The 105,334-nt window shown below is 39.2% G+C and carries 66 protein-coding genes, 2 tRNA genes and 2 pseudogenes (1 of these 70 running past the window's edge); 56 read left to right on the top strand and 14 right to left on the bottom strand.

The window, feature by feature from the left end:
- Positions 1-425 precede the first annotated feature (425 nt).
- Entirely contained in the window at positions 426-3,155 is a 2,730-nt protein-coding gene (locus HCG69_RS06315; RefSeq protein WP_025866520.1) for an MBG domain-containing protein, read from the bottom strand.
- A 286-nt stretch (positions 3,156-3,441) separates the two neighbouring features.
- Here HCG69_RS06315 and HCG69_RS06310 point away from each other — a divergent pair, with 286 nt between their 5' ends.
- Entirely contained in the window at positions 3,442-4,299 is an 858-nt protein-coding gene (locus HCG69_RS06310; RefSeq protein WP_221649341.1) for an AraC family transcriptional regulator, read from the top strand.
- Positions 4,300-4,406: 107 nt separating this feature from the next.
- Here HCG69_RS06310 and HCG69_RS06305 read toward each other — a convergent pair whose 3' ends face one another.
- Entirely contained in the window at positions 4,407-8,111 is a 3,705-nt protein-coding gene (locus HCG69_RS06305; RefSeq protein WP_221649340.1) for an MBG domain-containing protein, read from the bottom strand.
- A gap of 262 nt (positions 8,112-8,373) precedes the next feature.
- On the opposite strand from HCG69_RS06305, the gene HCG69_RS06300 reads away from it, so the two are divergent.
- The 3 genes from HCG69_RS06300 to HCG69_RS06290 all read left to right on the top strand — a co-directional run bounded on the left by HCG69_RS06300 (position 8,374) and on the right by HCG69_RS06290 (position 11,891).
- Positions 8,374-9,231: an AraC family transcriptional regulator gene (locus tag HCG69_RS06300; RefSeq protein WP_221649339.1), complete on the top strand. Its 858-nt coding sequence runs from the start codon at positions 8,374-8,376 to the stop codon at positions 9,229-9,231.
- Positions 9,232-9,306: 75 nt separating this feature from the next.
- A complete protein-coding gene (aroC, locus tag HCG69_RS06295) occupies positions 9,307-10,383 on the top strand; it encodes a chorismate synthase (protein ID WP_002559432.1) in 1,077 nt (358 codons plus the stop codon).
- A gap of 146 nt (positions 10,384-10,529) precedes the next feature.
- Entirely contained in the window at positions 10,530-11,891 is a 1,362-nt protein-coding gene (locus HCG69_RS06290) for a dipeptidase (RefSeq protein WP_007484232.1), read from the top strand.
- Between the two features lie 82 nt (positions 11,892-11,973).
- Here the strand turns inward: HCG69_RS06290 and HCG69_RS06285 are convergent, their stop codons facing one another.
- The 3 genes from HCG69_RS06285 to HCG69_RS06275 all read right to left on the bottom strand — a co-directional run bounded on the left by HCG69_RS06285 (position 11,974) and on the right by HCG69_RS06275 (position 17,626).
- On the bottom strand, positions 11,974-13,008 hold the full coding sequence (locus HCG69_RS06285) for a linear amide C-N hydrolase (RefSeq protein ID WP_221649346.1): 1,035 nt from the start codon (positions 13,006-13,008) through the stop codon (positions 11,974-11,976).
- A 318-nt stretch (positions 13,009-13,326) separates the two neighbouring features.
- Positions 13,327-15,300: an OmpA family protein gene (locus tag HCG69_RS06280; protein WP_221649338.1), complete on the bottom strand. Its 1,974-nt coding sequence runs from the start codon at positions 15,298-15,300 to the stop codon at positions 13,327-13,329.
- 139 nt (positions 15,301-15,439) lie between these two features.
- On the bottom strand, positions 15,440-17,626 hold the full coding sequence (locus tag HCG69_RS06275; RefSeq protein ID WP_221649337.1) for a DNA topoisomerase 3: 2,187 nt from the start codon (positions 17,624-17,626) through the stop codon (positions 15,440-15,442).
- A 216-nt stretch (positions 17,627-17,842) separates the two neighbouring features.
- Here HCG69_RS06275 and HCG69_RS06270 point away from each other — a divergent pair, with 216 nt between their 5' ends.
- Positions 17,843-21,172, top strand: a complete 3,330-nt coding sequence (locus HCG69_RS06270; RefSeq protein ID WP_221649336.1) for a beta-N-acetylglucosaminidase domain-containing protein — start codon at positions 17,843-17,845, stop codon at positions 21,170-21,172.
- Positions 21,173-21,739: 567 nt separating this feature from the next.
- Here HCG69_RS06270 and HCG69_RS06265 read toward each other — a convergent pair.
- Positions 21,740-22,030 (bottom strand): DUF721 domain-containing protein, encoded by a 291-nt coding sequence (locus HCG69_RS06265; RefSeq protein ID WP_002559425.1) that lies wholly within the window; start codon positions 22,028-22,030, stop codon positions 21,740-21,742.
- The gene (locus tag HCG69_RS06260; protein ID WP_221649335.1) at positions 22,027-23,139 is read right to left on the bottom strand and encodes a DNA replication/repair protein RecF; all 1,113 of its coding nucleotides are present in this window, start codon (positions 23,137-23,139) and stop codon (positions 22,027-22,029) included. The genes HCG69_RS06265 and HCG69_RS06260 overlap by 4 nt, the downstream gene beginning before the upstream one ends.
- A 161-nt stretch (positions 23,140-23,300) precedes the next feature.
- On the opposite strand from HCG69_RS06260, the gene HCG69_RS06255 reads away from it, so the two are divergent.
- From HCG69_RS06255 to HCG69_RS06140, 24 genes and pseudogenes are all read left to right on the top strand, one after another.
- Positions 23,301-23,984: a tetratricopeptide repeat protein gene (locus HCG69_RS06255; protein ID WP_221649334.1), complete on the top strand. Its 684-nt coding sequence runs from the start codon at positions 23,301-23,303 to the stop codon at positions 23,982-23,984.
- Positions 23,985-24,076: 92 nt separating this feature from the next.
- Positions 24,077-24,571 carry a 6,7-dimethyl-8-ribityllumazine synthase gene (gene ribH, locus HCG69_RS06250; RefSeq protein ID WP_002559422.1) on the top strand — a complete coding sequence of 165 codons (495 nt, stop codon included), beginning with the start codon at positions 24,077-24,079 and terminating at the stop codon, positions 24,569-24,571.
- Between the two features lie 71 nt (positions 24,572-24,642).
- Positions 24,643-24,725: transfer RNA gene (locus HCG69_RS06245), tRNA-Tyr, on the top strand.
- Positions 24,726-24,733: 8 nt separating this feature from the next.
- Positions 24,734-24,806: transfer RNA gene (locus HCG69_RS06240), tRNA-Gly, on the top strand.
- A 525-nt stretch (positions 24,807-25,331) separates the two neighbouring features.
- The gene (locus tag HCG69_RS06235; RefSeq protein WP_221649333.1) at positions 25,332-27,209 is read left to right on the top strand and encodes a glycoside hydrolase family 2 protein; all 1,878 of its coding nucleotides are present in this window, start codon (positions 25,332-25,334) and stop codon (positions 27,207-27,209) included.
- A 67-nt stretch (positions 27,210-27,276) separates the two neighbouring features.
- Positions 27,277-29,118 carry an ELWxxDGT repeat protein gene (locus HCG69_RS06230; RefSeq protein ID WP_221649332.1) on the top strand — a complete coding sequence of 614 codons (1,842 nt, stop codon included), beginning with the start codon at positions 27,277-27,279 and terminating at the stop codon, positions 29,116-29,118.
- A gap of 189 nt (positions 29,119-29,307) precedes the next feature.
- Positions 29,308-32,448 (top strand): annotated as a pseudogene (locus tag HCG69_RS06225) (SusC/RagA family TonB-linked outer membrane protein).
- Positions 32,449-32,465: 17 nt separating this feature from the next.
- Positions 32,466-34,151, top strand: a complete 1,686-nt coding sequence (locus HCG69_RS06220; protein WP_221649331.1) for a RagB/SusD family nutrient uptake outer membrane protein — start codon at positions 32,466-32,468, stop codon at positions 34,149-34,151.
- Positions 34,152-34,167: 16 nt separating this feature from the next.
- Positions 34,168-35,139, top strand: a complete 972-nt coding sequence (locus HCG69_RS06215) for a DUF5017 domain-containing protein (RefSeq protein WP_221649330.1) — start codon at positions 34,168-34,170, stop codon at positions 35,137-35,139.
- A gap of 36 nt (positions 35,140-35,175) precedes the next feature.
- Complete coding sequence (locus HCG69_RS06210; RefSeq protein WP_221649329.1) at positions 35,176-39,183, top strand: two-component regulator propeller domain-containing protein; 4,008 nt, start codon at positions 35,176-35,178, stop codon at positions 39,181-39,183.
- Between the two features lie 47 nt (positions 39,184-39,230).
- Entirely contained in the window at positions 39,231-41,936 is a 2,706-nt protein-coding gene (locus HCG69_RS06205) for a family 43 glycosylhydrolase (RefSeq protein ID WP_221649328.1), read from the top strand.
- Between the two features lie 64 nt (positions 41,937-42,000).
- Positions 42,001-45,411, top strand: coding sequence for a family 43 glycosylhydrolase (locus HCG69_RS06200; protein ID WP_221649327.1), 3,411 nt, complete (start codon positions 42,001-42,003; stop codon positions 45,409-45,411).
- Positions 45,412-45,452: 41 nt separating this feature from the next.
- Complete coding sequence (locus HCG69_RS06195; protein ID WP_221649326.1) at positions 45,453-47,105, top strand: hypothetical protein; 1,653 nt, start codon at positions 45,453-45,455, stop codon at positions 47,103-47,105.
- 74 nt (positions 47,106-47,179) lie between these two features.
- Positions 47,180-48,598 (top strand): Gfo/Idh/MocA family oxidoreductase, encoded by a 1,419-nt coding sequence (locus HCG69_RS06190; RefSeq protein ID WP_221649325.1) that lies wholly within the window; start codon positions 47,180-47,182, stop codon positions 48,596-48,598.
- Positions 48,599-48,607: 9 nt separating this feature from the next.
- Entirely contained in the window at positions 48,608-49,876 is a 1,269-nt protein-coding gene (locus HCG69_RS06185; protein WP_221649324.1) for a Gfo/Idh/MocA family protein, read from the top strand.
- On the top strand, positions 49,873-50,124 hold the full coding sequence (locus HCG69_RS06180) for a hypothetical protein (RefSeq protein WP_221649323.1): 252 nt from the start codon (positions 49,873-49,875) through the stop codon (positions 50,122-50,124). The genes HCG69_RS06185 and HCG69_RS06180 overlap by 4 nt, the downstream gene beginning before the upstream one ends.
- Before the next feature lie 74 nt (positions 50,125-50,198).
- Positions 50,199-50,867, top strand: a pseudogene (locus HCG69_RS06175) (DUF1080 domain-containing protein); the annotation flags it as partial.
- Positions 50,868-51,031: 164 nt separating this feature from the next.
- Positions 51,032-51,775, top strand: a complete 744-nt coding sequence (locus HCG69_RS06170) for an FAD:protein FMN transferase (RefSeq protein ID WP_221649321.1) — start codon at positions 51,032-51,034, stop codon at positions 51,773-51,775.
- A 107-nt stretch (positions 51,776-51,882) separates the two neighbouring features.
- The gene (locus HCG69_RS06165; protein ID WP_370634125.1) at positions 51,883-52,980 is read left to right on the top strand and encodes a family 43 glycosylhydrolase; all 1,098 of its coding nucleotides are present in this window, start codon (positions 51,883-51,885) and stop codon (positions 52,978-52,980) included.
- A gap of 23 nt (positions 52,981-53,003) precedes the next feature.
- Entirely contained in the window at positions 53,004-54,284 is a 1,281-nt protein-coding gene (locus HCG69_RS06160) for an acetylxylan esterase (RefSeq protein ID WP_221649319.1), read from the top strand.
- A 16-nt stretch (positions 54,285-54,300) separates the two neighbouring features.
- Positions 54,301-55,974, top strand: coding sequence for an arylsulfatase (locus tag HCG69_RS06155; RefSeq protein ID WP_221649318.1), 1,674 nt, complete (start codon positions 54,301-54,303; stop codon positions 55,972-55,974).
- A 143-nt stretch (positions 55,975-56,117) separates the two neighbouring features.
- A complete protein-coding gene (locus HCG69_RS06150) occupies positions 56,118-57,182 on the top strand; it encodes an aldose epimerase family protein (RefSeq protein WP_370634123.1) in 1,065 nt (354 codons plus the stop codon).
- Positions 57,183-57,497: 315 nt separating this feature from the next.
- On the top strand, positions 57,498-60,791 hold the full coding sequence (locus HCG69_RS06145) for a glycoside hydrolase family 2 TIM barrel-domain containing protein (RefSeq protein WP_370634124.1): 3,294 nt from the start codon (positions 57,498-57,500) through the stop codon (positions 60,789-60,791).
- A gap of 173 nt (positions 60,792-60,964) precedes the next feature.
- On the top strand, positions 60,965-62,053 hold the full coding sequence (locus tag HCG69_RS06140) for a phosphotransferase enzyme family protein (RefSeq protein ID WP_195349138.1): 1,089 nt from the start codon (positions 60,965-60,967) through the stop codon (positions 62,051-62,053).
- Positions 62,054-62,121: 68 nt separating this feature from the next.
- On the opposite strand, the gene HCG69_RS06135 is transcribed toward HCG69_RS06140, so the two are convergent.
- From HCG69_RS06135 to HCG69_RS06115, 5 genes are all read right to left on the bottom strand, one after another.
- Complete coding sequence (locus HCG69_RS06135; protein ID WP_221649345.1) at positions 62,122-62,757, bottom strand: DUF3256 family protein; 636 nt, start codon at positions 62,755-62,757, stop codon at positions 62,122-62,124.
- 119 nt (positions 62,758-62,876) lie between these two features.
- Positions 62,877-63,776: a DMT family transporter gene (locus tag HCG69_RS06130; protein ID WP_221649315.1), complete on the bottom strand. Its 900-nt coding sequence runs from the start codon at positions 63,774-63,776 to the stop codon at positions 62,877-62,879.
- A gap of 51 nt (positions 63,777-63,827) precedes the next feature.
- Positions 63,828-64,580, bottom strand: coding sequence for a tRNA pseudouridine(38-40) synthase TruA (gene truA / locus HCG69_RS06125; RefSeq protein WP_221649314.1), 753 nt, complete (start codon positions 64,578-64,580; stop codon positions 63,828-63,830).
- A gap of 54 nt (positions 64,581-64,634) precedes the next feature.
- The gene (locus tag HCG69_RS06120) at positions 64,635-68,780 is read right to left on the bottom strand and encodes a two-component regulator propeller domain-containing protein (RefSeq protein ID WP_221649344.1); all 4,146 of its coding nucleotides are present in this window, start codon (positions 68,778-68,780) and stop codon (positions 64,635-64,637) included.
- Positions 68,781-69,073: 293 nt separating this feature from the next.
- Positions 69,074-69,694 (bottom strand): DUF5033 domain-containing protein, encoded by a 621-nt coding sequence (locus HCG69_RS06115; protein ID WP_221649313.1) that lies wholly within the window; start codon positions 69,692-69,694, stop codon positions 69,074-69,076.
- 458 nt (positions 69,695-70,152) lie between these two features.
- Between HCG69_RS06115 and HCG69_RS06110 the strand changes: the two genes are divergently transcribed.
- The 7 genes from HCG69_RS06110 (at position 70,153) to HCG69_RS06080 (ending at position 80,280) form a co-directional block, all read left to right on the top strand.
- Positions 70,153-70,722 carry a DUF3575 domain-containing protein gene (locus HCG69_RS06110; RefSeq protein WP_221649312.1) on the top strand — a complete coding sequence of 190 codons (570 nt, stop codon included), beginning with the start codon at positions 70,153-70,155 and terminating at the stop codon, positions 70,720-70,722.
- Positions 70,723-70,740: 18 nt separating this feature from the next.
- On the top strand, positions 70,741-72,189 hold the full coding sequence (locus HCG69_RS06105) for a DUF3868 domain-containing protein (protein ID WP_221649311.1): 1,449 nt from the start codon (positions 70,741-70,743) through the stop codon (positions 72,187-72,189).
- A 1,419-nt stretch (positions 72,190-73,608) separates the two neighbouring features.
- Complete coding sequence (locus tag HCG69_RS06100) at positions 73,609-74,859, top strand: Mfa1 family fimbria major subunit (RefSeq protein WP_221649310.1); 1,251 nt, start codon at positions 73,609-73,611, stop codon at positions 74,857-74,859.
- Positions 74,860-74,998: 139 nt separating this feature from the next.
- The gene (locus HCG69_RS06095; protein WP_195660855.1) at positions 74,999-76,087 is read left to right on the top strand and encodes a FimB/Mfa2 family fimbrial subunit; all 1,089 of its coding nucleotides are present in this window, start codon (positions 74,999-75,001) and stop codon (positions 76,085-76,087) included.
- A 13-nt stretch (positions 76,088-76,100) separates the two neighbouring features.
- The gene (locus tag HCG69_RS06090; protein WP_221649309.1) at positions 76,101-77,162 is read left to right on the top strand and encodes a FimB/Mfa2 family fimbrial subunit; all 1,062 of its coding nucleotides are present in this window, start codon (positions 76,101-76,103) and stop codon (positions 77,160-77,162) included.
- A gap of 18 nt (positions 77,163-77,180) precedes the next feature.
- On the top strand, positions 77,181-79,994 hold the full coding sequence (locus HCG69_RS06085) for a fimbrial protein (RefSeq protein WP_221649308.1): 2,814 nt from the start codon (positions 77,181-77,183) through the stop codon (positions 79,992-79,994).
- 16 nt (positions 79,995-80,010) lie between these two features.
- Positions 80,011-80,280, top strand: a complete 270-nt coding sequence (locus HCG69_RS06080) for a hypothetical protein (protein WP_221649307.1) — start codon at positions 80,011-80,013, stop codon at positions 80,278-80,280.
- A gap of 120 nt (positions 80,281-80,400) precedes the next feature.
- On the opposite strand, the gene HCG69_RS06075 is transcribed toward HCG69_RS06080, so the two are convergent.
- Together HCG69_RS06075 and HCG69_RS06070 are read right to left on the bottom strand one after the other, a co-directional pair.
- The gene (locus tag HCG69_RS06075) at positions 80,401-82,329 is read right to left on the bottom strand and encodes a sensor histidine kinase KdpD (RefSeq protein WP_221649306.1); all 1,929 of its coding nucleotides are present in this window, start codon (positions 82,327-82,329) and stop codon (positions 80,401-80,403) included.
- 10 nt (positions 82,330-82,339) lie between these two features.
- Complete coding sequence (locus tag HCG69_RS06070) at positions 82,340-84,178, bottom strand: sensor histidine kinase KdpD (protein ID WP_221649305.1); 1,839 nt, start codon at positions 84,176-84,178, stop codon at positions 82,340-82,342.
- Between the two features lie 150 nt (positions 84,179-84,328).
- Between HCG69_RS06070 and HCG69_RS06065 the strand changes: the two genes are divergently transcribed.
- The 20 genes from HCG69_RS06065 to HCG69_RS05970 form a co-directional block, all read left to right on the top strand.
- Entirely contained in the window at positions 84,329-84,826 is a 498-nt protein-coding gene (locus tag HCG69_RS06065; RefSeq protein ID WP_221649304.1) for a hypothetical protein, read from the top strand.
- Between the two features lie 88 nt (positions 84,827-84,914).
- Positions 84,915-86,537, top strand: a complete 1,623-nt coding sequence (locus HCG69_RS06060) for a flotillin family protein (protein ID WP_221649303.1) — start codon at positions 84,915-84,917, stop codon at positions 86,535-86,537.
- A 158-nt stretch (positions 86,538-86,695) separates the two neighbouring features.
- Positions 86,696-87,364, top strand: coding sequence for a DUF5715 family protein (locus HCG69_RS06055; protein ID WP_221649302.1), 669 nt, complete (start codon positions 86,696-86,698; stop codon positions 87,362-87,364).
- Between the two features lie 278 nt (positions 87,365-87,642).
- Positions 87,643-88,692, top strand: a complete 1,050-nt coding sequence (locus HCG69_RS06050) for a PhoH family protein (RefSeq protein WP_221649301.1) — start codon at positions 87,643-87,645, stop codon at positions 88,690-88,692.
- A 101-nt stretch (positions 88,693-88,793) separates the two neighbouring features.
- A complete protein-coding gene (locus tag HCG69_RS06045; protein WP_025866533.1) occupies positions 88,794-89,735 on the top strand; it encodes a phosphoribosylaminoimidazolesuccinocarboxamide synthase in 942 nt (313 codons plus the stop codon).
- Positions 89,736-89,846: 111 nt separating this feature from the next.
- On the top strand, positions 89,847-90,584 hold the full coding sequence (ubiE, locus tag HCG69_RS06040) for a bifunctional demethylmenaquinone methyltransferase/2-methoxy-6-polyprenyl-1,4-benzoquinol methylase UbiE (protein WP_221649300.1): 738 nt from the start codon (positions 89,847-89,849) through the stop codon (positions 90,582-90,584).
- Between the two features lie 85 nt (positions 90,585-90,669).
- Positions 90,670-91,413, top strand: a complete 744-nt coding sequence (locus HCG69_RS06035) for a shikimate dehydrogenase (RefSeq protein WP_002559399.1) — start codon at positions 90,670-90,672, stop codon at positions 91,411-91,413.
- Positions 91,414-91,420: 7 nt separating this feature from the next.
- Positions 91,421-92,383, top strand: a complete 963-nt coding sequence (locus tag HCG69_RS06030) for an alpha/beta hydrolase (protein ID WP_221649299.1) — start codon at positions 91,421-91,423, stop codon at positions 92,381-92,383.
- Positions 92,384-92,425: 42 nt separating this feature from the next.
- Positions 92,426-93,346 carry a YgcG family protein gene (locus HCG69_RS06025; RefSeq protein WP_221649298.1) on the top strand — a complete coding sequence of 307 codons (921 nt, stop codon included), beginning with the start codon at positions 92,426-92,428 and terminating at the stop codon, positions 93,344-93,346.
- A 72-nt stretch (positions 93,347-93,418) separates the two neighbouring features.
- Positions 93,419-94,000 carry a LemA family protein gene (locus HCG69_RS06020; protein ID WP_221649297.1) on the top strand — a complete coding sequence of 194 codons (582 nt, stop codon included), beginning with the start codon at positions 93,419-93,421 and terminating at the stop codon, positions 93,998-94,000.
- A gap of 310 nt (positions 94,001-94,310) precedes the next feature.
- Positions 94,311-95,477 (top strand): AIR synthase-related protein, encoded by a 1,167-nt coding sequence (locus tag HCG69_RS06015; protein ID WP_221649296.1) that lies wholly within the window; start codon positions 94,311-94,313, stop codon positions 95,475-95,477.
- A gap of 129 nt (positions 95,478-95,606) precedes the next feature.
- Positions 95,607-96,719, top strand: a complete 1,113-nt coding sequence (gene prfA / locus HCG69_RS06010) for a peptide chain release factor 1 (RefSeq protein ID WP_221649295.1) — start codon at positions 95,607-95,609, stop codon at positions 96,717-96,719.
- Between the two features lie 106 nt (positions 96,720-96,825).
- Positions 96,826-97,659 (top strand): orotidine-5'-phosphate decarboxylase, encoded by an 834-nt coding sequence (gene pyrF, locus HCG69_RS06005; RefSeq protein WP_221649294.1) that lies wholly within the window; start codon positions 96,826-96,828, stop codon positions 97,657-97,659.
- Positions 97,656-98,885, top strand: a complete 1,230-nt coding sequence (locus tag HCG69_RS06000) for an HD domain-containing protein (RefSeq protein ID WP_221649293.1) — start codon at positions 97,656-97,658, stop codon at positions 98,883-98,885. Before pyrF ends, HCG69_RS06000 begins: the two co-directional genes overlap by 4 nt.
- Positions 98,886-99,025: 140 nt before the next feature.
- Positions 99,026-100,069: a UDP-3-O-(3-hydroxymyristoyl)glucosamine N-acyltransferase gene (gene lpxD, locus HCG69_RS05995; protein ID WP_221649292.1), complete on the top strand. Its 1,044-nt coding sequence runs from the start codon at positions 99,026-99,028 to the stop codon at positions 100,067-100,069.
- 3 nt (positions 100,070-100,072) lie between these two features.
- Positions 100,073-101,458 (top strand): bifunctional UDP-3-O-[3-hydroxymyristoyl] N-acetylglucosamine deacetylase/3-hydroxyacyl-ACP dehydratase, encoded by a 1,386-nt coding sequence (locus HCG69_RS05990; RefSeq protein ID WP_221649291.1) that lies wholly within the window; start codon positions 100,073-100,075, stop codon positions 101,456-101,458.
- A 76-nt stretch (positions 101,459-101,534) separates the two neighbouring features.
- Positions 101,535-102,302 carry an acyl-ACP--UDP-N-acetylglucosamine O-acyltransferase gene (gene lpxA, locus HCG69_RS05985; protein WP_221649290.1) on the top strand — a complete coding sequence of 256 codons (768 nt, stop codon included), beginning with the start codon at positions 101,535-101,537 and terminating at the stop codon, positions 102,300-102,302.
- A 137-nt stretch (positions 102,303-102,439) separates the two neighbouring features.
- Positions 102,440-103,000 (top strand): hypothetical protein, encoded by a 561-nt coding sequence (locus tag HCG69_RS05980; protein ID WP_221649289.1) that lies wholly within the window; start codon positions 102,440-102,442, stop codon positions 102,998-103,000.
- Between the two features lie 93 nt (positions 103,001-103,093).
- The gene (gene miaA, locus HCG69_RS05975; RefSeq protein ID WP_221649288.1) at positions 103,094-103,993 is read left to right on the top strand and encodes a tRNA (adenosine(37)-N6)-dimethylallyltransferase MiaA; all 900 of its coding nucleotides are present in this window, start codon (positions 103,094-103,096) and stop codon (positions 103,991-103,993) included.
- 61 nt (positions 103,994-104,054) lie between these two features.
- Positions 104,055-105,334: the 5' portion of a sensor histidine kinase gene (locus tag HCG69_RS05970; RefSeq protein ID WP_221649287.1), read on the top strand. 763 nt of this gene lie beyond the right edge of the window; the window shows 1,280 of its 2,043 coding nt (coding positions 1-1,280); the start codon lies at positions 104,055-104,057; its stop codon lies off the right edge, out of view.

Genomic DNA, 105,334 nt, shown 5'->3' with positions numbered 1-105,334 from the left:
GGAAGGGCAGGATTAGAGTTGCTAAGAATTAAGATGGTGATGGAACATGTCTTTTTCAACTAAATTGAAGAAGAACCATTTAACACTAACATAAATGTACACTCTTACAAGTCTAAAAGCAGGAGCTTATTGCCCTCTGAAAAACAAGACATTAAGTATTCAATCAACAAATATATTCTATTCCGGATTTTCTTCCTATCAATGTCTATAATTGCTTTTTGAACAACTATTCATATATCGAAGAAATTAGAATGCCCCCTTCTTTCACTATCTGCTTTAGATAAAACTACGGTATTACACAAAAAACACAAGTTATATAGAATAGCGTAGTTCTTTTATTTATTCGAACCACCGCACTACACTATATAACTTGTGCCAAAGTAAGATAGCAGCCAGCTCTTTTATCGCGCCAGCTGCTATTTCAATTATCTAACAACTATTTTAGCTACATAAGATCCAACACGTACCACATACATAACATCTTTATCGATATTAGTAGAAATCACGTTATCTGTTCCTTCGTAAACCTTCACACCTTGTGTTGTATACACTTCAATTGTTTCAGTAGCTTCATTATTAGCTACACAAATCGCTCCGTTTTCACTATATACGCGAACATCAGAAAGCGAATTGTTATCAATTCCGGTAGGAGCCGTTATCTTCAGTACACCATTTACATAAGTAACTTCATAATTGGCAGCTGTACCTTTGGTTATAGCAATTGCAAACTCGTCACCAACTTTCGCATCAGATGGAATTTCCTTTTCAAGAGCAGCAACAGGAACTTTTGTACCAAATGCTTTTGCTACATCTTCATCGTAAACAAATCCATCGTATGTCAACTCAAAGGTTTCAGGTGCCGGACTTCCAATAAGTAAAGCCACATCTTTAGCTGTAACTGTAAGCGGAGCTTTAGCAATAGGAATGTCTACACGTTTTGACAGAGCCATATATTCATCATTAGCAGCAACCTTAATGGTTACATAAGTAGATGCATATGCAGATTTAATAGTCAAAGTTTTACCAGACACAGTAAGTCGGCTGGTACTTGAAGGAGTAATGGTATAATCAACAGATTCACCCTTATCATTCTTCACGATAAAAGGAGCTTCAAAAGGAGCATCACCATATACTTTCTCTATCTTTTCCGCGTTTTCTACTGTATATGCCTTTAAAGCTTTTACAGTCAATCCTGTATAAGTCTTGAATTCATAATTATCCAATACCTTTTGAGGGAATTTCACTGTCAGAGGAACAACTTCTCCAACTGCTGCAGTTTTAGGTGCTTTGTCAAATACTACATTAACCGTATCATTACCTAATGCTTCCATCACAGCAGCATCCTCTTTATATACAAATCCACTATAAGTAATTCTATAGTCAATATCAGACCCATATACGAAAAGCCCCTGAGCATCATTCTTGTTCAAATTAACTTTCGTACCATCCAAGTCATAATAAGGATAGACTGTCAGGAATGTTTTCCGGATTTCGGCACCATTATTGACAAAAGTTACATTATAGTTATTAGTTGAAACGGTTGTCAATGGATCACTTGAACCGGTAAATGAGAAGACAATGGGACGATAGTTTCCTATAACCTCATCCGTTGCCTCTTTTCCGGCAGCACCACTTGATATATAAATATTCTTTGTATCAAATATCTTATGTACCACATCGACTATCGTACCCTCACCATCATCATTTTTCAGTCCTTCATATTCAAATTCAACCCCATAGTCCGTACCATTGGCAGCTACTGACGAAGAAGTATTGAAGCTTATCGTCTTACCACGCTGACACCATGCCTTCAAAGTCATAGTCAATGATGCTTTTTCAATGGTCACCGTCACTGGGTCAGAAACAGCAGGTAATGCACCTTCTTTCTCCTGATGTGCCACTACAGTAGTAGTACCTGCACCAATAGCATAGAATTTCTTCGTTTCGGAATCATACTTCAGCACTTTGTCACTTCCAATTGTATAAGTGAACGGCACCTCTGTATTGGTTGATGTAAATGGTATTTCAAACCCATCACCATATACTTGAGACATATCAGCAGGAGCGGTTATATCGCCCACATAACTTCCTTTAAAGGTCAACGTATAGACATACGTCTTATTCACATCAGAAGTAGCATTGTCAGCACAAGTCACAGTCAGAGTCTTTATTACTTCATTAGCATCTTCCTTTGTTGTAGCTTCAGTTACCACTGCATCTTTACCAAAGGCTTTAGCTACAATCGCTTTATTGTGCTCGTTATAAGCCAGGTTATATTCAAACTTATCCGGATCGAATCCCGTAAGTTCTTCGCCACCCAACGTTACCGAACTCAATTTAGCATTATAAACAAGTGCAGCATCGTCTACCCACAATGTATTTTCTTTACCGATATCAGCACGTACCCAATAGTTACCTCCTGAGAATACTATATTCATCTTTTCAGGAACCAATTTTCCGTTTTCACCCTCTACATAGTTGACCGGAATAGAAAGACGTACCCAACCGTCTCCTTCAGTTTCTTTAGTAATGGTGTATTCAGTACTGGCAATCAAGACACCATCACCTTTTGTTTCGGCAGGGATAATTTCCTTTCCTAATATAGCCCGATCCTGATCGTCCACCTCTACATAGGTAACATCATTACCACTATGAGAATTAATTATTTTAGATTTAAAAGTTCCCTTCCACAGGTATACCAATACCTTAGCTGTCTCATTGGGCTTTTCTGTTCCTAATTTACGTTTATAATACACAGTCAGAGAATCCGGACGATAAGTGAAATCAATACCACCGTTTACTCCACCATTACTCATATCATTCCCCCCCAGCATACCGGACATATCAGCAAAAACCCACATTTTGCCTAAAGTGACAAAAGCAGGAGCATTAGCACCTATTCCCAACATACCAACATAATCATTCATAATTTTAGCACCGGTTCCTGTACGGCCTGCATCAGGAAATACAAACTCCTTACCTACTATAATCTGGTATACATTTGAAGCGGTCCACCCTACAGGTTGTTTACCTACCAGCTTTCCCTCAGCAGGATAGCAATCTTCCCACTCTTCAAAATCTCCTTTAATTTGCTGTGCCAACGCACTTCCTGCGTACAACACAACACACATCATTAAAGTAATAAATTTCTTCATACACTTCTCTTTTTAATATAAATACAATCTTTCGTGAACCATAAACCGGAAATCCCCTATTGATTCACATCATTCATAAAAACGTTGCAAAGTAACAACCGTTTTTGTTTTCAGTCAAGGTCTATTTCTGTAATCTTATATCCTATTACTAAGGTATTTTATCATTTTACCCTATAAATCACTAAAATAAAGGTGTCTATTACCACTTTTTTATGTCCTATAACTAAAATAAAAATACCTATTCATAAAATACTTGTATCTTTGGACTGTAAAAAAGAGAATAGACATGAAAAAAGAGTTACCCAAAATAGATATTAATGAAGATTTTGTAATAGGTAGTAATGCCGATATAGATCCTAATATACTAAATCTCTACACCAGCTATCCATGCCGACTTAAAGCCGAAGTCTTTGTACTTTGCATGGGCGGGAGTATTGAAGCCAGTATAAACCTTTCGGACTATACCATAAAGAAACATGATTTCGTAACGCTCTCTCCAGCAAGTATCATTCAGATTAACAAGATAGAAGGTGATTTAAAACTCTATTTCATGGTATTTTCTTCCGATTTTATTAACGGGATAAGTAAAACCAAAGCTATTATTGACCTTATTTATATAACTAAAAATCACCCGGTATTATCTCTGCCTCAGGAGTTTGCCAATATTTATGAAGAGTTCTTTCTACTCATGATGAAAGTATATTATAAGAAGCGGTCCCCTTATAACCCGGAGATACTAAAATGTATGTTGTTATCTATTCTATACAGGCTGAGTGATATGTATCATGAACGCCCTGTTCGGAACGAAAGCAGTTTAAACAGAAGTGAAGATATATGTAAAGCATTTGGAAATCTGGTAATTCAACACTACACACAGGAAAGAAATATTTCATATTATGCACAACAACTAAACATAACACCTTCCCATCTGAGCAATACCGTAAAACATGTCACAGGGAAGACCGTCATGGATATCATTTCAGAAGTGGTCATTGTTGATGCACAAGCACAGCTAAAGTCAACCAATACACCTATACACGAAATTGCAGATTCATTAAACTTTCCGAATGTATCTTTCTTTGGGAAGTATTTCAAACGACTCACAGGAATGAGTCCTCAGCAGTACCGAAACAGCGATAAATAGAGACTATATCCCCAAAAGAACAAATACATACGGTTTATAAATAACAACAGAGAGTAAAGTTAACTTTACTCTCTGTTGTTATAAACAAATGATATTGATCAACTTAATTACTCTGCAATCAATTTAGCCACATAAGAGCCGATACGTACTACATACATGGTTCCCTTTTCGATATTTGCAGTAATCACGTTATCTGTCCCTTTATACACCTGCACTCCCTGAGTTGTATATACTTCAACTATATCAGTAGCTACATTATTAATTACACAAATAGCCCCGTTCTTACTATATACACGAACATCAGACAGAGAATTAGTAGTAATACCTACATTAGTAGCAATTGTAAGAATACCATTTACTGCCACTAAATCGTAATTATCCGATTTACCCGGATCAACAACAATTGAAAACTCATCACCTACTTTTACATCTGACGGAATTTCTGTTCCAAGAACTGCTGATGGTGCCGTAGTAAAGACTTTGGCCGAATCATCCTCATTGACAAACCCCGTAAATTCAAGCTCAAATGTCTTTGGAGTTTCTTCTCCTAAAGGTAAACTTACGTTTTTAGCTTTAACAGTAAATGGAGCTTTTGCTATATCTATATTCACAATTTGCTCTTTTCCAGCCAACGTTTCCGTAGGTGTTACATATAGAATAAGCGTTTCTTTTCCGGCTTTTGTCATCGTAACAGTTCCCTCGTTATCAACTGCCGTTGAATTATAAGTTCTCTCAATACTATATTCAACTTCCTCGTCTTTTGTAACAGTCAGCTTTCTTTTTTCTCCATAAGTAGCATTCAAATCCTTCTCTGTTACAGAGAAATTCGGTGCAGGAGCTGTTTTTACAATTCCACCTTCTGTCAAATCACTCACCAATTCATGATTTGGGAACGTACTTTCATCAGGCAGAGTTACCGTCAATGATGAAGTAGTACCCGCCGGTGAGTTCTTCGTAATGTCAGGACATTGGAAAACTGGCAGATTTGATTCAACAATAGTCGCATTTTCACCTGATAAGAATCCTGAGAAATAAGGACGAATACAGCTTGCATCTTCACCTACAGGAATTACTATTTCCTTTGCTCCGGAACTGGCCCATATAAACTTACCTGCATATTTTGCAGCTACTTTCACCAATGTTTTTTTGATTAGCATCTTCTGGTCCGATAGAAATTCCATGTCATAATGAGCGGTTGTATTTCCACCAGATCCCGTTAGTTTCAACGTTGCAGCACGATATCCCCCTACCACTTCAGCTTTTCCGGTAGGTGCACTCACACTGATATTACGATCACCCAAAGCAGCGCTCAAATCATCCCCGTTTTTTAAACCCTTTATAGAGAATTCGGCATCACAGCTATTTCTTTTCAGCCTCTCTGCCGGATCCGCATACCATGTAGCATATTGTCCACGACGACACCAAGCTGTTCCTTCTTTAAACGACACTGTGAGTTTTGCTTTAGAAATAGTTACATTAAAAGGTTCCGAAGTAGCGGGAGCAAAGTTTGCATCAGCAACCTGCTTAGCCACAATCGTTGCACTACCTACCCCAATCATTTTAAACTTCTTGGTATCACTATCATATTTTAAAACGCTTTCATCTGAAATTTCATAACTCATCTCTGCCGGATTGTTAGAAGTAAAGTTTAACAATGCCTCATCTCCATATACATATTCATGCGAAACCTCTGTTGGAAGACCGATAATAGCCTGAGCTCCCTGGAAAGTAACTGTATAAACATATGTTTTCGTAACATCCTTTGTAGTATTGTCCGTTACTGTAATTTCCTTTACAACCTTTGTGGCTGTTTTCTCTTTTTCAACAATTGATACTTCTGCATCCTTGCCCCAAGATAATACCTCAAATCCCTTAGAAGCTTCAGCATAAGGCAGTACGTAATTATACACATCAGACTTAAACCCTGTGATCGAAGTTCCGCCAACAGTGATATCCTTCAATTGAGCATTATACACCAAAGCAGCATCATCTACCCACAGAGTATTGCCAGCACCAATTTCCGAACGAATCCAATAGTTGCACCCCGAAAATACAATATTCATTTTTTCCGGAATATCTTCCGTAATATAAGTAATAGGAATAGAAAGACGAACCCATTCGCTTTGAGCACCTTCAATCGTATATTCTGCACTTCCGATCAACACTCCATTACTACCCCCTAATATTTCAGCACCTCCTTTTCCCAAAACAGCTCTATCCTGATCAACAACCTCTTTATAAGTTGGCTCCTCAAAACCTGTCTGATCTTCCTTTAGTACATGTCCAGCAATAACCTTAGATTTAAAAGTACCTTTCCACAAATAAATCAAAATCTTAGCTGATTCATTAGGGTTTTCGGTTCCTAAAGCACGTTTATAATATACAGTAAGCGAATCTAGTCTATTAGTAAAAGAAATGCCACCTGTAACCCCTCCATCACTCAAATCTTTTGCATCAGGATAAGCTTCAGGATTCAGACTCGCCATCATTCCTTGCACATCAGGAAATACCCATGTATTTCCTAAAGTAATAAAAGCAGGAGCATTGGCTCCCAAGAAACCTGGTATACCAACAAACTCGTTTGTAATCTTAGGGGCAGAACCCATATGTCCTGCGGCATCGATTGTCACAAACTCTTTGGTCATTCCCATCTGAGAAACGTTTGAAGCCGTCCAGCCTTGCGGTTGCTTTCCTACAGTGGCCCAATCAGGACCGTAAGCACCAACAGCATCCCATGCAATACAATCTTCCCAAGCTTCGAAATCACCCTTAATTTGCGGACCCTTCATAACTTCTCCGGTAGGAGCAAATTTCAATATATAAGTATGCTGGTTCTCTCCACCATCATTACCAGTAACAATAATATTAATATTGTTACCATTTGCTTGAATTTCTACTTTAGCTCCCTTACCATCAGATACAGCTACGATGTCACTTATAGCAGGTACTTCGCCCCGAATTCCATAGGTATATGTATTTTTATCAAAACCGGCCAAAGCCACTCCATTAATGGTAATTGATTCAAGCTTGGAGTTATAAATCATTTGAATATCATCTACACTTAAAGCATCACCGGCTGTACCCACTCCAGGAGTCTTATTGGTAGAAAAAGAGGTTAACATATACTTCTGATCTGTATATGTTTTATATAAGTCATTATCATTATATTCAAAAGGTATTGTGTACTGAGTCCACTCAACATTAGGAACAATTTCAGAATACGCTTTGGCAATGCGAGCAGCTTTCTCAGCATCTTCACCCATAATAGTCGAAGGATCCTTATATTCTGTACCCGTGTGTAATATCATACTAACAGAAGCATTTCCTTTAGATGTATCTTTGGACTCAAACTTCAACCAGACCTTTACAGAATCTGGCATACCAGCAAACTTACAATGCCCGTTCTCATTATCCATTTCTGAATAATTATAATTACTTTTATCTGATGCCGTAGTAGACCCCATATTTACAATACCAGTAGTAAGATTACCATTAGAAATAGTACCTATAAAATTCTTTCTACCAATAATTTGGGCTGCATATCCTACTCCATCTCTCCCAGCAATCTGATCCAGTTTACCTGTTTGATCTGCAAGCACAAAAGCGGCACCAACAACATCGCCCTTAGCATCATAAAATGAATGCCAAAAATCAGGTGTCATTTCTGTATACATAACCTTTCCAAGCCTATTTTTTTTCTCATTCTTAGTCCAATTGGCTTCAAAATCAGAATTTGGAATCTGATAGTTCTGTGCCATAACAGATCCACCAAACACCAATGCACAAATACATGCAGTAATTGTTCTCTTCATTCTTTTTTTTGTTTTTTAAATTAACTGTTTCAATTCCATTTTTATCTCAAAAAAAACATTGCAAAATACGGTATTTCTGAATATCCCTACAAGGTCTATTCCTTCTAATTTATGTCCCATTACTTAATTCTTTTATTTACCTCTCTATATATTACACAAATACAATAAATATATCCTTTTTTCATGTTCTATAACTTAAATACCTGTACCTATTCATAAATTATTTCTATATTTGAGCGCACATTAAACAAATTAAATAATTATGGAAAAGATATTGCCCAAAATAGATATAACCGAAGACTTCGTAATTGGGAATAATACAGACATAGATAATAGTATATTGAGTCTTTATACCCAATATCCTTGCCGGCTTAAAGCTGAAATTTTTGTGCTTTGTATGGGAGGAAGTCTGGAAGCTACCATCAACTTAACAGATTATACTATCCGGGAAAATGATTTTATCACACTTTCTCCGGGAAGCATCATCCAGATAAATAAGATTGAAGGCAAATTAAAGCTTTATTTCATGGTATTCTCTTCCAAATTTATTGAAGGAATAAGCAAAACAAAATCAATTATTGACCTTATCTATATAACCAAAAACCATCCGATACTATCGTTACCAAAGGAATTCGCCTGCATTTATGAGGAATTTTTCACACTCATGATGAAAATATATTATAAAGAACATTCTCCTTACAACCCCGAAATATTGAAGTGTATGCTTCTTTCAATTCTATACAGACTGAGCGATATGTATCACGAACGTCCCATACGGAGTGAAACAGCATTAAGTAGAAGCGAAGAGATATGTAAAACATTCAGTCATCTGGTAATTCAACATTATACCACAGAAAGAAATATCTTATATTATGCAAAGCAGATGAATATAACACCTACTCATCTGAGTAACACTGTAAAACATGTTACCGGAAAGACTGTCATGGATATTATATCAGAGGTTGTAATAGTAGATGCCAAAGCACAACTAAAATCAACCAATATACCCATACATGAAATTTCAGACTCCCTGAACTTCCCTAATGTGTCTTTCTTTGGAAAATATTTTAAGCGCCTTACCGGTATGAGCCCTCAACAATATCGAAACAGCGATAAATAAAAGTAAAGTTATCAACTATAGTGTTAGATAAATTGTTATATTTGCAATATACAATCTCTTAAATTACACAACATCATGTTCAATTCATTCGGAAACATATTCAGACTCACCAGCTTTGGAGAATCTCACGGGAAAGGCATCGGAGGCGTTATTGACGGCTTTCCGGCAGGTATCAGGATTGACGAAGAGTTCGTCCAAAAAGAACTCAGTCGTCGTCGTCCGGGACAATCGGCCATTACCACCTCACGCAAAGAAGAAGATAAAGTAGAGTTTCTTTCAGGGATCTTCGAAGGGAAATCTACCGGTTGCCCTATCGGATTTATTGTATGGAATCAGAATCAGCATTCCAACGATTACAATAATTTGGAGTATGTATATCGTCCATCGCATGCCGATTATACTTATAAAGTAAAATATGGCATTCGCGATCATCGTGGTGGCGGACGATCTTCTGCACGAGAAACTATTTCACGTGTTGTTGCAGGTGCATTAGCTAAATTAGCATTAAAGCAATTGGGCATTCATATCACAGCTTATACATCACAAGTGGGCCCCATCAAGCTGGAAGGAAATTATACTGATTATGATCTGGATCTGATTGAAAGTAATCCCGTACGTTGTCCTGACCCGGAAAAGGCAAAAGAGATGCAAGACCTTATATACAAGATAAAGGGAGAAGGGGATACCATTGGCGGAGTATTGACTTGTGTAATCAAGGGCTGTCCCATCGGATTGGGACAACCGGTATTCGGAAAGCTACATGCTGCACTTGGAAACGCCATGCTGAGTATCAATGCTGCCAAAGCTTTTGAATACGGTGATGGATTTAAAGGCCTAAAGCAAAAAGGTTCGGAACAGAATGATGTGTTTTACAATAACAACGGACGTATTGAGACACGTACGAACCATTCGGGAGGTATCCAGGGTGGTATCAGTAACGGACAGGATATCTTCTTCCGCGTTGCGTTCAAACCGGTAGCTACAGTATTGATGCAGCAGGAAACCGTGAATATAGACGGTATCGATACTACTTTAAAGGCACGCGGACGCCATGATCCTTGTGTATTGCCCCGTGCAGTACCTATCGTAGAAGCAATGGCTGCTATGACAATACTCGACTATTATTTACTGGATAGAATGACACAGCTATAGTTTAGCAGTCAGCAGTTAGTAGTCAGTAGCTGGAATCCTTTCGGGCATATCAACACTTACATGCTGCATAGATTCTATCTACTAACTACTAAATTCCAACTTCTTATTCTATCTACTAACTACTAAATTCTAACTTCTTATTCATTATGAGTTATATTAAAGACTATATTGCGGCTAATGAATCGAAAATGATGGAAGATTTGTTCAGCCTCATCCGTATCCCAAGTATCAGCGCTTTGCCGGAACATCATGATGATATGTTGGCCTGTGCACAACGCTGGAGTCAGCTATTGCTGGAAGCCGGAGCAGACGAAGCTATCGTTATGCCTTCAAAAGGAAATCCAATGGTGTTCGGACAAAAAATTGTAGATCCGAATGCCAAAACAGTACTTGTGTATGCGCACTACGACGTAATGCCTGCTGAGCCATTGGAACTTTGGAAGAGTGCTCCCTTTGAACCGGAAATACGTGACGGTCACATTTGGGCACGAGGTGCAGACGATGATAAAGGACAAGCATTCATTCAGGTGAAAGCCTTCGAGTATCTGGTCAAAAATGAGTTATTGAAAACGAATGTAAAATTCATTTTTGAAGGAGAAGAAGAGATTGGTTCACCAAGCCTTGAAGCATTCTGTGAAGAGCATAAGGAGCTATTGAAAGCAGACGTCATATTGGTATCCGACACCAGCATGTTAGGAGCTGATCTGCCTTCACTTACTACCGGATTAAGAGGCCTTGCTTACTGGGAAATAGAGGTGACAGGCCCCAATCGTGACCTCCATTCCGGACACTTTGGGGGTGCGGTAGCCAACCCTGTCAATGTACTTTGTGGCATGATCAGTAAAGTAATAGATGCCGACGGACGTATCACAATCCCAGGTTTCTATGATGATGTGGAAGAGGTACCTCAAGCCGAACGGGAAATGATTGCACATATTCCATTTGATGAAGAAAAATATAAAGCAGCTATCGGCGTAAAAGAATTATCCGGCGAAAAAGGATACAGCACGTTGGAACGCAACAGTTGTCGTCCTTCATTCGATGTTTGTGGTATATGGGGAGGTTATACTGGCGAAGGTTCAAAAACTGTTCTTCCTTCAAAAGCATTTGCCAAAGTATCCTGCCGACTGGTTCCACACCAGGATCATCATAAAATATCAGAACTATTTGCCAATTACATCCGTGCTACCGCTCCGGATACTGTTCAGGTGAAAGTAACCCCCATGCATGGCGGACAGGGATACGTATGTCCCATCTCTCTCCCTGCTTATAAAGCTGCCGAAAAAGGATTTGAAATCGCATTTGGGAAAAAACCACTTGCAGTACGCCGCGGAGGAAGTATCCCCATTATCTCTACATTTGAACAAGTGCTTGGCATCAAAACAGTACTGATGGGATTCGGACTGGAATCGGACGCTATTCATTCTCCCAATGAAAACTTCTCACTGGATATCTTTAGAAAAGGTATTGAAGCAGTGGTGGAGTTTTATAAGGAATATGGGAAATAGTGATTAGTGATAAGTGATTAGTACCATGCGGAGTATGGCGCAGCCATTAATCACTTATCACTACCCCGTTAATCACTATTTCTCACGGCAATCTGAACAGGAAGGTAAATGACTTACCATTCTGGAAATCTTTATAAGCATCTCCTGCATAAATCTCTCCATTGGTCAATGACAATTTCTTCACACTTGCTTTCGGACTAAAATCTACTTTCTTCAAGTCTACCCAGAAAAGATTGGGAGTCAAGGTTGATTCAAAGTAATATACTTTATCTTTCTGATCGGATACAGAACGCCAGCGGGTAGAAGAAATATGAGGTTTATCCGGGGTAGAAATACCAAAAGGAACAGATACATTTCTCATTATGCTTAATACACTGGGAACGGCAATTTTCGGATCAGCTGTTTGAGGAATGGCATGTACGTAGAATGAGGCACGTACAAAACGATCACTCGAACGATTTGTACCGGGTAACATCTGCAGCCCTCCCACTTCTTTCCAGTAATCATTGACAGCTAACTGAAGATCATAACGTGGAGAATTCGTCATCACCTGATATTCTTTACCTTCGTGAATGATAAGATTCCCATCAATATATTCCAACACAGCACTATTTCCGGTTTCATCCGTAATAGCCATATGCAAAGTAGAAGCTGAGCCATTGGGCAGATTAGGTGCATCAATACGGAAGGTTTCTTTCTTTAACTCTTCCACAGCTTCACGTACGGTAGCAAAGTTATCAAGTATATATTGTGTCCAGATGGCAATTCCCATTACCGGACGGGTATCATTCGGGCGAATGTAGTTAGATTCCGGCAAAAATAACAAGCTGGCTACAAGCCCCTTCTCATTCATTCCATCACAGGCACCCATATCATAGGCAGAGGCAACGATGCTTCCATATTTGGAGGTCCAATTCAAAGCCTCTCCCCTATCATAGCTCACCCGCTTAATGCCACGAGGAAACAGATAAAGATTGGACATTATATCCTCCTTCCAATCCATTGTTCGCCCGGTCACAACCATATTTTCCGGACCGATATATACAGCACGGGTACAAGCTTCGGACTTCTGCATTCCTATTGAGAACGCAGCAACAAGTGCCGTCAAGGCAACCATTTTCTTTGTTACTTTCATCATTATTATCTTATTAAAAAGTTATAAGCCGGATATAAAGTCGCTTTATTTCTGTACGGTATTTCACCACAGAGTAGCACAGAGTTTCACAGAGTTTTAAATCTTTATCGAAACGCAGATGAACGCAGATTTTCGCAAAGGGAAACAAATGTATGATAAAGAACTACAGCCTTTTAATCTGCGTTTCATCAGATAAATAAAACTCTGTGCCCTCTGTGTCCTCTGTGGTGAACTCAATCTTATATCTACTTCTTCAATAAGAACAATCAATAAGAAGAACTGGTTTATCAAAAGACAGGTTTATTTATACAATCCGTAGGTAGTACGCAATACCTGGAATTCGGTACGGCGATTGATAGCATTACAAATTTCCTGCTGCTCCGGAGTAAGAGTCTTTATGAATTCCTCTGTCAGCACATTACCTTCTTTAAGGAAAGGAGCCGATTTCATAACTGATTTATTCACCACTTTCGGCTTGCTCTCTCCATATCCTTTCGCAGTAAGTCGGTCTGTAGAAATTCCTCCCTTAATTAAATAACGGACAACAGACTCCGCCCGACGCTGAGAAAGGCGCTCGTTATAAGCATCATTTCCTTTATAATCACAGTGAGCAGCCAATTCAATAGTCACATTCGGATTATCATTCAGCAGACGAATCAGTTCATCAAGTGCAGTTGCTGATGCAGGAGTAAGATCGGCACGGTCAAATTCATAAAAGATATTTTCGATAAGTACCGGGCGGGTAATAGAAGCCAATGGAAATTCAACTTCATAACTGCGGTCTACCTGAGCAGTATCTGTGATAAGTTCCTGTTTACCATTCAAGTATCCACGGCAAGAAGCTAACATTACATAGCGTTGTCCCGGATTAAGGCGTTGGACAAACGAACCGTTTTTCTTCACATCTATTTTCAGATACGTACCATCGTCACCCACCAGTGTTACTACTGCTTCGGGCAATGCATCCCCCTCCTTGTCATACACCCATCCGGTGAGGGTATGATTAACTTCAGGGAGCTCAAAACTATAGATATGATCCCAACCACGGGCATCTCCACGATTGGAAGAGAAAAAGCCCCGCTGACGTCCCGGTTCAAAGGTCATACCAAAATCATCTCCCATGGAATTAACCGGGAAACGCATATTTTCTACTTTCCACCTACCGGATACAGAATCCAGATCGGCACGGAAAATATCAAGTCCTCCCATACCGGGATGACCATTAGAAGAGAAATACAACTCTCCTTTAGGGCCAAATGTAGGAAACATCTCGTCACCCGCTGTATTAATATCAGGTCCCAGATTGTCTACATACCCGAAACCGTCCTTAACTACATTGATCCGCCACAAATCGAGTCCGCCGTATCCTCCCGGCATATCAGAAACAAAATAAAGAAAATCTCCCTGCGGAGACATAGCAGGATGGGCCACAGAAGAAAGCGAATCATTCAGGATGGCACATTTAGTAGGCGTTCCCCAATTGGCTCCGGTTCGTGAAGAGGCATATATCTCAGCATATACCGGTGCCTCTGGCGATGTGCGGCAACGAGTAAGATACATGGTTTTACCATCCGCAGAGAAGGAGCAGGCACCGTCTTCAAATTCACTGTTTACTTCTGATTCCAACGGTTCCGGCTTCTGCCAGTTCTTTTTTTCATCCCGTTTAGAATAGAATATATCTGCGCTTTTCATGCCGGTGATTCCATTCAAATCATTTCCCTTTGCTTCGTTTCGGGTAGAAGTAAAATAGACAACATCGGCATCTTCACCCGCATACATGGGAGAATAGTCACTACGCCGGGAGAAAAAGATGGGTTCCCGCTTTACGATGTGCCGCGTAGGATGCTCTTTCCACTCTTGTGCCTGTTGGCAAGAAAAAAGTCCGTTCAACGCCAATGTGTCATTGGGCTGATATTGAAGATAAGTTTCATAAGAAGAAACAGCAGGTTTATACTCTCCATTCTTACGCTGACTTTCAGCAAGATAAAAGAAAGTAACTGAATCCGGATAATGATAACGGATTGCATTCATATAAGCTCCCTTTGCCCGGACATTATAGTTTATCAGACGATAACAGCCTGCCATCTTATAAGCGATCTCGCCTCGGAGTTTTCGTTGTTTGGGAGGAGTACCGGCATAAGCTTTCCGATAATATTTAGCTGCATCAAAATATTCGCCACGGGCATAACTCTGCTCGGCTTTCTTCAAGCTACGCCCTGCTCCACAGGAAGCAAGCAAGAAAAGGGCAAGTATATAGATGAGTTTACGGTACATAGACATTATATATAAACAGAATAAAGGGAGAAATATTGTATTAGTGATGAGTGATTAGTGATAAGTGATTAGTGATAAGTGATTAGTACCATGCGGTATATAGCACCGCCGCTAATCACTTATCACTAATCACTCATCACTATTCCTTAATCACTACCCTATATCCACATCCATTCTTCCATTCAGAACATCCGTAAGCTGTCTTACCTTTTATTATTGTTCCTTTGCCACAAAGAGGACAAGGCTGACCGATCAAAGAATCATTGTTTGCAACATTACCGGGAGTGACTGCCGGAGTTGAAGGAACATCTGTAGACACAACGGACGGTTGTTGCACGGATGACGCCCCGGTAGTTGAAACCGCTTTCGGTTTCTTTTCTTTAGGAGCAGCAGGCTTACGTTCTCTTTTCTTTGGCTCTTTCTTTTTAGCCGCCTCCTCTATCTGAACCGCTTCCTGAATGGTAATACGCCGATTGGTATTGTCAGACAGCACACTCGTCACAATCTCCGAAACCATCTGTTTTAATTCCTCCAGAAACTGGCGGGCATCATAAGTCTTTTTTTCTATTTCACGAAGTTTCTTCTCCCAGATTCCGGTTAGTTCAGCCGATTTGAGAAGTTCCTCATGAATAATCTGTATCAATTCTACACCTGTAGGCGTAGCTATCAGATTCTTCTTTTCTTTACGGATATAGTTACGTTTGAACAATGTCTCAATGATAGCAGCACGGGTAGACGGACGTCCGATGCCATTCTCTTTCAATGCATCCCGAAGTTCGTCGTTATCTACCAATTTACCAGCCGTCTCCATGGCACGAAGCAGAGTAGCTTCGGTGTAAGGACGAGGGGGTTGAGTCCATTTCTCATTCAAATCAGGGATATGAGAGCCATTCTCACCTTTTACAAAGGCTGGAAGTACATTCTCCTCTTCTCCTTCTTTCTCTTCGGTAGGGTCTTTCACATCTTTGGCAAAAACAACCCGCCATCCAGGTTCCAGAATCTGTTTACCGGTTACCTTAAATTCAATTCCGTCTACTTCACCCATTACGGTGGTAGTAGATATTTTACAATCGGAATAAAACACAGCAATAAACCGACGTGCTATCAGATCGAACACCCGGCGTTCCATATCCGTCAGGTTCTGTGGAGGTACCCCGGTCGGGATAATAGCATGGTGATCGGTCACTTTCGAGCTATCAAACACCTTCTTAGATTTGGGTAAAGTAACACCAGCCAAAGGAGCGGTCAGCAACTCATAGTCACGAAGCCCTTTTAGAATGTTAGGACACTTCGGATAAATATCATCACTCAAAAAAGTAGTGTCTACACGCGGATAGGTAGTCACTTTCTTCTCATAAAGTGATTGAATCAGTTTCAATGTTTCGTCAGCCGAATAAGCGAATTTCTTGTTACATTCTACCTGCAACGAGGTCAGGTCGAAAAGACGGGGAGCATACTCTTTACCATCTTTTTTGACTACGGAAGTCACTGTGAAAGGCAGATTTTTAATACGTTCGACCAAAGCTTCCCCCTCTTCGCGATTGGCAATGGGATCAATGCCCGGATTCTCTGTCCGCTTTACTTTCCCTCCTGATTTTTCTTCTTCTGCTGCCAGTTCTTCATCACTTTTCCGGATAAGAGCCGAAAAAACAGTATCCCGATAAGTTGTTTTCAGTTCCCAATACTGTTTAGACTGGAAGTTCTCGATCTCCAATTGCCGATTCACAATCAGTGCCAGTGTAGGTGTCTGTACGCGTCCTATAGATAATACTTGCTTGTTCTGACCATACTTGATCGTGTACAGGCGGGTAGCATTCATGCCCAAAAGCCAGTCACCTATAGCACGGGACATTCCGGCTTCATAGAGCGATTGAAACTCTGCCTGATCCTTTAATTTAGCAAATCCCTCTTTTATGGCCTCCTCCGTCAATGAGGAAATCCAAAGACGCTTCACCGGGCAACGAGCTCCTGCTTTTTGCATCACCCAGCGCTGAATAAGTTCTCCTTCTTGTCCGGCATCACCGCAGTTTATGATTTCATCTGCGCTTTGCATCAGCCATTCAACTGTACGAAACTGCTTTTCATAGGTAGGATTACTTATCAGTTTTATTCCAAAACGCGGTGGAATCATCGGAAGACTACCCAGACTCCATGATTTCCAGTTAGGCGTATATTCATGTGGTTCTTTCAGTGTACAAAGATGACCAAAGGTCCATGTCACCTGATATCCGTTTCCTTCTATGTATCCGTCTTTCCGTTCTCTGGCACCCAAAATATCAGCTATATCACGTGCCACTGAGGGCTTTTCGGCAATGCAAACTATCATCCTTTTATCTTTTTTAGTGATGCAAAGGTAGACAAATTTAAGGTATAGCCCAAAAGAGTGTACACTTTTGTCTGATGAGAGTGTATACTGAAAAAATTTATTTTTTACTAGGGACATCTTTATCTTATCTGCTTTACTAAAAGACGAGGAGTAGCTTTACTTATTCTCCAACCGTCTATTATTAAAGACAACCTTTTCTTAAAAACCACCCGTACCATGAAGAATATCCTTTTATTCACTCTATTATTGTGTTGTGTTACACTCAGGTCACAAACGTATAGCATCTATCCTATCCCACAAAAAACAACCATGAATGGCAATAGTATAGAAATGACCCGGGAAGTAAATCTTATTAAGGAATCCGGAATAAATGAAATTATCAGTAATCGTATTCAAGAGGTTCTGACTAATGCCGGAATCAATTTTACGATCAGTGATGTACTTACTGATGATAAAACAAATATTCTTATAGGAATCAACGGTTCTAAAGAAACTGCCGACAATTATGCATCTACCCATTCACTCTCTGAAGATGTTTTCAACGTTACATCCAATAAATTCGATCCTTATCTGTTGCAGATAAATAAGAACCATAGTAAAGGCGATATACTCATTCTGGGTGATAATAACGGATCAGCCTATTATGGTTTGGCCACATTGGAACAAATACTGGAACAAGCCGATAACAACCACTTATCAGCCGCCACTTTTGAGGATTATGCCCACACTCAATACCGGGGTATTGTTGAGGGTTTCTACGGACATCCATATAGCGTGGAAAGCAGACTCAGCCTGTTGGATTACTGCAAACGATATAAAATGAATATGTTTGTCTATGGTCCTAAAGCAGATCCTTATCATGCAGGAAAGTGGCGGGAAGACTATCCATTAACCCTGACAGATCAGCAACGCTATATGGGATTGGTCACACAAGATGATTTACGCAGACTGGCTGCCAAAGCCAAAGCCTGCAATGTGGATTTCGTATGGTCTATTCATCCGGCATTGGAAGGTGGAGGTATAAATTTCAGTAATTTAGATCCTGGAATCGAAGACATTATACACAAATTTGATGCTTTGTATAAGTTAGGAATACGACACTTCGGTGTATCTATCGATGACATGAGCGGCCATCCGTACAATCAATCGGAATTGGCAGATAAGACTCAGACAAAACTATATGAGAAGTTCAACAAAACCGGAGTCACTGAAGACGACAAAGTGGGGCCTTTATTATTTGTTCCCACCCAATATGCATTGAATTACGGTACCGGAACACTTTCGGCCTTCAAAAACATACATAAAGATGTGGTGGTAGCCTTCACTGGTTACGACTGTTTTTCTAATATCCGGGGCAGTGCTTGCGATCGGATGGCAGATCTGATAGGACGCAACCCGGTCATGTGGTGGAACAATCCGGTAAACGATGATTATGACGAATTTCTTTATATGCACGGACTCACTGCACGCTGGAGTATAGAGGATAAAAGCCCGGTCTCTTCTCTGCAAGGACTGATATTAAACCCCATGAATCAGGGACAAGCTTCTAAAATAGCCTTATTCGGTGCAGCAGATTACTCATGGAATCCTTCAAAGTTCAACGGATCCGATAATTGGGAAGCTTCACTTGCTTCTATAGTGAAAGAACCGGAACTACGAGATGTACTTAAAACCTTTATTAATATAGTAAGCGCATATACCACTCATGATACGCGAACACCGGAAGGCGAAAAGTTCGCACCTCTTTATACAGCTTTCCAATCATCTTATTCCAAAGGCAATGTACCTGACGCTACGGAACTAATAAATGAGATGAAAAAAGCGAATGCTGCCTGCAAATTATTAGCATCATTAAAAGAGAGTGAAAACCAGGAGTATAACCTGTTTTATGAAGATATAAAAAGTTGGCTTGCCAAGGTGGAATCAATGACAGATATTGTTGTCAAGTCAATCAGTTTTATGAAGAACGATGCAGGGCTTTCTGCATGGACAGACTTTGCTGAGATTCAGGCAAAAGCACAAAAGATACACACTGATTCTGCCTTTCTGTTGAGTGTGTTTGAAGGTAAAGGTACCAGCACATACGAGGTGTTTAAAGAGGTTCAGCCAACTCCCAAATATCTGGACCCGTTTGTAGATTTCCTGGCTGATAAAATAAAGGATTATGCTCCGCGACTTCCGGACAGATCACGCGAGATGGAAATTATCACCAATATCTACAATTTATCGGGGGTATCCATTGAAACGAATGACATGACAAGATTATCCGGTCTGAACACTGTTACATTAAAACCGGAAGAATACGTAGGCATCTATTTTAATGCAATCAAAGAAGTGGCAGTCGAGTTTCTGCCCACAAATCTTACAAGTACGCTATCTACAGAGTATTCTATGAATGGAAAAGAGTGGAGTACTTTTATACCGGACCATAGCATTGCTCAGGAAATGGCTTATTTCCGCATCAAAAACAAAAGTAAATCCACACATGCTATTCCAATAAATGAAATCTCATTCAGAATGCCAGCCTCAGAAAGTTCAGTTCCTATAAACGTAACAACGAATATGGGAACTTACCAAACATACAATATAAAGAATGTAATAGACGGAAATTACTCCACAAAATTCTGGAGTGATAAGGCACAAAAGGCAGGTGAATATATCCAACTGGACTTTGGTTCGTCCGCAGCCCGTTATCAGATCACCCTGCATTTTACCGAAGGAGATACGCCTACAGGAGAAGCACAGATTCAGATCTCTGATGATGCACAGAGTTGGACAACTATAAAAGCATTCACTTCTTCGGATATTTCAGATAAGATATATACTTGTAATGCCAATGGCCGGTTTGCCAGATACGTTCGCTTGTATCTGCAATCTGTGGGAGGAGGAGACTGGTTTCAATTAGCAGAATTTGAAGTGACAGGTGCCCGTATCACTCCTGTCGCGGAAGACAATGAAGGAAATCTGGTGGCTTTACTGGACGACCGTAGCCTTTCGTCGGGTTATAAAGGCAAAGGAGAAGGGCATATTATCTATCGTTTTATTGAGAACCTTGCGATAGATGAAATTCAAATCTTTCATAACAGCATGTTCACGTCCGCAAGCACTAAGCCTACCATAATGATATATGCCAATGGAAAATGGATTGCCAAAGGAGAACTGGATGCTCCCTGTACTTCCGTTCCAGTCTCCGATTTGAAGAATATCTTGCAACTAAAGATTAGTTGGAATAAAGACAATATACCGGTTCTTTATGAAATAATGCCTGTCGGAGAACCGTATGTGGAAGAAGCATCCCCTCCTACCGGTATCCTTTCTGAAACAGGTTCTGCAAATGCTTCAATTTTCATTGAAGGAAATCATGTACGGATAGCATCCCGGATATTAATAAAAAGGATCATTATTACAGATCTATCAGGACAAAAAATAAAAGATATAAGCGTAAATCAGAACTCCATAGAAATTCCTATACATGAAAAACAGGTTTTGATAGTAAACGTATATCTCAATAATAATGAGACGGTAACAGCCAAAGTAGCACGATAAAGCACTTTTATTGATAAACTTTTATCAAAGATATAGTCTTTATGCGAATCAGTAGTTGAAATTCTATTTTAACCCAATCAGCATTGAGCTTAATAACCTCTGCTGTTACCATCAGGCTCTTACACCGTATCAATAAAGTCCTGTCTTATAGAGTATCGTAGGAAGCCTCGGTGTGTAACATTGTTTTAGATGTACATGTAAAGCAGTACGACATGCACATGTGGGACAGTACGACATGCACATGTGGAGCAGTGAAACATGTACATGTAAAACAAGGCTGCTCACCAGGGAAAGGAACGTTCCTTCCTGAGAAAGCCAAAGTACAACACCGAGCGGTGATGTGCTTCCCGCACGGGGAGGTACGCCAGGCAATGGTTTATAGAAACGCAGATGAGCGCAAATTCACGCAAAGCATATCATCGCTCAAATATAGTACAGCCATTTAATCTGCGAAAATCTGCGATCATTTGCGTTTCAATAAAACGCTGTCACATAGTATGAACTAAATTTGAAGTACTGCTTAGAAAAGATACACACTGTTAATTTATCGTTTTCAGTCAGGTATTTTCATCTGAATATAATATTTGTAATCACCGTAGCTCCCACCTTTTGATTCAGATTACGGACTAATAATTCACGTCCCATCATCAATTCCTGACGGAGTGCAGCAGAGGTAAGATGTACATAAAGTATTTGATTACGAATGTATAACTCTTTTGTATAAGAAGCGATTGCCGGCCCCAATATCTGTGGCCAGGCATCCAATAACCGTTGTTCATTCAGAGGAGACTCCAGACTTTCCTGGCGGAGAAACTGCTGAATCAGTTTTCCGATTGGCTCGGCATTATTCCTTTTCATACTTCCCTGTCTTTCATTTCACTGATTTCACCTTGCTCTACCCGGAACATTTTATAATCACTGCCTACTTTATATAATATGCGATCCAAATGTTCCCGGTTCGTATCCGTTATAAATATTTGTCCAAAACTGTCTCCTGCCACCAATTTTACAATCTGCTCTACGCGTGATGCATCCAGCTTATCAAAGATATCATCCAGCAGCAACAAAGGAACAGTGCTACCGGTACGTTTCAAAAAATCAAACTGCGCCAGCTTCAATGCCACAAGATACGTTTTGTTCTGTCCCTGAGAGCCTTCTCTTTTTATAGGAAAATCTCCCAATAACATATTAAGTTCATCTTTATGAATGCCACGCAAAGAATATCCCATAATCCGATCACGTACCCGACTCTCTTTCAATACTTCCAGCAAAGAGGCATCACGCGCATGAGAATCGTATGACAATCCTACCTTCTCCTTATCCTGTGAAATATAAGAATAAAAAGACTGGAAAATCGGGATAAACTCCCGGATAAACTCTTCCCGCTTGCGATACACTACCTCACCTGCCTGCGCCATCATCTCTTCCCACACCAGAAACAATTCCTCTTCTACCGGAAGTTCGCTTTTCAATAGTGTGTTACGTTGTGCCAATGCTTTATTATAACGGATCAATGCTTCCAGATATTCCTTATCATATTGAGAGATAACCACATCCATAAAACGACGACGTTCATCACTCCCTCCCGCAATAAGTTCCGAATCAGCAGGTGAAACCATCACCAAAGGCAAAAAACCAATATGATCGGACAAACGGCTATATTCCTTTTTATTACGTTTAAACTGCTTTTTAGCACGGCGCTTCATACCACAGTAAATCTCTTCAGGCGTACCATCCGGTGCCTCATAAAATCCCTGTATTACGAAAAAGTCCTGTTCATGCCGTATGTTTTGCGAATCAATCGGATTGCCGGCACTCTTACAGAAAGAAAGAAAATAAACAGCATCCAGCAGGTTTGTTTTCCCCATTCCGTTTTGTCCGAAAAAGCAATTCAGCTTAGCAGAGAAATTCAGTTCTACCTGCTCCAGATTCTTATAATTCAGTATGGATATACGTTTCAGTATCATGTTTACACATTAAGTTGGTTACAAAAGTAGAAAGATTTTCGTGGTTTTAGGGTGTAAAACAAAAAAAGATGCCTCTAAATTTCGTTTGTAGATATAAAAAAACTACTTTTGCGAGTCGAAATATCAAAGTCAGAATAATAACAAAAAAGAATCATATAAAAATGGCAGAACAAAAGCACCACAATGAACAAATGAATGTGGAAGATGCACTGACACAGTCGGAAGCATTTCTTATCAAAAACAAAAAAGCAATCATCGGCGGAGTTGTTGCCGTGATTATTATCGTAGCAGGTTTCATCATGTACAAACACCTTTATGCCGAACCTCGTGAAGAGAAAGCACAAGCTGCTCTTTTCAAAGGTCAAGAACTGTTTGAACAGGATAATTTCGAGCAAGCATTAAATGGTGACAGTATCGGTTACACCGGTTTTCTGAAAGTTGCCAGTGATTTCAGCGGAACCAAAGCTGCCAACCTGGCTAAAGCCTATGCAGGTATCTGCTATGCACATATGGGCAAATATGATGAGGCAATTAAATATCTGAATGATTTTGACGGAACAGATCAAATGGTGGGTCCTGCTGTTCTTGCTGCTGCCGGTAATTGCTACGCACAACTGGATCAGCTTGACAAAGCAGTTTCTTCTTTATTGAAAGCTGCCGACAAAGCAGATAGCAACACATTGAGTCCTATCTACTTGTTGCAAGCCGGAGAAATCCTGGTAAAACAGGGAAAAGCAGAAGAAGCGATCAAAGCATATACAACCATTAAGGATAAATACTTCCAGTCTTATCAAGCAATGGATATCGATAAATATATCGAGCAGGCTAAATTGCTGAAAAAGTAAATAAAGTATCAACCAATAGTGAAGAGTGAAAAGTACTCTGTAGCCTTGTAGCGCAGTAGCTTTTCACTCTTTATTTTTAACTTATAATGATTATGGCTACAGCTTATCACAATTTATCAGACTATGATTTCAATTCTGTTCCTAATGCAGAAGAGATGAAATTTGGTATTGTTGTTTCTGAATGGAACGATAAAATTACAGGTGCATTGTTGGATGGTGCAGTAAATACATTAAAGAAACATGGTGCAAAAACTGAAAATATTCTGGTAAAGACAGTACCCGGAAGTTTTGAACTTACTTTCGGAGCTAACCAGATGATGGAAAATTGCGACGTGGATGCAATTATAATAATCGGTTGCGTAATAAAAGGAGATACCCCACATTTTGATTATGTTTGTATGGGAGTAACACAAGGAGTTGCCCAATTAAATGCAACAGGCGATATACCAGTTATTTACGGACTTATTACTACCAATACAATGGAGCAAGCAGAAGATAGAGCCGGTGGTAAGCTGGGTAATAAAGGAGATGAATGTGCAATTACTGCAATAAAAATGATCGATTTTGTTTGGAGTTTAAATAAATAGTTGTATCTTTGCACCGCAATTGAGAAACAAACCTGCTTAAGTGAAAGTAAAAGGTGCTCAAAAGCAAAAAAGGGCAAATACCAGAGTGGCCAAATGGGGCAGACTGTAAATCTGCTGTCTTTCGACTTCGGTGGTTCGAATCCATCTTTGCCCACAAAAATTGCGGAAGTAGCTCAGTTGATAGAGCATTAGCCTTCCAAGCTGAGGGTCGCGGGTTTGAGCCCCGTCTTCCGCTCTCAAGAGAATCCTGATAGTCAGATTATTGACTTTCAGGATTTCTTTTTTTAAACCAGTTGTAAATACAGACTTTGAGAATCACAGAAACACCATAATGAGAAATAAAAAGATATCTTAATACTCCACATACCATAGATACAAGCTATCAAATATTCTTTATACTGCCCATCTTTTTTCATTGAAAATACAATTTTCATCCAATCTCAATCTATCGGTTGCAGATATTTTTTCAAAGCATCTGATAATTATCAGTGCATTCAATCAATAGAAAGATATTCATTAAATAGACTATATAAATTTAATGCCATACGAAAAGTAACCTTCTTATATCTACTCCTTAAAACTATCCCCGAAACTAAAAAAACAGTAAATGGGCCCACTACGTACTTCACAAGATGATCATCAAAACAATAGTCCCTTTTTTCAGCACATTTTTACCTGTGTTTTTTTGGGGGGACCACTATATTTGCAGTGTGATTTAATTAATACAATATCTAATATTCATAATGTAAAACACTAAAATATGAAAAAAAAGATTATTCTGTTTTTGGGATTATTCTTAATAATAATCATACCCTCTTGTTATGCTATAAATATTCCCCGTCCCGAATATCCCCGCCCACAATTTGAAAGAGCAGATTGGATAAACTTAAATGGAACATGGACTTACACATTTGATTTTTCCAAGAGTGGTATGGAACGTTTTTTATATAATTCCGAAGGGTTCGAACAATCTATTATAGTTCCTTTCTGCCCGGAAAGTTCACTCTCGGGAGTTGAGCACAAAGACTTCATCAATGCAATGTGGTATCAGCGTAAGATTTCCATTCCGGCTACATGGGAAAATAAATGTATTCTGCTTAATTTCGGCGGAGTAGATTATAAATCGATCGTATATATTAACGGACAACAGGTTTTTATCCATTACGGAGGCTCCTCCTCTTTCTCTGTAGATATTACTCCATATGTTAAAGCTGGTTCTATCAGTAATTTAGTAGTATATGTAGAAGACGATTTACGACAAGGATTACAAACAGCCGGTAAACAGTCACTTCGCCTAAATTCTTACAGCTGCCACTACACACGGGTTACAGGTATCTGGCAAACAGTCTGGATGGAAGCCATAGCAAAAGATGGCTTGAAAAGCTGCCGTATTACCCCCGATTTAGATAACAAAAAATTTATTTTCGAACCGATATTCTACAATATAGATAGAGAAACCTCGTTTAAAGTTCGTATTTTAGATAATGGAAAAGAAATTTTCGTACAGCAAGTTCCCTCAAGTCAAAGTTCGTTCATTGTCGCCAAACTGAAAAACGTGAAAACTTGGTCACCTGAGTCCCCTTTCCTTTATGATATTGAGTTTACTGTATTGAATGCCAAGGGAGAAACAATTGACAAAGTTAACTCATATGCAGGCATGCGGAAGGTGGAACTTCGTGGGAAAACATTCTACCTCAATAACCAGCCATATTATCAACGACTGGTCCTTGATCAGGGATATTATCCCGACGGACAATGGACTGCTCCCAACGATGCTCAATTGAAAAGAGATATCGAATTGGGTAAGGAGGCCGGATTCAATGGTGCCCGCCTACATCAGAAAGTGTTCGAACAACGGTATTTTTATTGGGCCGACAAACTGGGATATCTCACTTGGGGTGAATCCGCCAGTTGGGGACTAAAATGGGAAGACCAAATGGCAGCCCGCAACATGATTACCGAATGGGAAGAATGTGTATATCGTGACTACAATGCCCCCTCTCTCGTAATATGGTCACCTTTGAACGAAACCTGGAAGGATGATATTGACGGTCAACGTGCCCGATTAACGAACGATCTCTATTTCATTACAAAACGCATAGACCGTACTCGTCCAGTAGTAACTACAAGTGGCGGATACCACGCCGGATTTACCGATATCTATGCTGAACACACTTACGTCCAGGATCCCGTCCTATTATACAAACAATTAGCTTTAAACGAAGAGGGTTATCCTTATGTATTCCGCCCCGACAAAAGTGCACCTTATAAAGGAGAAGCATATATAATCGATGAATTCGGAGGTATACAATGGTTCAAGGAGATGAAAGCACCTGAAGTCAGTGATCCCAAAAAGTTCTGGGGGTATGGTGCCCCTCCCAAAACGCTGGAAGAATTCTACCGAAGACTGGAAGAACAAGTTAATGTTATTCTGAGCCTCGACCACATCATCGGATTCTGTTACACACAGATAGTCGATGTGGAACTGGAAAAGAATGGCATCTACACATACGATCGGAATGAGAAATTCGATATGAAACGTATTCGACAAATCTTCTCAAAGTCTCGTGAACAAGCTAAAGAGGAAATAAAGAAGATGTTGAAAGAAAGAGAGATTGAAAATGAAAATAACAAATAAACATATGTAATGTTAGTTGAATTATTTTACACAAAATCAAATTGTTAACATTTAAATTAGTTGAAACATGAAAAAAAGTACTTTTTCACTTCTGATCGCTACATTAATGGCAGGAAGTGTAGTATCGCAATCATTGCCGGAAGGTATGACAAGTCTTCTTCCGGAAGGAGTAAAGGCAAATATTGCAACGGAACAAAAAGGTAGTAAAAAGAAGGATCTGGTAGTTGCAGGAGAAAAATCGAAGGGATATAAGGCTTTTTTTGCAGCTTCAGACGCTACCCACGGCGAAGAGCTTTGGGTAACCGACGGAACGAAACAAGGAACCTACATGGTAAAAGACATTTGGCCGGGCAGCTCCGGTTCAAATGTAAATTATCTGACACGTTTCAATGACAAAGTTGTATTTGGTGCCGATGATGGAGAAAATGGTATGGAATTGTGGATTTCGGACGGAACGGAATCAGGTACTTACATGGTAAAGAATATTCATGAGTGGGCTTCTTCGGATCCGCGCGGGTTTACACAAATCAATGAAACCCAATTTATTTTCGGGGCCAAAGATTTTGAGAGTGAAAATTATGATGCTGCCCGAGGGGAACAATGGTGGCTGTATGTCAGCGATGGAACTCCAGAAGGAACTGAGTTGATTTATGAATGTGATACAAGATTTCCCGGACAATCTTACGGAACTACATGGTCAACTCCTTATTGCCGTGTCGGAAGAAAAGTATTCTTTAAAGCAGATAATACAGATGGTACGGTAGGTGAAGAGCTTTGGGTAACAGACGGAACCCGCGAAGGTACCAAACTGGTTATGGATATTAATACGGAAATGTTAACTACTGGAACCGGATCCTCAGCTCTCGATAACTTGGTTAATTTCTATAATGAAAAACTATTCTTTAAAGCATGGACTATCGAACACGGTGCTGAACCTTGGGCCAGTGATGGTACCCCTGAAGGTACATATGAAATTAAGGATACAGACCCTTCATTGGATGCAAACTCAAAGCCACGCAGTGGAGGAGTTTCCTGCCCTGGTATATATCCATACAACGGAAAAATATATTATCGCGGATATGACCCGGAAAAAGGATTCGAACTAGCATGTACAAATCTGGAAAAAGAAGATTATACTACTTTTGATATTAATGTGAACGATCCTACGAATGAAAAGAATGGTTTTGCTGACCCTGGTGTCGAATTTGACGGAGTATATATGTTCTGTGCCGACACTGGCAACGATGCAACAAAACCGAATAATTTCGGTGGTGAATTACACTATACCGATGGAGTAACAGTGACTATGCAGTCGGATAAGGCTCCCGGTTCACTTAGTCATTGGGTAAAAGATCTCACTGTAGTTTCTGGTAGTTTGTATTGGTGGAATGCAGGTGGTGCAGTAGCTGAAGATAAAGAAAAACTTTTCAGAATAGACAACAAAGACCAATTCCCGGTTCGTGTTACTAATTTTAATCCGGCCGGTGACAAAGTCCACACATTACGCAACCTGAATGGCGATCTTCTATTTGCCACGAATGATGAAAGCAAAGCATTGTATATTTATCACTACCGCAAAGAAGGATACGATCCTGTAAAGGATGCCGATGATTTAGATAAGAGTTTAGAGTTCAGAACCCGTGCAGAGATGGAAGGAACAGGTATTAAAACGACCCAGGTACCGACAGAAGCAATTATTTATCCAAATCCTGCATCCGATAAATTCAATTTCAATGTTCAGGGAAATGTAAAAAATATAAAGATATACGATATTTCCGGAAGATTGATAAAAGAAGAAACTAAATTGACTACAAATTCAGTTAATATATCTTCTCTTACTAAAGGAATTTACCGTGTTTTGTTCACTTGTACAGAAGGCTCTTTTGTTTCCAGCTTACTCGTAAACTAAATAACATGAGCTGAATATAGATTTTAGACATAAGAAAAAGAAATAAAATTTGTATATCAAATAAAATATATTCTTTTATTCTTATGTCTAAAAATAATTTGTAACAAGAAAAAATAGATCTATATAAAAATCAAAACGGTTTCTGTATTAATCTATTAGATGAACGATTATTTAAAATCTAATTATTGAATGAATAAGCATCAATTTTATAAGATGGCGGCACTCCTTGCAGCCCTATTGTTTACGCTTGCTTCATATGGGCAGAACATTTTTTCACTATCGGGAACCGTATTGGACAGCAAAAGCAAAGAGCCACTCATTGGTGTCACTGTAGTGGAAGAAGGTACCACAAATGGTACAGTAACTGACCTGGACGGAAAATTCGTCTTAAAAGTAGCCTCTAACGTAACTCTTCGTGTCAGCTATATGGGCTACACAAGTAAAAAAATAACTGTTACCAACAACCATCAATTGACAATATTGCTGGAAGAAGAAAGCAGATTGCTGGATGAAGTGGTTGTTGTAGGATATGGTGTTCAGAAAAAGAGTGATATAACAGGAGCCATCTCTTCTGTTTCAGGTGAGGCAATAAACAATGTCCCGGTTGCATCGGCCTTGCAAGCTTTACAGGGTAAAGCTTCCGGTGTGAATATTATTCAAAACACCGGTGCACCAGGAGGTAATACAACCATCAAGATTCGAGGAACAGGTACAGTCAATGACGCCGATCCGCTTTACGTAGTGGATGGATTTATTGTTGACGGGATAGACCACCTAAGTCCAAACGACATTGCTAATATTGAAATATTGAAAGATGCAGCTTCAAGTGCCGTATACGGTGCACGTAGTGCTAATGGCGTTGTGTTGATAACTACCAAGAGTGGTGAAAAAGGAGAGATGAAAATTTCATTTGATAGCTTCGTAGGGGTTTCCACTCCTTGGAAAAAAATATCAGTAATGGACGTAGAGCAATACGCCCTTATGCAAGACTATATTAATGGATTGTCAAATTACTCTGTTGACGGTCAACTATATTATTCTAAAAACTCATCCGGAGAACTTTATTACGATAAATATAAATTTTTCCTTGTCGATACAATCAGAAATAATTCTCCTAATAATTGGTGGGATGCAATCACTCAAACCGGTTTCAAACAACAATATAACCTTTCAGTATCCGGAGGAAATGACAAACATAAATACATGGTCAGCGGAAGTTATTATAATGAAAATGGAATTGTAAAGACTTCCGGATACAGACGTTTCAACACACGCATCAATCTGAATAGTAAACTGGCATCGTGGTTAAGCATGAATGCAAACATCATGTACACAAATGAAAACCGCCAGATTGTACCCGAAGGAAAAAGTAGCGTACTAAAACAAGCTCTGTTTCAAAATCCAATGATTTACACATACAATTCAAAAGGATATTTTTCCGAAAATCATCCGATTGCAGTATTGGAACGTAACCACAATAAGATGAGTAGGCACCGTATTGATATGAACTTAAGTCTTACTGCCCAACTCTTAAAGCAACTAACCTATCAGTTTAAAGTATCGGACTACATTGTTCCCGAAACACTTTCTAATTTTTATGAGGTGAATAAATTAGAAGAAGATTTTCAGATGCCCAATGACCTGACTACGATATATAAGCGTCAAAATCTGACTAATAAATGAGAAATTAATAATTTAGTCACATTTATTTGGAATAATAATGTACACGACATCACAATCATGGCAGGTCAGACAGCCGAAGGCTACCGTTATAGTTTTCAAGAGTCGAACAGAAAAGGCACTGCAAGCAATTCATCCGACCTATGGTATTTGTCGAGTGGATATACAGGTGATAAAACTTATGGACGTGACCGCCATTGGAGTGCATTAGGTTTTGTAGGACGAATAAACTACAATCTACTTGACCGCTATCTGCTTCAGGCGAATTTTCGTGCCGACGCTTCCTCTATTTTTGCCAAACAGGAAAGATGGGGCTTCTTCCCTTCCGTTTCATTGGGTTGGAAATTCTCATCCGAATCTTTTATGGAAAGTGCCGATTGGCTTTCGTTAGGTAAACTTCGTATAGGATGGGGACAGTTAGGAAATAACAGAATCGATGAAATGTCCCGCTATACGCTGTTAAATACACAGTATAATTATCCGTACGGAATAGGAAATCACATCCTCTACCCGGGTATTACTGCAACAACTATCGGGAACCCTGACATTCGATGGGAAAAAACGGAAACCGTTAATATAGGTCTTGATATGGGCTTTTTTAAAAACAGACTAACAATCGGACTGGAATTCTTTGACAAGCGAACCACCGATATGTTGTTACGTGTTCCTGTCACTTTATCGGCAGGCCTTGACGATTCTCCGATGACAAATGCCGGCTCTGTCCGTAATCGTGGTGTGGAATTAATTGTGAATCATAAGAATAGCATAAACAAATTTAGATATGAAATAGGGTTCAATATATCCTATATTAAAAATAAAGTAATGAGTTTGGGTACAGGCAATGAACCTATTTACGGAGCACGACTGGACGAGTCGAGCATTGTTGACTTTGTAACAAAAACAGCTGTAGGAAAACCGATTGGTAGCTTTTTCGGATATGTAACAGACGGCATTTTCAATACATATGAAGAAGTAAAAGCAAGTGCACAATACGAACCCGGGAAAAATGCCCTCGATCAAATCACACGTCCGGGAGATTTTCGTTTTAAGGACTTGAATGGCGATGGTCGTATTACGGCAGAGGACCGGACATATTTAGGATCTCCACTACCCGATTTCGTTTTCGGAGTACCACTCTCTTTCAGTTATGCCAATTTTGACCTGAGTCTTTTCTTTCAGGGACAGACCGGAAATAAAACATTCAACGTAATGGATTATTACTTGAACAATGCAAGTTCAGGGAATGTCTATGCAGATATTCGCAGTAAACACTGGTCTGGTCAATTAACAGATGAGAGAAAATTCTTTCCAAGAAATCTCAATACATCCGTTCCCGATCTCGATCCCAATGATATGCCTCGTAATTTCAGAGCCTCCGATTTTTATGTAAAAGACGGTTCTTACATTCGTCTTCAGGAACTTCGCTTTACATATAATTTCACAGAAAAGGTATGTTCCAAATTATATCTGTCAAATTTATCTCTATATGTAGGAGCTTACAATCTGGTAACGTTCACACGATATAACGGATTTGATCCGGAAGTAGGTAAAATAGTGGGAACAGAAGGTAACAATCTTAATATGGGAGTGGACCACGGAAATTATCCGCAGGCACGTACATTTACGATAGGATTTAAAATTGCTTTGTAACTATAAACAACCGACTTATGAATAAGAATTTATTTAATGCACTGCTTATCCTAAGTTTCTCGTCGACACTTTTAACCGGGTGTAGTGATTTTCTGGAAAAAGAAGTCCTTGGAAGTTCCACAAACGAAAACTTTTACGATACACAATATAAATTACAAGCCGCTTTGAATGCAACTTATGATGTGCTACAAATGGACCTTTTTAATGAATGTGAGTGCCGTTTCGGTGAAGCCTGTGCCGATGATGTGGTAGGAGGCGATGAAAGTCTGAGCACTCAAATGGGACAATTGGTACAGTTCAGATTTAATACATCAAACACTTGGATAGAAGACAGATATAAAATTAATTATAAAGGGATACAACGCGCTAATCAGGTAATAGCCAATGTACACAAAGTAAAGTTATCGGTTCATGATTACGCTTCTTATAAGACTGTACGGGAAATATTGGGACAAGCTAAGTTTTTAAGAGCTTTATATTATTTCAACTTAGTCAAAACATATGGTGGCGTACCTATTCGTGAAGAAATAGAGACAATGGATCATTTTGTTATCCCTCGCAGCTCTGTCACTGAAGTATATGCTTACATCGAAAAAGATCTTAGAGAAGCTGCTATCATGTTGCCAGCACGCTATATGGGAGCAGATGCAGGTAAGGCAAGTAGTGCCGCAGCCGTAGCATTGCTGATGAAAGTACTCATGTACCAGGCTACTCCCGGGATACAATCTGAGAAGTGGCAGGAAATGGTAAACCTAGGCGAATACTTTATAGATGGTAAAAAAATGACTTTTGGAGAAATTCTCAAATTCGACACTTCAGTAGAAGATTGGGAAACTCTTCGTAAACGTCTTTGGTTTATGCCAAAAGAATTGATTTCTCGGACAGACCCTTATGAAACTACAGATACAGAATTACTTGCATTGCAAAATGCTTATTCACTTGGCTATAAAGATTACTATGGTAATGCTATCGAATATCTTGATCAGTTTTATCAAACCGGAGAATTCTGTAAAGGATCTATCTTTGAAGTTGTATTTAAAGAATCAGCAGATGGTTCTACAGGAGATACGAACGAGGGTTCTTCTATCTATAATAAACTGTACGCAGTTCCAAGTACTATGTTATGGATAAAAAGTGACATAAGGGCGGAGTTATTCGGTAATGATCCTCGTATTGCCACTGTTAGCGGACATCAGGATTATGCCCCCGATGGAGAAATAAACAATTGTGGACCAGGTAAGATCGTTTCATTAAAATGGTATACGCCTTTAAAAGATCGTCCGCAATATGGCGGTGACAATGGTAAAAACAGACGCTTAATTCGTTATGTAGAAGTTGTACTAATGTATGCGGAAGCATTAAATGAGTGCCACCAAGGTGCACGGGCATTAGAACAACTAAATAAAAGCAAAGCTCAAGCCAATACTATAAATAATAGTGCCACTCTCTATCTCGGAGGAGGCTATGGCTATATGCGGGATCAGATATGGAAAGAACGTCGTATTGAACTCAGCTACGAATGGGATCGCTTTTTCGATTTGGTCCGTCAAAAAAGAGCAGCAAGTGTACTTAAAGCATTTGGTGCCAAGCAATCCAATAAACGCGGCTACTTCTTCCGGGAAGGAGTTAATGAAATCTTTCCTATACCACAAAGCGAAATTGATATCTCTAATGGAATAGTGAAACAAAATCCAGGTTATTAATTAAATGTGTCATAAAATGAAAATAAGTATAAAACTGTTATTGGGTATGTGTCTCATTTTATTCATGGCTTCTTGTGAAGATGAGAATGCTCGCCCACCTCATGCTGAGATGCACATCAATAAGCTACAACTAACGATCAATGAGTCAATGGTTATCAACTTTACCGGTACGGCCGATCAGACTGTTATCTATACAGGTGATGACATGCATGATTATAATCTTCGTGACCAGAGCAATACAGGATTTGTGATGAACAAAGACCTGTTCACATATGCTTATTCAGTACCCGGAATATATAAGGTAGTATGTGTTGCTTCTACTTATACGGATCTTGCTACAGATTTAAAACGAGACACCTGTTCATACACAGTTACAGTAATTGACAATGAAACAGAAATCGAGAGACTGTCATGTCCTCAGGTGTTGTATGATGAAGTCTTTGCTAAAAGAATGGAAAACGATGAATGGTTGATGAAGCTTCCGCGTAAAGTAAAATATAGCACATCAATGCCTTCCATATCGCTTTCTCAAAGATTGCGTTTTTACATACCATCGGACTCAACGAAAGTATTTCTCAATGGAAAAGCATATTCGAATACAAGTAAGTATGATTTATCTACCCCGATCGATATCCAAGTAAAATCGAATTATGGAACAATTCGTCCATACAAATTATATACTTTGTATTATCCGGAATTTAATGCGTTTACACTAGCTGGTTCTAAAGGAACACTGTCCCGTTCAGAATTTGATTATAGTACGTTCGAAATGAATGTGACTTTACCAGCAGGTACGGATATCCGTAATCTTGTACCTGAATTCACATTGTATTCGGCTACGGACAAAGTCTACATTGGAGACACAGAACAGATATCAGGAGCCTCTACAGTAGACTTTACCAACGACGTTATTTATCGATTGGTATCTACTGTACCTGGAAACCCAGCTATGGAAGCTGTGTCGACCATTAAAGTTAATATAAAATAGGTACTAGTCTTTTGTTTTATTAATTGCTGGCAATATATGTACAAATTGTTATTCCTTATTCTATTTTTTCTATTATCTGCTCCCACACAACTAATGTTGCGAGCAAGTAATCGCTTCATGCATATCACAAGTAAAGAAGGACTTCCACACCAACAAATCGAAAAGATAATGCAGGATGATAAGGGTAAGTTATGGATAGGAACACGCAATGGACTGTCATGCTATGACGGGTACAATATTGTCAGCTATTTTAATCAAAAGAATAATCCTCACTCACTAAGTCATAATTTTATTAAAGCATTGTATCAGGATAGCAAGAAGCGAATATGGATTGGCACGTATGAAGGAATATGCAGATATCAGCCTGCCACAGATGATTTTAAATGCTACAATTTACCCAGCCCCAAAGTATTCTCTATTGTTGAGACAAGTACCGGAAAGATAATATGTGGGGGCGACCAGCTCTATATATATAATGAACAAACAGATGAATTCGTTTTACAACCGCGTCAGGACTCTTATTTTATTATATCAATGGCAATAGATGCGAAGGATCGTCTTTTTATATCGACTAGCCATTCAATCTTTTATTATGATACCTCTTTTTCTAAAACGACCCAAATAAACCCCACTTACTTTTCAGATTTTCTTCCGGAAAACGACGGTATTATTCCTCTGTTTTTCGATTCGAAAGGACTCCTCTGGATAGGACGAAATGGAAAAGGTGTGATGAACATAAACCTTAATTCCGATTCAATCAGCATACCCGATTTATCCATACTATCCGATGGAACAGTACGCACAATAGCCGAAGATAAAAAAGGTAGAATCTGGCTCGGAACAGAAAAAGGAATTACAATACTTAACGGAGATGGAACATCAGAGATACTCCAGCAAGACTTCGTAGACAACAATAAATTGAATGACAACGCCATATACACTATTTTGTCCGACAAAGACGATAATATGTGGATTGGAACCTACTTCGGAGGTATCAATGTATTGCTAAAGAACAATGAACAAATTCACTGGATAGAGGCAGGATATACGCCTAAACACATCAAAGGTAAGGTAATTCGTAAATTAATCGAGCCACAAAAAGATATCCTTTGGATAGCGACAGAAGATGGTGGATTAAACATTTACAACACAATCACTAACGAAATATATGTTTTTGATAAAATAAAACAATTAGGGCATAATATACACGAGTTATTTTATGACGATACAAATCATAATATATGGATTGGTACCTTCAGAAATGGCCTATTTAATTATAATCTTTCAACAGGAACTTCCGTACGGTATTTGCCCGATGCTAAAAATGGTCTAGCCTCAGATGCTATTTTTTCCATCAAAAAGCAACGTAATGGAACACTTTGGATAGGTACAAGCCGAGGATTACGATATTATGATCCGGAGAAAAAAATGTTTCTACCAATGAATCATCCAATACTCGATATTGATTTCATATACTATATTCTGATAGATAACAAAGATGATGTATGGGTTGGAACCCGGAATAACGGTCTTTTCCATATTAATGTAAAAACCAATGAAATCAATGGATGGACCGCAAAAGCAAGAAATTCTCAACTCAAAGATAATTATATTACATTTCTGTATCAGGATTCAAAGAATATCATTTGGATAGGTACAAGCAACAACGGTTTACAGTTCATAGATCCTTCGGATCTAAAAATCAGAACATTAAAGAATGAACTTTCGTTATCCAGCAGTACTATCTGCAGTATAATTGAAGATGAATTCGATCGTTTATGGATCGGTACGAATCAAGGATTGTACCAATTCAATAAAGAACGCAGTACATTGGTCTGTTATACCGTCGAAGACGGACTACCGATCAATCAGTTCAATTTTTCATCCTCTATTCAGGCTCAAAACGGATTACTCTATTTCGGTAGTGTGGATGGGCTTATTTCATTCACGCCCAAAACAATGAAAGAGAGTAGAGGACCTTTTCATGTCCACCTGGGACACTTAACGATTAACAATCAAACCATCACATCCAAAAGTGAAAATTCTCCATTAACTACAGATCTGGACGAAACGCCAAGCCTCACTTTCTCTTATAACCAATCCCGTTCCTTCAGTATTGAATATACAGCTATATCATTAGGAAATACTAGTACAATCAATTACCAAGTCCGTTTACTGGGAGTTGATAAGAATTGGCGGAACGTAGGAAAAGAACGTAAATTTGTCGGTTCAAATCTTCCTGCCGGAAGTTATAAATTACAAATCAGAGCAAACAATTCTAATGAAGGTTGGGATCGCTCACCTATTAAAGAAATTGAACTTACTATACGTCCCCCATTCTATTTCTCACTTTGGGCTTTTATGCTCTATTTTATGATAGCAGGATTGATTTCTTATTTCATATATCGCATTTTTTCCATCCGACTGAAAGAGAAAAATGCTATCCGGACAGCCAACATGGAAAAAGAAAAATTGGAAGAGATTAATCAGACAAAAATGGACTTTTTTACTTCAGTCTCTCACGAATTGAAAACGCCCTTATCACTGATTATGGCACCACTTAAATACATCTCTCAACATCAAGAACTGTTACCAGAGTCATCGGAACGGTTGGAAATGGCCATAAAGAACACAAACAAGATGGTCGGACTGATTGATGAATTGATCACTTTCAATAAAATAGAATCAGGAGATTTTCAGTTCTATATTCAAAAGGACAACCCACTGGTTTTTATTGAAAACATAGCACAGCTTTTTAAAGAAAATGCTGCTGAAAAATCAATATCGCTCTATATTCATTGCGAGAACAACGATGAGGAAGTTTGGTTCTCACCTTCTTATGTCGAGAAAATAACTAATAACTTACTCTCTAATGCTATCAAATTCACTCTCCCAGGTGGTAGAGTTTTCATCAATGCAGCAATTACAGACAATCCTGACGGATACACCTATCTACGTATCGAAGTCAAAGATACAGGCATAGGTATTGTTAAAGAAGAACTTGACAACATATTTGATAAATACTATCAAACGAAACGGGGACACAATCTAAACTCTAAAGGCTGGGGAATAGGATTAGCTCTTGTGAAAAAATTCACGACTGTTCATAAAGGAAATATTACAGTTGAAAGTGAACCAGGAAAAGGGACCTGTTTTGTTGTCAATCTAAATGTTTCAGAATCAGCTTTTAGTGTGCAAAATAAGACCACCACTAAATCTCTGGAGCAATACAAATTCAGTATTCCCTATTTGGAGCAGGTAAGAACAAATACTTCTCTTGCGGATCGGGATACAGAATCAAGACATTCTATTTTGTTCGTAGAAGACAATGTGGAATTACTCAAATTTCTCTCAGACGTTTTTGCTTCTAAATATAACGTCTATCTGGCTGAAAATGGAGTTGAGGCTTTGGCTATCGCCCATAAGTATCCTATAGATTTAGTGGTTTCAGATGTAATGATGGAAGAAATGGATGGAAATACACTATGCCGAAATCTGAAAAATGATCTTTCGACATCACACATACCAGTCATCCTTTTAACAGCCAAAACAGATACGGACGATGTCATAAAAGGATATGAAAGTGGAGCAGAAGCATATGTTCCGAAACCTTTTGATCCAAATATACTGGAACTTCAAGTAAAAAATATCATCCAGGTAAAACAGGTACAACGTGAAAAAATCGGGAAAGCAATGGGGGCTGATGTAGAATCGGCATCGTTGAGTAAATTTGACAAGGAGTTTATTAACAAACTAAATGAGCTCATTGAGAATAATATTGACAATAATGACTTTTCTATTTCAGATATTACTCAAAGCCTCGGTTTGAGTAGAAGCGTTCTTCATGTAAAAATGAAAAGTTTATTGAATATTTCTATGGGAGATTATATTCGTAAAAAGCGCTTAAAAAAGGCCTGTGAGTATCTTATGGAAGGCTATAACGTATCTGAAACAGCTTTTAGAACAGGGTTTGGAGATCCAAGTTATTTCACAAAAAGTTTTAAAAAAGAATTTGGAGTTAAACCCACTGAGTATACAAAGTAATAGTTGAAACTTGACCATCGTATATCTATAATTAAAACATAAAAAATATGAAAAAGATTTTTTTGATTATCCTTTTAATATTTATAACTTCATTCTCTTTTGCTCAAACATGGCAAAACCCCATGAATGTTTCAGGACAAGCAGATATGGGTATAGGTGATCCCTATATATTTAAATTCAGGGGAACCTACTACATGTATTCAAGTAGCCGTGACGTGGAAATTAAATGTTGGAAATCAAAAGATTTGATTAATTGGTCAGAAGCAATCGTCTGTTCAACCGATCCCACTGTAAAGAACGCATATGCACCGGAAGTCATATATTGGAACGGAGTTTTCTATATGTATACTTCTCCACAAGGTAACGGTCATTATGTATTAACCAGTAATAGTCCTACAGGACCTTTTGTTCCTGTCACCGGAAATTTGGGAAAGAAAATAGATGGTTCGGTTTTTATAGATGATGATTCAAAGTGGTACTTTTATCATGCAAACAGTGCCGGTATTCAAGGATGCGCCATGCCGAATCCAACAACATTCGGACAGAGCGTCGGATTGAATACACAAATGAACGGTCAATGGACCGAAGCTCCATGCCTTATCAAAAGAAATGGTATTTATTACTTACTGTATACAGGTAACCATGTGTGGTCTAACGGTTATAGAGTAGATTATGCAATGAATACGACTCAAAATCCCATTAATATCTATACTCCGCAAATGGAGCAAAATCCGGTGCTCATAAAAACAGAGGGAAGTTTTATCGGACTAGGGCATGGTACCGCTTTCATCGGCCCCGACCTGGATACGTACTATTTTACATATCATAATTTAGTGAGAATAGGCGGAGGAATGGCTCCAAGTAGAAAATTCAATTACGATCGCATGGCTTGGAATGGCGACAAACTACTAATTTTAGGTCCTACTAACTGGGCACAGCAGCAACCCGCATTGGCAAATGCCGACTTCTTTGAAAGAACTGATATCGGAGCTGATTGGTCTATGCCTAATGGAGGTAATTGGAGTATTAAAAACAAAGATCTGCTGTCACAAGATAAAACAGATACGGAATACAAAGCTATTTTCACCCCGTATTCAGCACCCGATTATACCGCTGAATTTACGATGAAAGAAGCTGGAATAAACGAAAATGACGCAAAACTCGGAGCCGTCTTCTCATACAAGGATGAACAAAACTATGGAGTAGCCTTACTAAACAGTAGTTCCAATCAATTAGAAATTAATTTCCGAATCAATAATGTTTGGGGAACGACACAAAACTATGAACTTCCTGTTGGTTTCAATCATCGTGTCTGGCATAGCATCCGAATTGAGAAAAATGTACAAAACTATAAGTTCTTTGTTGATGGATTGTACAAAGCTACGCTAACAAGTAATCTGAACGGAGGACAAATTGGATACATGACTCATAATTGCAATGGACACTTTTCGTATATTGCAATAAGTGATAAGGTAAATGGTTCCGGTATTTTTGATGTTTACAAGCCTGTACCGGGCGATATACAAGCAATCCATTACAATACCGGAGGAGAAGGTGTTGGTTATCATGACCTAACGGTTGAAAATACAGGTGACTCAAGTAATCAAAACGTAAGGAATGACAATGTAGACATCAGTAAAAACAGCAATGGCGGATTTCATATCAGTGCCATTCAGACAGGCGAATGGTATAAATACAATGTGAATGTAAAAACTAAGGGAGTTTACAATATCGGTATTAAATACCTCACAACAAATGCAACCGCCCAAATAAAGATATACCAAGGAGAAACAGAATTGACCGGAGCAATCCAGCTTCCCAATACAAATAACACTTGGAAAGTATATACAATAAAAGGAGTAAATCTGGCAGCAGGGAATCAAACCCTGAAAATTGAAGCGGTAGAAGGTGAATTTGAACTCTATGAGATGCAATTCAGAGACGGAAACAATACATCGGTAACTGTTACAGATACATTTGACAGCTCGTTTAGTAAAAATTGGAATTATACGGACGGTGCCTGGTCAATCGTATCCGGACAAGCAAGTATTAACGGGTATGGCAAACGTGCCTTAGGAAATATTGGTTGGACTGATTATACGATTGATTGCGACGTGACCTATAAAAATGGAATGAATGCAGGACTTATTTTCAGAGTAAACAATCCTTCACAAGGTGGAGAAAATAACGATTCACGGCTAGGAACAGATTTTCTTCAAGGTTATTTTGTTGGAATCGGTACTGATAAAATCACTCTCGGAAAACATAATTATAATTGGAAATCTTTAGCCACCAGTCCCGGTTCTTTCACTCTGAATAAAAAATATCATATCAGAGTGGTAGTGGAAGGAGCAAACATCAAAGTTTATGTGGATAATATGACTACTCCCAAAATCGATTATACGGACCCATCGCCTTTCATATCCGGAAAAGTCGGTTTCCGTTCTCATAATACGAATGTATTATTCGATAATCTCACGGTAACAACCGCTGATAATTCCAATATGAGTGGAGTTGAAACATTAAAAGGGGATTCTGATTGTATCATCTACCCCAATCCTGTAAAAGATATGTTAATTATAAAGGCAAAAGAAGCGATTGAATCCATTCGTATTTTCAGCCAAACAGGGATTCTGATGCATACGCAACAAGATTCCGCACCCGTTAGCATGGGAAGCTTCCCGGCAGGTATGTATATTGTAAATATAAAAAACACCTCTAAAACAAGTAACCAGAAAATCATAAAAGAATAATTTCTTTATTGTTTTATCGGGTTGATTAATAATCAGACAAATTGTAAATATAACAATATAAGGTATGAAAAACAAAAAGCCAAATAAGTATAGACTTATTCTTCCGGCATTAATATTTCTTATTATTACTTTTTTTTCTGAGACTATATATGCCCAACCTACGCTAAAAAGCTTCAGTAACCCTGTAACATTCGGTTTAAGGGATGGATGTGTGGAACGATTCATGGGTTATTATTATGCAATGGGGGGAGGTACTAAGGGAAAAATACGTATGTCAAAGGATTTGGTTAATTGGACGGAAGGCGTACAGTCGGTAACCACAAACGGGGCCAAATGGTTGAATGATCCCAAATGGACGGAAGCGTATGTTTATCCTGAAGTGGCAGCCGGTGACATTATTTATCGGAACGGAGTATTCCATACTTACTGGAATGGTATCGGTCATGCCTATTCGGCTACCCCACTCGGTCCCTATAAGGAAGCCTCTGTTGATGAACCTTTTGATGATTATGGAATTGACCCACAAGTTTTTCAGGATGAAGACGGTGAAATCTATTGGATAAAGAAACGAAACAGGTTCGACCCACATCCACTAACTGGTACTGCTTCCACCATCAGTGGGCCGGAAGTTTGGACATTTAAAATGAACTCTCCCTTTTCACGCAAAGATATTACAGTCGGAAACGTACAAATAACACATCAACCCGGACACCCGACCAGTGTCAACCACCACAACTTTGAAGGTCCTGAAATGTATAAATATAGGGGACATTACTACAATTTCTTTGTATCAAACCGAATGGGTCCCCGCTCCGGTATGTATGAAGTTGGTGTGGCTGTAAGTGACGCACCAATGAATTTCGATAATTCAAAAAAATATCCAAACCCTGTAATGATTCGTAATACAGAACAACAGTTACTGAATTATAAAGTGATACTACATACAGCAGAACATGGAGGCTGGACCTCAAAATACACCACAACTACGCCTGCCAACAGTTGGACTGCTAAAGATTTTAACGATAATTCATGGACAATTGCTCAAGGAGGGTATGGGCTACAAGAATACGATCGTCATCAGGGAAAACTCACAAACGCCAAAATACGTGCGCGAAAGACCGAATGGAACACAACCCGCATCTATATCCGGAGAAAATTTAAGTTAGATCAGATACCTTTGAAAGTTGCATTGAAACATTGGGTATTCGCTGATGCTAATTTCTATATTAATGGAAATAAAATCAATATAAAAACAAGTAATAATACATACAGCATGTTACAAATTAACCCATCTATGTTGGTTGAAGGAGAAAACATCATCGCTGTAGAGGCAAAAAGCCCTTGTATTGTTGCAGATTCAAACTGTCAGCAATTCATCGATTTCGGACTTTACGATACAGGAAATCAGGATGCAGAAGATATTGTCATAGCCCCTGCCCAACCCAATATTATAGTCGGCCCCAACGGTTTCGAACGTTGGGTAATGTATAAGGCCTATTTTAATGCAAGTGAGCAACAAGCCATTGATAGAGTTCACTTTTATGATAAAGAGGTAGTCGTTGAAACCAGTACCGTAAAAAACACCTCAGGATATCGTCCGAAACCAGCACAGCCAAGCTTTATAACCTATTGCGACTATTCTATTTATTATCCTTTTTTATTCTTAGAGAACTCTCCATGGAAAATTTACGGAGGAATACTCCAACCGACTGCTTCGACTGGCGGAGAGTTAGTTTTTCAGAGAGAGCACGAAACCAATTATAGATTTGAAGTTCCTTTTCGTATCAAAGAATCTAATGGTAAGGCTGGGGTATATGCTTTTTATCAGAATGAACAAAACTGGATGAAAGTTTCTATTGGAAAGGACAGAACATGGGAAATTGAAATAAATGAAAACGGAAAAATTACAAAATCGACTAAAGATCTACCCCAAAAGTTTGCCTTTTTAGAGAATGATTCACGGGTATCCACCTATGAGGAACCCTGGCATACATTATTAGTTTACAAAAATGGTAATCGTTTCCGGATTGAATTAGATTATTTCAATCTGACTATAGACGGAGACATCATTACTCCTTTTAGTGGTAAAGGAACGGTAGGACTCACAGCTACTTCAGACCAAATTTCATTCGATGCCATTCAGTATACTATGGGTTGGGATGAATGTGATCAGAATATCACCGGATGGGAAAATGTATCAGGTATATGGAACGTGACTACCGATGGACTTATACAATCTGGTAATCAGGGTAAAAAAGTAGTTCTCAAAGGCGACCCGGCATGGAATTATGAATTCTCAGCTTATATGAAAAATAATAAGATACCTACTTCAGGAAAAATAGGATATTATCCACTGTATTTGGATGACCAAAATTATGTGTGCGCAACAATAAACTATGAAACAAATACATTCGATGTTGAAGGAAAAGAAAACGGAATTCCTATACAGTCCCATTCTGTATCATTGAAGAAAAAAATCCTCCGTTATTATACATTTGATGAATATCCTACTTCATCATATCAATATGACTTTCGAAATGAATCAGTTATTTCAGGAATAGATATCCTTTGGTTTGAGGGAAATTATCCGTATTTAAACCAGACATTCGATTTACCAAAGACGGTGCAATTTTATGCTTTGCAAGATGGAACATGGGTTCCATTGAATGCTCAACTCGAAGGTGACTTACGTTTCTCTGAATTCAATCATTTTAGTTTTTCACCAGTAAAAACTACTACAATTCGCATGGAGGTAACGAACTACGATGGAAAAGCGTCCCGGGCTTTCTCTGCCTATTTCGATGAAGAAATTTCCGCAGGTTACTTCCTACGTTGTCGTAGAGAGGAAGATGGATTACATCTATTTTTAGATGATGTACATTTACTGACTATAGAAGAACATTATAATAAATCAAGAGTTGGACTTTTTACAGAAAACCAGTCAGCCAGTTACAATGGCATACTCTATTATCAATCCGGCGGAATACCTGTAAAAAACATTATTATTGATCCCATCCATTGTACTATCGGTGAATCTGTTAAATTAACAGCAACAGTTCTACCCTACAATGCCACCAATAAGATACTGCATTGGGAAAGTTCAAATCCGGCTATTGCTTCTGTCACTAAAGACGGAATATTGACTAAGCATGCACCTGGAAACGTTAAAATTACTGCTTATACAACAGATGGAGGTATTGTGAAAGGATCCACTGAACTTCTTACCACCAGTATAAAGAATGAACATCAGGAAAGATTCACAATATTCCCTAATCCAGCGGATAAAGTGCTCCATTATTCTCTGGGAAACGTAGAAAAACTGACAGTCTATTCACTCAAAGGAGAAAAAGTAATACAACATTCACCGGATGGAACCAACATGTTACCAATTGACATGTTAAATCCTGGAATGTATATTTTGTCTGCAAAAAATAATGATTCTATATATAACGTTTATTTCATTGTAAGCAGATAGTGGATAAATAACAAATTGACAAGTTAATAATTAATTTACATATGAAACGATTATTCTATTTCTTTTTATTTTTAATTTCATTCTACGGTTTTATACCTTTGTCGGCCAGCGACACACTCTTTGTCCGACCTGATGTAAATCCGTTGGATTTATCCTTTCAACGTTTGGCGGTACGCCGGTTTATATTTTCGAACAATCTGACTCTAAATGAATTTGTACCATCAGAAATTGTCGCATTTGAATCAATGCATCCTGCTTTTACAGTATCCGAAGATAATGAGCCCAAAGTTGCTAAAGATTTTACGAGTCTCATCGACAGTGGTAAGTTGATTCTTGATACAAACACCGGCAATCAACCTATAAGTATTTATATAGGAGGAGTAAATCCTTATGCGACTTATGAGATGGATGTTAACTCTTACACTATAGGTGTTACTCCAACAGAGATTGGTATCGAATTTGCCCGAATGGGATTACGTGATAAAGTACAGGTAATTTCTAAATTATCAGCTCGGGGAAATGAGATTTTCTTTCGGGTATACGAAGGAAATAAATTGAAAAGAGAAACGAAATATGGTGATACCTTACCAAAAGGAGCCTTTATTTTGAGAGTTCAACTTTACGGACATACTCTCGGTATATTTATAACTCAGAATAACAAAACTCAGTATATTGGACATATTCCTGTAAAAGAACATTTCGGAGATATTCTTGACTTTAGGCATATTAAAACAGCAGAGAAATGTACATTCAACTTAACATCTAATCTACAAGGAAAAGTGATTTTAAACGGAGCACGCTCTTTCCTATCTTCAGGGATGGGGCAAGCTGATATCCGTCTTATTTCCAATGAAGATTTGAGTCCGTATCTTGAAAACGGGAGACTCTGGTTTACATTTAGTTGCAGAGGCATCGATACCCCACAATCCGTACAAGGAGTTTTAAGTCTCGATCCTTCTGTTTTCGATCCGCGATTCGAAGGTATGATCGTTTTTGATCACGGCGACGGATTACTAAGAAACGATTATGCTTCCCATCTGTTTTATGACCGGAATGCGAAAGAGTGGAGAGCATATGTTTGTGATTTTGGAGGAAGTGCCCATAAAGAAGGACGGACAAAACCCGGACTCATAACAGCTTTTTCTTCTAAAGACCCGAGAAAAGGATATTCGGTTATGAAAGCTGCATTGATTGATTCCTCTTTTATAGATGGACACAATGAAGATCCTTGCATTTTTTATGATAGTGAAGTAAAAAAATGGAGATTACTGACATCAACATTCGTACATGGAACCATTACCTCACGAACATTCGAATCCGATCAGTGGAATGGTAAGTTTAAAATCGTTGCACCTCCTATAAAAACAAATTCCACAGGAACATCTATCCAAAGGATCGGTAATAAGTATTATGCACTGATGGGGGGCCTTGGTAACCTAAGAATACACCGCTATCCGGGTCTTGAGGAACTTGGTGAACTAAAACTTAATCTACAGCCACACTGGCCAAAGCCTGCAGGCCGTATTTGGGCAAGTGTTGTGCCTCTTCCCGAAGGATATCCCTATCGGTACGTACTTCTGACAATGGATCGTCCTAATTTTCCGGGAATTACTGTTGCCAACTGGAGTTATGGAGCTCTCTATTTTTACGGAGCAAATCCAGATGATATATCTTCCCAAAAGTATGAATTTTAATCCAAGTGGATATCTTTATTTATCTCTTGTCCTTGATTTTAAAGAAACTATTAACTACATAATTAAAAACGCACATGGATAGACGTAATTTTCTTAAAAGCACTTCCATTCTGGCAGGAAGCTTATTACTCACAAAGTTTGGGCTGACTTCCTGTACAGGAGGAACCAAGCCCCGCAAAATTCCAGCCAATGAAAAAGTAAATCTTGCATGTATTGGAATTGGTAACCGCGGGAAAGATATAATTAAAGAATTGTATAAAACCGGGCATTGTAACATTGTTGCACTTTGTGATACAGATATGGGTGCAGCACACACACAGGAAATAATCAACAAATTTCCAGATGCGGCTCAGTACCAGGATTTTCGTGTTATGTTCGACAAAATGGAGAAACAGATTGATGCAGTTTGTATTGGTACACCCGATCATAGCCATTTCCCTGCCACTATGCTTGCTATGTCTTTAGGCAAGCATGTTTATGTAGAAAAACCAATGGCTCATACATTCAATGAAGTTGAACTGATGATACGCGGAGCTGCAAAATATGGTGTTGTTACACAAATGGGTAATCAAGGGCACTCAGAAGCAAATTATTTCCAATTCAAAGCTTGGAAAGAAGCCGGCATAATAAAAGACATAACCGCGATTACCGCACATATGAATAATCCGCGTCGTTGGCATGGTTTTGATTCAAAGATTACAAGTATGCCCTCTGGTGAACCGATTCCAAAAACATTGGATTGGGACGGTTGGTTAGGTACTGAGTTTTGGCATGACTATAATCATGATTATATCAATGGGCAATGGCGTTGCTGGTATGATTTTGGTATGGGAGCACTTGGTGACTGGGGAGCGCATATACTCGATACAGCACATGAATTCCTTGATTTGGGACTTCCCACTGAAATCAATATGCTTTATGCAAACGGACATAATAAATTTTTCTTCCCTTATTCTTCCACTATTTTATTCCGTTTTCCAGAGCGCGGTAATATGCCAGCCTGTGATGTCACATGGTATGATGGAATCGATAATTTACCACCTTTACCTGCAGGATATGGAAATAATGAATTAGACCCGAATATTCCACCTCCTACCAGTGGACAAATTACACCCTCACAACTCAATCCAGGAAAAATAATATATGGTAAAGAACTGACCTTTAAGGGAGGAAGTCATGGAAGTACATTGAGTATCATCCCTGAAGAGAATGCCAATGATATTGCTTTAAAACTTCCTGAAGTGCCTCAAAGTCCTTCTAACCACTATGAGAATTTTCTACTGGCGTGTAAGGGACAGGAACAAACACGTTCTCCGTTTCACATTGCCGGTCCGCTCAGCCAAGTATTCTGTTTAGGGGTAATTGCACAACGATTAAATAGTAAATTGTTATTTGACCGAAATTCGAAACAATTTACGAACAACCCCATTGCTAATCAGTTATTAGTCGGAACACCACCTCGCAAAGATTGGGAAGAGTTCTATAAATTGTAAAGAATACCTATGAATAGACGGGACTTTTTAAAGAATATAGGAATAGCCGGAGGAAGTGTTTTATTAGCATCGAGTCCTTGGCTTTCGGTATTTTCCGATGCAGAACATACTGAAAAATTTGTTGCAAACTTAGGAGTTATCGGAGCTGGTTCACGCGGACGTTTTTTAATGAGTTTTCTTAAAAATAATACAAAAGCGAATGTGATCGGTATATGTGATATTTACCAACCTTCAATTGATGAAGCTCTTAAGATTTATCCAATGTCAACGATTTATGATGACTATCGTAGACTACTGGAAAACAAAGAGATAGAAGCGGTTATTATAGCAACTCCTTTGAATACTCATTTTCGGATAGCAATGGATTCTTTTGATGCCGGTAAACATGTTTACTGTGAAAAGGCATTAGCCATGACAATAGAAGATTCTTTTCGGATGTACGAAAAACACCGAACTACCGGTAAGGTCTTTTTTGCCGGCCAGCAACGCCTTTTTGATCCTCGCTACATACAGGCAATGGAAATGATCCATGCAGGTAAATTCGGTGAATTGGAAGGTTTTCGAACATATTGGTTTCGCAACAATGACTGGCGTCGTCCCGTTCCTTCACCCGATCTGGAAAGGCATATCAACTGGCGGTTATACAAAGAATATTCCAAAGGCCTAATGACTGAGTTGGCCTGTCATCAAGTACAAATCGGTACTTGGGCAATGCATAATATACCCAATAAAGTCATGGGTCATGGTGCTATCACATATTGGAAAGATGGACGCGAAACTTATGATAATGTTTCCTGTATTTATATTTTCGATAATGGTGTAAAATTGAATTTCGAATCGATTATCTCCAATAAATTTTATGGTCTGGAAGAACAGATTTTAGGAAATCTAGGAACAATGGAACTAGAAAAAGGTAAATATTATTTTGAAACAGTAGAACCGGCTTCCGGTTTTCTACAGTTAATCAATGATGTTGAAAATCGAATATTTGATTCTTTACCTTTTGCAGGAACAAGTTGGGCACCGGAAACGGCAAATAGTAATGCAGGTGAATATATTTTAGGAGAACGCCCCAAGGGTGATGGAACATCCTTAATGATGGACTCTTTTGTTGAGGCAGTTATTACGAACCGACAACCCCAATATATTGCGGAAGAAGGTTATTACGCTACAGCCTTGTGTTTACTTGGACATGAAGCAATTGAAACCGAGAAGACTATTGTCTTTCCTGATGCATATAAAATTGATTATTTGAATCATAAAAGAAACGCCTTATGAAAGATACGATTATAACAGTTGAAAGAAAAAAAGCAGAGATACGTACTTTTGGGATCTGTTTTCTTTTGGCCAATCTGGTAAATATCTATGCTATTGTTGCTTACACTACTTCTATTAAAGAGATAGTAACTCAAATAGGTTACGTATTTTTGTTGGCAGTTGTTTTGTATTTACTACGGAGCATCTTGCTGATTATGTACATCTTGGTAAAAAAAATAATTAACATTAATAATATTAGAATAAAATGAAAAAGATTGCTTTGTTGTTTTTAATAACAACGTTAATGACTCCTGTTTTTTCACAGAGTATACAGAAAAACAGTGCACCTAATACCCTATCGCGACAGGAACAGAAAGACGGTTGGAAATTGTTATGGGATGGTAAAACTACCAATGGCTGGCGCGGAGCCAAATCTACAACATTCCCCGATAAAGGTTGGATCATTGAAGATGGCATTTTAAAAGTTCTAAAATCAGATGGTGGTGAATCTACCAATGGCGGTGATATAGTTACCATTCGAAAATATAGAAATTTCATCTTAAGTGTTGACTTTAAAATAACAAAAGGAGCCAATAGCGGAGTAAAATATTTTGTTGATACAGAATTGAACAAAGGTGAAGGCTCTTCTATCGGATGCGAGTTTCAGATTCTTGATGACGAAAGGCATCCAGATGCAAAATTAGGAGTAAATGGGAACAGAAAATTAGGAAGTTTATATGACTTGATACCTGCTAAATCCGATAAACCTTATCGTGATGGTCTTTTTAATAATGCTACTGTTATAGTGAAGAATAACCATGTAGAACATTGGTTGAACGGTGTGAAAATAGTGGAATACGAACGTAACAATCAAATGTGGAATGCACTGGTTGCTTATAGTAAATATCACATTTGGCCTAATTTTGGAAATGCCGAGACAGGACATATTCTCTTGCAAGATCATGGAGATGAAGTTTGGTTCCGGAATATTAAAATAAAAGAGCTTGATTAATTTTTCAACAAGGGACAGTGAATAAAGATTGTTCCGGACAGCCTCAACTGCTAACTATCTTTATTTATTGTCCTTTATTCTATGGAATACATTTTATGCCTGTCCGACATATATATAAACAAATTGATACATGTAAAACAATTTTCTATGCATGGTTTGAAGCAATGCATACGCGCATAGATCTTATACTATGTAATCAATCCGAAGTGGCTTCATTGTCTGTCACCAAAGATATCTTCAATGAAATAGAACGGATAGAAAAACTCGGGAACCGTTTTAATCCTGAAAGCGAAATAAGTCTCATTAACCGTTTGGCCAGTAATACAGAAATAAAAATAACTACCGAATTATTTTCTATTTTATCGGAATGTGTTGAATACAATAGAAAAACTGACGGTGTATTTGATGTTACAATCCACTCTAAAAATAATTATCGGAATGGAATTAATGACATTTTACTTAATGTTACAGATCAAACTGTTTTCTTTTCCAATCCGAATGTACAAATCGATTTGTCAGGCTATTTAAAAGGGTATGCACTTGACAGGGTGAACGCTATTCTTATGCAAAATAAATTTGAGGATATCCTTATTAATATAGGTAATAGTTCTATTTTAGCAAAGGGAAACCATCCGTATGGGAAAGGATGGAAAATAAAAGGTATTTCTTCTCATTTTGTTAAAGACAAAGAAGATTGTTATCTTTATAATGAATTTCTAACGACTTCGGGTAACGACTCAAAAGAGCGTAAACATATCATTAATCCGTATACAGGAAAATATGTCGAAGGGGTGAAAGAAGTTTCAGTCATTACAACCGTAGGAGTATTGGGTGAAGTAATTTCTACTTCATTCATTATTAACCCCGAAATTAAAATTAAATCAAACTTTGACTTTCGTATTTTGTAATTGTTCTCATTGTCTGGGAGGACCACCGCTTTACAATCGAAAGGATGATAACACAGTATATGAAAAACTCTATAAAAACATCTATTTTATCTGTATGCTTATTAGTGATGGCTTTTTCGTCTTTCGCTCAAGAATATGGAACAACAAATACACGAGATCCCAAAACTGACATTCCATCTTTTGTAAAACCGGAATTTGATTATTGGATGAGAGATACATGGGTAACTTTAGGGCCTGATGGTTACTACTATATGACAGGTACTACTACTGCCCCAAATCGAAGTTTTCCAGGGCAATTACATTGTTGGGACTGGAATGACGGCTTATACCTCTGGCGCTCTAAAGATATGAAAACATGGGAGCCACGCGGATTGATATGGTCATTAGAGCGAGATGGAACATGGCAGAAGGAACCGAAAATATATAAAACAGATGAAAAATATCCGAAGAGGTCGATTAACGGGGATCCGCTTGATAACTACTTCCGTGCAGTTTGGGCACCTGAACTACATTATATAAAGAGTGCAAAAAAGTGGTTTATTGTTGCTTGTCTGAATCAGTCGGCTAGCGGAAAAGGGTCTTTTATTTTAAAAAGCATGACGGATAAGCCGGAAGGGCCTTACGAAAATATAGAAGGGAATAAAAACAGGCCTCTATTTAATCAAATAGACGGTAGTTTGTTTGAAGATACAGACGGAATAGTCTATTTTGTCGGACATAATCATTACATCGCTAAAATGAAATCTGATATGAGCGGTTTTGCAGAAGAGCTTAAAGAAATAAAGGAAACCAAATATTTTCCGGAGCCATATATTGAAGGAGCTTTTATTTTTAAACACGCAGGAAAATATCACCTGGTACAGGCTATCTGGTCACATCGTACTTCAGAAGGTGACACTTATGTAGAGAAAAAGGGAGTCACTGATAGCCATACGCGTTATAGCTATGATTGTGTGATAGCCACTTCTGACAATGTATACGGCCCGTACGGCAGACGTTATAATGCGATAACGGGAGGCGGCCATAACAATCTGTTTTTAGATAAGGACGGTAATTGGTGGGCAACTATGTTTTTTAATCCGAGAGGAGCACAGGCTTCTGAGTTTGATGTTACCTGCCGTCCCGGATTAATACCAATGAAATATGAAGAAGATAGGTTTATTCCTGATCATAACAGAAACAAATTAACAGATAGAATTAAGTAATCATAAATTAATAGATTTTCAATATGAAAAAAGTTGTATTTTCATTCTGCTTCCTCATGACATTACTGTGGGGAGGTAGTTGGGGGCTAAAAGCTCAACCTGCTCAGAAATTGGTTAATGTAGTAGTATCTCCGGACCGTATTGACTGGAAATATAAGTCGAAAGAGGAGGTTACTTTCACTATTCAGGTTTTCAAAGATGAGAACTTGTTAAAAGACGTGACGGTAGATTATGAAATAGGACCGGAATACTTTCCGATCGAGAAGAAGTCCAACGTGCTTTTAAAAAAAGGTAAAACCACTTTAAAAGCATCACTGAAAGAACCCGGATTTCTGCGTTGTAAAGTGATTGCAAAAGTGGATGGTCATAATTATGAAGGAATGGCTACGGTGGCAGTTGACGAAGAACGGATTTTACCGTTTACCTCCAATCCAAAAGATTTCGATAGTTTCTGGAATCAGTCTATTGAAGAGGCACGTAAAGTTCCTCTTGACCCTAAAATGATATTGTTACCGGAAAAATGTACTTCGACTCAAAATGTATATCATATTAGTTTTCAGAACGACCGCCTGGGATCCCGTATGTATGGAATTCTAATTGTTCCAAAGAAAAAAGGAAGTTATCCAGCTATTCTTCAAGTTCCGGGAGCCGGCATCCGCCCTTACAGAGGTCTAAATTTGGGAGATAATATTATCACGTTGGAAATCGGTATTCATGGTATCCCTATGGATATGCCTCAGGAAGTATATGGTAATTTGTCGTCCGGAGCTTTGAATGGATATCCGGGATTCAATAAAAATGACCGTAATGCATATTATTACAAGCGGGTATATCTCGGTTGCGTGAAAGCAGTAGATTTTATTTATTCTTTACCTGAATTTAACGGTTCTACTATTGGTGTGACTGGTGGTAGCCAAGGTGGAGCTCTTTCTATTGTTACGGCCGGTCTGGATCCTCGTATCAAGTTTTTGGCTGCATTATATCCAGCCCTTTGTGATTATGCCGGTTATTTGAACGGACGGGCAGGTGGTTGGCCTCATTATTTCCGAAATGTACCACCGGGTCCGAATGAGGTAGAGACATTGGCCTATTTCGATGTAGTTAATTTTGCCCGTCGTGTAAATGTACAAGGGTGGTACAGCTGGGGATACAATGATGTAACTTGTCCTCCAACATCTATGTATGCTGCTTATAATGTCATTCCGGGAACAAAGGAATTACATCTTTATCTGAAAACCGGTCACTGGACTTATCCGGAACAGGAAGCGGCACGGTTACAATGGCTGAAAGAAAAATGTAAATAGAATATTACTATTCAGTATGAAAAAACATTTTTTATCATTGACAGGAGTTCTGATTCTTGGGCAGTTTACTTTTGCACAAGAGAGACCTAACATTATCGTCATATTGGCAGACGATTTAGGCTTCTCAGACTTGGGGTGTTTTGGTGGAGAAATTCAGACTCCTGTTTTGGACGGAATGGCGAAAGAGGGACTTCGCATGACCCAGATGTATAATAGTGCACGTAGTTGTCCGTCACGTGCCAATTTATTGACCGGCCTATATCCTCATCAGACGGGGTTGGGGTATATGGAAGGAAATCGTTCTACCTGGCCTCGTGGATATTCGGGTTTTCGTTCTGATTCAGATAATGTGACTATTGCTGAGGTTCTGAAAGATGCCGGTTACTTTACTGCAATGGCAGGAAAATGGCATTTGGGAAATAAATCGAATCCTGTCCAACGTGGTTTTCAAGAATATTACGGACTATTGGGAGGCTTTAATTCTTGTTGGAATCCGGAAGTGTATACTCGTTTACCGGAAGACCGCGTGCCACGTATCTATAAGGAAGGGGAATTTTATGCTACAAATGTCATAACTGATTATGCCGTTGATTTTATAAATCAAGCTAACCAGCAAAAACAGCCTTTGTTTTTGTATTTAGCTTACAATGCTCCTCACTTTCCATTGCATGCACCAAAAGAAGTGACAGATAAATACATGGAAACTTATATGCAGGGATGGGATAGAATTCGTGATCAACGTTGGACGAAAATTTGTAACATGGGGCTGATGCAGGGGAAACCAAAGCTAAGTCCTCGAGGTGTAGTACCCGAAAGCCTTTTCCAAGATGAATCAAATTACAAACTCCCGGCATGGGATTGTTTGAATAAAGACCAACAGAAAGATCTGGCACGACGAATGGCGATTTATGCTGCCATGGTGGATATTATGGACCGTAACATCGGACGAATACTGGATACATTACATAAAAATGGTGAACTTGATAATACATTTATCATTTTCATTTCTGATAATGGTGCTTGTGCAGAATGGCACGAATTTGGTTTTGATAAAAAGACAGGGATAGAATATCATACTCATGTAGGTGATGAATTAGATATGATGGGGCTTCCGGGTACTTATCATCATTATGGTACCGGATGGGCAAATGTCTGTTGTACACCATTAACGTTGTATAAGCACTATGCTCATGAAGGAGGTATTTCTACTCCTTGCATTATACGTTGGGGGAAAAATATAAAAAACAAAGGAACCATTGACCATCAACCTGCACAATTCTCAGATATAATGGCCACCTGTATTGAACTGGCAGAGACATCCTATCCAGAAACGTATAAAGGGAGAAAAATTATACCCATGTCAGGCATATCTATTCTTCCAATAATGAAAGGAAAGCAAATGCCCGAACGTTATATTTACGCAGAACACGAAGGTAACCGAATGGTCCGTAAGGGAGATTGGAAACTGGTATCTGCCAATTGTAATGGTGACGAATGGGAATTGTACAATATCAAAAAGGACCGCACAGAACAAAAGAATTTGGTCACAAAATATCCCCAAAAAGTCAAGTCAATGGAAAAAGCTTATTTCGAATGGGCAAATACAAGTGATGTACTATATTTTCCAAAAACATGGAATACATATAATAAAGAGCGACGTAAAGACTTTAAGGAATACAAGCTGAAATAGATGTTTATTGCATTCAGTATAATTAATACATTTGTAAATCAACTCATAAATATTTTTCAATGTTTACATTCATAAAAATCAAAAAAGTTATTTTGCTTTCCACGGTTGTTTCCCTCATAGCATGCAGTTCGAAACAAAAAAAAATGTATAGTGAGTCCGGATTGGATAAGGCAAAGTTTCAGACCGAAATAGACGGAAAAAAGACCGATCTGTTCATTTTAAAGAACCCAAACAACATGGAGGTTTGCGTCACTAACTATGGTGGACGTATAGTTTCTGTAATGGTTCCGGATAGAAACAGTATCTTACGAGATGTCGTTTTAGGATTCGACAATATTCAAGATTATATTAAATATCCCACAGACTTTGGAGCCAGTATCGGCCGATATGCCAATAGAATTAATCAAGGTCGTTTTACACTTGACGGAAAAACATACCAACTACCTCAAAACAATTACGGTCACTGCCTACATGGTGGCCCGGAAGGCTTCCAATACAGGGTATTCGATGCTAGACAAGTTAACTCCCAAGAACTGGAACTTACCTATCTTTCTAAAGATGGAGAAGAAAACTTTCCTGGTAATCTGAAGTGTAAAATCCGGATGAAGTTAACAAACGATAACGCCATTGATATCCACTACGAGGCTGAAACAGACAAGCCCACTCTTGTTAATTTTACGAATCATTCTTATTTCAATCTGGACGGAGATGCTGTTACCAATGCGAATATGTTGTTGACCATTGACGCCGACTATTATACTCCCGTAGATAGTACTTTTATGACTACCGGTGAGGTTGCAAGTGTCGAGGGTACTCCTATGGATTTCCGTTCTCCTACTCCCATAGGTAACCGTATCAATAACTTTGAATTCGAGCAACTAAAAAACGGTAATGGTTATGACCACAACTGGGTATTAAATACCCAAGGAAATCTTAATCATAAATGCACTACATTGGAATCTCCAAAAACCGGTATCATACTCGAAGTCTACACCAATGAACCAGGTATTCAAGTATATGCCGGCAATTTCCTTGATGGTACACTGACTGGTAAAAATGGCATTATCTATAACAAGCGTGCTTCTATCTGCCTCGAAACACAAAAATATCCGGATACACCCAATAAACCAGAATGGCCTTCTGCTACACTGTACCCAGGAGAGAAATACAACAGTCAGTGTATTTATAAATTCTTAGTCCATCAATAGGTATATCAAATATATAAAACGGTGTCTCAAATATAACTGCTCCCAAAAGTTTTTTGTCTTACTTTTGGGGGCAGTTATTATATATAGTGTATTACAGCTTAGAAGAAAAATAGAATTTGCAAAATAAAGCCCCCCATTTTCTCAAATTCCCGTTATTTTGTCTTAAAAGAGCAGAGAAAAGACCGTGTATAGATTTGTAACTTCCTATATTTGTAAGCATATTCATTATTTATATTGTTTCAAAAGAAATACATGGAAAACATGAAAAAGAAACTGTACTACCCCCTTGCGGGTATTCTTTTTGGTATCTGTAGCATGCTATCTTCCAACTTGCAAGCAACGGAAATTAACCCTGACAAACCGTACTGGCAAGATGTACAAGTAGTATCTGTGAACAAGGAATATCCTCGCTCATCATTTATGACTTATGACAATCGCGCGGATGCACTTACCGGTAAATTCGAAAACAGTCGCTACTACCAATTGCTCAATGGTACATGGAAGTTCTTTTTTGTAGATTCCTATAAAGATTTACCAGCCAACATCACCTCACCGGAAACAAGTACCACTTCGTGGAATGATATACAAGTGCCCGGTAACTGGGAAGTACAGGGACATGGTGTAGCTATCTATACCAATCACGGATATGAGTTCAAAGCACGTAACCCGCAACCTCCATTGTTACCGGAGGCCAACCCGGTGGGTGTTTATCGCCGGGATATCGAAATCCCTGCCGATTGGAACGGACGGGATATCTACCTGCACATAGCCGGAGCAAAATCCGGAGTCTATGTTTACATCAACGGAAAGGAAGTAGGATATAGCGAAGATTCCAAAAACCCGGCAGAGTTTCTAATCAACAACTACGTGCATCCGGGCAAGAATGTACTTACTCTGAAAATATTCCGCTGGAGTACCGGTTCTTATTTGGAATGTCAGGACTTTTGGCGTATCAGTGGTATCGAACGCGATGTATTCCTGTATTCGCAACCCAAAGCGGCGCTCAAAGACTTCCGTATAAAATCAACTCTGGACGATACATATAAGAACGGTATCTTTGCATTAAGTACTGATCTGCGTAACCATCGCCCGGAAGGTAGCAACCTATCGGTAATATACGAACTACTGGATGCTAACGGAAAAGTGATCGCAACGGAAGAAAAAACAGCCTATGTACCTGAAGGCGAATTCCGCACTGTAAACTTTACCCGGACACTGCCGGATATACGTACCTGGACATCAGAGCAACCTAATCTGTACAAATTATTAATGACCGTAAAAGAGAACGGAAAAGTAAATGAAATTATTCCTTTTAATGTAGGCTTCCGCCGAATAGAAATAAAGCAGAGCGAACAACTTGCCGGAAATGGCAAGCCCTATACTTTGCTATATATCAACGGGCAACCTCTGAAACTGAAAGGAGTCAATATTCATGAGCACAATCCCAAAACAGGACATTATGTAACGGAAGAATTGATGCGTCGTGACTTCGAACTGATGAAGCAGAATAATCTGAATACAGTCCGCCTTTGCCACTATCCTCAAAGCCGCCGTTTTTATGAACTCTGTGACGAATATGGAATTTATGTATATGACGAAGCAAATATTGAAAGCCACGGTATGTATTATGACCTGCGCAAAGGAGGATCATTAGGCAATAACCCCGAATGGCTAAAACCCCATATGGACCGGACTATCAACATGTTCGAACGTAACAAAAACTATCCTTCACTTACTTTCTGGTCATTGGGTAACGAGGCGGGAAACGGTTACAACTTCTATCAGACGTATCTGTGGGTGAAAAATGCAGATAAGGAGCTGATGAATCGCCCGGTCAATTATGAACGTGCACAGTGGGAATGGAACTCTGATATGTATGTTCCACAATATCCGGGAGCAGAATGGCTGGCTAAGATAGGCAAACAAGGAAGTGACCGTCCGGTAGTTCCCTCCGAATATTCCCACGCTATGGGTAACTCCAACGGAAATTTATGGGATCAATGGAAAGAAATATATAAATACCCCAACTTACAAGGGGGATACATCTGGGACTGGGTAGATCAGGGTATTTTAGAAACTGATAAGAACGGACGGGAATACTGGACATATGGTGGCGATTATGGTGTGAATGCCCCGAGTGACGGTAACTTCTTGTGCAACGGACTTGTTAACCCTGACCGTGCTCCCCATCCTACTATGGCAGAGGTAAAATATGTTCATCAAAATGTAGGTTTTGAACCAATCGATTTAAACAGTGGTAAAATTCTGGTAAAGAATCGTTTCTACTTCACTAACCTGAAAAAGTACATGATATCCTATACTATATCTGCGAACGGAAAGATTGTAAAAGGCGGTAAAGTATCATTAGACATTGAACCGCAAGCCTCCAAAGAGCTGAGTATTCCAGTTAGCGGTCTGAAAGCCAAACCGGGAACGGAATATTTCGTTAACTTCGTAGTAACCACTACCCAACCGGAACCTCTTATTCCCGCAGGACACGACATCGCCTACGAACAATTCCGCCTCCCTATCGAGCCTCTGCCCCGGGAAGCATTTGCCACAAATGGTCCGGCACTGAAAACAGAAACTGAAGGCGAAAATCTAATAGTAAGTTCTTCTAAAGTTAATTTCGTCTTTGATAAAGCAACCGGGCTTGTCACTTCATATAAGATAAATGGCACAGAATACTTTAAAGACGGGTTTGGAATTCAACCTAACTTCTGGCGGGCTCCAAATGATAATGATTATGGCAATGGTGCTCCTAAACGCCTCCAGATATGGAAACAATCAAGTAAGAACTTCAAGGTAGCGGATGCAAGCATAGCTATGGATAACAAAGTCGCTGTACTAACAGCCAACTATCTATTGGCCGCCGGTAATCTTTATATAGTAACCTATAAAATCTATCCTTCGGGGGTTGTCAAAGTTGATGCACGTTTCACTTCTGCCGATATGCAAGTTGCAGAGTCAGAAGTATCCGAAGCTACCCGTACAGCTACTTTCACTCCCGGCAACGATGCTGCACGTAAGGCAGCAGCCAAGTTGAATGTTCCCCGTATCGGTGTTCGTTTCCGTCTTCCGGCCGAAATGAATGTAGTTGAGTATTTCGGACGTGGACCGGAAGAAAACTATATAGACCGGAACGCAGGTACTCTCATTGGGCTCTACAAAACTACAGCCGACAAGATGTACTATAATTATGTTCGCCCACAAGAGAACGGTCATCATACGGATACCCGTTGGTTGTCTCTCAGCAAAAAGGGAGGCAAAGGACTAACGATTGTAGCCGATAGCATTATCGGATTCAACGCTTTACGCAATTCTATTGAAGACTTTGACTCAGAAGAAGCCCTTCCCCATCCACGTCAATGGAATAACTTCTCTCCGGAAGAAATTGCCAATCACGATGAAGAAGCAGCCCGGAATGTATTAAGAAGAATGCATCATGTGAATGACATTACTCCACGTGATTTCGTAGAAGTATGCGTAGATATGAAACAACAAGGAGTAGCAGGATACAATAGTTGGGGAGCCCGTCCGGAGCCCGGCTATATAATTCCTGCCAATCAGGAATACAACTGGGGGTTTACACTGATTCCTGATAAATAATGAATTTATTTACGATTAGACGATGTACGATGTACGATTGAAGTAACTCTTTAAAAAGCCTGTTTCAGCAATGTTAGAGACAGAGTAATCCCAATCGTAAATCGTACATCGTCTAATCGTAAATAAATTCATTCCATTAAGAAATTAATTCATCAACTTTAAAAATAAAAATCATGAAAAATCTATTCGACATCGTTTCGCATTTCGAAACCAAAGGCACTATCAGCGAAATAAAACCGCTGGGTGCCGGACTTATTAACGACACATACAAAGTGAGTACTGCTGAAGCTGACGCACCGGACTATGTACTCCAACGTATCAACCATGCCATCTTCCAGAATGTGGAGATGCTGCAAAACAATATAGCAGCTGTAACCAGTCATATCCGCCGAAAACTGCAAGAACAGGGAGAAACAGATATCGATCGTAAAGTCTTGACTTTTGTAAAAGCCGACGGAGGTAAAACATATTGGTATGATGGTGAAAACTACTGGCGCATCATGGTTTTCATCCCTCGGGCAAAAACCTATGAAACAGTTAATCCGGAATATTCTTATTATGCCGGAGTGGCTTTCGGTGATTTCCAGGCAAAATTAGCTGATATTCCGGAAACATTGGGAGAAACTATTCCCGATTTTCACAATATGGAGTTCCGATTGAAACAGCTTCGTGATGCCGTAGCTGCCAATGCAGCCGGCAGATTGACTGAGGTTCAATATTATATCGACGAAATAGAAAAGCGTGCCGATGAAATGTGCAAAGCAGAACGCATGTACCGTGAAGGAACCCTTCCTAAACGTGTATGCCACTGTGATACCAAAGTAAACAACATGATGTTTGATGAAGACGGAAAAGTACTCTGCGTCATCGACCTGGATACAGTAATGCCGAGTTTTATCTTCTCCGATTATGGAGATTTTCTACGCACAGGAGCCAATACCGGTGATGAAGATGATAAAGACCTGAATCGCGTGAACTTCAACATGGAAATTTTCAAAGCATTTACCAAAGGGTATCTGGAAGGAGCACATTCATTCCTGACTCCGGTAGAGATAGAAAATTTACCTTACGCAGCCGCTTTGTTCCCCTATATGCAATGTGTACGTTTCCTTGCCGATTACATCAACGGAGATACTTACTACAAAATCAAATATCCCGAACATAATCTGGTACGCACCAAAGCCCAATTCAAGCTATTGCAAAGCGTAGAGGAACACACTCCGGAAATGGTAGCATTTATTCGCGAATGCTTAAAGAGTTGAAAGTTGAAAATGGAAAGTTGAAAGTTACTATGCAGTGCAACTTATTGTTCACTGTCAATTGTCAATTATCAACTGTCAATTGAAAAACCTCCTTCTTTCCAAATATAAACAATAGGACGGCGGATAAACGGTTTCAGTTTTTCCGCTGTTTCTTTTTCCATGTATTCAGGAGTGGCCAATGTGAAAGTAAGCGTATGATCCGTTGCCGACAAATCGGCTTTCATAAGCAACATATCAGCCTGCAAACGAGCCTCGCTGTATTCATAAGATGAAGCCGAATCAGGGGTATTCAGAAAATCATCCATTACTGGTAGTCCCGTAATAAAATCAGATAAAGGAAGCTCTTTCCAGTCGGTGGTGTAGAACTGAATGCTGCTATCACATGCCGGAGCACAAGCAGTAGACACCGTACAGATAACCTGTGTAGAATCGTTAACAGCCAACAGTTTCATTTGCCAGGTACTTTGCGGAGACATCTGAATACGAATATAATCTTTGTTCAGCTCAGTCATCTCTGACTCACCCCCGAAACGATTCTCTACCTTTGCTTTCATTTTACTCTCCAGAAAATCAATAAAATCAGCACGATTCACTGCCGTAAGCAGTGGAGAAAGAGAATCAGGCATACTGACAAATACTGCCTTAGCCTCCTGCTGCGCCCGAAGCGGAGCAAACAAAAACAAACCCAAGCCTAAAAGAATCATTCCTAAACTGACTTCTTTTTTACCAAAGCCCCATCTTCTATCTATCTTTTTCATCCGTCACCATCTATTAAATTTAATTTTAAACCATCGCCTGTCGTACCTCCCCGTGCGGAAAGCACCTATTTCGTTCCCAAATATAAGAAGAACATTCCAATCAGCACCAGGATAAGGTCAATTGCTTTACTTTTTAAATTCTTTTCACGGAAGAACAATGCTCCGAAAAGGAAAGACACAACAACACTACCACGGCGAACCATAGAAACAATAGAAATCATGGAATCTTCATAACTCAGTGCATAGAAATATACAAAATCGGCAGCACATAGAAAAACAGAAATCAAGATGATCGTCCAGTCCCAGCGGAAAGGCGTGGTAGTTTTACGCTTCGGCCACCAAAGCAATGCCAGAATAGGACACATGATAAACACTTGATATACATTGTACCACGACTGTACTAACATCGGATTGAGATGTTTCATCAGGTATTTGTCATACAAACCACTAATGGCACCCATCACAGCAGCCAGAACAATAAAAAAGATCCACTTATCGTGTTTAAAGTCAATACCTTCTTTTTTCCCGGATCGGCTCAGCATAAAAAAAGAGATAACAGCCATTAGCACTCCAATCCATTGATAGAGGTTCAAACGTTCTCCGAATATCAGCATCGCTCCTACCAATACCATCACCGGACGAGTGGCGTTAATAGGTCCCACAATGGTCAATGGCAAGTGTTTCATTCCGAAATAACCGAATATCCACGAAGAAAGAACAATAAACGACTTTATTACAATATACTTGTGCACATCCCAGCCGGCAACAGGAACTTCGAACATTGTCCCACCCAATACACCAGGAGTATATACAGACAAGAGTATAAAAGGCAAAAAGATCAGACTCGAGAAAATCGTATTCAAAAACAACACTGGAAGTACAGCATTGTCTTTGAGAGACTGCTTCTTGAACACATCATAAAATCCCAGTAAAGCAGCTGAGAGGAAGGCAAGTAATAACCACATGAATTTATTTACAATTAAACGGTTTACAATTTACGATTGAGGCAGCTTTTCTCATAAGAGGAAAAGGTCCTGAGGATATTCTACGTCAACAAGAAAGAGTGCATTACCGGGAGCAGAAGTACCCGCTTTGCAACGGTCTTGCTGTTCGATGATCTGGCAGAAACCTTCAACAGTAAGTTTACCACGACCCACTTCAAGCAGAGTACCTACTATCGCGCGCACCATGTTACGCAAAAAACGATCTGCCCGGATAGTAAATACCCAGGTGGTATCATCTTCCTGTGTCCATTCTGCATGCATAATCCTGCAAAGGTTAGTTTTCACATCCGTATGAAGTTTACTGAAGCTTGTGAAATCCGAATAGTCAAACAAGGTTGCAGCCGCTTTATTCATCAGCTCAAAATCCAATGCACCATAGACGCGGCAACGATACTGCCGATTGAAAGGATATTTGGTGGTAGTGACGTAATACTTATAGGTACGTGCCGTTGCATCAAAACGTGCATGTGCATCGTTCTTCACCCTGCAAACTTTGAAAACCGAAATATCCGGAGGTAACAAACGATTCAGTTTATCGGCAACAATCAGGGTATCGAGTTCTTCTTCATTATCAAAATGCGCCACCATCAATGAGGCATGTACACCTGCATCGGTTCTCCCGGCTCCTATCACTTCTACTTCTCTTCTAAGAAAAGTAGACAATGCTTTCATCAGACACTCCTGCACACTGCTTCCATTGGGTTGAATCTGCCAACCGTGGTAGTTGGTTCCGTCGTAAGCCAAATAAATGAAATATCTTTGCACGCTCTTATCCGGTTATTGGTTTTCGCGTGCAAAGGTAATTATTTTAATCGAGAATCAGGAATTATCCGTTGAATTCGCATAAGTAGAGGGTGTCGAACCAAATGTATCCACAAAGTGCTTACGAAAGGTAGGTATGTCATTATACCCTACCATCTCGGCCACTTCCTGAACAGCATACACCTTCTGTTTCAGCAGTCCAGCCGCTTTTTTCATACGTACCCCTCTTATCAGTTCTATAATCGTAAAATCGGTACTCTGCTTTACTTTTCGATATAACGTAGGTTGGCTCATATTCATATCCGATGCCAGTCGCTTTACATTAAAATCTGCTTCACGAATATTCTCTTCGATAATTTTCACTAACGAAGCAATAAACGGATCTTCCATCTTCATCTCCTCTGCCCCTTCGTCAGTTTCATTATTATTACCATTTTCCGGCAACACCAGCAGTTTGGTATACATCTGCTTCAGGTTTACACGCCCATTTATCAAATTCCGAACTTTAGCTTTCAATATGCTCGGAGTAAAAGGTTTCAAAATATAATCATCCGCACCCAATTCAAGCCCTTTGACAATGTCTTCATCTTCCACCTTTGCCGTCAACATGATAAACGGAATATGACAAGTATCCAATCCTTCTTTCACCTCCTTACAACATTCAAATCCGTCCTTTATGGGCATCATCACATCACAAAGAATCAGATCCGGCTGCTCTTTGATAGCCATGTCCACACCTTCCTGTCCATTGGTAGCCATCATTATATTATAATCCTTCCCGAAAAGAACTTTCAGATAGAGGCGGATATCTTTATGATCTTCTACAATCAACAGATTCTTTTTCGCCCGTGTGACAGCAGGGGTTTCAACAGGTATATGTACTACAGTCTCTTCCGGTCTGGGCACTTCCCGAGGTTTTTCAGTCTCAACTACAGGTGTTACAGTCTCCACTACTTCCTCCGGTTCATCCTCTTCCACAAACAAAATATTCGGATCATTTTCCAGTACCTCTTTTCCAATAGGGATGTTTACAACAACCTCCGTCCCCTTCCCTTCTTCACTATTCAAGCTTATTGATCCGTGGTGAAACAGGATAACTTGTTCCATCACATCGTATCCCAGTTCAATCCCTGCCAGATCTGTCTGAAGCTCTTCATCCACTGTCTGCCTGACCTCCTTCACCTGGCTTTTTCCATTATCCGAAACAGTAATTGTACAATAAGCCACCCCATCGTTCACCGTCTCCTGCATTGATAAATGTACCGAGCCCGATAATCGTACATGGTTGAATGCATTAGAAAGCAAATTATGCAACACAAACCGGATTCTATTACTGTCCACCCAGATTTCAAGTTCTTTTTTGGTCTTCTTATCATAATGGAAGTCAATCTGATTCATACGTACCAGTTCGCTCACTGTAAATACTACTTTATCTATAATCTTATCAGCAGTATTACGAGATACTTCCAACTTTTCCGCCAAAGGTCGTTGAGTATAAATTGCCAGTAACTGATTACATGCATCCAGCATCCCAAGAGAGTTTCTGTATGCCACACGTACCTTCGACAGAAGCCTGGCCGATAAGTCGTTTTCCTGCGACATTTCCTTCAATGGTGCAATAATCAGTGAAAGTGGCGTACGCAGTTCCTGCACAAACAGAGTGAGCAACTGATTACGCATCGTTTCTATTTCTTGTTTTTGCTCTTGTTTCATCTTTGCAAGATTTAGTGTTTCTTTCAGCTCCATCTCACGAGCTCTGTGTATTTCACGTTTTTTCCCTTTACGTTCCATAAAATAATACACGGTGAAGAGTATTCCGAAAAACAGAGCCATATATCCCAAGTAGGCCCAACCTGTTTTCCACCAATGCGTATTCACACGAATAGACATTTCAATCATTTCACCTTCACTGGCATCCGGATAGATCAGTTTCACTTGCAGTGTATAGTCTCCTACAGGTAGACGTCTGTACGAAATACCATTTTCCAAGGTTCCTATTTTCCACGCCTCATCCGGCAATAACCGATAAGCTATTTTCCGTTGCATCATGCCAAACTGCAAATCAGAAAAATAAAAAGTGAAATCATTATTATCTGCATCAAATACAAACTTCTGCTGTAAATTGGGCGAAGTAGTCAGCAATACCTGCCCGTTCCTTTTCTCTCCTACTGACACAGACTCACCATTCACCCATAATTCCGATACGACCAACCGGCTTTTGTTCCGGGTACTCTTAGCCATCAACGGGTCAAAGTAAATCAGTTCTCCTGAATTCCCCCACAATAATCGGCCATCCCGAAGACGACATACTTTATCACAATCTCCAAACAAAGCATAGTTGTAAAATGTAGTCCGGTCATTTCTTATTGTCATAATACCCGAATTACTTCCCAACCAGGTATTTCCATTCTGATCATCAACCATACAGAAAATGTGCCCGCTACTCAAACCATTCATCAGAGTAAATGCACTTTCTACCTTATCCTTTTCACGCCCATCTATACGAAGTATTTTATCGGAGTAAGAAGCAAATATCTGATTGTAACTATTAACATAGATAAAATTGACTGGTGCCACATTCAATCCGGCATCCCGTTCATAGTTTCCAAACAAAGTGATATCGGTTCCCTGTACATCGATACGCTTCAATCCAAGATTCGTACCCACCCATATATTTCCTTCTTTATCTTCTGCGATGGCACGTACATCTTTCACTTTCACGCCTTTATCTTCCAACTGCATCAGTCGGCTGGTATTCTCTTTGTTATCAAAAAGAATCAGTCCCTCTGCTGTTGCAATCCACAAACGATTTCTGGAATCCAGACAGAACTGACGTATAGAAGCCGCAAAATCAGTTGTACCTACAGGAGCCAGCTTATAAGATCTCACCTCTTCAGTTACCGGATCAATATACAAAACTCCGGCATGCTCATCCCCCAGCCATAAACATCCGTTTCTATCTTTGTAAATCCTGTAGTTCTCGTTTTCTTTTATTCCTTTTGTCCATAACACAAAAGAAGTATTCTCTGAAAGAACAGTGGAGGAACTTCTCCATACCCGTCCCTTATTAGTAGCTATCCACACGCAGCCTTTCATATCTTCTTCGATAGCTGTGACCTCTGCATTAAACCGCTGTTCCAGCCGATTACATGCATCCTTGGTAAAATCAACTTTTAGTGCCCCACCCCCAAAGGTACCTACCCACAGCATCTTCTGCGAATCATCCCACAGTAAGCTCGTCACTTTTTTTACTATCTTAAAATTATATGGTCGCTCCACATAATCCATTTTGCAAGTAGCTTTACTCAAATCCGCAGAATCAAATTCCAGGCGAAACAACCCAGTCCAGGCAGCTATATAATAAGTATTTTCATCGAGGCAGATAACATCTGTCACATATGTATCCTGTAATGGCGAATGCCCTCCTGCATCATGTATGATATGAGATGTTTGCCGTTTGAAATCATAGCATTCAATGTTTGTCCGCGATGAGCATATCCACAGATAATCTCCATAACAATGAAGTGCTGTTATTTTACCATATCCCGTTTTAGGTGTCTCTGTCTTTCCGGAAATAACATCATAAATCGCCACCTTTGTATTGTCCACACAGGCAAAAAGAGTCTCGCTGCCAATTCCACACAGTTCTGAAATACTTCCGGACATAACAGGCTCAGCGGACAGACTAACCGTAATACACTCCTCTCCCTCCTTTTCTGAACGAACTACTTTTCCTACATAGAGCCCATTACTGGTTCCTATACAAATAAAATCTTTATTTACTATATATAAAGAGGTGATACTTTTCGTATCAAATGACGAATTAAAGTTTACAGGCAGATAAATTTCTTTATTCGTATCAAAGCAAACAATCCCTCGCAAAAGACGAAGATAAAGTAAGCCGTCAGTATCTTCCGAAATAGAATATACAGCATCCAACACCGGTTGTGAAAGAGAATCATAACGAGAAGTCAAAGGGTAATTCAGTAATCGAAAACCATCATAACGACTGAGACCCATATCTGTAGCAAACCAGACAAATCCTCTCTTTCCATTATGGATATCATAAATAGTATTGTTATTCAACCCATTATTCATCGTAACAGGAAGCATGTTACCATAAAATGAGAAAGAATAAGAAAAGTACGGAGCCCCAAAAAGGCAGAGTATTAGCAATGAAAGTTTAATCAAATGCTGTTTCATCTGTGCCAAAATAGTGATAACTACATTATTATTTATTCGTATCAAGACACAAATATATCTATAATTTACCAAATACGAAACAAATGATAAATAAACTTATATTTATTACCCCTATCAAAACATTCAATCAAAGACACAAGATCACATTATCATAATAAGATCCCCTACAGACTGAAGTCTGCAAGGGATTAGTTTGTTCTTGTTTTCGGTGTTCCTCAGCTATTTATGCAAAATAGTCAATTGTTTGTTTTAGTGCTCCCCACCTTATTATTTTTTTATCGTACAATAAATAATTACTTACTATATTTTAATAGTTGAAAACTATATGTTCCTTCTTCTGTCAGAAAGTTGTAATTGCCTTTGAATACTACCGGCACTTTCACCAACACATTACCTTCATCTTTTACTTTGAAATACAGGTAGCTTTCTGATTCAAATCCATAAGTATTACCATCACCACCCTTCACCGGAGAAAGTGACAAACCTTGTGCACGCCAATCGAATAAATTGGAAGAGAAAGAGTAATCAGTACCCCAGTAATATACCTTATTATTATCAAAGCTAAATTTTAGCTCAACGCTCAGTGCAAATCCTTCATTCACGCTGCTACGAGTAGAAGCCTGATAGTTGCCGGACATGATCACTTTTTCATAACCATTCTCTGAGGTACGTATACAATTGTGTTGAGTATTACTGTTCTGACGCAAAGCCTCAAGAACATTACGCATATCTTCTGTTGAAACTGATGGAATATTATCAGCACCTGTAATACTATATGTAACGTTTTCTACGCCATAAGCACTCCTTACTGATTCAAAAAGAGAAGTTTGTTCTACTATATCATTGTCTGCACTTGTGCAGGAAGTAAAACCAAATACTAATGCAATTACGATAAAAGAATAAATAGTCTTCATAATGGGTCCTCCATTTTTTTTATTACCAATGCTTGTTTGTTATCACCAAAGTTTGTTTTGTTTGTATTCCTCGTGGGGACCTTCATTTGTTTGTTTCTGATGCAAACATAAAGACTTTATTTGATTAAAAAAACTTTTCTGAAGAAAAAATGAATGATTTACCCATCTTTTTTGAATGATATACACCCCATACAAGCACTTGAACAGAATATACAACTTATTAAACACCCACTACCTCTGAATTAAACACAAACGATAACAAAAACACCACCTATAAAAATATGAATTATATACCTATCAATAAGATTAAAACACACGCTATACGAAATCATCCCTCCGAAATGATATATCAATTGCAAGAATCACCTCCGAACAAAGATGAATATGCCAATTAATGGATAAAAGGAATCGGGCTACCTTTGCACTAAAACAAAACAAAACAAAACCTACCACGCATAATGGAAAATAAAAGAAAACTGTTTTTATCCGTTTATTTGTTCGCTTCTACCTTATTATATGGGCAGGTAGTGGGTATAAAAACAAATGTGTTAATGGACATCACCAAAACCATCAATCTCGGAGCCGAAATCGGCTTGAGTAAAAAATCTACTCTGGACCTGTATGCCAACTACAACCCCTGGGAAGCCAGTAACAACAAAATGTTCAAGATGCTTGCATTCCAACCGGAATACCGTTATTGGTTCTGCGACCGTTTTAACGGGCATTTTATCGGTATACACGCACACGGAGGCATTTATCAGGTAGCCGGTATTGATATGCCCTGGGGAATCTGGAAGGGTCTGAAAGATCACCGTTACAAAGGACATTTTTATGGAGCCGGTATTTCTTATGGCTACCAATGGATCATGAGTAAACACTGGAATATCGAAGCCAACATCGGTGTGGGTTATGCCCGTGTCAAATATGAGCAGTTCTCCTGTGTAGAGTGTGGCGGTAAACTTGGTGAAGGCTACAAGAATTATTTCGGCCCAACCAAAGCTTCGCTCAGCTTAATCTATTTATTTTAAACAAACGCTGCAAACGATATGAAAAAAGTAATATACCTCTTATTATTAGTAATATTGCCGGGGTTGAGTATCCAGGCACAAACTGTGTACAAAGATCAGGTACGTGTTGAGAATCAATCCATCACCCGGAGTGACGACAATCGCCTTACGATTGCTATGGATATCATCATGCAGACAAACATGAAGATTTCATCCAACCGTTCTGCCACCCTCACCCCGATACTGGAAGCCAACGGTCACACAAAGACACTTTCTCCGATTGTAATTTACGGACGCCGTCGTGCGCTTGTCAACGAACGTGGTAATACAGTCCCTAAAGACGCTTTCGTTATTCTACGTCGTAAACGCAAAACAGAGCAACGGGTCAGTTACCTCGTACAGCTTCCCTACGAAGCTTGGATGCAAAAGGCCAATCTTGTAATGGATGCCGATCTTTGCGGTTGCCGCAATATCGTTGAAGCCAATACACTCGATCCGATTGCCACATTAAATATTGAACGCATCAAATTGCAACCGGCCATCGCGTACATCACACCCAAAGCCGAAGAGGTTAAACACCGTGCTGTGGAAGGTAGTGCTTTCCTCGACTTCCCGGTCAACAAAACAATAATCTATCCGGAATACCGTCGCAATCAGGCAGAACTGGCCAAGATACGCGCCACTATTGATACCATTCGCAACGATAAGAACATCTCCATCACAGGGATTCGCCTCGAAGGATATGCCTCCCCCGAAGGTAGCTACGCCAACAATGATCGTCTGGCAAAAGGCCGTACCGCCGCTCTGCTGAATTATGTCCGCAATTACTATGATTTCCCGGAAGAGCTACTCACCATGGCTTCTACTCCTGAAGACTGGACAGGATTCCGCAAATTTATAACAAACTCTGCATTACCACAAAAAGAAGAGATTCTACAGATGATTGATTTGGACGAAAAAGACATGGATGCCAAAGAGAAACGTATCGCCCGTCTTGTAGGCCCCGAAACATACCGCTTTTTGCTAAACGAATGCTATCCGGCTCTACGCCACTCAGACTATACAGTAGCATACACCGTACGCGGATTCAATCTTGATGAAGCGAAAGAGATTATCAATACCCATCCGCAACAGCTGAGTCTACAAGAGATATTCAATGTAGCACAAACCTACGAACAGGGTAGCGAAGAGTTCAACCATGCCTTCCAGGTAGCAGTACTTATGTTCCCGAATGACCCGACAGCTAATCTGAACGCAGCAGCTATGGAGATTCAGCGTGGTGGTGATCTTACTATCGCCAAAAAATATCTCACTAAAGCCGATGCTAACGAAGGAGCTACTCAAAACAATTTAGGCGTAATAGCGCTGATAGAGGGTGATCTTGATACAGCACAACAATATTTCACTCGTGCCAAAGAAGCAGGAGTATCAGAGGCAGAAGCCAATTTACAGGAAGTAGCCAAACAACGCAACTTCCCGGTAGAATAAAGAATACTTTTCTCTCTTAATTTCTTATATATTTAATACACGTCGGATGAATACCTCCCCCAAGGTATTTATCCGACGTTTTTTTATCCCTATTCTTTCTTAACAGGATAAACAGGATTAACATTATTAACTCATATCTTTAACATTACATTTCAAGTATGCAAGATTGCACACTTTTGCATTACAAAAATGTACATCTTTGCATAGCAAGAATGTACATTCTTGTCACACAAGAGTGTACAATCTTGCATATATGAAAACAAGGATTCATTAATCACTGTTTATCAACAGTTTACAGATCAACCATCAACAGTATCCGATCCACCATCTTGATTCCCCTGTTATTTATAATTGTTCTTTTGACAAGGATCTATTTGTCGGATCAGTACATTAGTACTATTTTACCACAGAGTAATACTGAGTTTCACAGAGTACTATTTATTATCTGATTTCTGATGACAACACCACTTTGTAAAACATTATAACTTTTTACATCTTTGCTCTACGAGCTTCGTCCCGTTTCTCGTAGAAGATCACCCCGATCGTCGTAGAGAAACAGCCGATTTCTCGTAGAGAAAAAACGAGTCTACATATAACACTGATAATCAACAATTTGAAAAACAACTTATTTGTAATATTTTTTCACATTTCACATATCAGCTTTTTCCTTCTTAAATTGTTTCTCTATTTCAAAACAGCAAAAAAAACATTCATGAAATTGATCCAACATAGATCCGCTATCAGATATCCAACAAAGATATAATCTAATCCCGCGATATATAAAATCTTCCCCCCACATACCATGTTAAATTCATCATCAAGTTCTCATTGAATCCAAACAAAAAAAACAGATATAATTCAGCAAAAAAGAATCTGTTTTAAATGAAAAACATGAGTGAGAAATGCGTGAAAACACCCCTGTGTCATGAGAATTAAGTCGTATTTCATTCATTTTTGACTGAAATACATACCATAAGAACCCTACTTTACATTTTGCAGAAAACATCGCACATTTTTGAAAAAAATACCAATGAGCGGACTCATGACTTCCCTCTATCTTTGCAATGTCGAAAGACAAAAAGGATATGCCTCTCCTTAAAATATAAAAGCACGAAACTTCTCTTCCTTATATAGAAGCTTCTGCAAAACAAAAAAGAGCATAGTTAAAGAACAAAACAATAGTAAACAATAAAACAAACAAAAAAACATTTCAAAGAAAAAAGAAACTTTTATTCGGAAGCTCTCTCCTTATTAGATAAGACACTTCCAAATCTACAGAACTCCACACATGAACAGAACCCACATTATTATATTAAGTAATAATGTCACTCTCTCTCAAAAAAGTAAGGACCGCACTCCTCGAAAGTGCACAATCAAAAACAAGAATCAAAAAAGTATTAATATTTAATTTTATAGATTATGAAACTAAGAAGTTTATTTTTAGCAGGATTGGCAGTAATGGCTATGGCATCTTGCAGCAATGAAGATGATGCAATCGTTAATGGTGGCGAGAACGCAACAAAAGATGCAATATTCAATTTCGGTATTGCATTTCCTACAAGCTCTAACACAAGAGGAACTACTGTAAAACCTGATGAAGACAGTGAAGGAACTGCCCTTGAATCTAATGTCAACGATATTACATTAGTATTGACTTACGCAAATGGAGCACCTACATTTACCAAAACTTACGATGTAAGTGATTTTACAAAAGTAGGCAATAAATACACACTAACGAACCATGAATTAGTTGCTCCCGGTATGGTAAATGTAAAGGTATATGTTAATAGCAACGGAGTACCTGCTGACGTACTTGAATCTAAGAGTGCATTCGACTTAGGAGACTATGCTTCTACTGCCAACAAAGGAAACTTCTTCATGTCTGGCGAACAAAAAAGCCTCGATATAATAGCCAAGAGTGACAATAATGAAGCAAGTGTATCTGTAGATCGTGTTGCAGCTAAACTAACAGAAGCTACTACACAAGAAGACTACACCTTTACTGCTACAGCATCCAGCATAACAAACGCTCAAACATTGTTAGTAAAACTAACAGATTACACTTTTGCTAATTTAAATAAAAAATCTAATGCCTTAGCATTAACAACCACATACTTCGACGCCAACGATTTCTGGAATAAGTTTACTACTGACGGAGAGGAAGATTTATGGAGCATATTCGGACAAGACACTAAGGCAATGAACGGTATTGACAAAGATACATACTGCTTCGAAAACAACAACTCTAACGTTACTACTAAGATTTATTATAAAGCCATCGTTTCTGTAGATGGAGTAACAACTAAAGATGTCAACTTCTACGTTTATAAAAATGTGCTATATAAAAATTATGCTGAATTAAATAAAGTATTCAACGGTAGCTTAGAACCATCATTTGGCTTAACAGATGGTAGTACAAACTCTGATTTTATGACTAAGGTTGGTGTAACCAAATATACTAAAGGCGTTTGCTACTACGCAGCCGATATCAAAACAGCTGCTATCGAGGCCAATATTCTTCGGAATAACTCCTACCTGCTGACTGTTAAGTCTATCAAAGATTTAGGCCTTCCTGAAATTGACACACCAACTCCTGGAGATCCTACATTATTAAGCTTAGATGTTACAGTTAAAAATTGGACAGTTAATCTAAACGACATCGAACTCTAATTGCATCACACATAAACAAACTCCAAGCGGGGGAACAGAGGGTCCCTCCTCCCCCCGCTTCTCTTTTTCTCTCAGGGTTTGACACCCAACAAAGATCCCAAACAAGACAATAAGCTCATAGCAAAAAAATAAAGAAAGCATGAAACGAATACTCACTACCATACAAAAAGAAGCAAACAAAATACTGCTACTAACAGTATTGGCTGGTGCAATGGCATCCTGTGATTCTATCCTGGACTTCGAAGAAGGCGATTGCAGCATCGAATACCGCGTAAAGTTTGTGTATGACAGAAACATGGCTTTTGAAGATGCTTTCGCAAAAGAAGTAAAAACCGTAACACTATATGCCTTCGACGATGAAGGAAAATTCGTCTATCAGAAAACAGAAGAAGGTGAAGACAGATTAGGAACCGGAGAATACACGATGTCTGTAGACATCGAGCCGGGCGACTATCACCTCGTAACCTGGGCCGGACTGGATGACCAGTCTTTCGCCGTCCCTTTGATGACTGCCAACTCCAGAATTGAAGACCTCACCGCATTGACTTTACGTAACAAAGAATCTCAAACTCGTGCTGACGGCGAAGAAGGAAAATACATCGTAAAAGATCCGCTCTCACCCCTCTGGCACGGAGAAGTTACCAAGCAATCATTCACTCGCAGCGGCAGACAGAATATCGTTACCGTTCCTTTGACAAAAAACACCAATACCATACGTGTTGTGATTGCACAAGTCAATCAAAATCCTGATAAACCTATCACCCGTGCCAATGCTATCAGCAAAGAGCGGTTTTCATATACCCTCTATGATGACAATGGCTGGATGAACTACGATAATACACTGCTGAAAGACAACCTGCTTACCTATCTCCCCTATGTCACAGAAGATACAAGCATTAGCACACGTGCTTTCAGTGCAGATGGTACTACAGAAAGTGAATATCCTGCAGCTGTAGCCGAAATTAGTGTAGGACGTCTGCTCAAAACCCAAAAGCCGGAACTGAGAATTGTAGACCAGCAAACAAACAAGAATTTACTTGCCAATGGTTCACTGATCGGATATCTGAGCCTACTGCAACCAAGCCAACTCAATATGCCTCTCGAAGAATATCTGGATCGCGAAGATAATTTCGGAATGATTTTCTTCGTCGACGAGAACATGACACTGATCAGTACCAAAATTCAGATCAATGACTGGATCGTGAACATAAACGACTTCGAACTCTAAAAAGAACAAAGCAATGAGATATTCAAAACTAACATATTGTCTGTTGGCATTCCTCTGCCTGGCTACTACATCCTGTATACAGAATGAGCTGATAGAAGAATACCCTATAGAACAAGAGAATCCGGTTCAGGTTCATCTCACGTTGAATATGCCACAGGCTACTTCAACTGACATTCAAGCCGGTACAGCAGGCGAACAGTATATAAATGATGTACATGTATATGTTTTCAGTCAAAATGGTTCTTTTATAGAAAAAGCCAGCAAAGTATATATTAGCGGAACGGATGGAGATGCTACCCGTACCATCATTGGAGTACTGGAAAGTGATTACCAAGATCAGACTAACATAGAAATAATAGTACTTACTAATTTGACAGCAAGAAATATAACGGTTCCGACTTCGGTAGTAAACAAAAATACCTTATACGACCAATTAAGATATACATATACCCCTGGTCAGGATTGGATATTTCCGACACAGAGCAATAAAAAGTATATCCCGATGTGGGGTACTTGTTCCCTCGCTGCCATTCGGGAAAAGGATATCAATCAAGCAAGCTTATCACTCATACGAGCCATCGCAAAAGTAGACGTAACACTGAATGGTGGAACTGGGTTTGATCACTTTAAATTAAACACAGTCAAAGTATGTAGCTATAATACACAAGGATACTGTATCCCTGTTAATGACGAAACAATGGCTATTCCTTCCATACCTGAAAATGTTTTAACGAAGAAGAATATAACATTTACAGCAACCACCGGTGAGCAAAAAGCTGGCATACAAAATAAAATCTACATCCCCGAGTATAAGAATAAAGGTGTAAGCGACAACCAAGTTTCCTATCTTGAGATAACAGGTGAACTGACTACATCACTCTCGGAAACAATACAGAAAACCTACAGAATAGATTTTAAGGTAAACGGCAAAGGAGATACCTTTGATATACTTCGAAACAATTGGTATAAATTCAATATCACAAGTATAAGCCAGGATGTTGATGTAGAGACTCAATGTAGCTACGAAGTAGAAAGATGGGACTATATTAATGTAGATGTACCACCATTTAATTAATTAAAGGAGAATTTACGCATGAAAAAGCAAAACAATATATTTGTATACGCAAAACAGACATTCAGCCTTATACTGGCAATTCTTTTCTGTATAGCCTGTACAGACGAAACCTATCAGGACGAAAATCAAGTAGAAGAAGGGATACCGGTAGAAGTTGATTTCAATTTCCAGACATCCAATATTGACAAGGTCAATACACGTTTAAGTGATGCCGGCGAATTTCAGGTAAATGATTTATACCTGCTTATCTTTGATTCGAATGGAAATATTAAGAACCGTTACTATTATGATGGAGATGCATTGACACATACCAACGGTAACCAAAAAAATCCAACTAATGGTACAATAACCGGAATAAAAACCACCAGTGGAAAAAGTTATATTTATGGCATAGCCAATGTGGGCGACAATGAATTGGACAGAAAAGGCGAATTGAAAAGTAAATTGGATAGAGTTAATTCTGTTAGTGATTTAAAAGATTTAACGACAACTCTGAATAATGATGGTAACATAGCTCGTTCTTCTGCATCTTTACTGATGAGCGGTAAGTTCCAGGCAACAGGTGCAAGTACTTCAGATAAAGAAGAAGGTATTTGCAACATACCCACCACCAATAAGGCACTAAGTGGAACATTACTTTTACGTCGTTCCGATTCACACATTACGTTTAATATTAATTTGGGAGAAAAAATAGAAAGTTTTGAACTTAAAAGCTGGCAGGTATTCAATGTGCCTATAAGTTCATACCTAATAGATCAAAGCAAGCAATATGTAGCTTCAGAATATAAAGATAGTGAATTACAAGCAACTTATAATAATGAAGGTAAATTTTATGCTTTTAACTTCTACATGCAGGAGAACCTGAAAGAGGCTATTATGGAAGCAAGAGATCATACTACTCTCACTGCCTACAAAGACAGGGAAAAAGAATATAAGAATCCGGATGGTACTAACACCGGAGAATATAAGTTCGTAGAAAATAATGCCACGTATGTAGAGATTAAAGCGAGGATGAATATTGAAACAGAGTCTGAAGATGGAATAAGAACAGCCGATGTAAGATATATTATCCACTTAGGGGGAGGTGCTGATGAATTCACAAACTTCAAAAGCGAACGCAACAAGAAATACATCTACAACGTCACAATTAATGATGTAGAAAGCATCATCGTAGAAGTAGAAGATGGTGAAGATGATCCAAATGCCCGTCCCGGAGTTGAAGGTGATGTGGTAGATGCTACCACCAGCGTATATACGTTGGATGCACATTACAATTGTTTCAATATAGGATTCACTTATGAGGATGTTGTAGAAAACCTGTCCTTCATCATTCAGTCGCCTTTCGCAGCGGATGCTGTATACAGTGTAAAAGGAAAAATCGGAGCTTTGGATAATACTCCGCAAGAAAATGGCGATTATAAATGGATACAACTTCAGAGAACGACGGGAGAAAAAGTTTTGTCTCAATATAACTCTGAAGAGAAGAATCGTCCTTTTAACTTGTATCAATTGGTAGATGATATGAAAGATCGAGGTAAACCAAACGATGGAAAGACGTATTATTACACAATTTTCATTAACGAGTACTATTATACAGAAGCACCGGCAAAAGCTAACTGGCCTGATAAAAATCATTTATGGAGATATTTTGTGAATCAGGATGATCGTAAATTAATGTTGTTTTTGTCCCCTAAAAATAGCGCTGATAAAGAAAGTAGCTATTCTAAAGCTTCACATATGTTCAGGCAAAGATCTATCCAGACGTATTACAGTACCGAAGTACTAAATAACAATGGAAATGCTTTAGGAATGGAACATGTGAATGAAACGGGAGCACCCGATTGGGGGAATGGTAACAGCAGTGATCGTGGAAACGGATTTTTGAATACTAACAAATACTTCTTTACAACAACAAGTTCTAAAAACAGGACCTGGGAGTACTTTGTGAACTATTCCATATCTGATGACTACAAATATACCTATAAAATGAAAGATGTTGCTGCAATAGCCGAGTGTCTGTCAAGAAACAGAGATGAAAACGGAGATGGCAGAATTGATCTGGACGAATTGAAATGGTATTTGCCAGCAACAGATCAATTAGCATCCATGTTTCTGGGAGCCAAAAGTTTACCATCACCACTATTTGATGACAGATCTGTTAGTAGTGTGACGTATGATGATGGAAATAATCACTATATCACAAGTAATAAACAAAAGATATGGGCGGAAGAAGGATGTTCATTTGGAGGAATAAGCAGCTATGGTTCAAAAAACTACCCTAAATTATTAAGATGTGTCCGCAATTTAGGATTATCCAATGAAGATGCAAAAAGTAAAGTAGTATCTCCGGCCTATACATACAATTCCCAAAATAAGGTTTTCATTATGGACCAATTGACCAGTCAAAACAAAAGAACTGGTAAAACAACGGGGGAATTAGATTTCCATGATAATTTCGATGACATCAACAGACCTTATAAAGCTTTCCAAATGGCAAGTACTTTTATTGGAGGGCGAAATACTGATTGGTACACATTATTTGATATAGGAGTAAATCATTTAAGTAAATGCAAAGATCTCACAGAAGGTGGCCATAAATGGAGAGCTCCCAATCAACGTGAGTTTATGATTATGTTTCTTCAGAATGCAAGTAATGTAATAAATAACAATAATAGAGGATTTACGCGTACCCATTGGAAATATGACGAAAGCAGACATTTTGGACTTAATGGACTTCTTTTATTCTTAGATAATGATGGAAATTATGATAGAACCATACGTTGCGTACGTGATGTGGATGTAAATGCAAACGGAAGTGTTATCAACGATTAATCAAAAATACAATATTATGGAAATGCTTGATATTCTAACACGTGAATCGGAAAACACACAGCAAGTGTATGTGTACGAAGAAAATGGTCACTGGTACGCCTATGAGCGTTCGGCCCAACTCGTCAAGAGGATACTTAAAGGACTTGTAAAGATCAGGCAATTCATCAATAGCACATATGATATTATTCTCGACCGGGTAGAAGTTGATCTAACGACACTTATCGAAAAATGTCCTGTTACTCTATGTTCTGACTCGGAAATAGTGATTGAATGTCCTGAAATATAAGATTATAAAAGAGAGATAACATCCCTTTTTAACAAGAATATATTGTTTGTTTTGTTTGTGTTCCTCACTCCACTTACCAATACCGTCTGAGAAGATAGTGGTAAGTGGGTGGGGATTTTTTTATTTCTGCAACAGAGGGATAATCAAACAAACAGAATTATTTTCCAGACTCACTTCATAACATCCACCAAAATGTTCTGCCAATAGCCGGTTCACCTCATTGGCAATGCTTATTTCCTGTAGCTGCTGCCCGGAGGAAAGTATAGAACCTGTGACACATGTCCGCATATAACTTCCATCTTTTATAGTTTCAATAATCAAAGAAAGTTTACCGGGAGATGTCAGAACTGCATTATTGAAAATCTCCTGCAGACGCACAACATCTATATAAACCGGAAAGGCAACACCCTGAGGAAGTGAAACAGTCAAACGTTCCCGGATACTATCAGGCAGAGTGTCGAGCCAGCTACGGATAATCATTAAAAGATCAACATTTTCTTCTCTGTATTTCATCATCCCGGCCTCAAGTCTCGAGAGATCAAGGATATTGTTAATCAGCTCCATCAATTTAGTAGAAGTCTTATCTATAAATTCGGAAACTCTCTTCCTTTCCTCCATGTCTATTACATTATCAGTAGCCAATGCCATAGAGCCATCCACCACTTCGTTCAACGGACGGCTGATAGCCGTGCTGATAGTGGATAGAAAAAGTTCTTTGGCAACATTGGCTTGCTCTGTTTCTTCTGCCATCCGCCGCATCTCCCTTTCTGATTTATGGAGATGCTTTCTGATGCAATAAGTATGAATAATGAAAATAATGAGGATGATAAAAACAACACCTGTCAAAATAAGGAATACCAGTTGAGTAGTATGCTCGATTTTCTCTTTTTCAAGTAAGAGTAAATCAGCATTATAATCTTTCTTTAATTGCTCTGTCTGTTTATTGAGTGTAGCTATATTGATAGAATCACGGATCATAAAAGCCTGTTTATAAATAACCAAAGCCTCATCTATACGATTTAGCTGGTTAAGCATCAATGCTTTTCTGAAATTCATAGTACTATACATACTTGGAGAAGATTTCTTAAAAATCTCCCGCAATGGTTCTAACTCTGCCAGAGCCTTTTCCAATTGTCCGGATGCCTGAAAATAATCATAGCGAGCCTGAGAATAGTAGTAATCAAAGGTTCCATAACCAACCATATTATATTTCTCGGCCAAATGCAAATATTTTTCCGCCTGTGATAAGTCTACTTTTGTGTAATAAGATAAATAGGAGATATAAGTCATCATCAACCAACCTCTCAGCCTCGCTTCAGCACCTGGTTCTTTACGAATAATCTGATTCAGATAATTATCTTGTATTTTAATCCATTTAATCCAATTAGGAAAATCATTCAACTCTTCATATGTAGCAATAAGAGATCTGTTTATTTCAATAACATATCCTTCATTAATTTTCAAAGTTGCTTTATATGCTTTCTTTAAGACATCAGCGGCTTCTTCAATTCTATATGTTATACGATAAATATTGGCCATGCATTGATAAGCAAGGGTGATGCCAACAGGATTATTCAGTTTTTTTGCCTCCTGCAACATCTTGTTTGCTTCTTTTTCTTCCAACTCATACTCTGATGTAACCATTAACATATCAACTACACAACGCTTCCCTTCAAACAGTTCTGTATACAGTTTTGCTTTTCGGGCAATCGGCTCCATCATCTTCATCCAACGATTGACCCCTTCCGGATTATAATTATTGTAATCCATAAACATAAATGCAAGATAAGCCCTACAAATATACCGGTCATTTTTCATAGCTTTTGCTTCCTCCAAAAGCCTGTGGATATAATACAATTCAACCAAAGGACTGCTGACTGTCCGTGTTAATTTATTCAGAATTTCAAGACGGGTGGTATCATTAGCCTGAGTTTTACTCAACTGGTGAAGTAATATCATTTTCTCTTTTTCGGAACCGCTTTCAGCATATGACTTTATACAAAAGCCAGCAAACAGCAAGACTAAAAAAATAGTAATCATTGTTTTCATATTAGAATACTTATTGGCGTTCATTATTGAGAGGATGAGTAAAAACAAAGCGGGTACCATCGGTATACGAAGAATCAATCCAGATTTTTCCTCCTATATTTTCAATAATCAACTGACAAATAGAAAGTCCCAACCCAGCACCCTGTACACCTTCGTGCAATTTTTCGAAACGTTCAAATATATGTGGTTGTTTTTCCAATGGAATACCACACCCTGTATCTTCAATAGTAAATATGGCTTCCCGACGTTCTTCATCTTTATCAAGCTTCAACACGATCCGACCTTCCTGCGTAAATTTAGTAGCATTAATAAGAAGGTTAATAAGTACTTGTTGTAAACGTCCGGAATCTGTATAAACATCCAAACTATCCAAAGAAGTCTCGAAACTAATGGCAGCTGAAGTACGCTTCACTTTTTCCACTGTATCAATCACATTTGCACACAGAACCAATACGTCGCAATGTTCAAACGTAAAACGAATATTATCTTCCTTTAATGCTGATAAGTCCGCCACATCATGGAATAACTTCAATAACAATTCGGAATTTTGTTTAATCAGATCACCACATTGTTGGCGGGTTTCATTATCTAATATACTCTCAGAAGCAAGCAAATTAGCAAACCCTACAATAGCGTTCAGAGGGGTACGCAGTTCGTGACTCATATTCGAAAGAAAAAGATTCTTGGATTGAATAGAATATGCTGTCTCCTGCCGGGTTTTCTCTAACTTCTCCCGTGACAGTTCCAGTCGTTTGTTCTTTTTAAGGGATATGTAAACAAGTAAAACAGCAACTATTAAAATAACAAATGAAAATAAAAGAATCCAGGTCAGCATCTTATTATGCATGGCTGCATTTTCTAATTCCATCTGGTCAACCCAATAGGCAACATGCAAAGAATCTATTTGCTGTGAATAATATACCATATTCAATGAATCAGACAAATTGAATGCTCTATCATACATATTACAGGCCTCTTTTCTTGCTCCTAATTTCTCCAACAGAACAGCCTTGTCAATAAGTACATATTTATATTCATTCATATTCCCGTTTTTCAACACCACTGTTACAATAGAATCACAGTATGTGAGAGCCTCTGCATACTCTCCTGATAATTCATAAAAACGAGAAGCAATATTATAATACCACCGATCAAAAGCTACGTCGGCCAACCTCAACTCTTCTACTTGCTTCAAGCTCAAACGGGATTGTTCCAGATTTTTTATGCCAAGATTATAAAAAGCCTGATAACATTTAAGATAAAATATATAATCACCCTTATTTTGCAAATCAACTTTGTCGAGCAATTTGCCGGCCTCAATCAGATAATGCTGTAACTCCTCCATTTTTTCCAAAAGAGTACAGACATGCATCTGCTGTATTAATAAACGGATTTTTAAATCATCATCATTCAAATCCTGCAACTTTTCTTCAGCCTCCAAGAAAGCTGTATAAGCCTGTTTACTTTCATTGGAATGCATAAAAGTAATGCCCATAGCTTGTATGGCTAATGCTTTTCCCAAATCGGAATTTAAATCACGGGCCAACTTATACATCTGCTGAGCCTTACTCACAGCCAAACCAACTGTTCCTCTTAAACAATTGGCATTGACTTCTATCAATTGAACACGGAACATATTGTCGTAATCTCCGGCATCACGAGTTCGTTTTTCTACTTTTGTACAAAGTTCAATAATACATTCATCCGGAACAGAACTACTATAATTCAGATTTTTACTGGCAAGAGCATAAAGGTGATACAATTCTGCATCATTGGAAACGGGAGTTGCATTCAACAAACAAGTGATAATACTCCCTAATAAGAACGCTAATAAAGATTCCTTCTTCATAAAATAGTACGTGCCTTTATTTTGTTTGCGGTACAATGGAACAAAGATAAATAAAAAAAAATATCATTTTCATTTTTGATTACTATAATTCAGATCAATTTATTTATCTTTGAGGCAACGATACATAATACATTAAATATATTGAACGCCATGAGTAGTAATATTTTTCTAATCATCGCACTTGTCACGACAGGTATTTTCGCCATTCAGTTTATCTTATCCATCTTTTTCGGTGATTTTGATGCTGACGCAGATATTGACACAGACATAGGCAGTGTAGTCTCTTTTAAAGGATTGACCCATTTTGGTATCGGATTCGGATGGTATATGTATCTGCAAAAAAGTACGGATGCTACGGCATATATTATTGGTATACTCGTCGGATTGCTATTCGTATTTGCTGTGTGGTATCTCTATAAAAAAGCCTATCAGTTACAGCAAGACAATCACTCAGAAAAAACGGAACAGCTTGTAGGGCGGGAATGTACTATCTACTTCAGCCGGGGTGAAGGAAAGTATACAGTACAGGTGAACCGTGATGGTGCTATGAGAGAGGTAGATGTTATATCTGAATCAACAAAAAACTACCAAACAGGAGATAAAGTTGTCATTGCTTCTTATAAAGAAGGAACACTTTATATTAGTTGACAATGGACAGTTGACAGTGGACAATGGACAGTGGACAGTGAAAATCTCAATAACTCAGAAACTCAAATAACTTAAAAACTCAAATAACATGACTCAGGAAATGATGATTATGGCTGCTATTCTGGTGGCAGTTATCCTACTTACGTTTATCGGAATCCTTTCCCGCTACCGTAAATGTAAAAGTGACGAAGTACTCGTAGTTTACGGAAAAACGGGTAAAGACAAAAGATCGGCAAAACTCTATCATGGTGGTGCTGCCTTCGTATGGCCTATCTTGCAAGGATATGAATTCCTGTCAATGAAGCCAATGCAGATAGACTGCAAACTAACAGGAGCACTATCAGCACAAAATATCCGTGTAGATGTACCAACCACTATTACTGTAGCTATCAGTACTGATCACGAAGTAATGCAGAATGCAGCAGAGCGTATGCTGGGCCTTACAATGGATGATAAACAGAACTTGATTACAGATGTGGTATACGGACAGATGCGTCTGGTTATTGCCGACATGACAATTGAAGAACTGAACTCTGACCGTGACAAATTCTTGTCAAAAGTAAAAGATAACATTGATACTGAACTGCGTAAATTCGGTTTATATCTGATGAATATCAATATCAGTGATATTCGTGATGCAGCCAACTACATTGTCAATCTGGGTAAAGAAGCTGAAAGTAAGGCATTGAACGAAGCACAAGCAAACATCGAAGAGCAGGAAAAACTGGGTGCTATCAAAATTGCAACTCAGATAAAAGAACGCGAAACAAAAGTTGCCGAAACCCGTAAAGACCAGGACATCGCCATTGCCGAAACAAAGAAACTACAGGAAATTTCAGTTGCTAATGCAGACAAAGACCGTATCTCACAAGTAGCAATAGCCAATGCCGAAAAAGAGGCACAGGTGGCAAAAGCGGAAGCAGATAAGAACATACGTATCGAACAGGCAAATACGGAAAAGGAAAGTCGCGTGGCAGAATTAAATTCTGACATGGAAATTAAACAGGCAGAAGCTGCCAAAAAAGCAGCTATCGGGCGAAATGAAGCACAAAAAGAAGTTGCCAAATCAGACGCAGAACTGGCTGTAACACAAGCTAATGCTGATAGAGAAGCCGGAGAAGCTGCTGCAAGATCAGAAGCTGCCGTGCAAACAGCCCGTGAGACTGCACAGAAAGAAGTGGAAGAAGCCAAAGCTAAAAAGGTGGAATCATCATTGAAAGCTGAAAAAATAGTACCGGCAGAAGTAGCCCGACAAGAAGCTATCCTGCAAGCAGAAGCTGTGGCAGAAAAAATAACCCGCGAAGCAGAGGCTCGCGCTAAAGCTACATTAGCACAAGCAGAAGCAGAAGCAAAAGCCATTCAGATGAAGCTGGAGGCAGAAGCGGAAGGTAAAAAACGTTCGTTGCTGGCAGAAGCAGAAGGTTTCGAAGCCATGGTGCGTGCAGCAGAATCTAACCCGGCTATCGCCATCCAATATAAGATGGTAGACCAGTGGAAAGAAATTGCCGGTGAACAGGTAAAAGCATTTGAACATATGAATCTAGGAAATATCACAGTATTCGACGGAGGAAACGGTAGTACAGGCAATTTCCTTAGTTCGCTGGTGAAAACGGTAGCACCAAGTCTGGGAGTTCTCGATAAACTACCGATTGGAGAAACTATGAAGGGAATTATAAACCCGGATAGCAAAGAAGAAGAAAAGAAAAAGTAATGTGCCAATATAATTAATGTGCCAATGTGCCAATTGGCTGCGCAATGTATGTACAGCTTAATTGGCTATTGGCATATTAGCACATTGGCATATTGGCACATTGGCATATTGGCATATTGACATATTGGCACATTATTAAATTAGAAATAGAATTTATCATGCGTTTTCATCATTATCCAGTCTATTTATTCTTATTTATAACTCTCATAAGTCTTGCCGGATGCAAGGAAAAAGACAAATCGCTCAAACTAAACGAGCCACGAAATATAAAAGGGGTCATCAGTTATAAACGTTCATTTGGCGATCTGAACGATATTCACCTTAAAGCAGCACAAAGTTTAGGAATTCGCCCGTTAACTTCACGAGAAGAAGCTGAACGAATGAAGGAAAAGCTGGTACATATCAAAAGCAATGACTGCTATACCGTTGATTCACTTACACATTCCATTCCTTTCCTGGTACCACGCGCCAGTGACTTACTTAACACGATAGGAAGCAATTTTCTTGATTCACTCACTGCAAAAGGATTAAACCCAAATCAAATAGTCATTACTTCTGTTCTCCGCACAGAAGATGATGTAAAACGTTTGAGACGCAGAAATATCAACGCATCAAAAAACTCGGCCCATTTCTATGGAACAACATTCGATGTGAGCTGGAAACGCTTCAAAAAAATCGAAGACGAAGACGGACGACCTTTACAAGATGTCAATGCAGACACATTGAAACTTGTATTGTCGGAAGTTTTGCGCGACCTGAGAAAAGAAGATAAATGCTATATAAAATATGAGCTGAAGCAAGGTTGCTTCCATATCACAACAAGATAATGAGCAAGGCTCACCACAGAGTACACAGAGTTCTATTTATCTGATGAAATGCAGATTAATGCGAATTGACGCAGATTAAAAAAGGTGTTATTCTATCTCTAAAGTCTCTACCTTTGCGAAAATTTGCGTTCATCTGTGTTTTAATCAAATATCGCCTGCCGAACCTCCCCGTGTGGGAAGCACTCGTAACCATACGTTGTAAATTTATTCTGCCAGAACATCTAAAGTATCCAAACCTTTTCACTAAATTTGCGGATATTTTTCTTTAATACAGCTCAATGATAGAAAAACTGATTGTTCTTGAGGATATTGATCCGGTTATTTTTTACGGTGTAAACAACGCCAACATACAGTTAATTAAAGCTTTATATCCAAAGCTACGCATTGTTGCCCGCGGCAATGTTATTAAAGTTCTGGGCGACGAGGAAGAAATGTGTGCCTTCGAAGAAAATATCATCAAACTTGAGAAATATTGTGCCGAATATAACTCATTGAAAGAAGAAGTTATTATCGACATTATCAAAGGAAACGCTCCGCAGGCTGAACAGACGGGAAATGTGATTGTATTCAGTGTAACCGGAAAACCTATTATCCCCCGCAGTGAAAACCAACTGAAATTAGTACAGGGGTTTGCTAAAAACGACATGGTGTTTGCCATCGGTCCCGCTGGGTCGGGAAAAACTTACACAGCGATAGCGCTCGCCGTTCGTGCACTTAAAAATAAAGAAATCAAAAAAATAATCCTCAGCCGCCCTGCCGTAGAAGCCGGTGAAAAATTAGGTTTTCTTCCAGGTGATATGAAGGAGAAGATAGATCCGTATTTGCAACCTCTTTATGATGCCTTGCAAGATATGATTCCTGCCGCAAAGCTAAAAGAATATATGGAACTTAATATCATCCAGATCGCTCCGCTCGCCTTCATGCGCGGACGTACACTGAATGATGCCGTCGTGATTCTGGACGAAGCGCAAAATACGACTACTCAACAGATAAAAATGTTTCTTACCCGTATGGGCATGAACACCAAGATGATTGTGACCGGAGATATGACACAGATCGACCTCCCCACTTCACAAACATCGGGTTTAGTACAGGCACTCCGTATATTGAAAGGGGTTAAAGGGATCAGTTTTGTCGAACTAAACAAAAAAGATATCGTACGCCATAAATTAGTAGAGCGTATTGTAGATGCCTATGAAAGGTTTGACAAAGAAAAAAAGGCGGCAAGAGAAGAACTAAGAGCCACAAGCGAGAATGCAGAGGTAACCGGTAACAAGCCCAAAGCTAAAAAAAATAAGCCCGAGCCCGATACCAAAATCCTCTCGTAAATTAGTCTGACTCCAGTCGTAAATAGTGAATCGTCAACATACCTATAGTTATAATAAAATGATGGTCATGACCGTAGGGAATAAATTGTAAATTAGATAAGATGAAAGCATTAACTAAAACTGAATTCAACTTTCCGGGACAGAAAAGCGTGTATCACGGAAAAGTACGTGATGTTTATAACATCAACGGTGAAAAACTTGTGATGGTAGCTACCGACCGTATTTCGGCCTTTGATGTAGTGCTGCCTGAAGGTATTCCTTACAAAGGGCAAATGCTGAACCAGATTGCTGCCAAATTCCTTGATGCAACAACTGACATCTGCCCGAACTGGAAACTTGCTACTCCTGACCCAATGGTTACGGTAGGTGTACTTTGCGAAGGTTTTCCTGTTGAAATGATTGTACGTGGTTATCTTTGTGGTAGTGCATGGCGTACTTACAAAAGTGGTGTACGCGAAATCTGTGGAGTAAAACTTCCGGATGGAATGCGCGAAAATGAAAAATTCCCGGAACCAATCGTAACTCCTACTACCAAAGCAGAAATGGGATTGCACGACGAGGATATCTCCAAAGAAGAAATCCTGAAACAAGGTCTGGCTACCCCTGAAGAATACGAAATCCTTGAAAAATATACACTGGCACTCTTCAAACGCGGAACAGAAATCGCAGCTGAACGTGGGTTAATACTCGTTGATACGAAGTATGAATTTGGTAAACACAACGGTACTATCTACCTGATGGATGAAATCCACACTCCCGATTCAAGCCGTTATTTCTACTCAGAAGGTTACCAGGAGCGTTTTGAAAAAGGTGAAGCACAAAAACAACTCTCTAAAGAATTCGTACGCGAATGGTTAATGGAGAACGGATTCCAGGGTAAAGACGGACAAAAAGTACCGGAAATGACACCGGAAATCGTACAAAGCATTAGTGACCGCTATATCGAACTTTTCGAAAACATCACCGGAGAAAAATTTGTTAAGGAAGATACGAGCAATATAACAGAACGTATATTTAAGAATGTTTCTACGTTCTTAAAATAGTTGAAAATCGAAAGTTGAAAGTTGAAAATTAGCTGCGCTATTATACTGCATAGCAACTTCCAATTCTCAACTTTCAACTTTCAATTTTTAACTTTCAATTTTCAATTAAATATGAATTACCCCCAGGAACAAATCAAGCCTTACGCCACAGATGGCAAAAAAAGTGAACAGGTAGAACAAATGTTCGACAACATCGCTCCTGCGTATGACATGCTTAATCATACCCTCTCACTGGGCATCGACAAAAGCTGGCGACGTAAAGCGATCAACTGGTTACGTCCTTTCCACCCGCAGCGTATCATGGATGTAGCTACCGGTACTGGTGACTTTGCTATCCTCTCCTGCCGTATGCTCCAGCCCAGGCAGCTTATCGGAACGGATATCTCTGAAGGTATGATGAATGTGGGGCGTGAAAAGGTAAAAAAGGAAGGTCTCGCAGATAAAATATCTTTTGCCCGTGAAGACTGTACCTCCCTCTCGTTCGCTGATAACAGTTTTGACGCTATCACTGTAGCCTTTGGCATTCGTAATTTTGAGGATCTGGATAAAGGACTTTCCGAAATGTGCCGTGTACTCACTCCCGGAGGACACTTGGTGATACTGGAGTTAACAACCCCTGACCGTTTCCCAATGAAACAACTATTTGCTATTTACTCCAAAATTGTCATCCCTGTTTTAGGCAAATTATTTTCTAAAGACAACAGTGCTTACCACTACCTGCCACAAACCATCAAAGTTTTCCCGCAAGGCGAAATCATGACGGACATTATATCGAAAGCAGGATTTAGTCAGGTACAGTTTCGGCGACTGACATTCGGCATCTGTACACTTTATACAGCAACCAAATAATATACCAATGCGCTACTACAAATAACAAAAAAAGATGTGGCACACAGTAATTGACACATTGGCATATTAAATAATTATTAATTCTATGCAAAAGTACGGTTTAATTGGTTATCCGTTGAAACATTCGTTCTCTATCGGATATTTCAACGAAAAGTTCCGCTCAGAAGGGGTTGATGCTGAGTATGTGAATTTCGAAATCCCCAGTATTAATGACTTCATGGAAGTCATTGAAGAAAACCCTAATCTATCAGGATTAAACGTAACAATTCCCTACAAAGAACAAGTGATTCCGTTTCTGGATTCTTTGGATCCGGACACTGCCAAAATCGGTGCAGTAAACGTTATCAAAATAATCCGCCAGCCCAAAGGTAAAGTTAAGTTGGTTGGCTATAACTCCGATATTATTGGTTTTACACAGTCTATACAACCGTTATTACTTCCTTCACACAAGAAAGCTTTGCTTCTGGGTACAGGTGGTGCATCCAAAGCTGTATTTCACGGACTAAAAAATCTGGGTATTGAAAGTGTATTCGTTTCGCGTACACACAAACCGGGTATGTTGACTTATGAAGAGCTAACCCCTGAAGTTATGGCCGAATATACAGTTATCGTTAACTGTACTCCTGTAGGCATGTATCCCAAAGTTGATTTTTGTCCCAACATTCCTTACGAATATCTCACACCAAACCATTTACTCTACGATTTGTTATATAATCCAAACGTTACGCTTTTCATGAAAAAAGGAGAAGAGCGGGGCGCTATTACAAAAAACGGATTAGAAATGCTCCTTCTGCAAGCATTTGCAGCCTGGGAGATATGGCATAAGTAATTATTATATGAGGAAGGAAACAAAAAAGAACTGGATAATAGGTGCAATTATTTTTTTGCTGGTGCTTACTGGTTGTACTGTCGGTGGAAGTTATTATATGCTTAACTTCTCATTAACCCCCAATGCAAAGATACGCGCCAAAGATGCCGATTCATACGAGTACATGTACTCTAACTACCCCTTCCTGCGCCCCTGGGTGGACAGTCTTAACAAGGTAAATGCCCTGAGAGATACATTCATCCTAAATCCCGAAGGGATACGGTTACATGCATATTATATTGCAGCTCCCAAACCAACAAAGAAAACAGCTGTTATTGTACATGGCTATACCGATAATGCCATACGTATGTTTATGATTGGTTATCTGTATAATCATGACCTGCAATTTAACACTCTTCTGCCGGACTTACAACATCAGGGCGAGAGCAGTGGTCCTGCCATACAGATGGGCTGGAAAGACCGGCTCGATGTAATGCAATGGATGCACGTAGCTAATCATATTTATGGCGATAGTACACAAATGGTAGTTCATGGCATTTCAATGGGTGGTGCCACCACTATGATGGTGGCCGGAGAAGAACAACCGGAGTTCGTACGATGCTTTGTCGAGGATTGTGGCTATACCAGCGTATGGGATGAATTTTCACACGAATTGAAATCATCATTCCACCTGCCCAAATTCCCTTTGATGTACACTACAAGCTGGCTTTGCGAACAAAAATACGGATGGAACTTTAAAGAAGCATCTTCACTGAAACAAGTAGAAAAAGCAGAACTTCCCATGTTCTTTATACACGGTGATAAAGATACTTATGTACCCACATGGATGGTTTATCCTCTTTATGAAGCAAAAGCGGATCCAAAAGAGCTTTGGATCGTCCCGGGAGCTACACATGCTGTCTCTTATAAAGAGAACAAAACAGAATACACGAACCGGGTAAAAAACTTCGTTGACAAATATATCGAATAAAAGAGAATAGTAGCTATATTTGTGGCAATAATAAAGACCATTATGAAGCAAATACTCACTTTTATACTTCTTACGCTGTTCTATCTGCCCTTGCAAGCACAAGAAAAGATATACACAGTAGACAACATCCCCAAAGTACATTTACAGAATAAATTTCAATATGTATGCAATCCTGCCGGTATCTTGTCACAAGCCGCATGTGACAGTATTGATCGTATGCTTTACAATCTGGAAGAAACGACAGGTATAGAGACGGTAGTTGCCGTAGTACCTTCCATCGGTTCGGAAGATTGTTTTGAGTTCGCTCACCAACTACTCAATAAATGGGGAGTCGGGAAAAAAGAAAAGAATAACGGATTGGTTATTCTCTTAGTGACCGACCAACGTTGCATACAATTCTATACTGGTTATGGGCTGGAAGGCGATTTGCCGGATGCAATCTGCAAACGAATACAAACGAAATCAATGATTCCTTATCTGAAAGTAGAGAACTGGAACGAAGGGATGGTGAATGGTGTACGCGCTGTGTGCCAACGCCTTGATGGTTCAATGGAAAATGAGAATACCTCCGACGAAAATGAGATTTCCGGACTGGCAATCCTATTGGCAATCATAGGTTTCATCGGAGTAGCATCCGTCATCAGTATACTGGCCATAAGAGCAAGTACCCGTTGTCCTCAGTGCGGGAAACATAAATTACAACGTACAGGCAGTACACTGATATCCAGACGCAATGGAGTAAAAGTAGAAGATGTAATATATACCTGCCGTAACTGCGGGTACACAGTGGTACGCCGTCAGCAGTCATACGACAATGACTATCACGGAGGAGGCAGAGGTGGCGGAGGTCCGTTCATCGGCGGTTTCGGAGGCGGTAGTTTCAGTGGCGGTGGAGGCGGTTTCAGTGGAGGCAGCTTCGGTGGTGGAATGGGTGGCGGCGGCGGAGCCGGCTCACGTTTTTAATACTTTGTGTTCCCCTATAGAGAGCAAGAGATAGAAATAAAAAATGAAAATACAATAATAACAAAGAAAAAAATGAAGAAATCAATTATCATTATCATTGCAGTAGTGGCAGTTATCGTTATATGGGCTGTCAGTATGTACAACGGATTGGTTACAATGGACGAGAACGTAAATAGCCAGTGGGCAAATGTAGAAACACAGTATCAACGCCGTGCCGACCTCATCCCCAACCTGGTAAACACTGTAAAAGGATACGCTTCGCACGAGAAAGAAACACTTGAAGGTGTAGTAGAAGCACGTAGTAAAGCTACTCAGATGCAGGTCAATGCAAGTGATCTTACTCCCGAAAAATTAGCAGCATATCAGAAAGCACAGGGAGCAGTAACTTCAGCATTAGGCAAATTACTTGCTATTACAGAAAACTATCCTGATTTGAAAGCCAATCAAAACTTTCTTGAACTTCAGGCCCAACTGGAAGGCACTGAAAATCGCATCAATGTAGCACGTACTAATTTCAACAATGCAGCACAGGCATATAATACAGCTATCCGCCGTTTCCCAAAAAGCTTGTTTGCAGGTATGTTTGGTTTCGATAAACATGTTTATTTTGAAGCAGCCGAAGGTACTGAAGCAGCTCCGGAAGTGAAATTTTGAATTAAAAAGAGTTAGTTGCTGAAAGAACGGGAAGCTATAGAGTAGCTTTATTAAGTCAGACAGCAATTCGATTAAAACGCAGATTAACGCCAATTATCGCAGATTGAAAGTTTATCTTTTTGCGAGAATCAGCGTTAATCTGCGTTTTATTGTAATCTCTTATTTCTACCTGCTAACACCCCAAAAACGACCTGTTAAATATGACTTGTGTTCCGGTTAACTGATTAACTGGTCAACTTGTTAACTTATTAACTTGTCCGTACAAAAAAAAAGCCGTACTTTTGCCGCCGTATACAAAATCCTATAACTCATGAGTAATCAACGATACATGATGCGGGGCGTTAGCGCATCAAAAGAAGATGTGCACAATGCCATCAAAAACATTGACAAAGGTATCTTTCCTCAGGCATTCTGTAAAATTATTCCTGATATCCTGGGAGGAGACCCGGAGTATTGTAACATTATGCATGCCGACGGTGCCGGAACGAAATCTTCTCTGGCTTATATGTACTGGAAAGAGACAGGTGATCTCTCCGTATGGAAAGGCATTGCACAGGACGCACTGATTATGAATATCGACGACCTACTTTGTGTAGGAGCTGTTGATAATATTCTCGTATCATCTACCATCGGACGTAATAAACTTCTCATTCCCGGAGAAGTTATTTCTGCAATCATCAACGGTACAGATGAGTTACTTGCCGAGCTCCGTGAAATGGGGGTAGGTGTATATGCAACAGGTGGTGAAACCGCCGATGTGGGTGATCTTGTACGTACTATCATTGTAGACAGTACTGTCACCTGCCGCATGAAACGTTCCGATGTTATTGATAATGCCAATATCCGTCCGGGTGATGTAATTGTAGGCCTCGCCTCTTACGGACAGGCTACTTACGAAAAAGAATATAACGGGGGTATGGGTAGCAATGGATTGACCAGTGCCCGCCATGATGTGTTCTCCAAATACCTGGCAGAAAAATATCCTGAGAGTTATGATGCAGGTGTTCCCGAAGAGCTTGTTTATTCAGGTGGACTGAAGCTGACAGACGAAGTGGCAGGTTCTCCTGTTAATGCCGGAAAGTTAGTTCTTTCTCCCACCCGCACATATGCTCCGGTTGTGAAAAAGTTGTTGGATGCTTTACGTCCCGATATCCATGGTATGGTACATTGTTCGGGTGGTGCACAAACCAAAGTGCTGCACTTTGTTGATCAGGTACGTGTAATAAAAGACAATCTATTCCCTGTTCCTCCCCTGTTTAAGACTATCCAGGAACAAAGCGGAACAGACTGGGCAGAGATGTATAAAGTATTCAACATGGGTCATCGCCTTGAAGTATATATCTCTTCCGAACATGCCGCAGAGGTGATTGCCATCAGCGAATCGTTCGGTATCCCGGCACAGATTGTAGGACGTATTGAAGAGAGTGATAAAAAAGAATTGATAATAAAGAGTGAATTCGGAGAATTCAGATATTAAATAATGTGCCAATTAAGTAATGTGCCAATTAATAATGGTATTCAATGTATCCATCCGCAGTATATCGTTATAACGCAGCCAATTGGCATATTAGCACATTATTGAATTAGCACATTATTCCCTATTCTTATGATAGATAACAATAACATATTAGAGAAACTAGACGGCCTCGTAGCCCGTTTTGAGGAAGTATCTACCCTCATCACCGACCCGGCAGTGATTGCCGATCAGAAGCGTTATGTAAAACTAACCAAAGAATATAAAGAACTTGACGACCTGATGAAGGCCCGCAAGGAATATATACAGACCCTGGCCAATATCGACGAAGCCAAAGATATACTTTCTAATGAATCGGATGCTGAAATGCGTGAAATGGCTAAAGAAGAGCTGGATAAGAGTCAGGAGCGTCTGCCCGAATTGGAGGAGGAAATCAAACTATTGCTTGTACCTGCCGATCCGCAAGACAGTAAGAATGCCATTCTTGAGATTCGTGGCGGTACGGGTGGTGATGAAGCTGCAATTTTCGCAGGTGATCTTTTCCGTATGTATGCCAAGTTCTGTGAAACTAAGGGTTGGAAATTAGAAGTATCCAGTGCCAATGAAGGAGCTGCAGGTGGATATAAAGAAATTATTTGTAGCATTACGGGAGATAATGTATACGGAACTATGAAATACGAGTCCGGTGTACATCGGGTACAACGTGTACCTGCTACCGAAACACAAGGACGTGTACATACCTCTGCTGCTTCTGTAGCTGTACTTCCCGAAGCCGAAGAGTTTGATGTTGTTATCAACGAAGGAGAAATTAAATGGGACACTTTCCGTTCCGGTGGTGCCGGTGGTCAGAATGTAAATAAGGTCGAATCCGGTGTTCGCTTGCGTTATATCTGGAAAAATCCAAATACAGGCGTGGCCGAAGAGATACTTATTGAATGTACTGAAACCCGTGACCAACCCAAAAACAAAGAACGTGCCCTTGCCCGTCTGCGCACATTTATCTATGATAAAGAGCACCAAAAGTATGTTGACGACATTGCCTCCAAACGTAAGACAATGGTTTCTACAGGTGACCGTTCTGCCAAAATCCGTACTTACAACTATCCGCAAGGCCGCATTACCGATCACCGTATCAACTATACCATCTATAATCTGGCTGCTTTCATGGACGGAGATATCCAGGAGTGCATCGATAAATTGACGGTAGCAGAGAATACAGAACGACTTAAAGAAAGCGAACTTTAGCAAATAGTGAGTAGCGATTAGTGAGTAGTGATAAGTGGCTGCGCTATTACACTGCATAGCACTAATCACTACTCACTAATCATTAACCCTTAATCCCCATTTCAAAATGAACAAATTAGAATTATTTGAGAACATTAAACGTAAGAAATCATTCCTCTGCGTTGGTCTCGACACAGATATCAAGAAAATACCTGAACATCTTCTCAAAGAAGAAGATCCTATCTTCGCTTTTAATAAAGCAATAATTGACGCAACTGCCGACCTGTGTATTGCTTACAAACCCAATTTAGCTTTCTATGAGAGCATGGGTGTAAAAGGTTGGATTGCCTTTGAGAAAACAGTAAAATACATCAAAGAAAATTATCCGGACCAATTCATCATTGCAGATGCAAAACGTGGTGATATCGGTAATACATCTGCTATGTATGCCCGTACATTTTTTGAAGAACTGAACATAGACTCTGTCACAGTAGCCCCATATATGGGTGAAGATAGCGTAACACCATTTCTCACTTACGAAGGCAAATGGGTAATCCTTCTCGCTCTTACCAGTAACAAGGGTTCACATGACTTTCAGCTGACAGAAGATCCCAATGGTGAGCGTCTCTTCGAAAAAGTGCTGCGTAAATCACAAGAATGGGCCAATGACGAACAAATGATGTATGTAGTAGGTGCTACTCAAGGACGTGCTTTTGAAGACATTCGCAAAATCGTTCCCAACCACTTCCTGCTTGTACCAGGCGTAGGAGCACAAGGCGGTTCACTCGAAGAAGTATGTAAATATGGTATGAACAGTAGCTGCGGGCTAATCGTAAATTCTTCCCGTGGTATTATCTATGTAGATAAAACAGAAAAATTTGCAGAAGCCGCAAGAAAAGCAGCACAGGAAGTACAAATGCAAATGGAAAAAGAGCTGAAAAGAGTGATCACTCCCTTATGACTTACGAAAGAAAGATAATAAACGATCCTGTATTTGGATTTATCAACATACCGAAGGGGCTTCTGTACGATATCGTACGGCATCCCCTTTTACAACGTTTAACCCGTATTAAACAGGTAGGTTTGTCGTCCGTGGTATATCCCGGAGCACAGCATACTCGCTTCCAACATTCATTAGGTGCTTTCCATCTGATGAGCGAAGCTATCATGCAGCTTGCTTCTAAAGGAAACTTTATCTTTGACAGTGAAGCGGAAGCTGTACAAGCAGCTATCCTGTTACACGATATCGGTCATGGTCCTTTCTCACATGTACTCGAAGACACCATCGTGAAGGATGTGTCTCACGAAGAGATTTCCCTCATGCTTATGGAACGCATGAACAAGGAAATGAACGGACAACTCAGCCTTGCCATCCAGATATTCAAAGACGAATATCCCAAACGTTTCCTTCACCAACTTGTCAGTGGACAACTCGATATGGACCGTCTGGACTATCTGCGTCGTGACAGTTTCTATACCGGCGTCACAGAAGGGAATATCGGTTCAGCCCGTATCATCAAGATGCTTGATGTGGCCGATGACCACCTCGTTGTTGAATCCAAAGGCATCTACTCGATCGAAAACTTTCTTACAGCCCGTCGTTTGATGTACTGGCAAGTATATCTGCATAAAACCTCAGTTGCCTATGAGCGGATGCTTATCAGTACCTTATTGCGTGCTAAGGAACTTGCCAGCCAGGGAGTAGAGTTATTCGCCTCACCAGCGTTTCATTTCTTTTTGTACAACAATATCAGTCCCGATACATTTCGTAATGATCCTGAATGTCTGGAGAATTTTATCCAGTTGGACGACAATGACATCTGGACCTCTCTTAAAGTATGGAGTAATCATCCAGATAAAGTGCTCTCCACACTTAGCCTTGGAATGATCAACCGCAATATTTTCAAAGTTGAAATTTCTCCTGACCCCATTAGCGAAGAACGAAAAAAAGAATTAACTTTGCAAATAAGCCAGCAACTAGACATCTCACTTTCCGAAGCGAACTATTTTGTTTCTACCCCCAGCATCGAAAAGAATATGTACGAACCGGCAGATGACAGTATTGATATCATTTATAAGGACGGCACTATCAAAAATATAGCCGAAGCATCGGATATGTTGAATATCTCATTGCTCTCCAAAAAGGTAAAGAAATACTATATCTGCTACCATCGTTTGCATAAGTAGGTATAAAATATTCATTAAAGAGTAAGGAAATATAAAAAAAAAGTCCGTTATTTGTGCTCTGATAGAGATATACGTGCAAATGTAGCCTCTATTTGATATATTAAAAACGGAAAAAAATCATATAATAATAGAGTAAAGACATGGAGTTCTCGGCTAAGCAAATTGCAGCATTTATCCAAGGTGAAATTATAGGAGATGAAAACGCAACCGTACATACGTTCGCTAAAATAGAAGAAGGAATACCCGGAGCGATTTCATTTCTGTCCAATCCGAAATATACATCTTATATATATGAGACACAATCCAGTATTGTACTGGTGAACAAAGATTTTGAACCGGAACATGATATAAAGACCACACTAATCAAAGTGGATAACGCCTATGAAAGTCTTGCTAAATTGCTCAATCTCTATGAAATGAGTAAACCAAAGAAGCATGGTATTGATTCACTGGCATTTGTTTCTCCAAGTGCCCATATCGGCGAAAATGTATATATCGGAGCATTTGCCTACATTGGCGAGAATGCCATTATCGGAGACAATACCTTAATCTATCCACATACTTATATAGGTGATGGTGTGAAAATAGGCACCAATTGTACCCTTTATTCGAATGTAAATGTATACCATGATTGCCATATCGGTAACGAATGTGTTCTGCATTCCGGTGCGGTTATTGGTGCAGATGGTTTCGGTTTCGCCCCCACCCCGCAAGGGTATGAAAAAATCCCTCAGATCGGAATTGTAATCCTTGAAGACAAAGTAGATATAGGTGCCAATACCTGTGTAGATCGCGCCACAATGGGAGCTACCGTAATACATAGCGGTGTTAAGCTGGACAATCTGATACAAGTAGCTCATAATGACGAAATAGGTTCTCACACTGTAATGGCAGCTCAAGTGGGCATTGCCGGATCCACAAAGATAGGAGAATGGTGTATGTTTGGCGGACAAGTAGGTATCGCAGGACACATCAAGATAGGTGACAAAGTGAACCTTGGCGCACAATCGGGTGTACCGGGAGATATCAAAGCCGGTAGCCTGCTGATAGGTACTCCTCCTGTAGAACCAAAGCAGTACTTCAAGTCATTCATCATACAAAAAAAATTGCCAGAACTGCAGAAAGAAGTAAATAGTCTGCGTAAAGAGCTTGACGAACTAAAACAACAACTATTAAATAAGTAACCAATGCTGAAACAAAAAACTCTGAAAGATAGCTTTTCACTGAGAGGAAAAGGTCTTCACACTGGTCTTGACCTGACTGTAACGTTTAATCCTGCCCCCGATAATCACGGGTATAAAATACAACGTATTGATTTAGAAGGACATCCCACCATCGACGCTGTAGCAGACAACGTAACAGAAACAACCCGGGGTACTGTATTGTCTAAGAATGGAGTAAAAGTAAGCACCGTTGAACATGGAATGGCAGCACTCTACGCCTTAGGCATCGACAACTGCCTCATTCAGGTAAATGGTCCGGAGTTCCCTATTCTGGACGGTAGTGCACAATATTACGTACAAGAAATTGAAAGAGTCGGAACAGAAGAACAAAGTGCTGTAAAAGACTTTTATATCATTAAATCAAAAATTGAATTCCGTGATGAAGAAACCGGCTCATCCATTATTGTATTGCCAGACGAAAACTTCAGTCTGAATGTACTGGTTTCTTATGATTCCACTATCATTCCTAATCAGTTTGCTACACTGGAAGACATGGCCAAGTTCAAAGACGAAGTAGCTGCCAGCCGTACTTTCGTATTTGTTCGCGAAATCGAACCGCTTCTCTCGGCCGGACTAATTAAAGGTGGTGACCTGGACAATGCTATCGTTATTTACGAACGTAAGATGTCACAGGAAAACTATGATAAACTGGCAGACGTAATGGGAGTTCCCCACATGGATGCCGAACAACTGGGATACATTAATCACAAACCATTGGTATGGGCTAATGAATGTGCCCGTCACAAACTCTTGGATGTTATTGGTGATCTTGCCCTCATCGGCAAACCTATTAAAGGCCGTATCATAGCTACCCGTCCGGGACATACCATCAACAATAAGTTCGCCCGCCAGATGCGTAAAGAAATTCGCTTGCACGAAATACAGGCCCCCATATACAATTGTGACGAAGAACCGATCATGGACGTAAATCGTATCCGCGAACTACTTCCTCATCGTTATCCGTTCCAGTTAGTAGATAAGGTTATCGAGATCGGCGCTAACTATATCGTAGGTATCAAGAACGTCACTTCCAACGAACCATTTTTTCAAGGCCACTTCCCCGAAGAACCTGTAATGCCGGGTGTTCTTCAGATAGAAGCAATGGCGCAAATTGGCGGTCTGCTTGTGCTCAACTCTGTAGACGAACCGAACCGTTACTCTACCTATTTCATGAAAATAGATGGCGTGAAATTCCGTCAGAAAGTAGTACCCGGTGATACCCTTATCTTCCGTGTAGAATTACTTGCTCCTATTCGTCGTGGTATCTCTACAATGAAGGGGTACGCATTTGTGGGTGAAAAAGTAGTATGCGAAGCGGAATTTATGGCTCAAATAGTAAAAAACAAATAATTACTGAATTGAAACCAGGAGTTGAAATACTATTTGTTTCAACTCTCAACTTTCAACTCTCAACTCTCAACTAATTATGATAAGTCCCTTAGCGTATATTCATCCCGAGGCTAAGATCGGGGAAAACGTAGAGATTGGTCCTTTTGTTTACATTGACAAAAATGTGGTCATTGGTAATAACAATACCGTTATGCCCAATGCCAACATTCTATACGGTTCTCGAATCGGTAACGGAAATACCATTTTTCCGGGTGCTGTGATTGGTGCTATCCCACAGGATCTCAAGTTTCGTGGTGAAGAAACCACAGCCGAAATTGGTGATAACAATATCATTCGTGAGAATGTAACAGTCAATCGCGGTACTGCAGCCAAAGGTAAAACAATAGTAGGTAATAATAACCTGCTAATGGAAGGAGTACATGTAGCACATGATGCTATTATTGGCAATGGCTGCATCATCGGCAACTCTACGAAAATGGCAGGAGAAATCATTATTGATGACAACGCAATTATCAGTGGTGCCGTGTTGATGCATCAATTTTGCCGTGTAGGCGGATATGTAATGATACAAGGAGGAAGCCGTTTCAGTAAAGATATCCCTCCTTACATTATTGCCGGACGTGAACCAATTACTTATAGTGGCATTAATATCATCGGCCTGCGCCGTCGTGGTTTTAGCAACGAAGTAATAGAAAACATTCACAATGCCTACCGCATCATTTACCAAAGCGGACTGAATATCACAGACGCATTGGCAAAAATAGAGACAGATGTTCCAATGAGCCCGGAAATTGAATATATCGTAGGCTTTATTCGTAATTCAGAACGTGGAATTATAAAATAAGTTATAAGGTTATGATATTATAAAATGATGGAGTTATAGAACCATTATATACATTATATTCACTATAATAATTATAGCACTATAACTTTATAACATCATAACCCGATAACATTAAAACTCTATAACTTTATAACATTATGATATACAGATTTACAATCATATCTGATGAAGTAGATAATTTTATCAGAGAAATACAGATTGATCCGGAAGCAACATTTTATGACTTCCATGAAGCAATACTAAAATCAACAGGTTACACCAATGACCAGATGACCTCATTCTTCCTTTGTGACGACGATTGGGAGAAAGAAAAAGAAATCACTTTGGAGGAGATGGACGACAATCCTGAGATGGATAGCTGGGTAATGAAAGATACTACTCTGAGCGAGCTAATTGAAGATGAGAAGCAAAAATTGCTGTATGTATTTGACTACATGACAGAACGTTGTTTCTTTATCGAACTATCAGAAATCATTACCGGTAAAGATATGCAAGGTGCCAAATGTACTAAAAAGTCCGGAGAAGCTCCTAAACAAATTATGGACTTTGAGGAAATGACTGCCAGTACTGGTTCACTCGATCTGGACGAAAACTTTTATGGCGATCAGGATTTTGATCTGGAAGACTTTGATGCCGATGGTTTTGACATGGGTGGCGGTGCAGCAGATGCAGGAACATTTGAAGAAGAAAAACTTTAATCAATTGACAATTGATAGTTGACAATTGACAGTTAGCAGCTGTACACTGCATAGTAACTGTCAATTGTCAACTATCAACTTTCAACTAAAATAATGACTGCTCTTATAGTCCTCATAGGCCCTACCGGCGTTGGAAAAACAGAACTTAGTCTCCGGTTGGCGGAACACTTCCACACGTGTATTGTTTCTGCTGACTCAAGACAACTCTATGCCGATTTAAAGATAGGTACAGCAGCTCCTACCTCAGATCAACTCAATCGTGTACCTCATTATCTGGTAGGCACTTTAAAACTGACTGATTATTACAGTGCCGCCCGTTATGAAGAAGAAGCATTAGCCACACTCGACAATCTATTCCGCCAATATGATACTGTCATCCTTACCGGAGGCTCTATGATGTACATAGACGCTATCTGTAAAGGTATTGACGACATCCCCACTGTAGATACAGAAACCCGCGAACTGATGTTACAGAGGTATGAAACAGAAGGGCTCGAAAAGCTCTGTGCTGAACTAAAACTATTAGACCCCGAATATTACAGGATAGTAGACCTAAAGAATCCTAAACGCGTGATTCATGCGCTCGAGATCTGTTACATGACAGGGAAAACCTATACATCTTTTCGTACGCAACAAAAAAAACAACGTCCTTTTCGCATTATCAAGATAGGACTAACCCGTGACCGTGCCGAACTTTACGACCGTATCAACCGCAGGGTAGATATCATGATAGAAGAAGGATTGCTTGAAGAAGCCCGAAGCGTATATCCCTACCGTACTCTCAACTCACTCAACACCGTGGGATACAAAGAAATGTTCAATTATCTGGATGGTACCTGGGAACTACCTTTTGCCATCGAAAAGATAAAACAAAATTCGCGTATCTACTCACGCAAACAAATGACATGGTTCAAGCGGGACGAAGAGATACAATGGTTTCACCCTGAACAGGAAACTGAAATACTGGATTATATCAACACAAAAATACAATAAGAAACAAGTATTCAAAAAGATTCTTAGATTCCTTTTTAACACAGACTTAAATACATTTATTATGAAGAGATTAATACTTCTTTGTCTCAGTATCCTCTTGCTTTTCACCGTTCATGCACAAAATAAAGAACAGCAACAGTATGATTCCATCATGACTATCATGAAAGACAAATCTATTCCTCTGTTAGAACGATATTACATGACCGGAGATATAGAGTACCTTTCGCGTGAGCATCAGATTGAAATAATGAAACAGCTAATTCCGGAAGCAAAAAATCTGGAAGATAAAGCTGTTGTAACGCGTTTATATTCCATTATCTCTCTCTTCAGAACCCAGTTGAGTCATATGGAAATCGCTAAAAATTATCTGGACAGTGCATTTATTTATGACGGAAAATTCGCCAACAATAATATCTCCGGCATGATGCATTTTGTTGCAGGTAATTATTATATGGCACAAACAGATTTTGTAGAAGCTCAAAAGAATTATTATAAGGCTGCTGAATATTTTAATAAGAATGAGCAAAAGCCAAGTATCCTGACAGATGTATATTATGATTTGTCTACAATCTACATCCTGTGGAGAGATGAAAAAGGATTAGCCGAATTGATGAAAGATATGGAGCACTCTCCTGTTGATTTCCCCTTTCAGCATATTTTAAAACTAACTGTACAATCACAGTATTATTATGCGCATTACATAAACACGGAAAACACAGCTTATTTAGATTCTGCTGCTATCTACAACAATCTGGCATTCGATATTTACAACACAACAGATAATCCGTACGATGTAGGATACCAAATTGCCGATAATTATCTCTCGCAAGCACTTATTTATTGTTTGCAAGGGAAAATAGCAGAAGCACAAAAATGTTTAGCCACAGGACAAAAGCTTATAAATCCAAAGTTATTAGATTCAGACGCCCGGATCCTTTTTATTTCGGGGACTATCTCTTTCTATCTAAAAGATTATCCAAAGGCAGAAAAGAACTTATTGGCAGGATTACAAAAATTAGAGACGCTGAGTGAAGAGAAGAAAATTAATTATGATGAATCCATCAGTTCTTCCTATCAAATATTAGCTCAAATATATGAGGAACAGAAACTTTATGATAAAGCACTGGCAGCAGAGCGTAAATCCATTGATTATGCCACTCGTTTAAACGATAAAAATAATCGCAAAGAAATAAACACACTGCGTGTGAAGTATAATTTGGATCAAGCTGAACGTAGTGTGAAACAGCTTTCAGTACTCAATGAACAAAGAAAACGTGTCAACCTGCTTGCAATAGGAATGATAATACTGGCATTAATCACTATTATCCTGTTAGTGATTCG

Origin of the sequence: Bacteroides sp. K03, from assembly GCF_019734355.1 — a bacterium.
GTDB lineage: Bacteria > Bacteroidota > Bacteroidia > Bacteroidales > Bacteroidaceae > Bacteroides > Bacteroides nordii.
The sequence above is the reverse complement of the archived record's forward strand: the minus strand, read 5'-3'. Positions and strand labels throughout refer to the sequence as shown.

Bases quoted from the DNA above. Each gene is read 5' to 3' on its own strand.
- HCG69_RS06180 (WP_221649323.1), top strand. From the start codon at position 49,873: ATGAAAGATACGATTATAACAGTTGAAAGAAAAAAAGCAGAGATACGT.
- HCG69_RS05980 (WP_221649289.1), top strand. From the start codon at position 102,440: ATGATATACAGATTTACAATCATATCTGATGAAGTAGATAATTTTATC.
- HCG69_RS06110 (WP_221649312.1), top strand. From the start codon at position 70,153: ATGGAAAATAAAAGAAAACTGTTTTTATCCGTTTATTTGTTCGCTTCT.
- HCG69_RS06195 (WP_221649326.1), top strand. From the start codon at position 45,453: ATGAAACGATTATTCTATTTCTTTTTATTTTTAATTTCATTCTACGGT.
- HCG69_RS06065 (WP_221649304.1), top strand. From the start codon at position 84,329: ATGAGTAGTAATATTTTTCTAATCATCGCACTTGTCACGACAGGTATT.
- aroC (WP_002559432.1), top strand. From the start codon at position 9,307: ATGTTCAATTCATTCGGAAACATATTCAGACTCACCAGCTTTGGAGAA.
- HCG69_RS06145 (WP_370634124.1), top strand. From the start codon at position 57,498: ATGCTATCTTCCAACTTGCAAGCAACGGAAATTAACCCTGACAAACCG.
- ribH (WP_002559422.1), top strand. From the start codon at position 24,077: ATGGCTACAGCTTATCACAATTTATCAGACTATGATTTCAATTCTGTT.
- HCG69_RS06290 (WP_007484232.1), top strand. From the start codon at position 10,530: ATGAGTTATATTAAAGACTATATTGCGGCTAATGAATCGAAAATGATG.
- HCG69_RS06020 (WP_221649297.1), top strand. From the start codon at position 93,419: ATGAAGAAATCAATTATCATTATCATTGCAGTAGTGGCAGTTATCGTT.
- lpxA (WP_221649290.1), top strand. From the start codon at position 101,535: ATGATAAGTCCCTTAGCGTATATTCATCCCGAGGCTAAGATCGGGGAA.
- HCG69_RS06080 (WP_221649307.1), top strand. From the start codon at position 80,011: ATGGAAATGCTTGATATTCTAACACGTGAATCGGAAAACACACAGCAA.
- HCG69_RS05990 (WP_221649291.1), top strand. From the start codon at position 100,073: ATGCTGAAACAAAAAACTCTGAAAGATAGCTTTTCACTGAGAGGAAAA.
- HCG69_RS06050 (WP_221649301.1), top strand. From the start codon at position 87,643: ATGATAGAAAAACTGATTGTTCTTGAGGATATTGATCCGGTTATTTTT.
- pyrF (WP_221649294.1), top strand. From the start codon at position 96,826: ATGAACAAATTAGAATTATTTGAGAACATTAAACGTAAGAAATCATTC.
- HCG69_RS06200 (WP_221649327.1), top strand. From the start codon at position 42,001: ATGAAAAACAAAAAGCCAAATAAGTATAGACTTATTCTTCCGGCATTA.
- HCG69_RS06095 (WP_195660855.1), top strand. From the start codon at position 74,999: ATGAAACGAATACTCACTACCATACAAAAAGAAGCAAACAAAATACTG.
- HCG69_RS06085 (WP_221649308.1), top strand. From the start codon at position 77,181: ATGAAAAAGCAAAACAATATATTTGTATACGCAAAACAGACATTCAGC.
- HCG69_RS06070 (WP_221649305.1), bottom strand. From the start codon at position 84,178: ATGAAGAAGGAATCTTTATTAGCGTTCTTATTAGGGAGTATTATCACT.
- HCG69_RS06150 (WP_370634123.1), top strand. From the start codon at position 56,118: ATGTATAGTGAGTCCGGATTGGATAAGGCAAAGTTTCAGACCGAAATA.
- HCG69_RS06045 (WP_025866533.1), top strand. From the start codon at position 88,794: ATGAAAGCATTAACTAAAACTGAATTCAACTTTCCGGGACAGAAAAGC.
- HCG69_RS06275 (WP_221649337.1), bottom strand. From the start codon at position 17,626: ATGATAGTTTGCATTGCCGAAAAGCCCTCAGTGGCACGTGATATAGCT.
- HCG69_RS06130 (WP_221649315.1), bottom strand. From the start codon at position 63,776: ATGTGGTTATTACTTGCCTTCCTCTCAGCTGCTTTACTGGGATTTTAT.
- HCG69_RS06310 (WP_221649341.1), top strand. From the start codon at position 3,442: ATGAAAAAAGAGTTACCCAAAATAGATATTAATGAAGATTTTGTAATA.
- prfA (WP_221649295.1), top strand. From the start codon at position 95,607: ATGATAGATAACAATAACATATTAGAGAAACTAGACGGCCTCGTAGCC.
- HCG69_RS06025 (WP_221649298.1), top strand. From the start codon at position 92,426: ATGAAGCAAATACTCACTTTTATACTTCTTACGCTGTTCTATCTGCCC.
- lpxD (WP_221649292.1), top strand. From the start codon at position 99,026: ATGGAGTTCTCGGCTAAGCAAATTGCAGCATTTATCCAAGGTGAAATT.
- HCG69_RS06230 (WP_221649332.1), top strand. From the start codon at position 27,277: ATGAAAAAAAGTACTTTTTCACTTCTGATCGCTACATTAATGGCAGGA.
- HCG69_RS06120 (WP_221649344.1), bottom strand. From the start codon at position 68,780: ATGAAACAGCATTTGATTAAACTTTCATTGCTAATACTCTGCCTTTTT.
- HCG69_RS06260 (WP_221649335.1), bottom strand. From the start codon at position 23,139: ATGATACTGAAACGTATATCCATACTGAATTATAAGAATCTGGAGCAG.
- HCG69_RS06100 (WP_221649310.1), top strand. From the start codon at position 73,609: ATGAAACTAAGAAGTTTATTTTTAGCAGGATTGGCAGTAATGGCTATG.
- HCG69_RS06015 (WP_221649296.1), top strand. From the start codon at position 94,311: ATGAGTAATCAACGATACATGATGCGGGGCGTTAGCGCATCAAAAGAA.
- HCG69_RS06160 (WP_221649319.1), top strand. From the start codon at position 53,004: ATGAAAAAAGTTGTATTTTCATTCTGCTTCCTCATGACATTACTGTGG.
- HCG69_RS06155 (WP_221649318.1), top strand. From the start codon at position 54,301: ATGAAAAAACATTTTTTATCATTGACAGGAGTTCTGATTCTTGGGCAG.
- HCG69_RS06060 (WP_221649303.1), top strand. From the start codon at position 84,915: ATGACTCAGGAAATGATGATTATGGCTGCTATTCTGGTGGCAGTTATC.
- HCG69_RS06220 (WP_221649331.1), top strand. From the start codon at position 32,466: ATGAATAAGAATTTATTTAATGCACTGCTTATCCTAAGTTTCTCGTCG.
- HCG69_RS06035 (WP_002559399.1), top strand. From the start codon at position 90,670: ATGCAAAAGTACGGTTTAATTGGTTATCCGTTGAAACATTCGTTCTCT.
- HCG69_RS06285 (WP_221649346.1), bottom strand. From the start codon at position 13,008: ATGGTTGCCTTGACGGCACTTGTTGCTGCGTTCTCAATAGGAATGCAG.
- HCG69_RS06215 (WP_221649330.1), top strand. From the start codon at position 34,168: ATGAAAATAAGTATAAAACTGTTATTGGGTATGTGTCTCATTTTATTC.
- HCG69_RS06205 (WP_221649328.1), top strand. From the start codon at position 39,231: ATGAAAAAGATTTTTTTGATTATCCTTTTAATATTTATAACTTCATTC.
- HCG69_RS06075 (WP_221649306.1), bottom strand. From the start codon at position 82,329: ATGAAAACAATGATTACTATTTTTTTAGTCTTGCTGTTTGCTGGCTTT.
- HCG69_RS06255 (WP_221649334.1), top strand. From the start codon at position 23,301: ATGGCAGAACAAAAGCACCACAATGAACAAATGAATGTGGAAGATGCA.
- HCG69_RS06000 (WP_221649293.1), top strand. From the start codon at position 97,656: ATGACTTACGAAAGAAAGATAATAAACGATCCTGTATTTGGATTTATC.
- HCG69_RS06170 (WP_221649321.1), top strand. From the start codon at position 51,032: ATGCATACGCGCATAGATCTTATACTATGTAATCAATCCGAAGTGGCT.
- HCG69_RS06055 (WP_221649302.1), top strand. From the start codon at position 86,696: ATGCGTTTTCATCATTATCCAGTCTATTTATTCTTATTTATAACTCTC.
- HCG69_RS06140 (WP_195349138.1), top strand. From the start codon at position 60,965: ATGAAAAATCTATTCGACATCGTTTCGCATTTCGAAACCAAAGGCACT.
- HCG69_RS06210 (WP_221649329.1), top strand. From the start codon at position 35,176: ATGTACAAATTGTTATTCCTTATTCTATTTTTTCTATTATCTGCTCCC.
- HCG69_RS06185 (WP_221649324.1), top strand. From the start codon at position 48,608: ATGAATAGACGGGACTTTTTAAAGAATATAGGAATAGCCGGAGGAAGT.
- HCG69_RS06135 (WP_221649345.1), bottom strand. From the start codon at position 62,757: ATGATTCTTTTAGGCTTGGGTTTGTTTTTGTTTGCTCCGCTTCGGGCG.
- HCG69_RS06235 (WP_221649333.1), top strand. From the start codon at position 25,332: ATGAAAAAAAAGATTATTCTGTTTTTGGGATTATTCTTAATAATAATC.
- HCG69_RS06300 (WP_221649339.1), top strand. From the start codon at position 8,374: ATGGAAAAGATATTGCCCAAAATAGATATAACCGAAGACTTCGTAATT.
- HCG69_RS06115 (WP_221649313.1), bottom strand. From the start codon at position 69,694: ATGAAGACTATTTATTCTTTTATCGTAATTGCATTAGTATTTGGTTTT.
- HCG69_RS06280 (WP_221649338.1), bottom strand. From the start codon at position 15,300: ATGTACCGTAAACTCATCTATATACTTGCCCTTTTCTTGCTTGCTTCC.
- HCG69_RS06165 (WP_370634125.1), top strand. From the start codon at position 51,883: ATGGCTTTTTCGTCTTTCGCTCAAGAATATGGAACAACAAATACACGA.
- HCG69_RS06265 (WP_002559425.1), bottom strand. From the start codon at position 22,030: ATGAAAAGGAATAATGCCGAGCCAATCGGAAAACTGATTCAGCAGTTT.
- ubiE (WP_221649300.1), top strand. From the start codon at position 89,847: ATGAATTACCCCCAGGAACAAATCAAGCCTTACGCCACAGATGGCAAA.
- HCG69_RS06305 (WP_221649340.1), bottom strand. From the start codon at position 8,111: ATGAAGAGAACAATTACTGCATGTATTTGTGCATTGGTGTTTGGTGGA.
- HCG69_RS06315 (WP_025866520.1), bottom strand. From the start codon at position 3,155: ATGAAGAAATTTATTACTTTAATGATGTGTGTTGTGTTGTACGCAGGA.
- miaA (WP_221649288.1), top strand. From the start codon at position 103,094: ATGACTGCTCTTATAGTCCTCATAGGCCCTACCGGCGTTGGAAAAACA.
- HCG69_RS06270 (WP_221649336.1), top strand. From the start codon at position 17,843: ATGAAGAATATCCTTTTATTCACTCTATTATTGTGTTGTGTTACACTC.
- HCG69_RS06030 (WP_221649299.1), top strand. From the start codon at position 91,421: ATGAGGAAGGAAACAAAAAAGAACTGGATAATAGGTGCAATTATTTTT.
- HCG69_RS06090 (WP_221649309.1), top strand. From the start codon at position 76,101: ATGAGATATTCAAAACTAACATATTGTCTGTTGGCATTCCTCTGCCTG.
- HCG69_RS06105 (WP_221649311.1), top strand. From the start codon at position 70,741: ATGAAAAAAGTAATATACCTCTTATTATTAGTAATATTGCCGGGGTTG.
- HCG69_RS06190 (WP_221649325.1), top strand. From the start codon at position 47,180: ATGGATAGACGTAATTTTCTTAAAAGCACTTCCATTCTGGCAGGAAGC.